Source organism: Pseudomonas sp. c313 (genome assembly GCF_055407145.1).
This window is the reverse complement of the sequence record NZ_JBUZRD010000009.1, coordinates 56,535-171,877: the sequence shown is the minus strand read 5'-3', so window position 1 is coordinate 171,877 and position 115,343 is coordinate 56,535. Positions and strand designations below refer to the sequence as shown.

The following is a 115,343-nucleotide window of genomic DNA, read 5'->3' as shown; positions in this document are numbered from 1 at the left end:
GCGGGTGTAGATGATCCTGCGGAACTAAATCTCTGGCTGGCGTCAGATAACGTACGCAAAGGCGCCGCACTCAACGCCGTGCAATTGGCGCAGTTGTTGATAAAAGACCTTGTGTAAAAGATACTTGGCAGCAATTTGTAGATTGATTCTAACTAGGCGCTATGCTTGGCCTGATTGCAGGAAGTGAGCCGCTGTCGAAGGCTGCAGGCCCACGCAGGAAAAATTGCGCGTCGGTGACCCATCGACTCGCCATGCCTTGTGGCAGCGGTACCAAACCTTCTCGCCGGGCGAGGAGCGTTCAAACAAAGGATGAGGCTATGGTTCAAGTTCGCAAACTGGTGTTAGCAATAGCGGCCGCCTCGGCGCTGTCCTCCGGTATGGCGCATGCGCTGCAACTTGGGGAGATGACACTCAAGTCGCAGCTGAACCAGCCGCTGTCAGTAGAAATTGAACTGCTTGATGTGGGTGGTCTGGCAGCCTCTGATATCGTTCCTAGCCTGGCATCTTCCCAGGCCTTTGTTGACGCGGGCGTCGACCGTCAGGCCTTTCTTGACGACCTGACCTTCACTCCGGTGCTCAACCCCGCCGGTCGCAGCGTGGTACGCATCACCTCCAGCAAGCCGTTGCCTGATTCCTATGTGCGCTTCCTGTTGCAAGTGCAGTGGCCCAACGGCCGGCTGATGCGCGATTACAGCGTGTTGCTGGACCCGGCCAAGTTCGATCAGTCGACCCCGGCGGCCAATGTACCTGCGCCACGGCTCGATGCGCCTGCTATCCCGGCGGCGACCATCAGTAAACCCTCCGAATACACCACCACTTCCCGGGATACGCTCTGGGAAATCGCTGCCAAGGCCCGTAATGGCGGGTCCGTCCAGCAAACCATGCTGGCCATCCAGGCACTGAACCCCGACGCCTTTGTCGACGGTAATATCAACCGCATGAAGACCGGCAAGGTCCTGCGCCTGCCTGACCCGGTGCAAAGCACCAGCTTGCCGCAGCCTCAGGCGATAGCTGAAGTGACCGTGCAGAATGCTGCCTGGCGCCAGGGCCGGCGTGGTGCGAACAACCAGGTTGCAGGGCGGCAACAGTTGGACGCTACCCGGCGCACCCAGGCTGGCAATGCGCCTTCGCAGACCGCAGCCAAGGACAACTTGAGCCTGGTTTCGGCCGAAGCCGCCAAGGCTGGCTCGAAAGGCGCAGCGGGTGACAGCAAGGCCTTGAGCAACAAGCTGGCGGTGACCCAGGAGAGCCTGGATTCGTCCCGTCGCGAAAACGAAGAACTGAAAAGCCGCATGACTGACCTGCAAAGTCAGTTGGACAAGCTGCAGCGGTTGATCGAACTCAAGAACAATCAACTGGCGAAGTTGCAGGCCGAAGGTGGTACGGCGGTGCCGCCTGCCGCGATGCCGGCCGAACTGGCCGCGACGCCCGCAGCAGCGGAAAACCCTGCGACTGCTCCTGTGGCTGCTCCCGCCGCAGCGCCTGCCGAGGAGCCGATCAAGCCCGAAACGCCAGCCACTCCCGAAGGCAAGTTTAATGACCTGCTGACCAACCCGATCGTCCTGGGTGTGATCGGTGGTGCGGCAGGTTTGCTGGTGTTGTTGCTTCTGCTGCTGTGGGCCCGTCATCGCAATGCGCGGCTGGAAGAAGAAAAACACCTGCGCATGGCTCGGGCACTGGCAGAGGAACCGGAGTTTTCGTCGAATATTGATCAAGATCTGCCGTCCGACAGCTTCGAAGGTCTTGAGGTCCCGCCGGCGAACGTCAAGCTTGCACCAGCACCAGCACCAGCACCAGCACCAGCACCAGCACCAGCACCAGCACCAGCACCAGCAGCACCGAAGCCCGCGCCCGTCATTGTTCCGGTGATTGTGCCTGTGATTGCGCCAGTGGCTGCTGAGCGTGCGAGCGACGCCTTGGCGCAGGCCCAGTCCCACTTGGATCGTGGTCATCTGAACCAGGCTGGTGAAGTGCTGGAGGACGCCATCAAGCAGGAGCCCGCGCGTAGCGATCTGCGCCTCAAGCTGATGGAAGTCTACGGCCAGCAGGGCGACAAGGATGGGTTTGTGACCCAGGAGCGGCAGTTGGTCGCCAATGGCGAAAACCACGCTCAGGTCGAACAGTTGAAAAGCCGCTTCCCGGCCATGGCTGTACTGGCTGTCGGCGTCAGTGCCGCCGTCGCGGCCGCCGCGATGGATGCCCAGTACGTCAAGGACCTGCTCAAGGACGAACCTGCGCCGCCCGCCGTTACTGAAACGGATGCGTTTGACACGGATTTCGACCTGAGCCTGGACGATCTTGAAGCCGCCTCTCCGGCCTTTGTTGCCCCCCAAGTTGATGACCTGAGTTTTGAATCGGTCTTGCAGCAACAGACTGAAGCCAAGGCCAGTCAGGATGACCTGTCGGATTTCGACCTGGATTTGCAGCTTGATCCTCCGTCCTCGACTCAGGACGATGACGATTTCCTGTCAGGTCTTGAAGATCAAATGAAAGACCTGCCTGCCGTTGAACCGCCGACCCTGACGCCAGCCGCGTTGGACGACCTGGACCTGCCGGAAGACTTCGACCTGTCCCTGGCCGATGAGCCGGATGCTCCCGCGGGCGCCAAGCCAGACGAGTTTTCCTCGGAGCTGGACGACGTCAACGCCGAGCTGGATCGTCTGTCCCAGAGCCTTGAGAATCCGCCGATCGAGCCGACGTTCACGGCCGAAGATGCGGCGCTGGGCGGTGATGAGCCGGAATTCGACTTCCTTTCCGGCACTGACGAAGTCGCCACCAAGCTGGACCTGGCCCAGGCCTACATCGATATGGGCGACGCCGATGGTGCGAGGGACATTCTTGGAGAGGTACTCAGCGAAGGGAGTGACGGCCAGAAGAGTGAGGCCAAGGAAATGCTCAGCCGGCTGGCTTGATCGGTGAGTTGAACAAAGCGGCAGCCTTCGGGCTGCCGTTTTGATTTCTGCCTCCAACTAAAAACACGAGATACATGGCGCCCGGCCCTCGCAGCCTTATAATGGCCGCCTTTGCGCAACTCATCAGGCTCTCAGTTCTTGGCAAATATAGATAACGCGGCCGCCGAAATGGCGGCCTCAGGCTTTTTCAGAATCGCTTTGGGCGTGGAATACAAAGGCTCGCGCTATTGCGGCTGGCAGCGCCAGGCTTCTGGGGTGAAGACCGTGCAGGAGACCCTTGAAAAGGCACTGTCAAAAGTCGCCGACTCACCGGTTTCGCTGATGTGCGCCGGGCGGACCGACTCTGGTGTGCATGCCTGCGGGCAGGTGGTGCATTTCGACACCCAGGCCGAGCGCTCGATGAAGGCCTGGGTCATGGGCGCCAATATCAATTTGCCCCATGACATCAGTGTCAGTTGGGCCAAGGTGATGCCAGCCGATTTTCACGCGCGGTTCAAGGCCATCGCCCGCCGTTACCGCTATGTGATCTACAACGACCAGATTCGCCCGGCACACCTGAACGAAGAAGTCACCTGGAACCATCGACCTCTGGATGCAGAGCGCATGGCGCAAGCGGCCCAGCATCTGGTTGGCGTCCATGATTTCAGCGCGTTTCGTGCCGGCCAGTGCCAGGCCAAGTCGCCTATCAAGGAAGTCCATCACCTGCGGGTAACCCGCCACGGCAAGATGATCGTCCTGGATATCCGCGCTGGAGCCTTCCTGCACCACATGGTGCGCAATATCGCCGGGGTATTGATGACCATTGGTACCGGCGAGCGCCCGGTGGAATGGGCCAGGGAAGTATTGGACGGCCGGGTTCGCCGCACGGGTGGGGTGACGGCTCATCCGTTCGGCCTGTACCTGGTGGATGTCGAGTACCGGAGCGAGTTTGAGCTACCGCAACGTTTCATCGGGCCACACTTCCTTACCGGTTTCTCTGAACTTGACGGCTGACGCCCGGAAAAGCATTTGTTACCATCCGGAACTTTCTCGGATAAGCCCTGAGGTTCCAACGACATGTCAGCCGTTCGCAGCAAGATTTGCGGGATTACTCGCATAGAGGACGCATTGGCGGCAGTCGAGGCGGGGGCCGATGCCATCGGTTTTGTGTTTTATGCCAAAAGCCCACGGGCGGTGAGTGCGCAGCAGGCGCGGGCGATCATCGCCGCATTGCCGCCGTTTGTGACCACCGTGGGGTTGTTCGTCAATGCCAGCCGCTGCGAGCTCAATGAAACCCTCGATGCCGTGCCGCTGGACCTGTTGCAGTTCCACGGCGACGAGACCCCGGCCGACTGCGATGGGTATCACCGCCCTTACATCAAGGCGCTGCGGGTCAAGGCAGGCGACGATATTGCGGCCAGTTGCGCAGCATTTACCGGGGCCAGCGGGATTCTCCTCGATACGTATGTCGAAGGTGTACCGGGTGGTACAGGTGAGGCGTTTGATTGGTCATTGATACCTGAGGGTTTAAGCAAGCCGATCATCCTCGCCGGGGGCCTGTGCGCAGGCAATGTCGCCCAGGCTATTGCTCAGGTCCGGCCTTACGCAGTCGACGTCAGCGGTGGGGTAGAGCAGGGCAAGGGCATCAAGGATCACGCCAAGATTCGCGCATTCATGCAGGCAGTACGCAGCAGCAGTGGCTCGATGTGACGGCTGGCAGTCTGCCGCCGTCAGTAACTACCACTGTGTAAAACAGGCCGGCGCTGCCTTTTGGGCGGCGCCCAATGAAGTGGCAACCACGCGCTGGCGGGTTGTCTGGAAGGCTGAGGGCACAGGCAGGAAATGGCTGGTCGAACGCTTGACCCCGTCCTGGATGTGCCATCGCCACATAATGAATTTAGCTCAAGGGCATACGCGGGGCTGTGTTCAAGCCACCGGTACTGGAGAAAGAAAGCATGAGCAACTGGTTAGTAGACAAACTGATCCCCTCGATCATGCGTTCCGAGGTGAAAAAAAGCTCGGTCCCTGAAGGTCTTTGGCACAAGTGCCCGTCCTGCGACGCGGTGCTGTACCGTCCGGAGCTGGAAAAGACCCTGGACGTTTGCCCCAAGTGCAACCACCACATGCGTATTGGCGCCCGCGCCCGCATCGACATTTTCCTTGATGCCGATGGCCGCGCCGAACTGGGCGCTGATCTGGAGCCGGTGGACCGCCTCAAGTTCCGCGACGGCAAGAAGTACAAGGACCGCCTGACCGCCGCTCAGAAGCAGACCGGTGAGAAGGACGCGCTGATTTCCATTAGTGGCAAGCTGCTGGGCATGCCCGTGGTGGTTTCCGCATTTGAGTTCTCCTTTATGGGCGGCTCCATGGGGGCCATCGTTGGTGAGCGTTTCGTACGTGCCGCCAACTACGCCCTGGAAAACCGTTGCCCGATGATCTGTTTTGCCGCCTCCGGTGGTGCGCGGATGCAGGAAGCGTTGATCTCGCTGATGCAAATGGCCAAGACCTCTGCGGTGCTGGCGCGTCTGCGTGAAGAAGGTATTCCGTTCATCTCGGTGCTGACCGATCCGGTCTACGGCGGCGTTTCCGCCAGCCTGGCCATGCTGGGTGACGTGATTGTCGGCGAACCCAAGGCCCTGATCGGCTTTGCCGGCCCGCGCGTGATCGAGCAAACTGTTCGCGAAAAACTGCCAGAAGGTTTCCAGCGCAGCGAATTCCTCCTGGAGCATGGCGCGATCGACATGATCATCGCCCGCTCCGAGTTGCGTCCACGCCTGGGCAACCTGCTGGCGCAAATGATGGGCCTGCCGACGCCTGTGTACATTGCGCCCGCTGTCGAGCTGATCGTGGTTCCGCCGGTGCCTGCAAACATATGATCCAACGTACCCTGGGCGAATGGCTCGCCTACCTTGAGCAGTTGCATCCATCAGCCATCGACATGGGCCTGGAACGCTCGCAACAGGTAGCGGCCCGCCTTGGGTTGGGGCGTCCGGCTCCTCGGGTGGTCACGGTCACTGGCACCAACGGCAAGGGTTCTACCTGCGCCTTTGTTGCCGCCTTGCTGCAGGCCCAGGGCTTGAAGGTCGGCGTCTACAGCTCGCCGCACCTGCTGCGTTACAACGAGCGCGTACAGCTCAATGGTGTCGAAGCTACTGATGAGCAGCTGTGCGAAGCCTTTGCTGCGCTCGATGCGGGGCGCGGCGAAACCTCCCTGACTTATTTCGAAATGGGTACCCTGGCAGCGCTCTGGCTGTTTGAGCGTGCCCGGCTGGATGTGGTCGTACTCGAAGTTGGCCTCGGCGGGCGCCTGGACACGGTCAATGTGGTGGATGCCGACCTTGCGTTGGTGACCAGCATTGGCGTCGATCACGTCGACTACCTCGGTGACACCCGTGAGTCGGTGGCCTATGAAAAGGCCGGGATCTTCCGTCAGGGCAAGCCTGCGCTGTGTGGCGACCTGGACCCACCGCATACCTTGCTGGACAAGGTTGGCGAGCTGGATTGCCCGTTCTTCCTGCGGGGGCGTGATTTCACCCTTGAGGTTGGCGATGAGCATTGGTCGTGGCGCGGGCTCGATGTTCGCGGGCAAGTGGTCGAGTTGCACAATTTGCCGCTGCTGAACTTGCCGATGGAGAACGCCGCGCTCGCCCTCCAGGCCTATCTGTTGCTGGATTTGCCGTGGGATACCGTGCAGATTGCCGATACCTTGCAGGGTACACAGGTGGTCGGTCGTCTGGATCGCCGTGCATTCGAGTGGGGCGGCAAGCGTCTGAATCTGTTGCTGGACGTGGGGCATAACCCCCATGCCGCTGAATACCTGGCTCGGCGTCTGTCACGCAAGCCGCCGGTGGGCCGTCGTCTGGCGGTGTTCGGGCTGTTGTCCGACAAAGATCTGGGCGGTGTCGTTGCACCTTTGTTGAATAACGTACAGTCATGGGCAGTTGCGCCGCTGGATACGCCTCGCAGCCGTCCCGCCGCCGATGTGCAGGTGGCGTTGCAGAACCTTGGTGCATCGGTGACGTCCTATGCAAGCGTGACTGCTGCATTGGAAGCCCAGTGCGCTGTTGCAGTGCCCGAGGACGAGATTCTGTTGTTCGGATCATTTTATTGTGTTGCCGAGGCGCTTGAGTGGTTAGCCCGGCGCTCCACGGAGGAAGCTGCACATGGCATTACTGGATAGCGCGTACAGGCAGCGAATGGTCGGGGCCTTGGTTCTGGTTGCGCTGGCAGTAATTTTTCTGCCGATGCTGTTTTCCCGCCAGGATGAACAGCGCCAGGTGACCGTCGAAGCTCCGGCTGCCCCTCAGGCGCCTGTGATGCCTCAGGTTCAGGTTGAGCCGGTGGTGGTGCCTGAACCTCAGGCCTTGCCGCAAGAGCCGGTGCCGAGCGACGAAGAGATCGCCGAGCAGGAAGCGGCTTCGATGCCGGCCCAGCCAAGCGTTCCGGTGGTAAAGCCGACGGCTGCGCCAGCCAAGCCCGTGGCACCAAAGGCTGTGGCTCCGCAGCCAGCGGCGCCGGGCAAGCCTGATGTCGGGCAGAGCCGTATTGATCCCAATGGCCTGCCGATCAGTTGGTCGGTGCAACTGGCCAGCCTGGCCAATCGCGAAAGCGCCGAAAGCCTGCAGAAAACCCTGCGTAGCCAGGGTTATAACGCCTACATACGTACCGCCAATGGCAAGAATCGGGTATTTGTCGGACCGCTGATCGAGCGGGCCGAGGCTGACCGCTTGCGTGATCTGCTGGGGCGCCAGCAGAACCTCAAGGGCTTTGTCGTGCGCTTCCAGCCAGAGCGCGGCTAAAATTGTAGGAGCGTCCCCCTTGCTCCTACAGTGATGATGCAGACTCAACTCATTGATTTGCAAAGCACTGCTAATCGCAGCTTACCGATAGCCCGGCGCTCTGCTAAAATGCGCCGCCTTATCCGTCTGTAGGCTGTACTGTGCCATTTACCTGGGTTGACTGGGCGATCGTTGCAATCGTCGCCATCTCCGCTTTGATCAGTCTAAGCCGCGGCTTCGTTAAAGAAGCATTGTCGTTGCTGACCTGGATCATCGCAGGAGTCGTAGCCTGGATGTTCGGTGGCTCTTTGGCCGTGTATCTCACCGGATACATCGAAACACCTTCGGCTCGCGTCATCGCGGGCTGCGCCATCATGTTCATCGCCACGCTGCTGGTGGGAGCAATGGTCAATTATCTTATCGGCGAATTGATACGTGTCACCGGACTCTCCGGGACCGATCGATTTCTCGGCATGGTCTTCGGCGCCGCGCGTGGCGCATTGCTGGTGGTCGTGGCGGTCGGGCTGTTGAGCCTGGGCCCGGTACAGCAGGATTCGTGGTGGCAGGAGTCAGCTCTTGTGCCAAAATTTCTATTGGTTGCAGATTGGTCCAAGAACCTCATATTGGGGTGGAGCAGTCAGTGGCTGGCCAGCGGAATCAGCGTGCCCGCTGATCTTCCGTTCAAGGAACACCTCTTGCCGGCCAAAACGTCGCAATAAGTTGTGTTCAGTCAAGATTCATTAAGTAGGGGTTGCGTCGCATGTGTGGCATCGTCGGTATCGTCGGTAAGTCGAACGTCAATCAGGCGCTGTATGACGCGCTAACCGTCCTCCAGCACCGCGGCCAGGACGCTGCCGGTATTGTGACCAGCCACGACGGCCGGTTATTCCTGCGCAAGGACAATGGTCTGGTGCGTGACGTGTTTCATCAGCGTCACATGCAGCGCCTCGTCGGGCACATGGGCATTGGCCATGTGCGTTATCCGACTGCGGGCAGCTCGACCTCGGCCGAAGCTCAACCGTTTTACGTCAACTCGCCCTATGGCATCACCCTGGCGCACAACGGCAACCTGACCAACGTTGAACAGTTGGCCAAGGAGATTTACGAGTCTGATCTGCGTCACGTCAACACCAACTCCGACTCGGAAGTGCTGCTTAACGTGTTCGCCCACGAGTTGGCCCAGCGCGGCAAGCTGCAGCCAACCGAGGAAGACGTGTTCGCCGCCGTGACGGACGTGCACAACCGTTGCGTCGGTGGCTACGCCGTCGTGGCGATGATCACCGGCTACGGCATTGTCGGTTTCCGCGACCCGAATGGCATTCGTCCGATCGTCTTCGGTCAGCGTCATACCGACGAAGGCGTCGAGTACATGATTGCCTCCGAAAGCGTGTCCCTGGACGTGCTGGGCTTCACCCTGATCCGTGACCTGGCGCCGGGCGAAGCGGTGTACATCACTGAAGACGGCAAGCTGCACACCCGTCAGTGCGCCCTCAATCCGAAACTCACCCCGTGCATCTTCGAACACGTCTACCTGGCGCGTCCGGATTCGATCATCGACGGTGTTTCGGTGTACAAGGCGCGTCTGCGCATGGGTGAGAAGCTCGCCGACAAGATCATGCGCGAGCGTCCAGAACACGACATTGACGTAGTGATCCCGATTCCGGACACCAGCCGTACTGCAGCGCTGGAGCTGGCCAACCACCTGGGCGTCAAGTTCCGCGAAGGTTTCGTCAAGAACCGTTACATCGGCCGCACCTTCATCATGCCGGGCCAGGCTGCGCGCAAGAAGTCGGTACGCCAGAAGCTCAACGCTATCGAGCTGGAGTTCCGCGGCAAAAACGTGATGCTGGTGGATGACTCCATCGTGCGTGGCACCACTTGCAAGCAGATCATTCAGATGGCCCGTGAAGCAGGGGCGAAGAACGTCTACTTCTGTTCCGCTGCGCCTGCCGTGCGTTATCCGAACGTCTACGGCATCGACATGCCGAGTGCTCATGAACTGATCGCCCATAACCGTTCGACCCAGGACGTTGCAGACCTGATCGGCGCTGACTGGCTGATCTACCAGGACCTGCCGGACCTGATCGAGGCGGTCGGCGGTGGCAAGATCAAGATCGAAGAGTTCGATTGCGCGGTGTTTGACGGCAAGTACGTCACTGGCGATGTCGACGAGGCTTACCTGAACAAGATAGAGCAGGCGCGCAACGACTCCTCGAAGATCAAGACCCAGGCGGTCAGCGCGATCATCGATCTGTATAACAACTGAGTAAACACCGGCCCTGAGGGGCCGGTTTTGTATCTTTGATAAAGTATCGAGTTGAGGAGTAGAGCATGAGTCAGGAATGGGATGCCGGTCGCTTGGACAGCGACCTCGATGGCGTAGCTTTCGATACCCTGGCTGTGCGCGCTGGACAGCACCGCACGCCGGAAGGCGAACACGGTGATCCGATGTTCTTCACTTCCAGCTATGTCTTCCGCACTGCGGCCGATGCCGCGGCGCGCTTTGCCGGCGAAGTGCCGGGCAACGTTTACTCCCGCTACACCAACCCAACCGTGCGTGCGTTCGAAGAGCGTATTGCGGCGCTGGAAGGGGCCGAGCAGGCCGTCGCCACGGCAACGGGCATGGCGGCCATTTTGGCGGTGGTCATGAGTTTGTGCAGTGCTGGCGATCACGTGCTGGTGTCGCGCAGCGTATTTGGTTCGACCATCAGTCTGTTCGAAAAATATTTCAAGCGCTTCGGCATTGAAGTGGACTACGTGCCGCTGGCGGATCTGTCTGGCTGGGACGCGGCCATCAAGGCCAGCACCAAATTGCTGTTCGTCGAGTCGCCCTCCAATCCGCTGGCTGAGTTGGTGGACATCGCTGCGCTGGCCGAAGTGGCCCATGCCAAGGGCGCAATGCTGGTGGTGGACAACTGCTTCTGCACCCCAGCCCTGCAACAGCCGCTGAAGCTGGGCGCGGACATCGTCGTGCATTCGGCCACCAAGTTCATCGACGGCCAGGGCCGTTGCATGGGCGGCGTGGTTGCAGGTGCAAGCGAGCAGATGAAGGAAGTAGTAGGCTTCTTGCGTACAGCAGGCCCGACCCTGAGCCCGTTCAATGCCTGGATTTTCCTCAAGGGTCTGGAAACCCTCAGCCTGCGGATGAAGGCCCATTGTGCCAGCGCCCAGGTTCTGGCCGAGTGGCTGGAGCAGCAGGACGGTATCGAAAAGGTTCATTACGCCGGTCTCAAGAGCCATCCCCAGCACGAGTTGGCCCAGCGCCAGCAGCGCGGGTTTGGTGCGGTAGTGAGCTTTGAGGTCAAGGGTGGCAAAGATGGCGCCTGGCGTTTTATCGACGCGACTCGGCTGATCTCCATTACCGCCAACCTTGGGGACAGCAAGACCACTATTACCCACCCAAGCACCACGTCCCATGGTCGTCTGGCGCCACAAGAGCGCGAAGCTGCGGGCATTCGCGACAGCCTGATTCGTGTAGCGGTGGGCCTGGAAGACGTGGCTGACTTGCAGGCAGACCTGGCTCGCGGGTTGGCGGCCTTGTGACCGAGTGGTCCCTGGAGGCGGCAACCGCCAGTAATGGTCGTGTCGCGCTGGTCACTGGTGCGGCACGCGGAATCGGCCTTGGGATTGCTGCGTGGCTGATCAGCGAAGGCTGGCAGGTGGTACTGACAGACCTGGACCGCGAACGCGGTTCCAAGGTGTCCAAGGTGCTGGGCGATAACGCTTGGTTTATCACCATGGACGTAGCCGATGAGCGGCAGGTGGTCCTTGGGGTGGCCGAGGTGCTCGGGCAGTTTGGGCGCCTGGATGCATTGGTATGCAACGCGGCGGTGACCGACCCGCGCAATATCACCCTGGAAAGCCTGGACCTGGCCTACTGGAATCGGGTGCTGGCGGTAAATCTGAGCGGTCCGATGTTGCTGGCCAAGCACTGTGCGCCGTATTTGCGGGCTCACGGTGGTGCCATCGTCAACCTGACGTCGACCCGGGCTCGCCAGTCGGAGCCGGATACCGAGGCTTACGTGGCGAGCAAGGGTGGTCTGTTGGCCCTGACCCACGCCCTGGCGATCAGCCTGGGGCCGGAAGTGCGGGTCAATGCCGTCAGCCCTGGCTGGATCGATGCTCGAGACCCCGCTGCTCGCCGTGCGGAGCCGCTGACGGACGCTGATCACGCTCAGCACCCGGCGGGCAGGGTAGGCACCGTGGAGGACGTGGCGGCGATGGTGGCGTGGTTGCTGTCGCGCAATGCCGGGTTTGTCACCGGGCAGGAGTTCGTTGTAGACGGTGGCATGACCAAGAAGATGATTTACAGCGAGTAAGGCAGGTTGCGGTCCTGAAGTGATTTTGTCTTTTTCAGAAAAACTTCAAGCAGGCTATTGACTTAGGTCCGCTATCTGCGTAAATTTCGCGGCCTCAACGAAGCAAAGGGTGATTAGCTCAGCTGGGAGAGCATCTGCCTTACAAGCAGAGGGTCGGCGGTTCGATCCCGTCATCACCCACCACTTCTTGAGAGTTTTGCCTTCGGGCAAGACGCAACGTTAAAGGTTGCACCGACGCGCAGCGGTAGTTCAGTCGGTTAGAATACCGGCCTGTCACGCCGGGGGTCGCGGGTTCGAGTCCCGTCCGCTGCGCCATATTTTACAGGTTCGATTTATCGGATTTGAGACTGAGAAGCCAAGGCTGATCAGTCAGATGTTAAAGGCGGTTGAAGGTGACACTTCAGCAGGTCCTGAAGGTTCAAACAGACGCAAGTCTGAGCGATACGCAGCGGTAGTTCAGTCGGTTAGAATACCGGCCTGTCACGCCGGGGGTCGCGGGTTCGAGTCCCGTCCGCTGCGCCATATCTGTTCCAGGGCCCACTGAACGCCCTGAGACGCCAAGGCAAGCCGCAAGCTTGATTGGATCGATAGCAAAGACCCTGGTCGAAAGACCGGGGTTTTTTGTGTCTGCAATTTGGGAAGGACGAATGCTGCAGGAGCTGGCAAGCAGCTCCTGCAGAAGGTCGGGTGGAAGTCAGAACCCCAGTTTATCCCGCAACCCGTAATACCAGGCCCCCAGCGCCGCAAACGGCGTGCGCAACAACTGCCCGCCCGGGAACGGGTAGTGCGGCAGGTCGGCAAACGCATCAAAACGCTCCGCCTGGCCCCGCAGCGCCTCCGCCAGTACCTTGCCTGCCAGGTGGGTGTAGGTGACGCCATGGCCGCTACAGCCCTGAGAATAATAGATATTGTCCCCCAGGCGACCGACCTGCGGCAGGCGCGATAGCGTCAGCAGGAAATTACCGGTCCAGGCGTAGTCGATCTTCACATCCTTGAGTTGCGGGAAGGCCTTGATCATCTTCGGCCGGATGATTGCTTCAATGTTTGCCGGGTCCCGTGCGCCATACACCACGCCGCCGCCGAAGATCAGGCGCTTGTCGCTGGTCAGTCGGTAGTAGTCCAGCAAGTAGTTGCAGTCTTCAACGCAGTAATCCTGCGGCAGCAGGGTTTTCGCCAACTCGTCACCCAGTGGTGCCGTGGTGATCACTTGGGTGCCGCACGGCATCGACTTGGCCGCCAGTTCCGGCACCAGGTTGCCCAGGTAGGCATTGCCGGCGACAATGATGAACTTGGCCCTGACTTTGCCCTGTGCCGTATGCACGACCGGATTAGCCCCGCGCTCAATGCGCACCGCAGCAGATTGCTCGTAGATCGTGCCGCCCAGGGATTCCACTGCCGCCGCTTCCCCTAGCGCCAGGTTGAGCGGGTGGATATGCCCGCCGCTCATGTCCAGCAGGCCACCTATATAGTTGTCACAGGCGACCACCTCGCGAATGCGTCGCTCGTCCAGCAGTTCCAGCTGGGTATGGCCGTAGCGCTCCCACAGGCGCTTCTGCGATTCCAGATGGCCCATGTGCTTGCTATTCAGCGCGGCGAACACACCGCCGTTCTTCAGGTCGCACTGGATTTGGTACTTGGCCACCCGCTCGCGAATGATCCGGCCGCCTTCAAAGGCCATTTCCCCCAGTAACTGCGCCTGTTTCGGGCCGACACTGCGCTCGATCACATCGATGTCGCGGCTGTAACTGTTGACGATCTGCCCGCCGTTGCGGCCTGACGCACCAAAGCCCACCTTGGCGGCTTCCAGCACCGTCACACGAAAGCCGTTCTCCAGCAGGAACAGTGCGCTGGAAAGGCCGGTGTAGCCGGCGCCAATCACGCACACATCGGTTTCGACTTCGCCTTGCAGGAGCGGGCGAGGAGGAACCGCATTCGCGGAAGCGGCGTAATACGACTGGGGATAGGGGGTGTTCGCCATCCTGGAACCTCTGTTTTATATTTTTTACGAGTGCGCCGATCCTACCTGAGTTGAAAATCCGCTGCCAGCCACCGGAAAAATACAGTTGTGCCAGCTGAAATTAAAAAATTCGCATATTCATAGGCTTAGCTGCAAAAAAGGTGTTGACACACTTCTGAAATTCCGTAGAATGCCGCCACACAGCAGGCACGTAGCTCAGTTGGTTAGAGCACCACCTTGACATGGTGGGGGTCGTTGGTTCGAGTCCAATCGCGCCTACCAAACAAAATCCGCTCTGCTGGGCGGTCTAGAAGGGCTCACCGAAAGGTGGGTCCTTTTTTGTTGTCTGCGATTTGTCTGCGCTGCGTAAAAACCACGCAAAGCCCCTGTCACACCGTGTCCATCCCCCACAAACTTTATTGGTTTGCAGCAACAATTTTTCTTGTTGGACACGTCCGCTGCCAAGCAGCAAAGATGCCCACCACTGACGCTAGACCTTTCAGGTCAATAATAAAAATCCGAGTCGGGCTGTCCGCCATATCCAGAAGCGAATCTGACGTTCTCGTCTTTTTCCTTCCAGCGTTACTGGCGACGCGGCACGCAATCAAGGACTCACGCCATGCAAACAGTTGTGAACCTATGGCCGCTGATCGGCGTACTCGTCATCGTGGTCGGCTTTGTGTTGCGCTTCAATCCGCTGCTGGTAGTGACTGCGGCGGCGATTGCCACCGGGCTTGCTGCTCAATTTCCCCTGGAAAAAATCCTCGCCACCATGGGCGACGGCTTCATGCAAACCCGTGCCTTGCAACTGATTCTGTTGTTGCCGTTGGCGGTAATCGGCTTGCTGGAGCGTCATGGCTTGAGACTGCATGCGCAGAACTGGATCGCCCGGTTTGAGCGGGCTACCGTCGGGCGCCTGCTGATTATCTACCTGTTTGTCCGCGAGTCTACGGCTGCCATGGGGCTGACCAGCCTTGGTGGGCATCCGCAGATGGTGCGTCCGCTCCTGGCGCCAATGGCTGAAGGCGCAGCTGAAAAGCGCTACGGGAAAATCCCGGAAAAGCTTCGCCACAAAGTCTTGGCCATGTGTGCCGCGACCGACAATGTGGGCCTGTTTTTTGGTGAAGATATCTTTGTCGCTTTTGGCGCGATTGCGCTGATGCATACCTTCCTGCTGGGTTCGGGGATTGATGTCGAACCGCTGCATATCGCCGTCTGGGGCATCCCCACCGCGATTTGCGCCTTCATCATTCATGCAATACGCCTGCACCGTTTTGACCGAATGCTGACCCGTGAGTTGTCGCCCGTAGCGCCGGCTGCCACCCAGACGGAGGCGGCACAATGATCATCTCCATTCAATACCTGTACTGGCTGGCCGGGGTTTTGCTGTTGATCACCGCCGGGATGATTCTGGCTGACCGAACGCACCCCAAGCGCTGGTCCAGTTCGCTGTTTTGGCTGCTGTTCGCCATCCCTTTTCTGGTGGGGGAGCGCATACCCTCGATTGCAATTGGCATCGGTGTCGTGCTGATGGCGGTCATCGCAGGCCTTGGCGGTGTAGGCCGTGGCGCTCATGCCGAGTTGCATGACAAGGACTCTCGTGCCAGTGCCGGTCGGCTGGGTCATAAACTATTTATCCCCGCCCTGGCGATTCCACTGACTACGGTGATCGGCTCCGTGTTGCTCAAACACACCGAAATCGGTGGCGTACCGCTGCTTGACCCGAAAAACACCACCTTTGTTTCCCTGGGTGTGGGCTGTTTGATCGCCTTGGCGCTGGCTTGCTGGCTGACCCGTGACACGCCGGTGCAGGCCTTGCGCGAATCCCGACGCCTGACTGAGGCGCTTGGCTGGGCAATGGTTCTGCCGCAGATGCTGGCGATGCTCGGCCTGCTCTTCAACGAGGCTGGGGTCGGCACCGCCGTGGCCCACGTCGCCACCACCTACATCAACCTGGATTTCAAGTTGGTGGCGGTGATGGTCTACGTGCTGGGCATGGCATTGTTTACGGTGATCATGGGTAATGGTTTCGCGGCGTTTCCGGTGATGACCGGAGGGATTGGTGTGCCGGTGCTGGTGGGTGTCTACGGTGGCAACCCGGCGGTGATGGCTGCTATCGGCATGTTCTCCGGCTACTGCGGTACGCTGATGACGCCAATGGCGGCGAACTTCAATATCGTGCCAGCCGCGCTGCTGGAACTGCCCGACAAAAACGCGGTGATCAAGGCGCAAATGCCGACCGCGCTGATGATGCTGGTGGTCAATATCGTTCTTCTTTACCTGCTGATGTGAGGCAATGATGCAAACACTGCTGCTCACCGGTTTCGAACCCTTCGACCAAGACACCGTCAACCCTTCCTGGGAAGCCGTGCGCCTGCTGGATGGTGTGCAACTGAGCGACGACCTGCGCATCATCGCCCGGCAACTACCTTGTGCCTTCGCCACCGCTGGCATCCGGTTGAGTGAACTGCTGGTCGAGCATCGTCCGCAGATGGTCATCGCCATCGGACTGGCTTGCGGGCGTAGTGATATTTCCATCGAGCGGGTGGCGATCAACCTCATTGATGCACGGATCCCGGATAATATCGGCCACCAACCCATCGACACTCCTGTGGTGCCCGATGGTCCCGCCGCCTACTTCAGCACCTTGCCTATCAAGGCCATGGTGAAAGCGCTGCGGGACGGGGGGATTCCCGCTTCGGTTTCGCAAACGGCTGGCACCTTTGTGTGTAATCAGGTGTTCTACAGCCTGCAACACGCACTTGCTGGATCGTCAGTGCGCAGTGGTTTCATTCATGTGCCTTTGCTGCCAGAACAAGCCTCGCGTTCGATATCAGGGCAGCCTTCGATGGCTTTGGCAACGTTGGTTGAAGGATTGCAGATTACTGCGCTGACGGCATGGAACACACAGGTGGACGTAGCAGAAACGGGAGGGCAGGTTAGTTGACATCATTGGGCCTCATGCCTGCCGTCCCGGGAAAAACAGCTCAAAACATGTCACCCCGTCTTCACTGCTGACACTGTACCGACCGTTATGCAGTTGCATGATTGTCGCGACGATGGACAGCCCCAGGCCATTGATGCGGTCGGCGATGTTATCGCGGGCGGTGAGGAACAGCACCGGAGTGTCGGCCTCCTTGCGCAGGCGGCGCAGGACTTCCCAACCGCCCATTTTCGGCATCATCACAGCCCTGGATCAGTGGGGTTGCGGGGGAGGCTGGTGAGGTGCTGGCAAAGGCTGAGCCGGTGCCCAGCATCAACAGGCTGGCGGCGATCAGGCAGAGTTTACTGATTGGTTTCATGGTGTGGACCCTTTCATTATCAGTAGGAAGTTGTGTCATCGGGTGTGGGTGACTGACGACTTCACTGTATGAAGTGAGGGTGCTGGTAACGCTGACAACTCAATGACAAGTTTGTAATGCAATGGGAGGGCGCTTTCTACGTCCTCGTCCGTTTACAAGCCCTGGGTCGATCCGTAGATTGCAGCAGGCAAGTGGTTCGTCAGGGCCCAAGACCGGGCGACGAGAGCGAGAGGAATCCGAGCAGTGTCCGCCAAAGGTTCAGCCGTATTTGATAGCCGGTACCGTGCATTTCTGTTTGATATGGACGGGACCATTCTCAACTCCATCGCCGCCGCAGAGCGTGTCTGGGCAGCCTGGGCCAAGCGCCATGGCCTGGATGTGCAGGCGTTCCTGACCACCATTCATGGCGTTCGGGCCATTGACACCATCACCCGGCAGGCCTTACCTGGAGTGGATGCAGACGCTGAGGCGCGGGGCATTGCCGAGGCCGAGATCGAGGACATCGAGGGCGTGGTGGCAATCCCTGGCGCGGTGGAGTTTCTGAAGACGCTGCCCGGCAATCAATGGGCAGTGGTGACGTCTGCACCCAGGGCATTGGCCCTGCACCGTTTGCAAGCGGCAGGAATCGTCCCGCCAGCAGTCATGGTGACGGCCGAGGATGTCGCCAGCGGTAAGCCTGATCCGACTTGTTACCTGTTGGGGGCGCAACGGTTGGGTGTGCCGGTCCAGCAATGCCTGGTCTTTGAGGATGCTACGGTTGGTATCCTGGCCGGAGAGGCGGCGGGGGCGGATGTCATGGTGGTTACGTCCGCGCACTTGACTCCCATGGCGACAGAACACGCAACGATTGTTGGTTATGAGCAATGGCTGGCCGATCGTGACGAAGACGGTTTCCTGCGGTTGCTGCCTCGGCAGCACTGAGATGAAAAAGGTCAGACCTTTTACGAGGTTCGGCCTTGGTCGATGCCGGGAGGGCAGGCTGGAGGCTGATTATTGTCCAGGGTTTGCAGCCGCGAGCCTCGGATGCCCTGACGCGAAATCACCATCTCCTTGAGGATTTCATGAGCCAGCCTGGCAATCGCTTCAGCTCCCCGGTAATGAGTGCGGACGATCCCGGTCACTGCAAAGTGATCGGCATCCGGGCCGCTGAGGATTGCTGACAGAGTGCCGTCGGCATGCAGCGTGCAGACAACGTTGTAACTAGGTAAGCGCGCTGTCAGGGCGGCCTCGATTTCGGATTTGCTGAGAGTGTCCATCTGCTTTAGAGCCTTTTACAGACCATGCAGGTCCAAGCATAGATTCTGCTGAAGGACTGTAAATGATGGCTATCTGACGCTATGGCTGCCGCATTTCTAGAGCGGGTTGAGCGCTGCTCCCCGTCAGGATGAGGTTTTCTCACGGGCGTTACGGAAGGCCCGTCGGCGCAGTTTTCGATGAATGGCGGCTTGAATCGGCTTGATGCAGAAGAATAATAGATAACCGCACAGAAACAGCGCCAGATCCGGCCAGCAAGGCGCGTCCGTGTTGCTGGCATCTTCTATTTCGAACCTTGCGCCGTACCCCGCAGCCACGAAGACCAGCCCAATAAGCAGGGCAATAATCCAGGATTTAGAGACATAAGGCTGCTTGCTGGTTCGCCTCATTTACGTGCTCCTGCGTGTACATTTCTATCGGCATTCGGCTGCCGAATTGATCGCAAGTTCCCTTGGCGAGCGTGCGCGATTGCAGCGTTGGGCTAATACTGAGAAACGCTTGTGCAACCGTCCAAAAATGTCTTCAACGATGGGGAGCGCACATCATGTTGACCCACTGGCTTCTTGCGGCTGTTCATCTGCTGGCTTTCGCCATGGCCTTTACGGCCGTACTGGCTCGTGGCAAGGCTCTGCGCAGCCTGAAAGGCACAGACTCATCGCCGGTTCGGCAGGTATTGATTGCGGATAATTTCTGGGGGATCAGTGCGTTGATGCTGCTCATAACGGGCGGTATGCGCGCCTTTGGTGGCTTTGAGAAAGGCACCGAGTACTACCTTCAACAGCCGTTGTTTCACCTGAAAATGACCTTGTTCATTTTTATTCTGTTGCTGGAGATCGCACCGATGATCCGTTTGATCAAATGGCGGATTGCATTGGCGCGTGGCAACCGACTTGATCTATGCAAGGCCGGGCTGTTTGCGCGCATCAGTTATATTCAAGCGTTATTGATTGTGTTGATGGTCATTGCGGCAAGCGGCATGGCACGGGGCGTCAGCCTGGGTTGACGGAGCCTGGTGCGCAGAGGGGGAGTGAGCGCTGCGTTGATCACGGCAAACCGCGAACAGGCCAAGGGGCTTTCGCCAGCCGTTACAGTGAACGAAAGGGCTGGCTACTGGAGACGCTTCAAGGTGTTTCGCGTTTGTCCGGGGCAGTCAGGCCCGCCTGGATGCGTTGGTAGATCTCTTCACGATGCACTGCAACATTCTTGGGCGCATTGATGCCGATTCTCACTTGCTGGCCGCTAACGCCCAGAATGGTGATCGTAATGTCATCACCGATGTTTATGCTTTCACCAACTTTGCGGGTGAGTATCAGCATGGACTTCTCCTTGATTGCTTTGAAGGACAAATGTTTCAGACAGGGCAGATGTCGGTTGTGTGTAGCTTGCTGTGACGCGCTTCCCTGTGGCAGCTTCTTTTAGGACGCATAGAGGCCGCATTAATTCCCATGGCGCCATCATACAGGTCTGAGAAACATCATTCGCATTGTTTAAGCCAGCGTTTATGACGGCCAGAATAGACAGTGAATGATAAAGTTGCCTCTTTGATCCTTAAAGGAGCAGGGCAGTGCGTAAAGTAGCGATGGCAATTGTGGTGTTGGCATTGGCCGGCTGTGGTGAAGGTCGCAGTGTCGATACCCCCAGGGCTAAGCCCGCAATCGCTGAGGTCCAGCCCCAGGCGTCAACGATTGGAGCCCAGGAGTGGGACGTATGGGTAGGCCCGCCAGACCATAAACTGCAGGCGTTGACGGATCTGACCGCGTGGTTGCTCGAACATGGATTCAGTTTTTATCTGGTCAAGGAAGACGGTAAGGATCAGGTTCTGATGGGACCTTTCAGCAGCAAGGCTGAGGCCGAGGCGAAGCAGATACAGTTAACGGAAAAACTGGCCAAGGCCAAGAAAAATGACACTGTATCGCAGGTCATCGAACACAAGGCCGCACAGTAAGAAAAGGGCGAGCGCACATATAAGGTTCCGCTCGCCTACTCTCATTCAGTCGCAGGCTTTCAAGTTCACCGGGCCGACGAACTCATTGCCGCGTCCCATCACACACGCCACGGTTTGATTGCGCTGGCGTTCCCAGGGCTGTGCCGGATAGGTCTTGTTCCAGGCTTCGTACAACTGACGGTCCTGTTTCGACAGGCGCAAGCCGTACTGTTTGCTCATATAGAAGTACGTCCGGGCGATCATGCCGCGTATGGACGGTCGGGGCATGACCTTCTTGGCCTTGAAGTCCACCTGGGTCAGGCATGAACCGTATTGCCCGCTTTGCACCGGCAGCCAGCCAAAACTGAAGTTGTTGCGATCGCCGTTGACCTCGCCGATGCTCGGCACCAGGTTGTGCAGATCCGCTTCGGCACGCTTGTAGACGGCGTCGTACCGGGTGCAGTTCTTGCGTCCGCCGTCCTGCCAACACTGGCGTTGATGGCCGATCTGCCAAGCGGGAACAATGTGTTCCCATTCAATCCGTGCCGCGCGGTTGGCGTTTTTGCGTGGGATGTAGCCGCAGGCTTTCAGGTCCACCCGGTTTCCGGTGTATTTGCATCCACAGTAGAACTCCGTGGATTGCGGGGCGTAGAGCTTCCAGGCGATTTTCTTGGCTTCACTGAAGGTTCGGGGTGCCTGGGCATGAGCGGTGACAGCGAAAAACAGGCACAGCACGGTAAAGAAACGCACACTCATTGAATCAATCTTCCTTCGGCACAACCCAGAAAATTTGCACGCCGCCGTCATCACGATGGGCAAGAGTGACGTTGTCGTTTTCTGCAATCTCTTCCAGCAATCGCTCCCATTCATCCACAGGCTCATCCGGCAAACGGAAGATCAAGGCTGCCTTGGCTTTCTGAGCGTTGGTCGAATTGATGATTTTCTGCACGCGAACCGCCAGGCGTTCGTAGGCATCAGGAGGTTTCGGTGCTGCGGGGGAAGGCTTCGCCACGGAGTAGTCCTTATTAGGCTGTACGAACATACAGTATTTAACTGTGGGAAAATTCGCAACTGCTTAAAATTCAATAAGGCCCCTATGACAATGATTTATCGGATTTTGTGCAAGATGACTTTGTTTTTTAAGGTTTTTTAAGAAGAGGTGAAGCGGGGGGGGGGCGTTGACCCACCCGCGAAGCGCCGCGAGTGGGGGATGGCCTGGCCGTTAAAGGCCGGGCCGGGGAGGGATCAATATTCCCAGAATATACGTTGCAGTTCCTTGCTGTCCTGGGTCTTGGTCAGGGCGACCATGGCCAGGATGCGGGCTTTCTGCGGGTTCAGGTCATGGGCAACAACCCAGTCATTTTTGTCGTCAGGCTGTTCGGCGTTGCGCAGAACGAAACCGCCGGCATTGACGTGGGAAGAGCGAATGATCTGCACGCCATCCTTGCGCAGGGCCTGCAGGGCTGGCACTACCTTGGAAGACACCGAACCGTTGCCAGTACCCGCGTGGATGATGGCTTTGGCGCCAGCCTGGGCCAGGGCCTTGTAGGCGGTGTCGCTCACGTTGCCGTATGAGTAGGCGATTTCGACGTCTGGCAGGCTTTTGATGGTCTTGATGTCGAATTCCGAATCCATGGTGTGACGCTTGGCAGGCAGGCGGAACCAGTAGGACTTGCCTTCAACGATCATCCCCAGAGGGCCCCAGGCACTTTTGAACGCTTCGGTCTTGATGTTGATCATTTTGCTGACGTCGCGACCCGACTGGATCTCGTCGTTCATGGTCACCAGGACGCCTTTGCCGCGAGCATCTTTGCTGCTGGCTACTGCGACGGCGTTGTACAGGTTAAGCATGCCGTCAGCCGACATGGCAGTACCCGGACGCATCGAGCCGACCACGACGATTGGCTTGTCGGTTTTTTCTACCAGGTTGAGGAAGTAAGCGGTTTCTTCCAGCGTGTCGGTACCGTGGGTGATCACGATGCCGTCCACGTCTTTTCTGTCGGCCAGTTCGGCGACGCGACGACCCAGTTGCAGCAGGTTTTCGTTGGTGATGCTTTCGGAAGCAATTTGCATCACTTGCTCGCCGCGCACATTGGCGATCTGGCTGAGCTCAGGAACACCGGCGATCAATTGCTCGATGCCTACTTTGGCGGCCTGGTAGGTCGCACTGTTGGCTGCGCTGGCGCCAGCGCCGGCAATGGTGCCGCCGGTGGCAAGGATCACCACGTTGGAGAGCTTGGTCTTGCTTTCAACTTCTTTTGCCTGGGCGGTAACAGGGAAGAGCAGCAGTAGGGCTAAAGCGCCCGGGACAAAGTGCTTGAGTGCAGATTTCATTATTTTTCTCTCTAGTTTTGATGAGTGCTTGTGCAGGTTCATCTAGAAACACCACGGGCTGTACTGAGTGCCACGAGGTGTTGAGTAAAAGCAGGATTTGTACCAGTGGTATTTTGTTCTGGAAATGAATTTAACTTATTGATTTTAAACAATATTTATTTTAGCTGAGAGATGCTTTTTTCAATTGTTGTCCGAGTTTCCGAACAAAGGCACCTTCTCATGTTCGGTTGTCCGAAAGCATGATGGAGAAATCCCTTTGGCCATCAGTGAAAATTTCACCTCATCTGTCGTTTTAGAGAACGATCGGCTGTCAGAGATGTTTAAAGGGTAATAACAATAGTCTGTAGGGTGGGACGCAGAGCAGGTGTAGAAAAAGGACTTTTCTTTCGTTGACAAGTCTCGACAAAATTCGCATAGTTTGACTAACGCAAACGTTTGCGAGACGTTTCATGGGTCACTCTCTGGGTGGCGTGAAAGCTCGTATAAGCCGCCCGGGTGGGCTGGCTGGCGAAGCACTATTCGGTGCAAGCGTTGCTCTCAATAATCATAAGAACGGAGTGAACCCATGAAGCTGCCATTCTCTGGACGTCTTCTTGCTGTCGCTGTGCTTGCTGCAGCATCCGCCGCTTTGCCCCTCTCCCACGCATTTGCCGATGAAACCGCCGCCAAACCCAAGGTCGGCCTGGTGATGAAATCCCTCGCCAACGAATTCTTCGTCACCATGCAAGACGGCGCCAAGGAGTACCAGAAAGCCCACTCCGCCGACTTTGACATGATCACCAACGGCATCAAGAACGAAACCGATACCTCCGCCCAGATTGATATCGTCAATCAGATGATTCTGGCCAAGGTTGACGCACTGGTCATTGCGCCTGCTGATTCCAAGGCGCTGGTCTCGGTCCTGAAGAAGGCCTCCGATGCCGGTATCAAGATCGTCAACATCGACAACCGTCTTGATCCGGGCGTGTTGAAAAGCAAATCTCTCGATATTCCCTTCGTAGGCCCTGACAACCGCAAGGGGGCCCGCCTGGTCGGTGAATACCTTGCCAAGCAGCTGAGTGCTGGCGATAAAGTCGGCATCATTGAAGGTGTATCGACCACCACCAACGCCCAGCAGCGTACCGCCGGTTTCAAGGATGCAATGGAGGCCGCCAAGATCGATGTGGTGACCCTGCAGTCCGGCGAGTGGGAAATCGACAAAGGCAACAAGGTTGCCGCTGCAATGTTAAGCGAGTACCCGGATCTCAAGGCATTGCTGGCGGGTAACGACAACATGGCGGTAGGTGCTGTTTCTGCCGTTCGTGCCGCGGGCAAGGCTGGCAAGGTCCAAGTGGTTGGCTATGACAACATCGATGCCATCAAACCCATGCTTCAAGACGGTCGTGTCCTTGCGACCGCCGACCAGGCGGCTGCAAAGCAAGCGGTGTTCGGTATCGAAAGCGCTCTGAAACTGGTCAAGGGCGAAAAAGTCGATGCCGTAGACGGCATGATCGAAACGCCGGTCGAACTCATCCTCAAGAAGTAATTCCTGGCTGCACAAAACAGCGTCTGCTCGTTTTGTGCGGACGCCTGGAGACCTTCCTATGTCATCTTGCGCACCGGACGCTGTCCTCTCGGTCAGCGGTATCGGCAAGACCTATGCCCAACCGGTTCTGTCTGACATCACCCTGACGCTCAATCGTGGGGAAGTGTTGGCGTTGACCGGTGAAAATGGTGCGGGCAAAAGTACCTTGTCGAAAATTATCGGCGGGCTGGTCACGCCGACCACCGGACAGATGCAATTCAACGGTCAGGATTATCGTCCGGGCAGTCGTGCCCAGGCCGAAGCGTTGGGCGTACGCATGGTCATGCAGGAGCTCAACCTGCTGCCCACCCTGACGGTGGCCGAGAACCTGTTCCTGGACAACCTGCCCAGCCACGGTGGCTGGATCAGCCGCAAGCAACTGCGCAAGTCGGCTATCGAGGCCATGGCTCAAGTGGGGTTGGATGCCATCGACCCGGACACCCTGGTCGGCAGCCTGGGCATCGGCCACCAACAGATGGTCGAAATCGCCCGCAACCTGATTGGCGACTGTCATGTGCTGATCCTCGACGAGCCCACGGCCATGCTGACGGCCCGTGAAGTCGAGATGCTGTTCGAACAAATCACCCGCCTGCAGGCCCGGGGCGTGGCGATTATCTACATTTCCCACCGGCTGGAAGAACTGGCCCGTGTCGCCCAACGCATTGCGGTACTGCGTGACGGCAACCTGGTCTGCGTCGAGCCAATGGCCAATTACAACAGCGAGCAACTGGTCACGCTGATGGTGGGTCGTGAACTGGGCGAACACATTGACTTGGGGCCGCGTACCATCGGCGCGCCGGCCTTGACCGTGAAAGGCCTGACCCGCTCGGACAAGGTCCGCGACGTGTCCTTTGAAGTACGCGCCGGCGAAATCTATGGCATCTCGGGCCTGATCGGCGCCGGTCGTACCGAGTTGTTGCGGCTGATCTTCGGCGCCGACCTGGCCGACAGCGGTACCGTAGCGCTGGGGTCGCCAGCCCAGGTGGTGAGCATCCGCTCGCCTGCGGACGCAGTCGGTCATGGCATCGCGCTGATCACCGAGGACCGCAAGGGCGAAGGCCTGCTGCTGACTCAATCCATCAGCGCCAATATTGCCTTGGGCAACATGCCGGAAATCTCCAGTGCTGGCCTGGTCAATGGTCGTGATGAGACCGCCTTGGCCAAACGCCAGATTGCTGCCATGCGTATCCGCAGTTCCAGCCCGGCGCAACTGGTGTCCGAGCTGTCGGGTGGCAATCAGCAGAAGGTGGTGATTGGCCGCTGGCTTGAGCGCGATTGCTCGGTGCTGCTGTTCGATGAGCCGACCCGGGGCATCGATGTCGGTGCCAAGTTCGATATTTATGCCTTGCTCGGCGAATTGACCCGCCAGGGCAAAGCGTTGGTGGTGGTCTCCAGTGACCTGCGTGAGTTGATGCTGATCTGTGACCGGATTGGTGTGCTGTCCGCCGGCCGCTTGATCGAGACCTTCGAGCGCGACAGCTGGACCCAGGACGAATTGCTCGCCGCCGCCTTTGCCGGTTATCAGAAACGTGATGCGTTGCTCAACGAAGCAGCGCCCAGGAATACCCTATGAAAACAACTTCTCCTGCAAAACCTGGTGGCAACTTCTATGGCCTGGGCACCTATCTGGGCCTGGCCGGTGCCTTGCTGGCGATGATTGCGCTGTTCTCGTCCCTGAGTAGTCACTTTTGGTCCTATGACACCTTCAGCACCATCGCTAATCAGATTCCCGACTTGATGGTGTTGGCGGTGGGCATGACCTTCATCCTGATCATCGGCGGCATCGACCTGTCGGTGGGCTCGGTGCTGGCTCTGGCGGCATCGGCGGTCAGCGTGGCAATCCTCAGTTGGGGTTGGAGCGTCGTGCCGGCCGCATTGCTGGGCATGGGCTGTGCTGCACTGGCCGGGACCGTCACCGGCTCCATCACCGTGGCCTGGCGGATTCCCTCGTTCATCGTTTCCCTCGGCGTGCTGGAAATGGCCCGCGGTGTGGCGTACCAGATGACGGGCTCGCGCACCGCTTATATCGGTGATTCCTTTGCCTGGCTGTCGAACCCGATTGCTTTCGGCATTTCGCCGTCGTTCATCATTGCCTTGCTGGTGATCATCGTTGCCCAGGCCGTGCTGACCCGCACCGTGTTCGGTCGCTACCTGATCGGCATTGGCACTAACGAAGAAGCCGTCAGGTTGGCGGGGATCAATCCAAAACCCTACAAGATTCTGGTGTTCAGCCTTATGGGGCTGCTGGCTGGCGTTGCCGCACTGTTCCAGATCTCGCGGCTGGAAGCGGCGGACCCGAACGCCGGTTCCGGCCTGGAGCTGCAAGTGATTGCCGCAGTAGTAATCGGCGGCACCAGCCTGATGGGCGGCCGCGGCTCGGTCATCAGTACGTTCTTCGGCGTGCTGATCATTTCCGTATTGGCGGCAGGCCTGGCACAGATCGGCGCCACTGAGCCGACCAAGCGCATCATTACCGGTGCAGTGATCGTGATCGCAGTGGTGCTCGACACTTACCGCAGTCAGCGCGCCAGCCGGCGAGGCTGAGTCATGGCAACGATCAAGGATGTGGCGGCGCTCGCGGGTATTTCCTACACCACCGTGTCTCATGTGGTGAACAAGACGCGCCCGGTCAGCGAGCCTGTGCGGATCAAGGTCGAGGCGGCGATCAAGCAGCTGGACTACGTTCCAAGCGCGGTCGCGCGGTCGCTGAAGGCCAATACTACCGCCACCATCGGGCTGCTGGTGCCCAACAGCCTCAACCCGTATTTCGCGGAGCTGGCCAGGGGCATCGAGGATTACTGCGAGCGTAATGGCTACTGCGTGATCCTCTGCAACTCCGACGATAATGCCGAGAAGCAGCGCAGCTATTTAAGGGTGTTGCTGGAAAAACGCATCGACGGTTTGATCGTCACCTCTGTTGGCGGCGATGACAGCGGCCTGACCTCAGGCCTGAAAGCGGTGCGCATCCCCATGGTGATTGTCGACCGTGGGCTGGACGGCATTGATGTCGATCTGGTGCGTATCGACCATGAGCACGGCGCTTACCTGGCGACCCGGCATTTACTGGAGTTGGGTCACCGGGACATCGCCTGCATTGGCGGCCCCGCTCACACCCGTGTGGCGCAAATGCGTCTGGCCGGTTATTGCCGAGCCCTGCGCGAAGCTGATGTTGAAGTGCCGGCGAGCCGCATGCTGGAAAGTGACTTCACCAGCACCGGTGGCTACGCGGCGGCCGTACAGTTGCTGGCGGCCAATCCCCCTAGTGCGATTTTTGCCGGAAACGACATGATTGGTTTCGGCGTATTGCGGGCGGCCGCCGAGCGCAATATTCGCGTGCCCGGCGAGTTGTCGGTCATCGGTTTCGATGACATTCAAATGAGCCGTTACGTCTACCCGGCGCTGACCACGGTCGGCCAGTCGATCCTGCAACTGGGGGAGATGGCGGCGGAGCTTTTACTGCGACGGATTGCGACACCACAACTGCCGATCGATCAACGAATCGTGACGCCGAGCATTGTTTTGCGTGAGTCGACAGCATCGCTGAATCGAATTTAAGAGTATTGATGTATGCCAGCAAAAGTAGTGGTAGTAGGCAGTCTGAATATGGACCTGGTCACTCGCGCCAGTCGTCTGCCCCGTGCCGGTGAAACCCTGATCGGCCAATCGTTCTCCACGGTTGCGGGCGGCAAGGGCGCCAATCAGGCCGTTGCCTCGGCACGCCTGGGGGCCGACGTTTCAATGATTGGCTGTGTAGGTACCGATGCCTATGGCGCCCAATTGCGCGACGCGTTGCTGGCCGAAGGCATCGATTGCCAGGCGGTCAAAGAAGTGGTGGGCTCCAGTGGTGTCGCTCTGATTGTGGTCGATGACAGTAGCCAGAATGCGATTGTCATTGTCGCCGGCAGCAACGGCGCACTGACACCGGCGTCGTTGCAGTCGGTGGACAGCGTGCTGCAGGCTGCCGACGTCATTGTCTGTCAGCTCGAAGTACCGATGGACACCGTGAGTCATGCTCTCAAGCGCGGTCGCGAACTGGGCAAAACGGTGATCCTCAATCCTGCCCCGGCCAGTGGTCCGTTGCCCGCGGACTGGTACGCCGCCATCGACTACCTGATTCCCAACGAAAGCGAAGCCTCGGCCTTGAGTGGGGTGGTGGTCGACTCGCTGGAAAGCGCCAAGGTCGCCGCTACGTATCTGATCAAGGCCGGCGCCGGCAAAGTTATCATTACCCTCGGTTCACAGGGCGCACTGTTCGCCGATGGCCAGGGCTTCGAGCATCTGCTGGCACCCAAGGTCAAGGCGGTCGACACCACTGCGGCGGGCGACACCTTTGTCGGTGGTTTTGCCGCGGCATTGGCCAGCGGCAAAAGCGAAGCCCAAGCCATCCGCTTTGGTCAGGTCGCGGCAGCCTTGTCTGTCACCCGTGCCGGCGCGCAACCCTCCATTCCCACGTTGCACGACGTTCAAGGTTTTGTTCCCTCATGAAAAAGACTCCCTTGCTCAATATTGCTTTGTCACGGCTGATCGCTTCCCTGGGGCATGGAGACATCGTGGTGATCGGTGATGCCGGTCTGCCGGTGCCACCGGGCGTCGAGTTGATTGATCTGGCGCTGACCAAGGGTATTCCCGATTTCATCAGCACCTTGCGCATCGTCCTCAGCGAAATGCAGGTCGAGAGCCATGTGCTGGCCGAAGAAATCCTGCTCAAGCAACCTCCGGCGCTGGCCGAACTCAACACGCTGACCGACCTAGGCGAACGTCGTCTGTTGAGTCATGAAGAATTCAAGGTCCTGAGCCGCAAGGCGCGGGCTGTGGTGCGTACTGGCGAGTGCCAGCCCTACTGCAACATCGCGCTGGTCTCCGGCGTGACCTTCTAGCATTTCCCAACGACAAGGAGAGTGTCATGCAACGTAGTACCCAAACCCTGCGACATCTGTTCCGGAGTGTGCTGCTTTTGTCCGTGCTAACTGCTGCAAGCGCCCAGGCGGCGGAAAAAATCGACCTGATCATCGACACTGATCCGGGGGCCGACGATGTGGTCGCGTTGCTGTTTGCCATGGCCTCCCCTGAAGAACTGAACATCCGCGCGCTGACTACCGTGGCCGGCAATGTGCGCCTGGACAAGACCTCGCGTAACGCGCGACTGGCTCGTGAGTGGGCAGGGCGCGAGGACATTCCGGTCTACGCTGGCGCACCGGCACCGCTGCTGCGCACGCCGATCTACGCCGAGAACATCCACGGCAAGGAAGGCATCTCCGGTGTCACCGTGCATGAGCCGAAAAAAGGCCTGGCCGAGGGCAATGCCGTTGACTACCTGATCAAAACACTGAGTACTGCCAAGCCCCATAGCATCACCATCGCCATGCTCGGCCCACAGACTAACCTGGCTCTGGCGCTGACCCAGGCACCCGAGATCACTCAGGGCATCAAGGAAGTGGTCGTGATGGGTGGCGCACACTTCAATGGCGGCAACATTACGCCGGTGGCCGAATTCAACCTGTTTGCAGATCCTATCGCGGCTGAAATCGTGCTCAAAAGTGGCGTTAAGCTGACTTACCTGCCGCTGGACGTGACCCACAAGGTCCTTACCAGCGAAGCGCGCCTGAAGAAAATCGCTGACTTGAAGAACAACGCCAGCAAGGTTGTCGGCGATATCCTCAACGAGTACGTCAAGGGCGATATGGAACACTACGGCATTCCCGGCGGCCCAGTGCATGACGCTACCGTGATTGCTTACCTGCTCAAGCCTGAACTGTTCACCGGGCGCCAAGCCAATATGGTGGTGGATAGCCGCGAAGGCCTGACCTTCGGCCAGACCATCGTCGATTGGTACGACGGCCTCAAGCAGGAAAAGAATGTGTTCTGGGTTGAAAACGGCGACGCCCAAGGCTTCTTCGACCTGCTGACCGCACGTCTTGCGCGTCTGAAGTAAACCGCTTGCCGGTCGGTGTTCGCCGGCCGGGTCTTATTCGCGTTCGGGGTCTTGTGCCCCCATGTGATCGGTCGGGTATTTCTCGAATATCTGGCCGATGAACGCTTGCGCGGCCTGGGTTCCCAGTTCCTTGACCAGCAGGTCTATGCCGATGATTGCCAGCTCCTCAGGGCTGCCGGGGCTGTATGAACTTTGCCCTTGAGGCCACTTGGCTTTGATGTCGGCATGGATGGTTACGGTGGTCATGGGGGGCTCACGTGTTTGAAAGGCTGGGCAGTGCGTTCTCTAGCCTGGCGAGTTAACCATTTTGCGCGACGTTTGGCACTGCTACTTAGGCATGAGGGGAGGGCTGTGCGACACTGGCGACCTGTTTAATTGCCAGGGAAAACCGCGTGCAGATCGATTTGAACAACCCCGAGAACCTGACGCTGGAAGCTGTTCGCCAGCTGCTGGCGTCCGCCAGCGACGACGTGCACACCCAATTGCGGGTCACTAGGGCCGGTATTGCCTACATATCTTCAGGGGTGGTGGGCGGTGTCGATATCGACGGCTTGCTGTTTCGCCTGGAGACTTGGGCGGCCGGTTCCGGCTATGTCGGCAATGTGGCGGCCAGCGACGCAGTCTGGGTAACGCAGATTTTCAATGCGCTGAAACAGAACTGGCCAAATCCACCGTTTGATTACATCGATATCTATTGAGTGCTCGTTCATATCTGGTGACGATTGATTCGGCGATCACAGGCGGCGAGTCAGGCAGACTTGCCTGTGGCTACAGTCTGGAGGTTGCGCAGCGCTCACCTATTGAAACCAATCAGCCAAATAGCTGTCGCACGATCTCTGTCTATTTTTTCTCAAAGGAGGCTTCATGCCTTGGAAGCTCGCATCATTCGGTACCTTGTTGGCAGCAGCCCTGTTGGCCGGCTGCAGCACCCCTGGTATCTCTGAGCCGGCCAAAGACACAGCCGTGACCAATGCCGGTCATAGCCGCTGTGAGTCGAAGGCTGCCGAGTTCGCGATCGGCAAGAAAGCCTCGCCCGAATTGCTGGAGCAGGCCCGTACTCGTGCCGGTGCGCAGAACGCGCGGATTCTCAAGCCTAACGACATGGTTACCCTGGAGTACCGCTCCGATCGCTTGAATCTCAACACGGATGACAACCTGGTGATCAATCGCGTCAATTGTGGCTGAGCGATCCAGGCTTTTGCAGCGCCCATAAAAAACCCCGTCACATGGACGGGGTTTTTTTAGTTCTGCTCAGAAATTACTCTGCGCGAACTTGCTCAGCTTGCATACCTTTTTGGCCTTTCGCAGCCACGAAGGAAACGGCTTGGCCTTCTTTCAGGCTTTTGAAACCGTCGCTTTCGATAGCTTTGAAGTGTACGAACAGGTCGTCACCGCCACCTTGAGGAGTGATGAAGCCGAAGCCTTTTTCATCGTTGAACCATTTAACGGTGCCGGATTGGCGATTAGACATGGTGTATCTCCAAGAAACATATATTTTCAGTAGTACTGTGCTGCTCAGGCCAACTGGGCACACCGAGCTATCATAGTCGAAATGTTCGGCTTGGGAGCCCCCCCAAGGCATTGTTTGCAAATCAATAACGTTGCATTTGGTGCTTTTTGCGGCTGAAAGCCCCGGTCTACGGGGCTTTTGCGAGAAATATCAGTTGTTAAAAAAAGCCGTAAAAGCTGTGTAAATTGTGAGAAAAGGCAGTTTTAAGGGTGTTTTTTGGTCTAAAAGCTGCTCTGTTTCAGTGCCTGTATTACTTCTGAACCACCTTGCAGGAGGAAATTGCAGCGATCGCTTTGTTCTGAAGCTCAACTTTTGCATCCCGATTGGTCATGAGTTGATTGATCTCATCGGAGCTGAGTTCGGCATTGATCTTGTCTGCACCGCACTCACAGTGCTGCTTTGCAATGGCGTCCCTTTCTTTTTCGTTTTTTGCTTTGATGTTCTGCCTGGCTCCTGCCGAACAGTCTTTGATGAAGTTGTCTCGTTGACCTGCGGGCCAGTTGCTGGGTGCGGCAGCTTGCGCACCCAGTGGCAGCAACAGGGCAAAAGGAATGGCAAAGGCGAAAAACTGTTTAATACGCATAGTGGGATGCTCCCTGGAGGTCGTAGAACGGGTGACGATTCTCAGTGTCTTTGAGGCCTTCCGTACAGCCCAAGTTCACTCTAGCGTCCAAAAGCCCGGAATTTGCCTTTCAGCAGCCAAGGGCTGCCGCGGCGACCGTTCATCTGTGCTAGCATCTCCGGCTTGGCTATTTTCAGGCGTGCCATTTGCCGCCTTGCCATGTTCCTTTTGTTTAACTCCAGTCACTCTGATTCGATTTTCCGGTTGGCCGCAAGGCTCCTGCCGCTGTAAGGCAGGCGTTCGTCATTGAATGGCTGGAGTTGGATCTTGTACTGGCTCATCCCAACCCACGTGACCTTTGGTAGGGGTCACCACTAGGAGAGGAGGCGCCATGCCAACTATTACTCTTCCCGACGGCAGTCAACGTTCATTCGATCATTCGGTTTCCGTAGCCGAGGTCGCCGCATCCATTGGTGCTGGCCTGGCCAAGGCCACCGTGGCCGGCAAGGTCGACGGCAAGCTGGTTGACGCCAGTGATCTGATCACCGGCGATGTCAGCCTGCAAATCATCACTCCCAAGGATCAAGAGGGGCTGGAGATCATTCGCCACTCTTGCGCGCACCTGATTGGCCATGCGGTCAAGCAGCTGTACCCAACGGCGAAAATGGTGATCGGCCCGGTCATCGACGAAGGCTTCTATTACGACATCGCCTACGAGCGTCCTTTCACTCCGGACGACCTGGCGGCTATCGAGCAGCGCATGCACGCGCTGATCGAGAAAGATTACGACGTCATCAAGAAAGTCACTCCGCGCGCCGAAGTGATCGACGTGTTCACCGCTCGCGGCGAAGACTACAAGCTGCGTCTGGTGGAAGACATGCCGGACGAACAGGCCATGGGCCTGTATTACCACGAAGAATACGTCGACATGTGCCGTGGTCCGCACGTGCCGAACACGCGCTTCCTCAAGTCCTTCAAGCTGACCAAGCTCTCCGGTGCCTACTGGCGCGGCGATGCGAAGAACGAGCAACTGCAGCGGATCTACGGTACTGCCTGGGCTGACAAGAAGCAGCTGGCTGCCTACATCCAGCGCATCGAAGAAGCCGAGAAGCGTGACCATCGCAAGATCGGCAAGCGCCTGGGCTTGTTCCACGTCCAGGAAGAGTCGCCAGGCATGGTGTTCTGGCACCCGAACGGCTGGACCTTGTACCAGGTGCTTGAGCAGTACATGCGCAAGATTCAGCGCGACAACGGTTACCTGGAGATCAAGACGCCTCAGGTCGTTGACCGCAGCCTGTGGGAAAAGTCCGGGCACTGGGCCAACTACGCTGACAATATGTTCACGACCCAGTCGGAAAACCGTGACTACGCCATCAAGCCGATGAACTGCCCGTGCCACGTACAGGTGTTCAACCAGGGCCTGAAGAGCTACCGCGAATTGCCGATGCGTCTGGCCGAGTTCGGTGCCTGCCACCGCAATGAGCCGTCGGGTGCGTTGCACGGCATCATGCGCGTGCGTGCGTTCACTCAGGACGACGCCCACATCTTCTGCACCGAAGAGCAGATGCAGGCCGAATCCGCTGCGTTTATCAAGCTGACCATGGACGTCTACCGCGACTTCGGCTTTACCGAAGTCGAAATGAAGCTGTCCACTCGTCCGGAAAAACGCGTCGGTTCCGACGAACTGTGGGATCGCGCCGAAGCTGCACTGGCCGCAGCCCTTGATAGCGCGGGCCTTGCGTACGATCTGCAGCCGGGCGAGGGTGCCTTCTACGGCCCGAAAATCGAGTTCTCACTGAAAGATTGTCTTGGTCGTGTCTGGCAATGTGGTACTTTGCAGCTCGATTTTAACCTGCCTATCCGTCTGGGAGCCGAATACGTCTCCGAAGACAACAGTCGCAAGCACCCGGTCATGTTGCACCGGGCGATCCTTGGGTCCTTCGAACGTTTCGTTGGAATCCTGATCGAGCACTACGAGGGTGCGTTCCCTGCGTGGCTGGCTCCGACCCAGGCAGTGATCATGAATATCACTGATAAACAGGCAGAATTTGCCGCTGAAGTTGAAAAAACTCTCAACGAAAGCGGATTTCGTGCCAAGTCTGACTTGAGAAATGAAAAGATCGGCTTTAAAATCCGCGAGCATACTTTGCTCAAGGTTCCCTATCTCTTGGTTATCGGAGATCGGGAAGTCGAGATGCAGACTGTCGCTGTGCGTACTCGTGAAGGTGCTGACCTGGGCTCGATGCCCGTCGCCCAGTTCGCTGAGTTTCTCGCGCAAGCGGTTTCCCGGCGTGGTCGCCCAGATTCGGAGTAATTATTATTAAGCGTGAAATGAGACAAGATAAACGAGCTGCACCGAAAGCCCCGATCAACGAGAATATCTCGGCACGCGAGGTTCGGTTAATTGGGGCTGAGGGTGAGCAGCTTGGGATTGTGTCAATTGAAGACGCGCTTCTTAAGGCTGAAGAAGCCAAACTGGATTTGGTGGAAATTTCCGCCGATGCAGTACCCCCTGTTTGCAAGCTGATGGACTACGGCAAATCGATCTTCGAGAAGAAGAAGCAGGTTGCCGCAGCCAAGAAAAACCAGAAGCAGATTCAGGTTAAAGAAATCAAGTTTCGTCCAGGGACGGAGGAAGGGGATTACCAGGTAAAACTGCGCAACCTGGTACGTTTCCTGAGTGATGGGGACAGGGCCAAGGTATCCTTGCGATTCCGCGGCCGTGAGATGGCCCACCAGGAGCTGGGGATGGAACTCCTCAAGCGAGTTGAAGGTGACTTGCTTGAGTACGGTTCGGTCGAACAGCATCCTAAGATGGAAGGACGCCAGCTTATTATGGTCATCGCCCCGAAAAAGAAGAAGTAATCAATAGGGCACGGCAGGCCTTCTGATTATATTTATCAACTGAATGCGGAGTATCCGAACATGCCAAAGATGAAAACTAAAAGTGGTGCTGCTAAGCGGTTTCTGAAAACTGCTAACGGTATCAAGCACAAACACGCTTTCAAGAGCCACATCCTGACCAAAATGTCGACCAAGCGTAAGCGTCAACTGCGCGGTAGCAGCTTGCTGCATCCGTCTGACGTCGCAAAAGTCAAGCGCATGCTGCGCCTTTGCTAATTTTTGGTTAAGAATAGAGGAAGTAACTCATGGCTCGTGTAAAGCGTGGCGTCGTTGCCCGTAAGCGTCACAAAAAAATTCTGAAACTTGCTAAAGGCTACTATGGTGCGCGTTCACGCGTATTCCGTGTTGCCAAGCAAGCGGTAATCAAGGCTGGCCAATACGCCTACCGTGACCGTCGTCAGAAGAAACGTCAGTTCCGCGCTCTGTGGATCGCTCGTATCAACGCTGGTGCTCGTGTTAACGGTCTGTCCTACAGCCGTTTCATTGCTGGCCTGAAGAAAGCGTCCATCGAGATCGACCGTAAGGTTCTGGCTGATCTGGCAGTGAACGAAAAAGCGGCGTTTGCTGCGATTGTCGAGAAAGCTAAAGCCACCTTGGCTTAAGTACCCCCGACAGTCACCTTGGGCCGCTTCCGTGGTCCAAGGTGTTAAACGTCTTAAATAGGGGAAGAGCCTTCAAGCTCTTCCCCTATTTTGTATCTGGAGTCTGTACATGGAAAACCTGGATGCGCTGGTCTCTCAAGCACTAGAGGCTGTGCAAAGCGCTGAAGATATCAATGCCCTGGAGCAAATCCGGGTTCAGTACCTTGGCAAGAAGGGTGAATTGACTCAGGTGATGAAGACCCTGGGGAATTTGCCGGCAGAAGAGCGCCCGCAAGTCGGTGCGCAGATCAACGTTGCCAAGGAACGTGTCACAGAGGTTCTTAATGCGCGCAAGGCGTTGTTTGAGGGGGCCGATCTAGCGGCCAAGCTCGCCGCCGAGTCCATTGACGTGACCCTGCCGGGCCGTGGCCAGACCTCAGGCGGTCTGCATCCGATTACCCGGACTCTGGAACGTATTGAGCAGTTTTTCACCCACATCGGCTACGGCATCGCCGAAGGCCCTGAGGTCGAAGACGATTATCACAACTTCGAGGCGCTCAACATCCCGGGCCATCACCCGGCCCGTTCGATGCATGACACCTTCTATTTCAATGCGAACATGCTGTTGCGCACCCATACCTCGCCGGTACAGGTCCGCACCATGGAATCGCAGCAGCCGCCGATCCGCATCGTCTGCCCAGGCCGTGTGTACCGTAGCGACTCCGATATCACCCACTCGCCGATGTTCCACCAGGTCGAAGGCCTGCTGGTCGATCGCGACATCAATTTCGCCGACCTGAAAGGCACCATCGAAGAGTTCCTGCGGGTGTTCTTCGAAAAAGAACTGGCAGTGCGTTTCCGACCTTCGTACTTCCCGTTCACCGAGCCATCCGCTGAAGTCGACATGGAATGCGTGATGTGCAGCGGTAAAGGCTGCCGTGTTTGCAAGCAGACCGGCTGGCTGGAAGTCATGGGCTGCGGCATGGTTCACCCCAACGTGCTGCGCATGTCCGGGATCGACCCGGAAGAGTTCTCGGGCTTTGCCTTCGGCATGGGCGTTGAGCGTCTGGCCATGCTGCGTTACGGCGTGAACGACTTGCGTCTGTTCTTCGACAACGACTTGCGGTTCCTCGCGCAATTTCGCTAGTCGTAACGAATCTTTAGGAGAGCAGGATGAAATTCAGTGAACAATGGCTGCGCGGCTGGGTAAGCCCGCAGGTAGATCGCGACGAGCTGGTTGCCCGTCTGTCGATGGCCGGTCTTGAGGTCGATAGCGTTACGCCGGCCGCCGGTGTTTTCAGTGGCGTGGTAGTGGGCGAGGTGCTGAGCACCGAGCAACACCCGGATGCTGACAAATTGCGTGTGTGCCAGGTCAGTAATGGCGCGCAAACCTTCCAGGTCGTGTGCGGAGCGCCGAACGTGCGTCCGGGCCTGAAAATTCCGTTCGCCATGATCGGTGCCGAACTGCCGGGCGACTTCAAGATCAAGAACGCCAAGCTGCGGGGCGTTGAGTCCAACGGCATGCTGTGCTCCCAGGCCGAGCTGCAGGTTGGTGAAGGCAACGACGGCTTGATGGAACTGCCGGCCGACGCACCAGTGGGCCAGGACATTCGCGCCTACCTGGACCTGGAAGACGCCAGCATCGAGGTCGACCTGACCCCGAACCGTGGTGACTGCTTGTCCTTGGCTGGTCTGGCCCGCGAAGTCGGGGCGCTGTACGCCGCTGCTGTTACCCGTCCGGTCGTTGCAGTAGTACCTGCAGTGCATGACGAAGTCCGTCCAATCGAAGTGCTGGTGCCTGCTGCTTGCCCACGTTATTTGGGGCGCGTCATCCGTAATGTCGATCTGTCCAAGCCAACACCGCTGTGGATGGTTGAGCGTCTGCGCCGTGCCGACGTACGCAGCATCGACGCGGCTGTCGACATCACCAACTACGTGATGTTGGAGCTGGGCCAACCGCTGCACGCATTCGATCTCGCCGAAATCAATGGCGGCATCCGCGTGCGCATGGCCGAGGAAGGCGAGAAACTGGTATTGCTCGACGGCCAGGACGTCACCCTGCGTAGCAACACTCTGGTGATCGCTGACCACTCCCGCGCCCTGGCCATTGCTGGCGTGATGGGTGGCGAGCACAGTGGCGTTTCTGCGACCACTCGTGACGTATTCCTCGAAAGTGCGTTCTTCGACCAGATCGCCGTTGCCGGCCAGGCCCGCTCCTATGGTCTGCACACCGATGCTTCGCACCGCTACGAGCGTGGCGTGGACTGGCAACTGGCCCGTGAAGCCATGGAGCGCGCCACTGGCCTGCTGCTGGAAATCACCGGTGGCGAAGCTGGCCCGATCACCGAAACCGTCAGCGAGCAGCATCTGCCGTCGGTTGCGCCGATCACCTTGCGTGCCCAGCGTGTTGAACAAATGCTGGGCTTGGTCATTGAAGACGCTGAAATCGAGCGTCTGCTGTCGGCCTTGGGCTTGGGTATTTCTGCTGAGGGGGCAGGGCAGTGGCGCGTAGAAGTGCCAAGCCATCGCTTCGATATCAGCCTCGAAGTCGACCTGATCGAAGAACTGGCCCGCCTGTACGGCTACAACCGTCTACCGGTTCGTTACCCGCAAGCGCGCTTGGCGCCACAAGCCAAGCCCGAAGCCCGTGCCCATCTGCCCGAACTGCGTCGCCTGCTGGTGGCTCGTGGTTATCAGGAAGCAGTGACGTACAGCTTCATCGATCCGAAACAGTTCGAACTGTTCAGTCCGGGTGTTGAGCCGCTGCTGCTGGCTAACCCGATCTCCAACGACATGGCTGCCATGCGTTCGTCCTTGTGGCCAGGTCTGATAAAGGCACTGTCCTACAACCTGAACCGTCAACAGGATCGTGTACGGATGTTCGAAAGCGGCCTGCGTTTCGTCGGTCAGCTGGAAGGTTTGAAGCAAGAGCCGATGCTGGCTGGCGTAGTCTGCGGCAGCCGTCTGCCGGAAGGCTGGGCACAGGGTCGCGATGCGGTGGACTTCTTCGACGTCAAGGCTGACGTGGAAGCGGTGTTGGGCTTTTCCGGTGCGCTGGGTGCGTTCACTTTTGTCCCAGGCAGTCACCCGGCGTTGCACCCGGGCCAGACCGCGCGCATCGAGCGTGAAGGTCGTCTGGTAGGCTTCGTTGGCGCCATCCACCCCGAATTGTCGAAAACCCTCGGTCTTGACCGTCCGGTCTTCGTTTTCGAGCTGGTACTGGCCGAAGTAGCGTCGGGCAAGATGCCTAAATTCAGCGAGTTGTCGCGTTTCCCTGAAGTGCGCCGTGACCTGGCTCTGGTAGCCGATCGTGAGGTGTCCGCCAGCGCCGTTCTGGAGGTAATCCGTGAAAATGCAGGGGAATGGCTGACAGACCTCAGGTTATTTGACGTTTATCAGGGTAAAGGCATTGATCCGCATAGAAAAAGCCTTGCAGTTGGCTTGACCTGGCAGCATCCATCGCGCACTCTTAATGACGATGAGGTGAATACCACGACGCAAAATATCCTCACCTCGCTCGAACAAAGGTTGAACGCCACGTTAAGGAAGTGACGTATGGGGGCTTTGACGAAAGCTGAGATGGCGGAACGTCTGTATGAAGAGCTGGGCCTGAACAAGCGCGAGGCCAAGGAATTGGTCGAGCTGTTTTTTGAAGAAATCAGGCACGCTCTAGAAGACAACGAACAGGTCAAATTGTCCGGTTTCGGCAATTTTGACCTGCGGGACAAACGTCAGCGGCCTGGCCGCAATCCAAAAACGGGAGAAGAAATCCCGATCACGGCTCGCCGTGTGGTCACCTTTCGTCCAGGGCAGAAGTTGAAGGCCCGAGTTGAGGCTTATGCTGGAACCAAGTCATAACGACGAACTACCTGTCATCCCAGGCAAACGCTACTTCACCATTGGTGAAGTCAGCGAGCTCTGTGCGGTTAAACCCCACGTGCTGCGCTATTGGGAGCAGGAGTTTCCTCAACTCAACCCCGTCAAACGCACCGGGAACCGTCGGTATTATCAGCGCCAGGATGTGCTGATGATCCGACAGATCCGCGCGTTGCTTTACGACCAGGGGTTCACCATCAACGGCGCGCGCCAGCGTATGTCCGGTGATGAAGCCAAAGACGACACCACCCAATACAAGCAAATGATCCGCCAGATGATCTCCGAACTCGAAGATGTGCTGGTGGTTTTGAAGAAATAACTTCGGCTTTTAAAATACTTCCACATTTCAAAAGCTTGCGGTATATTCCTGATCGCTTCGTTACGAAGCGAACCCAGTTTCACGCCTAGTCGGGGCGTAGCGCAGTCCGGTAGCGCACTAGCATGGGGTGCTAGGGGTCGAGTGTTCGAATCACTCCGTCCCGACCATATTTTTCAATGACTTAGCCCGGTTCGGAAACGACCGGGCTTTGTTGTTTCTGGCGTTTGATCATTTTGGTCACCGTTGGGTCACCGTTAGCATAAAGCTCGTAGAGTTCGCCATACAGGGCTTCGTCGCGTTGAGGTCTGTCAAAGCTCCAGTCCTGACTGCATTAGCTGCGGTCTGTTCCTTGTCGAGATCTTTCTCTTGACCGGCACTGGCTGATATCGGCACGACGAGTTGTACTCAGATCTCTTTTCTGATCATCACCTGAAGGATATGGCAGATCAGGGTGAGGTCGATCATCAACTGTGTAAGGCAGGTGTTCTCATCCTACGGGTGGCAGAATTCCGTACCATCCACAACAGTGAGGTGCTTTTGGCGTCAGTCAAAGGGCCTGGGAGCAGTGTAGGCGGGACCCCTTTGCGTTGGCATTAACTGAGTGGAGATCATCGCATGGTGAGCGTTGTAGAGGGGGCGATTTTTCTGGTGTTCGGAGGAAGGCCCGAGATTGTGTAGTCAGACAAAGCTTGAAGCGACTGCCAAAGTACGGCTTTCTCGAATCTAGTTAAATTGAGTAGGTTCGATGTAGCTGCGCGCCCATCCATCGTCAGGGCATGCAATGGCTGAGGCAATGGGCGCTTAAAGGAAAGCGCCCGGCGCAAATTCCTTTTAACTACTCATTTTCGACTACAACGCTGAAAGCGAGTTCTTTTATCATTATCACTCCTGGAGTTACACACTCAGCGGAGTTAATAAAAAGCTTGCCAGTGCTGAAATCTTGGGTGTATTCGACCTTCCATGTGAAGAGCTGCTTTGCTTCGGTGGTTTCACCCCGCGACGTAGCGAAGAACGAAGTTTCGAAGTCGACGTCGTCCTCATCATAGGCTTGTTGACTTGTCTGGATAGTATCACCTTGCTTCAAGGTGTTGGAGTCAACCCGAAATTCCTCATTTTGAAGGCTGATCACAGCCTCACCCATACCTTCGATGTAAAACCCCATCCGATTGCACTCCTTGGTTAGAATGGAATTGTAGGGGTGAATCAATGGGTTAAGCCAGTATTTCAAAAGCTGGTGCTCAATCTGGCTGCTTGCCATGCTTCTCTACCGGCGGTTATTCCTGAAGAAGAGGAGTTGCATCCTCATCACCTCAAACCCAGATTCCGCATTGCAGATGGCCTTCGAGGAGGGTCAAGCAGCCCGCCTCAAAGTCGCAAGCGGGCTAATAGATAGACTTTTTTCAATCCACGCCCATTGCCTTAAATACAGCCTCTACTGGTTCGCCATAAAAGCTGGTCTGAAACTTGGTGAACAGTTCGGCTGGGATGCTAGGGATGTCCTTGGCACTGCTCATTGGAAGCGCAACGCGCTTGCCTCCCGCGTCGAAAGCCACTTGCAGGCACTCGGCGATGCTTTCAACTGGCGTGATGCTGCCTCCCAAGCTCATATCGCCGAGCACTATCATTTGACCTTGCGCAGGCCTGCCCATTAGGCCTGAAGCAAAAGCTACAAGGCTGGGTAGGGCCATATGAGTAAGAGGGCCGGTGTTTTGCAGTTCAACCACATGTAAATGGAAGTCGTGCTCCAGCACCTTAGCCGAGGCGCTGATGCGCGAGGCGTTGGCCTTGAAGTAGTCAAAGGCAATCTTCACTTGTTCTTTGGCAGAGCTGGAGTTCCATAGGCCGGAGGTAGCTAGCTTGCCAGTACCCTTGGTCACCTGCAGTTCGATCCGATATAACCCAGGCATGCCTTTGCCGCTCAAGCCTATAGTGTGGATGAAACCGGGCTTTCCCGGTCCTTCTGGGATAAGGCCACCACCGCCTTGCTCTTTCACAGTGACGAAGTGTTCTTCGAGGGTTTCGTTGTCGATGTAGCTGAAGTGAACATCGTAGAACTCCATTCCACCGATCTTCTTTAGCTGTTCTTTCACACGTCGGCGGACCTGGAGTGCGTATTCGAGGCACTGGCGCACGTCTTCTTTGGTGAATACGTCGTGCGGGTAGAGCAGCTTGAGCAGGCCGGATACTGTTTTGCGTACTGCGATCACATCGCGCTGGTTTAGGTTGTTACCCAGTTTGAAGTGCTTGTCGATGGCGTCGGCGAAGCTGCGCTTGCGCATTTCGCGGAAAAACTCTGCCAGGTAATCGACGATTAGCCCGTACCTGTTGGTGAAAAATTCCGGGCGCATTTTTGGGATTTCCCAGCCAGGAATGTAAGCGTGAAATCGGTCGAAAAAGGCTGCGTCGATCATCTGCTCAGGGAAGGGGGCGAGCAGGTGACTTGTTTTCACCAGCGATTCGACGCTCTGATTGATGTTGCCGACGAAGACCATGGAAGCGGAGGCTTCCATCTGCTCACGGCCGCGACCGAAGGAGCCGGAGGCCATGAAATCCTTCATGATTTGCACGCCGTCCCTGTCCTTGAAGTTGATGCCTGCCACTTCGTCGAAGGCCACCACATCCCAAAGACCGACCAGGCCGATGCGGCGACTGCTCATGTTGTAGAACAGGTTAGCGACGGTGGTTTGACCGCCGGACACCAGCATGCTGTTCGGTGAGCACTCCTTGTAGATATGGCTCTTGCCGGTACCGCGTGGGCCGAGTTCGCAGACGTTGTAGTTGTTCTCCACGAAGGGAACCATGCGGGCCAGCAAATGCCACTGCACGGACTCATCCAGGGTCGAGGGCTCCATGCCGATGGAGCGGATCAAAGCCTCGCGCCATTGCGGTGTGTTCAGCGCTGCGCGCCCTTCGAACAGCTCCTGCATGTTCATGTTAGGCATCTGGATTGGCTTGAGCAGCGTGACGCCAAAAGGAGATCCCGATTGGCCTTCCTCGTGGTAGTAGCTCAGCGTTGCGATCACCCAGATGCCGCCCACAAGGAGCTTTTCGTATTCTTTGACGATGCCAGCAGAGATCTCAGCATCCTTGATGCCGAGGTTGCTGAAAGAGGCTTCGTAGCGGTCTTTTTTTTCATTCAGTCGCACGGTGACTCGGTCGATCACCTTGTACGTGCCGCGCTCGCGAACTAGAGACTTGACCTTCTCGGCTTCATCCGGTCGAACATAGTTCTCCGCTAAAATTTTCTTGACGTTCTTCAGGCCCTGTTCGATCACCTCTGAGTCATCGGACGCGCAGTACATACCCAGTAGGTACTCAAGGACGTAAACCGGTACGTTCGCACCTTCCTTTATCAGCTTGGTCAGATCCTTGCGCACCACGCGACCGGCGAAGTGCTCGTTGAGCAACTGATCGAGATCTTTGTCCATTTGGGTTTCCATTTAGTCTCGTGCTCTCAAAAAAAGTCGTCGGTGAAGGCCAGGTCAATCGTCACACGGTAGCGCTCAAGCTCAGTGTTTAGATCTTTATCGCGGATCACCAGGAAGTAATCTTTCTGCCGGTCGAAGTCGCTGCCTGATAGTGACAGGCGTACCTGTTTAAGGCGCTCGCTCATGGAATCCGTCGCGCAGTCGAACGTCACAACCTCCTCACTGGAGACCGGCTGCTCCCCTTCGTAGATCGCAACTGCAACCGTAACCGACAGCACCTGTTCGCTGACCGACTCGGTCTGGATCAGGTCAAAGCGCTGGATATTGGTGACCATCTTCAGGGCTGACTTCGGCGAGATCACCCCGACTTTGCGCTTGGTGCGTTTTTCGGCTTTCTCGCCCCGTAACTGGTTCACCGTCAGCACAGGCACAACGATTTCCTGAGGCATGGCTCCACCATGGACGAAGCGCGCACCGCCCACAAAGTGGAAACGGTTCGCACCTTTGGGTATCCAGAACTGGGTGTCCGATGTCGTGCCTGCGGTCTGTGTGGTCGAGCCCTGCCAAACATCCTTGGCAGCAGGCAGCGTATGGCCAATGACGTAGCGCTTCTTGCTCTTGATCGCGCTATCCGGCTTCTCGGCAAGCGAGGTGCGATCGGCAGCCTCGAGCTTGCTCTGCTGGAATAGAAATCCGTGATCCGCCGTGATCAACACCGTGCTGGTATTGAAGTGCATGAGGATCTTGCGGGTTAACTCGGTGAGCTCCTCGATGGCGAAGTCGACGTGATGGAAGGTATCCACCTCGGAACCACCGCCCTTGTCACTGCGGTCATCGATCACGTTGTGATAGACGTAAACCAGCTGCTGATCCTTAAGCGCTTCGCGTCCAGCGTCACGGGACCATTCTTTGACCTGAAGCGCGGTCACGGCCATGCCGCCATGCTGGGCAAGAACCTTGTCGCGAGCGATGGTGTTGCCAGTATTGAGTCCGTCTACGAAAACACCATCACTGCCTTCGCGATACTCCAGCGTCTGGTGTGGCAACAGGGAAGCCATACCCAATGTGGTGTAACTCGGCAATACGCCCAACTGGCTATTCAGGCTGGCCTTGCAGTAGCGCTTTTCATTGATGCGCTGGCACAGCTCGACGGCGGCTTCATAGCGGAAGGCATCGCTGATGATCACTACAACGCGCTTGCTACGATGCCCCTCCAACAAGGGCGCTACCCAGCGCTCATAGAAATTATGCTGGTTAGGAATGCCTGGTATTTTCCAGTGTTCCAAACGTTGTTCAGTCTCGATACGGTCGCCCCAGGATCGTCCGAGCTGATCGAGATACCAGTACGCATAGCACTGCTCGACGGCTTCATCGAGCTTCTTCAGCAGCTCAACGTGTGCGCGCTGGGAGGCGGCGAAGTAATGGCGGTAAGCAGTGTCGAAACGGTACAGCTCGCTCTCATAGGCTTTGTACACCGCTTCGGTGCTGGCGAAGTGGAAGCCTGCAGCGTGCTGGTGACGCTGAGTAAACAGGTCGATAGCGGACGAGAGCGCCGTGTATAGCAGCCGGTACTTGCGGCGAGTCTCATCGTCCTTGTGTCGAGTCGCCCAGTAGTTGTCCAGGCGTTCGGAGATAATCTTCGAAAACAGACCGAGATCACGCGGATCGGCCTCTGGAATGGCTTTGGTCAGGTCAACGATGATCTGCCGCTCGACTGCTTCGAAGGTCGCGACGTTGGCCAGGGCCTCTAGCGAGATTTCACCGATCTTCTGAGCGATATGCAGGGCCTCACCGACCCAGCCTGATATCTCATCGTAGGCCTTATAAAAGCGTGAGCTATCGCGCCAACGGGACAGCAGTGCACGAGAAGTTGCTCGTGCGTTGGCAGAAGGAATTGCAATCGCCGAGGCCCAATTGGGGATATCGCCAATGCTTTCACAGAACCCGGTGGCCAGCAGCCGGATCAGGAAATGCCCAAAGCTGAATGGCTTCTCACCGTTGATCTCTTCAAGGGAGGCTGGGTAGCCCACCTCATCCCGCAAGGCCTGCAACAATGTCGGCATCAGGCCAAACTTGTAGAGTTCATCGATTGCAGAGGGATTCTGCTCAAGCCCCAGATCGTCGCGTACTGAATCGTCAGCCAAGGTGCATAGCAACGTCATGATGTCGTTACTACTTGCTTCCAGTACCACGGCAGTCATTGCCAGATCCAAAGCATGCTCGTTATCAGTGGGCTGGATCAGGCGCTTGAGAGCAGCAATTCGTGCCGTACTTTTGAAGAAGCGTTCACGGCTGGTCAGGTGCTCGCGTAGGCTCTGCTGCTGCAGACCCAGCTCATTGAAGATAATTGACACCTTGTCGGCGTAGAAGCTTCGCGAGTAAAGCTTGATGTCCAGGAGCCAATCATCATTCGCGTCAGGCTCGGCACAGGGGAAATAAAGCAGGTACTTACCTTCTGTGTCCTCAAGCTCTAGCTTGATCTTGGTGCCAAAGGTGGACTTCCCCTGCATGTTCAGCACTTGCACGTCGGGTAAGTCGAGTTGCTCCAGCTCGCTAACGAAGCTCTGTTCAGGGTCGTACCAGAACACGATCCGGTGATTTTCTGTAAACAATGCCTGCCGCAGGCCTTGGGTGAGCTGTTGCGTATCCATCAATTAATCTCAGTGCCCACAATTAAGCGGTTGAAAGTCGTATGCATTCGGTGTCGAGGTAAGCATCTACGGCCTCGATATCCTGGCCGCTCTCATGATACCTAGCCCGCAGCTCCTTGAATGCCAAGGTACCGAGTCGAACCCGTTGCGGGGCAATCGAGATGTTTTTCCAGGAGATGGCGGCGAGCTTTCACGAATATAGACGTTGACGCCGCTCATGTTAATTCCTTTGTATTGTTTATTATCAAATTTGCTGAATATCATCTTTGACAAAGTCCAAGCAAAGCAATTGCCTCTTAACATTCTCGTCACCAAGTGCTATCGACCAACGCTCCTCGATGAATTTTAAAAGTCTCAATCCACGAGAAAGAACCTCTTCTGGATTCCACCCTTCGAGTTGACCTACCTCATTTTCTGCGCATGAGCCATTGTAGTATCCAACACCGTTACCATTGTTTTTCTTAAGCACAAAGGAGTCATTCTGCAGTGAAGCGTTTTTAGCTCTAGAAAGGGGCAGCAGATTGCCCAGCGAGTGTGAAAGAAAGCGCTTCTGCTCGTTAGTGTACGGATTGAACTTGGCTGCCCAATAATCGGTTTCTGTTTGCGGGTAGATGTGTTCGATGGTTACATGATCTTTCTTGGAATGGGTAAGCTCATGCCAGTCAAGTTTTCGAGTCGCCTGCTTGCCTCGTTTCAGAAGGTGTGTCTCGTACTCATACAGTAAATAGTGAATCCCGTCCCAGTGATAAAAGCCTTGACGACCAAGCTCGTATCTTTCCTTGATATAGCGCTCGAAGTTGGTGGCTGAATAGTATTTTTCAGTCCAACTGCTGATCATGCTTACGACGAACTCAATAGTTAACTCTTTGCGTAGCAAACGTCTTGCCAAACCGTAGAACTCGGAGTCCCCCGTGTTAGCGCGTCTTTGACTTATTGTGAAAATCGTGAAGTTGTAGCGCTCGGCTGCTGACAGCAGTCGATTGATGTCGTTTGGTAGTTGGTTTGTGCAAAAGGCTGCCAGGATCAGCGGGCGGAAAGCCCGGAAGCTCAGCCGATTCAGTGCATCAAGCAAATCTTTGGTTTTTGAGTTATCAAAACCTGGAAGAGGAAAATGTGGGTTGTGAATGTGGAACCAGGGCTTAATAGCCTCTTGCAAGCTTCTGACGTAGTTCACTATTTCTTCGATGGTAACGCGCTTATCTTCAGTGGCGGGATGTGTTACACCGCGAGCTGTGAATTTTTCATCTAGAAGAAAGCGTATGTAATCATCACCTTTATTTCGCGTGTACTGGAAATACATGATCCAGTGGTGACGCAAGAAACTATTGTCTGATAATGGGCGATCTGGATTTTTTCCAAGATGTTCGTAGATTGTTTTCCAGGTTTCATTAATGCTTTGGCGAAGGACTGGGTGGCCGGCGTTATCATGGAATAGTGTCGATAGATAAATCAGACGGTTCTTGAGTAGCTCAAGATTTGATAGGGGTCTGCCACGATTGTTCATCGTTTCAAATGTTACGAATACGTCGATTTCGTCGTCGATTTCGTAAACATTGAATTTCAGCTTCTGAGTGAGCTTGCGAAATATACAAGCTACTTCCTCGGGATTCATTTCCTTGAGTTTTACGAGGAAGAAATTTTTGGCGTACGCAAGGTTTTGCGTGTACAGGGTGTCCTGATACTGGCTGTTGGATGAGCCTTGGCCGAAGATCCTGGTTCTTAGGTATTGCTCGCTAGGATCATCTTTTTCATACCCGAACAGGAACGATTGTCGCAAGCCATCCGATGCAACCTGCTGGACATACTTTTGATGGATCTCATTTTTTGTCTGGTAATTGAGCTCGGTATGGTCGGCGACATTTTCAGTAATCGCTTGAACCAGAATTATCGACGTGGTTAAGCGCTGCTGACCATCCACAACGTAATAGGGCTTGTAGCCCTTTCCTTCGATTAGCCATGCGTCATCCGGCCACGCCTTGAAAGCCTCCGCTTTTACGGGCTCGAACGTGATGACTCCCGTGTAGTGGATGCGATTTTCCGCCAGCTGCAGCAGGTCTTCCCAAAAGTCATCTAGTTCGTGATGACTCCAAGCATAGCCTCGTTGGTAGTCAGGAATACGTATCAGTCGGTGCTCAAAAATTTCACTCAAGCTTTTGAGATTGCCCATTTTGGATATCCTTATTCCGTAGCGCCGCCGGTGATCGTTTTAACCTCAGCCAGCAAGTCGCCGAATCTGCCATAGTTCACTTTCACCCCCTCATCCAGATCCAGGCTGATGCGCTGGTCGGCGTGGTGGCGGAGTTTTTCGTCGAAAGTGGCGAGTTCGGCTTGTTGTGTGTGCAGGGTGGCGAGTTGTTTTTCCAAGGCCTTTTTCTCGGCGGTGCTGGTACTGGCTTCGATATCTTGTTCGAGTTTGTTGGCGTATGTGTTGAGCTTGGCGGTGAGCGGAATGACGTACTCAGTACGCATGCGTGCCAATGTGCCTTCGTTGTAGCGGTGAAGGTAGACCAGGCACTCGAAGGCTTTATGCTTTCCTGAACTGAACAGCCAGTAGATAGGGCGCTTTTTGTAGGTCTTGAGGTGGTCCTTGAAGAACTGTGTGCTGAGGTAGCGGCGGATGGTGTCCAGCGCCGACTCGCTGCGCTTGTGCTTGATGGCGTGCAGGCACAGGCTTTCGGCAACGAAGTCGAGGTTTTCCTGCAGATGCTCGTCGCCCCAGACTGTGCGGACAAACTCGCGGAAGCGGTTGGTTGCGTCGTCGGCGAACCATTCCTGATCGGTCAGCGGCAGGATGCCGTCGCTGTCGGCGGGGAAGGTTTTGTAGGCACCTTCGGCGACCAGTTCGGCAAAGCCTTTGTTACCTGCATGGGCGTAGACCAACCCTTCACGGTCAAGGGAAAATCGGCCCATGATGCAACCGATACCGTAACAAACAAGCTCCGATGTAATATCGGACATTTGTATTGGTGCTTTGTCGTGTTCCTCTTCAGAAACTCCGTACCGATACTTTGGATTATTCAATAAGGTTACTTCGTCTGTGCAGGCTTCACTGTCTTCAATGCATAGAACATTATACGCTTTTGCAAGCTCCGAATTTATCGAGGCTTCAATATTTGCAGCGTCAAGAACTTTATCACTCCAGTCACTAGCGTGCTCTGCTATAGATGTACGCATTTTTTTATGTCCGCCGTGGCGAGCGACTTTGATAATTGGATTTAACTTAAAGTCCCAAGAGAATTCAAAAGAGTCCCAGTCCAGCTTGGATGTATCGATAAGGCGATCAACTTTTTCACGTAGTTCGCCCCAGACCCTATCCTGATTAAGAACTGGAATTGAAACTACGCTGCCGGAGTTGAAGTCGAGCGTAGGGCACAGAATTTTAAGATACCTAGATGCCACCTTGCTATTGAGTAGTGCAACTGAAAACAAAAGATCCTCTTTGCTTTCTGAAAAAACAGGGGCGCCCTTCTGATCATACAAAAAGCCAGGTGGTGTATATCTTATTGAGAAGCTGCTTGAGCTAATACTGGAATATGTGGCGCCCGGCTTGAATATAAAATCCAAGTTGAAGTTGGTTGCCGCGACTCGATCATCTTTATGGTGTCTCTTATTTTGTAGAAGATAGCCATCGTTTTCCCAATTTACTACGAATTGGTTATTTCCATACCACTTCTTGAATTCTCCGCCCTTTGTGTAAGGGAACCATTTCTTTCCAGACGCCTTGCTTGCCTCTCTACTCGGCAACCCAAGCCCAATTCTTGAAAAAGAAACCTCACTCCAATTGCGTATGTATGATTCATTATCAGCAGTCACCATGCCCTTTCGCATTATTACCTTTTTGCCAAGAGACTCACCCAGCACAAATGTCTCAAGTACAGAGGGCGACTCCCAGTACGCAATTGGACTACTTGGGATTTTCTTAAAATCATCTGGTTTAGCCGTATAAAACCAACCACAGTCGCGATTCCGAATCGCTTCCAAAGTTTTTGGACCCTGGTTTATCGCGCCCCGAAATTCTGACAAGCGGATGTAACTTCCCTTGTAGTCTTGAATATGCCCCTTGTTAAGCGTAAAGGTACAAATTGGGACAGTAGCGCCATCAAACCCTGAATACTCCAATTGAACTAAAGTTGAAATCACTTCGTCGTCAATGAGGCGTGCCCGCAGCGTTTCATAGCTTGAAATAAACATCCAGACAAACGGGGTCATAAAACCAAGCTGACCATGCGGCTTGGCAAGGTCGATATTGCGAATAATGAATGCGGAGAACAGATCCTTCTCAAAGCCGCCGAAATTATCCTTCAGGAATTTTTTCACGGTTGGCGCCTGGTACTTGCTACCCATATACGGAGGATTCGCCACCACTGCGTCGAACCGCTGGGCCAATACCCAAGTCTGCTGCACATAGGGGATTAGCTGATGCGCCGCCGGCTTCTGCATCACATCGCCGTCCTTGGCCAGATGCCGCAGTTGCTCCAGCAGCTCGCCCAACGGTTTGGCATCTTCGGTCGGTACTTCGATCAGCGAGCCGAAGGTCTTGGCCTGAGTAAAGCGCGCCAGGGTAGTTTTCAGCAACAGGTAGCGATTGTCGGCTTGGGCGGCGCTGAGGTCGCTCTGCTGGCTGTCAAACAGGCTCTGCGACTGACCACGCTGCCAGTCGCTGTTCAGGTTGAGAGCCTTCCAAAGGTTGGGGAAGTCGAGCTGGCTGCTTTCCTGCAGGGACAGCACGTTGAGTTTTACCTCGCGGCCGAAGATGCGGCGGTCGTCCTCACGGGCGAGCATCATCAGGGCAAATCCGGCGAGCTGGCCTGCACGATCGTCTATGTCCAGGCCGAACAGGTTGTGCTCCAGGATCAGCTGCGGAATGTCGCGGCTGCGTTGGCCACGCTCGGTGTAGATCTCCTTGAGTACCTTGTAGGCCTCGACCAGGATGTGGCCAGAGCCGCAAGCGGGATCAAGCACCTTGATAGTCAGCGGGTCGATGCTTTCCGGGGTCATAGCCGTCAGCTGAGCCTGTACCTCTGGCGTCTGCTCGGCTGGCTCGATGTAGTAGGGCATCTTGGCCTTGAGCGGTGAGTCTGGATAGGTCTGCAGCCACTGGCGACCCAAGGAGTTCTGCACCAGGTACTGGACGATCCAGTTGGGGGTGAACAGCTGGGTGGCGGCGGGAATGTCCTCGCTCGTCACCACCTTGCCGATGACCTGATCCTTCTTCTCGGAGATGTAGAACTGGTACAGCCAGCCTATGATCTCGACGTCCTGCCAGTCCTCCTCGGGAATGGCGCTCACCAGCTCGCGTATCAGCGAATCGGTCTTGGTCAGGTTGTCCGGCAACAACAGCTCGGTGGCATCGTCGACCGCCTCGAAGAGGAACGGCATAGCCTTATGCAAGGCATGGCACTGGGCAAGTAGCAGCTCGTGGTACAGCTCTTCATCCTTGGTGCCGTCTAGTTTCAGTTCGGCAATGCGCTGTCGGTCGACTCCTTCCAGCTCGATATCCAGGCAGTCGTCGAGGATCTGAAAACTACCCGGTTGATCCGGGTGGCTGAGCACACGGCGGCCATGTTCTAGGTAGCCCTTGAGCTCCATGTAACGGATGGCGCAGAGGCGGTTGAACCAGCTGTAGGCCGCTTGCTCCATGGCCTGAGCAAAGCCCATTTGCTCGACCTTTTTCACCAAGGCGGCGCGGGGGCGGATGATGCTGGCCGGGAAAGGCCGATCGCCGATTAGGGCCAGATCTCCTTTCTGTTCCAGCGGCTCGATGCCCATGCTGGGAATACTGGATTCGCGGATGCCAAACAGCGCTGCGCGCTTGGTCATTGCGGCAATGAAGGCGGTGCGTGCCTTGGGGGCGTAGCGTTTGATGTTGTTGGTGTTCATATAGGCTTTCCCTAATCTTCTTGAGCTGACATTGACGCTTTACTGCGGCCTGGAGGTGGTCTCATCTCCTACTGGTTGCGCTGGTTCAGCGAATACGAACGCGTTTGTTTTGCTTAACCGCACTTTCCAGCTCTACCTTGAGGGCGTCGATAAAGCAGTCGATATCGCTCTGGCTTTCTAGATACAAGCCGTTCCCTAGTTTGTTGAACACACTGGTCGCCGCCACCTCGACCACCGGTTTGGGCGGCGCTACAGGTTTGGAGGTTGGCACCAAGGCAGGCGCTCGGTCTTCCTTGACGCCGTTAGCTGTGTTGGCTGCCTGTGCGGCCTTGGCCTGCTCTTCCTGAAGCTTCTGCAGGCGTTCAACCTCGGCCTGAATGACGCGCTCCAGATCGAATACGCCGTCGTTCAGGCGCTCGTCAGCGGTCTGGGTTTGCAGCATGTAGATGTTGGCGATGCTGGTTTCGGTCTCTAGGTCCGCCTTGACCAGTTGCAAGGGACGCAGTAAGCGGTTACTCAGCTCAGCGGTTTCGATACCGCTTTTGGCAATCTCGGACTGTAATTGGGCGATTTTCTCGTCGACACGGGCCAGGGCATGTTGACGCTTTTCAGCCAAGATGGCGGCGTTAATGGTTTCGACCGTTTCAACCAGTGTTGCGACCTGGTGCAGCTGACCGTAGGGCGTGGTGTTCTGCTCAATGGCTTTCAGCTCGGCCAGCGCTTTGCGGGCTTTCTCGTCTTTATCCAGCGCTGGTTTGTTCTTGTCGAAACGACGCAAGGCCAGCTGCAGTTGCTGCCAGGTATGCAACTGGTTGGTGAAGAACTCGTGTAGATCCCGGTAGTCCTCTTCCAGATCCAGCAAGTCATCCTTGTTGTCGACCACGGCCTTGAAAAAGTCGACGCTATCAGTGTTGCTCAGCAGGCGCTGCAGGCTGAGCAAGGCCTGTTCTATTGACTCTTTGCCAGGGAAGCGCCCGGCGCTAACCGTTGCTTTGTATTTTTCCAGGTTGGTGCGCCAGCTGCCGAAGTGCACGCAGTAATACTCAAACAACTCCTTCTCGCCTGCTGGGCCAAGGGCGTTGAACAGCTCCTGGGTCAGATTACGTGCTTGCTTGAGCAGTCCTTCGTCGGTCTGGCGCTTCTTTTGCACCGAGACTTCACGGCGCTTACGGCTGTTGGTGAGGTACTCGAAGGCGTCCGGCAGCGGCATGCTGGGGCCCGCGGCGTGGAAAGAAATACGGCTGGAAGCTGCCAGGCGACCGAGGACCAGCAGGATCTCTCCGTCCGGCCAGCCATAGGGGCGCTTACTGAAGCGCTCGATGATGTCTGCGACCAGCAAGCGTTCGTTGCCGGAGGCGCGCAGCGAGACGAATTGTTCAACTTCCTTGATGGCCTGCGGATTGCCTTCATCACCATCGAGGGTCAGGCCGAGTTGGCCGATGTCGTTAGTGTGCAGAATGGCGTGGAGTTCACGCTCGGGCTCCTGCTGTAATACTCGCAAGTAGCCTAATTTGGTGAAGGTGTTTTCAAGGAGGTACTGGCACACCTCGTCGAACTTGCTAACAATATTGTTGCTTTTGAGCTTCAGGTGCTGCCCTTGTGCATAGACCTCTGCGCGCTCGGCCAGCTCTTCCAGTAGCAAGCGCAGGCGCTTTTTACGCTCTTGGTTTTCGCGACCGCGTTCGGCGAGGATCTTACTCAGCTCAGGCTGGCTGCCGTCGTCGTTGAGGCGGATGAACTTGTTGGTCTTCAGCCAGGTGCGCAGCTCGGTGAAGAAATCCTTGCTATCGGGTAATTTGAACAGTGCCATGCCGGCAGGAGCTTCGTTGCTTTTATTGATGCAGCCGGCTTCGCCATAGAGGGCGTAGTCGAGATCCAGTGGCGAGATCACTTCGACACGGAGGTCGTGCTCGTAACGGCCTTCCAGGCTGTGGCCGTCGAGGTAGCGACCGATGCTGTAGTCGGTCTTGTTGACGCTGTAGCGGAACTTGTTCTTGTCCTTGAGCAGGTCTTTATAGATCAGGTCCGACAGTGCCTTGTTCTCCTCGGAACCGGCGATCTCTGTGGCCTTGATCTTGCGGGTGATGTCGCGCTCCTCGTTGGTGAGGAAGACAAACTCGTCACCGTTGCGGGTGATCAGGCTTTCCTTTTCAAGGCGCTGGAGGGTTTCTTCGATGTTGCGACGTAAAGCCAGTTTGTCTTCGTCGACCTGTTCGATGGAGAGGGTGACGAGGTTGTCGAGAGTGCCCTTGATCAGGTCTACATAGCGGATCATGAACAGGGTGCGCAGGATCTGTACGTCGAAGGCGTCGAGGACGCTGCTCTCGCCTGCTTGGTCGATGGTGCGTTTGACGGCTGTATCTAGGAAGCCCTCGACGGCGCGGTAGAAGCTGTACATGGGAATCAGCGCTCCGAGCGGTTTATCCGCAATGGCCATGGCGGCCATCTGGAAGGCATCGAGCATGGAGCGCTCGCCGTAGGCCAGGTGCGCTCCGGTGGCACCGACCTTGCGGATTTCCTCGAAGACCTTTTGCACCAGCTGGAAGTGGTACGGCGCAAAGGGGTAGTTGCTGATGAAGCTTTCCGGACCATCGAAGTTCTTCAGGGTCGGGCCGGAGCGGTCGAAGGTGATCTGGTTGCGCAGGATGTCGCCTTTCTGGTCCCAGAGGGTGCGCAGCTCGGCTTCAGCTACCGGAGTTTTACGCAGCAGACGCTTCTGGATGACTTCGTCAGTGTTGGAGCTGGAAAGCGAAAGTCGGGTTTTGAAGCGCCCGGCAATTTTCGAGAAATCGTTGGCCTTGGAGGCGGACAGCTCACCCAGTACGGCATCCATATCGGCCTGAGAGGTGACGATAATCCAAGCGCGGCCTTTGCAGATGGTGCCGAGGTTTTCGGTGATAGTCTGCAGAGTCAGCATCAGCTTGGTGTCGCTGCCGATGAACTGGCCAACTTCGTCCACCAGGAACAGCACGCGGTGTTTGGCTGGCTGGGTGTCGAGGTATTCGCGTACCCAGTTGCAGAAGTTTTCGACCGAGACGCTGAACGTTTGTTCGGAGTCTTCGAACCATTTGTGCGCGGCTTCAGCAGATAGGTCGAGGGCAGCGGCTACCGCTTGCTCAATGTCATCCTGGTAGAACTGATAGCCATCACGCTCCTCAGTCCAGTCCATCCCGGTGGAATCATTAAAGGCTCGCTTGAATCGCTCATAGACGCCGCGCTGGGCCAGGTGACGCTCCATGTGGGCGATGTGGGGATGGTCGCCACTAAAACCTTGATGTTCGTTGAACACCCGTAGGAAGACATTGAGGATCGGGTTTCCAGCATCGTTGGAACTGGCTTTGCTGTCGATGTTGAACAAGATGACATCGGCACTGTTGGCAACGGCCTTGTCGATGTCGGCACGGATGGTGGCATCACGCAGTTTGCTCGCATCAAAGAAGGAAACAGCCTTGCGAGCGTTGCCCTGGTCGTCGCGCGCTTCGATGTTGGCCAGCAGGTATGACAAGGTCTTGAGGAAGTGCGACTTACCCGAGCCGAAGAAACCGCTGATCCATACGCCCACGCGGTTGGCGATGGAGGGATCGTTCAAGTCAGTACTGTAGGACTCGAAGAAGCTGCGGAAGTGTTTTTCCAGCTCGTTGGTGACAACGTACTCATCCAGCTCTTGGTGCACGGTTGCGTCGTCGGACTGATCCGCCTTAACCACGCCGTTGATCGGGCGATCGAGTTCCTTGAAGAAAATATCTTTAATGCTCACGGCAATCGTCCTTATTTATCAGGGAACCAGCTTGAAGGCGCGGTAGTAGTTGTTGCTGGGAATGCGGTCGAACAAGGCGAGTGACTGCCCTGAGTAATGACCGGGGTAAAAAAGAACCAGAGGCTTGTGGCCAAGCAGCGCGTGCAGCTTGTTGAGAAGGTTGTGGGCGCGAAGAACCGGCCAAACTGAGCCCACACCACTGATTAGCACCACGTCGTGTTGATCGGCGTCGCTGTGTTCCATTAGGAAGGGCGCGAATTTGTCCATATGCAGCGGTCCGGACAGCGCCTTGAGCAACGCGAGGTCACCTTTGGTTTGCTGCATCTGAATGGCTTTTTCAGTGAAGCTGCGTTGATCCAGGTATTCGCGCATAGCCTGCAGCAAATTGATATGAGCCACTTTGAGCTGGCTATGCTTCTTGGCGAGGAACCCCTGTAGAAAACTGAGGTATTCGCGCACCTGCAGCTCATCCTCGGGGGCGTAGTCGAAGATCCAGAAACCGAGCTCATTGCCCAATCCTTGGCTCCTCAAGAACTCTTCGGTGAGGATCTTGTCTGGGATCTGGTTTAGCCGATCCTGCAGTTGCTGATTCATGCGAACACTCCTTATTCCACGCCTACTATCCGGGGGCATTGGATACTTCCAAACAGGCTTTTATGCGATTGCGGTAGCTGTCATCCAGCAATACGCGGACCTCTGACCGAATCATCAGGTTTTGTAATTTCATGTTGCGGGTGCTTTTCAACAGGCCGACCTCGGTCAGCATGCGATAGACGACCTGCGCCATCTTCTTGCGACTGGACTCCGTCCAGGTGGTGATGGCCGAATCTCGATGGCTGCGTTCATCCAGAAACTCATTCCAGTGGTAGGATTCGAGCACGCCGGCGCGGGTGACGAAAGCGTCTTTGAGGACGGTCTCGATGAATTCGACGAGGAGCAGGTTGCGCTCCAAGGCCGAGCAGAACACCACTTGAGTGGCGAGTTCATCATCTCCATCTCGAATTGCCCGCCAGAAAGGGGCATCCAATCGCTCCAGACGCTTGCGGATGGCTTGAGCCACACGCTTGGCCGAAGCTGGTGCGCGTTTCTGCAGCCGGTTCTGTTGCTGTATGACCTCATGCCATTGCTCAGGGCTAGCGTCCTGCAGCAGCAGGTCTGCAACGATGCGTGATTCACGCACCTGCAACGAGCCGCCGATTAAGTCGGAGTCGTAATGGAAGCTATGCATGCCTATTTCCCATCACTGCTAAAGAGGAAGGGAGTTAGCTTGGCGCGATCAGTGGGAAGCAATTGCAATGGATGCTCGCGTACTCGCTCGGCTTCTTCTGAGGTGATGGCAGCCTGATATCGTTGAAGGGTGTAGTGGGCAAGTGCTGTACGAACTGTCAGCTGTAGGCGGCCTTCTGGCATACCGAAATCGCGCTCAACTAAAGACTTTTGGGCATCGCTGAGTAGTTCATTAGGGATTAGTGTCAGGTTGACTTGGTCGTGCCAGCCATTGTCTGTACTCGATAAGGGAGCATGAGCGTCGCACGATTTTGGCGAGCGATAGATACGTGAGAGTAAAAAATCGCGGAAGGCCTGGCGCTTATGGCACCAAGCGCGAACGTGCCAACGGAAACCCGTATAAACGAGAGTGTGAGGTGAAATCACACGTTCATGAATTTGCGGGTTGGACATGGAGGCGTAGAGTATTTTCAGGCTGCCGGCATTGCGGCAGGCTCTGATTAACTCGCGAACCACTTCAGGGCGGGCTGCACGGTCTGGAAGTTGGACAGTAGTGACGCTGGGGTGAGCTTCCAAAATTTCAGACACGGGCTGATCAGATTGATCGCCGATGAGTGCCATGTACTCATTGATGTGCCCAGCGCTCAGTACGGGCTGAAAGCCAGCCGTCGGGACATAGCCTTTAACTGCAGGGCTGTGAATTAGCGAGCCTGGATTGAATTCGCTGTTATAGCGATTGATGTCGGAAGAAGCTTGCTGGCGGCTGATGCCAAACCATGTCATCAACTGAGTGGTGACCAGGCGACCCTCCCAATAGCTGATTAGCTCTATCGCGCGTAGCCTGAGGAGGGCTTCGTGTTTGGGGAGCGGCATTGGCATTCCTGAATGTGAGCTGGTCCAGATGATGCCTGATACGAGGCGCTAGTGTAAATTTATTTACTGTAAAGTTTTTTGCGTTTTGAATAATTTTGCGTGGCGCGCTGATAGCGTCGGCGTCCGGTGCGTGAAAAAGACGTCGATCGATTTTTAACTGGCGCAATTCGTAAGCCCTATTTACAAGTTCACTTGGCCGGGCCGCATTGTCAGGAGCTTGAGCAGAAAATAATAAAGTGCACGACACTCATGGATGCCGCCGTGGTGCGGATGCTGGCGAAGCCTGTAGTGCGGAAAACGGAGCTGCCCAGACGGTCATTGTCATCGATCAACACATTGGGTCCCCTGGGCTTGCAGGCATTGCCTTCGGCCAGCGAAGGGCAGGGGAGTGACTTGATGCAATCCTCGCACTAGTGTTTGCAGGTTTCGCTATTACCCACGTAGCGCGGTCGTCCCGTTGCATGGTCAGACAGGCTGTACTCAGTACGGAAGTACGGATCCGGCCTAGCCCAACTATCAGCTATACAGCCATGGCTCCAGTTCAGTCAGATTTCTCACGACGATCTGCTGGGATTCAGGTCGGGGCTCCATTTTTGTAGGGTCGATCTGATAACACTGCAATACATACTGCACCAGCGCCTTGCGAGTAGGAATCAGCAGTTGGCTGTTCAGCATGCCGTAATCGGTTTCGATGATTGCTTTCTGTGCTGGAGTAAGGCGCGAATCGGGTTCGATAACCTCGAGGAGGTTAACCAGGCTGATCGGCTGAAAAAATACCTTAGTCGGGCCGGAGGCTGAGCCAGGTGTCGACTGAAGACTTCCATAGACTCAAGTTCCCTGCCGCGTCGGCTTCAGGGGGGCACGTCCAGCTAAGTGCAGTCATGTAGATGACGATTTACATGATTGATATGAAGGGAAAATTGTACCGGTGGCTTTACGCTTGAAGGGCAACGCGGATAATGTGACTGCTATCGTATTAAAAAAGGCTGCAGTATCCCAAGGATGGTCCATCACGATTACTCCTTCACCAACAAGCATGCTTGCTTTAGTTCCTACGAGGTCCAACCTGCGCCGAAGAAAAAGGCCACGACGTCGATGACGACGAAGACAATGATGCTGATGACGGCCAGCAAGCTGCAGGCGAGCAGAGCGGTAGCACCGATGTGATGGACAGCGCCTGGTTTATGCCGGCCAACCGCGAAGCCGACTATCGCATCGCCTGGGCGTTTTTCGCCGAATAGGCCGAGGGGAATTGAACTATGCGTTATGGACAGGGAAGTAGAAGAATTAGCCTGCCGATGCAGCGCGTTAACGGGCAGTGGGAGTTCCTCTATGGTGGTGATGTTCCGTTGCGCGATGGTGCTATTGCCGACCTGGTGGTCAACATGGATTCCATCCAGGATCGTGACTTTCTGAAGCTGATAAGCCAGGAACTGTCTGTTGAGGTGCTGCCATTGGGGGCGCCCTTGCTGGTCGCGCTTAGTGACCGAGGGTATGCCTTGCAGCAGGCCGAACCTACTGGTATGCCGAATATCCCTTTGCAGTATCGGCCACCCGGTTGCACCCGTTTCGTCACCGTGCACATCGGCCCAAAGAATAAACGCCAGAATGATCTGTTCGCTGAGGATGAGGGCGGCCTTTGGCTCCGTCAGATAGGCCTGGACCGCTGCGAGCTGGAATGCAGCCCCATCCAGATGCCTGAGGGCTTTCCAAAAAAGGTGGCGCAGAGTCCTAACCATGCTTTCACGATGCTCTCCGAACAGTACGAGCCCCATCGTCTGTCGCACACAGGTAACGCCTACACGCATTTCTTCTATCCGGAAACAGATGGTCAATGGCTACCACTATCGGTCCTGCGCGATGGAGTTTTCAAACGCGCTGAGCGTTCCTTGATCGATCAAGCCTGGCGCCAGCTTGAGGAAAAGCTAGGCTGGTGCCATCTACCACCAGTGCCGAAGAAGTCTATTCCGAAGCGCGGCAATAGGGATTCCGGTGATGAGTAAGGAGCAGCAGTAATGACTACGCATATCACCGCTCGATTGGCTTGGCATGCAGATGGCTGGAATGGTCATGTTTGTAAGGACCCTGCTGCCAATACCTTTTGTGTCGGACAACAGTCTTATCCAGGCACCATGATCGGCGAGCAGCGCGATTTGGCCCAAGAACAGAAGGTATGTGGTCAAGGGTGTAGCAAGTTGGGCAAGGATGTACCGCCTTGCATGTATAGCATCAATGCTTTCGGCCAGGACAGGATTCATGCCTTTGCTGATACGCCGGAGTTCTTTCGTAAGGAAGATAGAAGTCCTGATGGCGTGCGCCGCGAGTGGGATATGCCACCGTCCAGTTGCAGCATTTGGCCTTATGAGGAGATGTATAAGGATGAGGTCAAGCTAGCCAGGGGGGGATACGATCCAGACAAACGTTTGGCCGCGGTTCGGAATTTTTTTGCCAAGGTTGAGGTCGGTCGAAGCCTGGTTTTTTACTACGCTAACTTCAGCAACCCGTTCAGTGAGGAAGACAACAAGCGCTATGTGCTACTTGGTGTCTCGCGGGTCAAGGCTCTGGGTGAGGAGTTGTTCTATGACGAATGCAGCCAGGAGACCATAGACCGATATGGTGGATTCGTTTGGCAGCGAGTGGTATCCAGCCACTACCCCGATCAGGGCATGCGGATCCCTTATCACCGCTATACGGATAAGCCGGAGGTGTTGGAGCAGATTCTTGCTGTACCGGCGAACCCACGAGTATGCAAGTACGCAGCGAGGCATGTATCTGACGACGATGCCCTCATTCTGGTAGAGCAGCTACTTGGGGTTGCTTGCCGTCTGCAAGAGCTGGGCGACGATAGCGAAAACTGGGGCAGCCGGATTAGCTGGCTCCAATCAGTGATTGCCGAGCTTTGGCAAGGTCGAGGGCTTTATCCCGGGTTGCCGGCTGTGCTTGATGTCATCGGCTTTCAGGCCGCCATCCCTGGCTTCGTCAAGGCGAAAGCTGAGGAGGCTGTCGCGATCAAGGATGCTGTTTTTGCCTTTCTCGATGGTACTGCAAAAGCGTTTGATGGACTTGCCCTTAACAGCGATGAGGTCAGTAAGGTCAAGCGGCAGTGGCAGCTAAGGACGGATGAGGAGCGAGCACTCAGTCGAGATTTGTTACCTAGGTTCGGCTTGGATGGCACTCAAGTGAGGCGCTTGCTAGGGGAGGATCGAACGACTTATGGCCTGCCGGCCAAATTGAGTGAGATCATCGACAACCCCTACATCCTTTGCGAGTCATATATCGGCGACGGACCGGATGACACCATTGGGCTCAGCAAGATCGAACACGGAATCTTCCCATCGCCCAACATCGCGCCGGCTTTCTTGTATGAGGTGGACGACTGGAGGCGTCTGCGTGCGTTCACGGTCGGTCAGCTGCTCATCAAGTCGACGCAAACATTCCTCGAGTTATCTCAGGTTTTGCATGACGTTAACCATGACTTGAGCTTTGTCGCTGAGTGGAAACGACACCAGTTTACCGAGCGCTACTACGAGGTCGATAAGGAGCACATGCTGGGCGCTCTCGAGTTTCGGGAGCACGAAGGGCAACGCTACGTGTACCTGCGCTCTGCCTGGGAAGACGAGCAACTGGTTTCAAAGTGCTTGCGTGAGCTCAATAAGCGAGCCGACATCAGCTTTAAGGTGCCTCTGACGGAGTCTCATTGGGGCGATTACCTTCGCGATGACTGCAGCATCCTGAGCCGGATGGACGCTGATCAGTACCGGGAGGCGATAGAGGGCCAGATTGCAGTCTGTCAGCAGATTTTTGTCAGGCCATTGTGTGTGCTGGCTGGCTCTGCTGGGACCGGGAAGACGACCGTTATTCGCTCATTGATTCATGCTGTCGAAAGAGTCCACGGCAGCGGAGCATCTTTTCAGCTTTTGGCCCCAACAGGTAAGGCCGCAGATCGCATCCGTGAAAAAACGGGCAAAGCTGCCTCCACCATCCACTCGTTTCTGGCTCAGCGCGGCTGGTTGAATGACAACCTGACCTTCAAGCGGCAGGGCGGTTTTCGAGAGGAGGGTATAGAGACCTACATCGTCGATGAGTCCTCCATGCTCGACCTTACGTTGGTTGCCGCGTTATTCCGAGCCATCAATTGGAATTCGGTGAGGCGACTCATTCTGGTTGGTGATCCCAGCCAGCTGCCGCCAATAGGTCGCGGCAAGGTGTTTGCGGATTTGATCGATTGGCTAGGTAAGGACTATCCCGAGTGTCTGGGGACCCTGTGCACTAATGTGCGGCAAATGGAAAACCGTCTCCAGAAGACGGGCACCGGGATTATTGACCTAGCCTCGCTGTTCATTCTGCGTAACAGCGGTGGCGAGGTAGAGCTTCAGAAGGCCCATGCCGAACAGATGCTTGCCCGAGTTCAAGAGGGAGGGAAGGTCGACGAGGATTTGCAGGTTATCTATTGGAGTGGCCAGCAGGATCTCGAGGACAAGCTGGTGTCTAGTCTGCAGTCGGATATGCAAGCCGATACGGGCCTGACGCTGAATAACGAGAAGCCATATGAGCTATGGCGAGCAGCCTTCAAGAATAAGGAGGGGGTAGATCGCCCTGAGCAATCCCAGGTTATCTCGCCATATCGCGGTGAGTTTTTCGGTACTGATCATCTCAACGGGCTGCTTCAGGTCGCCAGTAAGGGACGGAGGCCGGATCCACATCGGTTGATTGATGGGGTAGCGCTGTTTGATAAGGTCATGCAAATCCGAAATCGTTCGCGCTCCAAGCCCCTGTGGGCCTGGGATACTCATGGACGCTCAAACAAACCTGTAGAGGTTTTCAACGGAGAGCTCGGGTTTGTCAAAGCCCATGCATTGGATGGGAAAAATGCGTTTGGACCCTGGTTCCGAATTAAGCATTTTCAAGTTCTTTTTTCCCGCAAGGAGAGCTTCTGGATCGGCTATGGGCGTTCTCTGGGTAAAACACCCGATGGAAAATGGATTGGGGACGAGAAAGTGGAGGATAACCTGGAGCTTGCCTATGCCATTTCAGTGCACAAGTCTCAAGGTAGCGAGTTTGAGCGTGTTTACTTCGTGCTGCCCAAGAGCAAACAGGCACTGCTTTCACCTGAGCTGCTCTATACCGGTCTGACGCGTGCCAAAAAGCACTGCACGCTTCTGATCGAAGAAGACCTTTCCCCACTGTTAACTCTGCGTCGCCCTGAAGCGTCACATCTGGTAGTTATCAACTCCTCACTGTTTGATATGAGGCCTGTTTCGCAACTGCTCAGCAGAAAGTGTGATTGGTATGAGGAGGGCAAAATTCATCATACGCTTGCCCAGTTCATGGTGCGATCGAAGTCAGAGGTCATCATCGCGAACATGCTGTTCGAGCGTGAACTTCCCTTCGAGTATGAGCAGCCTCTATACGCGAAAGATGGAACATTTTACCTGCCTGACTTCCTGGTTCATTGCCAAGGGCAAACGTACATCTGGGAGCACTGGGGCATGATTTCCGACGAGGGTTACCGCAACCATCGGGAAACCAAGCTTGAGTGGTACGAAAAGCATTTCCCAGGTCAGCTCATTGAAACATTTGAAGGGGCTGAGCTGAGCATGGAGTCAGATAGGTTAATTCGGAAAATGCAGGGAGCTCCGGAGTGAGCATTCTGAATCCAGGCGACAAGGTCAGGCTGAAAGCCAATCCGGCGCGGGTCGGCATCTTGGGTAACGAAACCGATGGCCCTGCACATCGACAGCGGGTGTTGGTTTCGTTTCTCGATGGCAGCGAGGATTTCGTTTTGCCCTCGACCCTCGAAAAAGTTGAAAACAAGCCTCTACGCCCCTACGAGTGTATTGAGCGGGGACGGTTCAGTGGCGAGGATGACCTGCGGGCGGCGATTACTTTTCACCGGCTCAGTGGCAAGCTGGCCAACTTGATCTACAGCCTCAACACTACCAATACCCAGTTTCTGGCGTATCAGTTCAAGCCGGTGTTGCAGTTTCTCGATTCGCCCTGCAACGGCATTCTGATTGCTGATGAAGTGGGTCTAGGCAAAACCATTGAGGCTGGCTTGATTTGGACTGAATTGCGCGCGCGATTGGATGCAAAGCGATTATTGGTTGTTTGCCCGGCTATGTTGAGGGAGAAGTGGCGTGATGAGCTGGCCAACCGCTTTGGTGTGCTGGCGGAGATGGTCGATGCAGGAGATTTGCTGAAGAAGCTTCAGGCAGTGCGGGAGCGACCACAGGATGGCTTCGCGGTCATCGCGAGCATGCAAGGGTTGCGCCCACCTCGTGGCTTCAATTCGCCGGATCAAGTCAGTCAGCGCTCTGCTGCTAAATTGGCCAGATTTCTCGAAGATGCAGAGGTGGACGAGCCGTTGCTGGATATGGTTGTGGTCGATGAGGCGCACTATCTGCGTAACAAGGGTACTCAGACCAATCTGTTGGGACGGTTGCTTCGCCCCGTAGCCTCAAGTCTGGTCATGCTTTCGGCCACACCCATCCAACTGCGCAGTTCAGACTTATTCAACCTGCTCAATCTGATCGACGAAGATGCCTTCCCCTACGAGGAGAGCTTTCGATACAGCCTTGAGGCTAATGCTCCTATCGTAAGGTTGCGAGATCGAATTTTGGCTGGGCCAATTACGCGCACGGATTTTGTCGAAGGCCTGGATGAGGCGCTTGAAGCACGCTTTTTCGAGGATAACGAGCAGATCACCTATCTGCGGGGGCATGCCCCCAGTAACAAGAGATTGGCCGATCCCAAAGGGCGGGCAGAGCTGGCTGATCAACTAGACCGAATAAACCCGCTCAGTAAGGTAGTGACCCGTACCCTAAAACGGGACGTGCACGAAGGGCGGGTAGTGCGTGCGCCATACGCGATCCGCGCAACCATGAGCGGTAGTGAGTCCGATTTTTACGAGCAGGTCACTGAAGCGATTCGTGGGTACTGTGTGGCGCGTGCTGTATCCACTGGCTTCATGCTGACTATCCCGCAGCGACAGATGTCCAGCTGTATGGCGGCAGCCTGCCGAGCCTGGCAGAAAAAACATGCTGCTCTGGAGCAGGATGAACTTGAGGAGACCTTGTATGACTTACAAGGTGATCTGCTGGAAGAGAAGGCACCACAGCCTGATGAGATGGGGTCGCTGCTCTCGGCGTTGGTGGATATTGCCCGAGAGGTGGGCGATTACGAAACGCTGAGGCACAACGATAGCAAGTACGCTGAGTTGCTGAAGAATCTGCGTATCTATTGGGCTGACAACCCAGGTAAAAAGGTAGTCTTATTTGCGTTCTACCGGCAGACCCTGGCCTACCTTGCTGAACGTTTACGTGAAGATGGCTATGCCTCTGTGTTGGTCCAGGGGGGCATGGATAAACAGCAGGCGCTGGCGCGCTTTCAAGAACCTCAGGGCCCCAGTATTCTATTGTCTTCTGAAGTGGCTTCAGAGGGGGTCGATTTACAGTTCTCCAGCTTGGTCATCAACTACGATCTTCCTTGGAACCCAATGCGCATTGAGCAGCGGATAGGTCGAATTGACCGCATCGGCCAGGAAGCTGAGCGGATCATGATCTGGAATTTTATGTATGCCGACACCATCGACGAACGAGTCTATGACCGCTTGCTGGATAGGCTGAATATATTCACGTGCGCGTTGGGTAGTATGGAGGGGATTCTTGGAGAGCAAATTCGGGAGCTAACTCAAGACCTACTTACCCATAAGCTGACTCCGGAAGAAGAGACTCAGCGTATCAATCAAGCCAGCCTCGCGATTGAAAACACCAATCGGCAGCAAGAGGAGCTCGAGGCTCAGGCTACTCAGTTAATCGCGCATAGTGACTTCATCCAGAACAAGGTGCGGGCTGCCAAGGAGTTGGGCCGGTACATCCGGGGGGAAGACTTGTTGAGCTATGCACGTGATTTTCTGATCGTGCACTATCCCGGCTCACGTTTTGTGCCGTCTGATCGAGACCCAATGGAATATGACCTTGAGCTTTCCGTGCAGGCTCGAGTCGAGTTCGCTGAGTTTGTAGATCTGTATCGCTTACAGGGGCGAAGCCAGCTGTTGAGTCAACGTCCTAAACCATTGCTCTTCGAGAACCGTCAGGGAAATCCGTCCAGTGCTTTTGAGCGTGTAACGCAGGATCATCCACTGATTCGATTTGTCACCGATCGTCTTCGCCAAGCGGGCAAAAGCCCGGCAAAGTTCCCGGTTTCAGCGATCGACCTTGCCGCATTTGAGGTGCAAGGTTTTGAGCCTGGCATATATGTCTTTGGCATCTATCGCTGGACCGTTTCCGGTACCCGCGACATCGAGCGATTGGAGTATGTTGTTCGGCCTTTTCAGAACGATTGTTTCGTCGATGGGGAGCTAGCAGAGCATCTTGTTAATACCGCAGCACTTTGTGGGAGCCAGTGGTTGAGTGTTGCCAACGAGTTAGACACCGAAGCTGCAGCCGCTTATTTCGATGCTTGTCGTGATCAGTTGGATGAACGTTTTGATGAATTTCAAAGCGCCCAAGGCCGGGAGGATCGTGATCGGCTAAAGATGATGAAAAAGGCTCTCCAATCACATTTGGACAAGCAAGTAGAGCGACTCATAACGACAATCCAGTCGCACCGCTCTTCTGGTGAGGAGCGACGCATGCGCATGATTCCAGCAGCCGAGGGGAAGCTGAAAAAATTGCGTAACAGATTTCAAGAGCGCATTGCTGAGCTTGAACTGAAGAGCGGTGGAAGCTCAGACAAAAACTTCGTAACAGGTGGTGTAATTCGGCTGCTTTGATCTCAAGGGACTGACATATGCGCGTGACGTTAGAAGAAAAGCTCAAAGAAGCCTTCGCCAAGATAGGGCAAGAGCTGCCTGTTCGACCTTTAACTATCCAATCGACGGGGCATAAGCCTGGGCATGCTGGGCGCCATCAGCACGCAGAATGCAAACCCGAGCGGGGCCAGGCACCGGCCGAAGTAATAACAGAACAGACGCCGGCGTCCCGACAAGGAGCCGCAAGTAAAAAGAAAAAGGTAGAGAAGGCGCGGCCGCCTCTGTCGTCAAAGCAACCCAATGCAGCAGCTCAGCAACTGAGTATTGACTTGAGCGTTTACCGCCAAGGCGTCAATCCTCGTGAGACTAGAGATGCCAGTACCAGCCCTGATACTCGATATGAAATGTCACTTGGTGCTGACTCTGCACCGTGCTGGGGGCACTCTGATGGAATGAAAACACTGGAGTTACTGAAACTCGAACTAACGGGGCAACAGGTTCAGCCGATACCGAAGGAGGGAATTACTGCTCAGGAGGATCGAGCGTTGGTCCTCGGACTGGATTTTGGTAGCTCCAGTGTGAAGGTCGTTATCGGTGACAGTGCTTTGGAAAAAGCATTTGCTGTGCCATTTCGCAATGCTACTGGATTACCGAGTTTTTTGCTGCCGTGCCGGCTTTACAAAGAGGGAGGAGTGTTTTCGCTTGAAGATGGGGGTAGAGCAATGGCTGATATCAAGTTGGCTTTCCTTGCCCACCCTACAGTTGTTAAGTACCAGCAGCGAGTCGTAGCGTTTCTCGCTCTAATTATCCGAAGAGCGCGTGCCTGGCTGTTTAGCGAAAAGGAAGTAGTTTACCGCTCGAGTAATATTGTCTGGCGAATGGCATTGGGATTCCCTACGGCCAACCACTTGGATCCTGAACAAACGAAGGGGTTTAGGTTACTGGGTGCGGCGGCCTGGATTTTGGCTGGAAGCTCAGAAGAAAAAATTGATGACATTGGGGTTATCGCTGCATTACACCGTGCTGAGGCGCTTGATGCGGGAGAGCTCCCGTCCGATCAGGAGGATGTGGAGCTTTCCGTCGTCCCAGAAATCGCAGCGCAGATCTACGGCTATGTCGCTTCGGAACGGTTTGATAATAATGCCGCTAACAACTTCATGATGGTGGATATAGGCGCGGGGACCATTGATGCTTCGCTTTTTCACGTCAAGCGAGGCCGCGGTAAATGGGACTTTGAGTTTTATACCGCGACTGTTGAGCCCCTTGGCGCTGTCAACCTGCATCGAAATCGTCTGGACTGGTGGGCTCGTGCTATTGAAGAGCGAACATCCAATCGGGAAGATCTTCTGGAGGCGATTTCAGCTGCAAGAAAGGTGACAGATGGCGAGGAAGGAATGCCACAACAGCTTGAAGCCTATTTCTCAGCGGCCAAGGTCCAATTTTTAGATCCTCGCCAACATTCAGACCGACAGTTTTACGGGAAGGTGTTTAAGCAAGTGGGGCACGAAACATATTGGAAGACCTCACGAGGCTACCTGACGCGGGAGCAGCTAACAGATATTCCTGTATATCTGTGCGGGGGAGGGAGCCGTATGCCGTTTTACGGTCGATTGAAAGAAACGTTGAACAACCATCCCAGCCTGTACGAGTGGATGAGAGTGAAAGTCAGGCCGTTGGAGCTACCCAAGCGACTTGATGCCCCAGGGCTTGTGAGAAATGATTTCGACCGTTTGTCAGTGGCTTACGGCTTGAGCTTCCTCAATCTTGGGAAGGTTTTGAAGTCGATACCTAAGTCAGTGATACAAGTTACCGTTTCAGACGGCTGGCGAGATAACTACATCGAGAAATAGGGAGAGAGGCACAATGCGTAAATCATTGGCAATCTTCGCCTCGCCGGACCGCCCGTACTAAGGATTTTTGTTCGCCATGCTTCCACCACTTCTTTCGCATGACTGTTGGCGCTCGTGCCGAATTGACCCACGTGCTGATGCAAGACTGACCCATCTCCAAAACCGCACAAATCCGGCAAAGGTAATAGCTCGCGAAGTATCAGACTGGGTCACTGACATCTCGGCACTGCGTCAATTTCGCGTCGGCGCCAACATGCTTGGACTCAGTCAGTGCCCGGCCTTTAGACAGACGACTCATCGCCAGCTGTTGAGCCATCTGCAGAATGTCGGCCTCAGTGACAGGCGACTCCATGACATAATAACCAACGTCCTCTCGCTAGTGCAGTAAGACATACGCGAGAAATGTGATACCACCCGCCAACGCAAGTATACCCAAGACAGTCATTGCCTTTAGCGACTTGAGTGACGCCTGATGAGCGCGATTGGCCTGTTCGATCTTCTGCGCCAGTTCACTAATCGTATAGTTCAACGCTTCATTAGCAGCTTGACGTCCTTCGTCGTACTGGACCGGGGTCAGGAAATTGAGCTCGGTAAGCTTCAACAGGATTTTGTCTCGCCCATGCTCGAACTGGTCAGGGGAGAGGATCTTCAGCTCGCCGATGATTCGCAGCACTCTATCCTGGCCTTCTTCCAAGTGAGTCAGCTTCTTTTCGAGATCGGAAAAGCGTTTGTCAAAGTCATCAAACTTGCCGTAACAGTCCTTGATGAGTTGCTTCTGTTCATTGGACAGTGATGCTAGGGCGCCATTGCTCGCATTAATCTCCGAGCGCGCATCGTTTATCGCTCGCAGAATTCCATTGAACTCCGTTACTTGGGAGGCTTGCTCCTCAAGCGAACCTATGACTTTGTTCAGTTTTTGTAAGTCGTTCACCACTCGATTCCTTTATAAATAGTCGTGAGCTTGGCGAGCCTCGTAAGCAGGGGAGTCAAAAGCTGATGGTAGGAATAGGGATCCTCGAATTCGGCATTTATTATTTCAAGGAAAGGCGATTCGGGGAATTTTTCATTAATCAACCTTGCGAAACGGCACTGGGCATCAACCGAGAACAGCGGTTTGAGCTTCAAGGTATCCCGGATCAACGCTTCGACCTGTTCATTGCACTGCTGTTTGAGACGCTCCAGGGACGAGGCCATGCGCCGCTCTCCATCAGCGTCATCGAATTCATCGGTCGTCAGACGGAGTATGCCGCTTAAGTAATTCAGGCAGATATTGTCCTTGTAGGACTCCAGAAAGCGCGAGAGTTGCTCTTTCAGAGTGGAGAGCTTCGCTGTGCTGATGATTTCCTTCGAGTCGGATGCGCTATCTTCCTCAAAAAAGATAGATAGCCAGACAGAGGTGTCATCAGGATTTTCCGCAAGGTGAGCCATCAGATGGCTGGACTCGTTGAACTTGAAATAGCCTTCCAGGCGGTTCTTGAAGTCCTCCTCACTGATCTTGCCGGCCGCCAGATCGCTGCATTGCTCATACACTGTTTTTAGTGACTGGCGGCGGTTATACGCAAAATGATCGTATGACCAGAGGAGTAGAACAAGAAAGATGAACTGGTTTTTGTCGATCGTCCCCTTGTCCAAGCGCTCGCACAGGATCCTGTGGTACTGATTGCTGCTTTGGAAGATGTCGCTCAGCTTGAAGCTGGTATCGTATTTTCTGAGCTTAATCTCAAGATTCTTCTGCAGTTGCTCTTCATCGGGGCAACTGAACTCGATCGTCAGCCGGCCCTTGAAGAAATCTTCAACGAGCCAGTCTAAAACGATGCCGAGCTGGAAGAGTCGATAAACCGCCTTTTCAAATTTGAATTTGTCAGTACCAAACTGGGAGGCGCTTGCTGAGATGGTCTGGACATCGCTGTTCTGCAAGAAATACTGATAGATTGCGGTCAGCAGCTTGAACTCATCATTTATAGTGTCGAGGTTTTGCGTCATCAGATAAAGGTTGGTGTTTACATCGCTTTCGCGGCTCAAACCTTTGACGGACTCCTTGAGCTCGGCCACCGAGGTTGCAGCATCCCAGACCTTGTCCAACAGGCCGATATTTCGTTCCTTTGTCAGAAGTACGTAGCAGTCGGCAGGGGCGTCTGTAAACAATCGTTTGTTCCGACCCGCCCGACCGGCCTCCTGGTAGAGGGCTTCCATGGATCCGGGAATGCCATAGTGAACGGTATAAGCAATGTTCCCTTTGTTGACCCCCATGCCAAAGGCTTTGGTGGCGGTCAGCAGGCGGTATTTGCTGGCCTTGAAGTCGTTTTGCACCTCTCGCTTGTAGGCATCGAATGCGTCGCCCCCCATGCTTCCGCTTGACGGCGCTGAGCCTGAAAAAAAGCGGACATCCATGCCCAATGTGGAGGAGAGCTTTCCTGCCAGCTTGTAACAGCCCTTTTGCCCGTTGACGGTCGAAGTAAAGATGATACCAGCCTTCGATCCTTGCTCTGCCGAGGCAGATCCGTTCCACTTGGCCTCCATCTCGTCCACCAGTTGGATCAGTGCGTCAGTCTTGTGGCCCCGGTCATCAATCACATGAAATGACAGCTCTTCCCTGGTGTAATCAAGAGGTGTGCGCACATTTTCATCAGGGATGTTGAATTCCGACTGAATGTCCTTGAGAACATTGACGGAAGCGGTTGCGGTCAAGCCGATGTAGCTGGCATCGGGAGCGAGCCTCTCGATGGTGTTGGCCAGATTTAGGTACGAGGTTCTGAAGTCGTGCCCCCACTCGGATAAACAGTGGGCCTCATCGATCACGGCATAGGCAAAGGCACGATCAAGACCGATGGCGGTCATCTCACTTCGGAAGCTCTGCGTCTGGAACCGCTCCGGGGAGATAAACACGAGGAAGTATTTGCCCCGCCCGAAGTCATTCTGGATCCTAATTTTCTGATCAGGCTTCAGATCGCTGGTGATGAAATTGCTACGCATAAAGCCGATGGTGTCCAGATCAGCCTTCTGGTCATACATCAGGCTCTTGATTGGGCAGACCACGAAACTGATAGCGGGCTGCAGGACCGCAGAAAGCTGATAACAGATCGACTTGCCTGCTCCGGTTGGTAACAGACCGATAGTGCCTTTCCTCGACAATGCGGAGCCGATGATTCCGAGCTGACCCTCTCGAAAATTCACATCGTCCAGCAGAGGGAGGAAAAGGTTTCCGAGGAAGAATTTCAACGCCTCCCTCTGACTGCTTCCCGGGCTTAAATCGAGTTGATAGCAAATGGGCTCGGAGCACGACATCTCGAAGAAGTCGTAGTCAACAAGCGCGCAATTCTCCATGGAGAGCGCATTGGAGTTGGCAAAGCAGCGATAGAAGTCGAGGTAGTGAGTACGTGCATAGATGACATTTGGGTTGACCTGGAACGAGTCATCAAAGCGCTCCAAAATGCTGAAATCTATTAGTAGGGCATCGTCCGAGGGGAAGCTTACTGAGTTTTCGATCTCCTCCAGATCCACTTTAAGCTCCAGCTTCGGCAGCCCCCTGAGCGTCAGTAGCTGCGACAGCAGTTCTGCCAGATCTCCGATGCCTTGATGCGCGAAATCGATACCGTCGCGGTTTAGGAAAGCAAGCTTTTTTGCTTCACCCAGCCGGATTTCGCCACATTCGATCAGCTCCAGAACAAGCAGTTGAAAGCGGATCGCAGCCGTCAATCGAATGCTGGGGCTGCCTATATCGACACCCTCGTTGTAGGCGAGCCGGTAGTCCCGGAGAGTCAGCCCGTTGGGAGGGCTCAGTATCCCCTCTTGTTCAAGCCGGTCAATCATTCTCATATGATCGACAGCGCTGGACATTTTGCCGATGAAGCTCTGACTTTCGGTGGCAATCTCTTCGGTTGTGAATCGAATGGTTTTCAAGCCAAGTGTCTGGGTGAACTCATCGCGGCCTTTGTCATCCACTGACGCTTCATGCTGCTTACCATCAATTTCGAAGATCAGTCCCGCCTGCGGAATGAAAAAATCTACCTGCCGATTTTGGAACTGATCGACGTAGACTTGCGTCATTTCGAAAATATTAACTTCGGGCAGGGTAAGCTGTTTGACGAATTGATATTCACCAAAATACTTCCTCATCAGCTCGTCAAAAAAGCGCTTGGCCGGATAGTTTCCGGTTCTGCTATCTCCTCTGATCAACCGTCGCCAATCAAGAGGCTTGGGCGAAATAAGTGCTTGGCTGGCAAACTCCAGTCCGCTCTGGCAGTACTTGAGCCCAAACGCACTCCTCAGTCTACGTGAGGCGATAGTGGGCTTGCCACGCTGGAGCATATTCCTGAGGACATACACAACATCGAGGATTGGCTTCGACTCAGGTTCCGATGCAATGGAGTAGGATCTCAGGTTGTGGAAAACGAAGTTGTGGTTGGTGTTTGCGTAGTTTGCACTGAACTTTTTGCTGACCAGACGTGCTCTGCCTGAGTGGCGAGGTGCATCAGTCCTTACGCTAGCTGCCTCAGGCAGCCTCTGCGTTGAACTGTAAAGGTTTTGAAAGAGCTGGGCGTTGTGTTGTGCTTCGGTACTGTTGTGCTCGCATTCGGCCCGGTAAAGGGTCTTGACCAGTGTAAAGATGAATACCCGCGCCCTGGGATACGCCTCCGAAAGCGCCCGGACAATGTCGCCGGTTGTGGCGCCTGAAGTTAGTACATCGTCGACAACCAGGAAGGTCGGTCCGCTATCCTCTTGCGACACCGCAATGCTTGGGGTTGCGATATACGCGCCGTGCGCCTGTTGGGCACGTTCCTTTGCCGAGCACATCGTTGACTTAACAAATGGGCGGCTCTTGTGCAGGCAATCAGGGCGGTAGTCGGCGCCGATCGAGGCGGCCAGCCTGGCGCCGAGTAGATCTAATGGGGTGGTGTTGGCAGAGGTATCCAGCTCCGCATGGCCGAAGGCCCTTACGACGAAGTCTATTGGTGGTAGGGAGTCGCAAACCTCCAGCGCTTTGTTGATCCAGCGTTCAACCGCTTTTTTCTCGTGATTTTTGAAGGCCCAGACTTCCTGCTTGATGTCGCCTAGATAGTAGCCTAGGTGGAGTCTGTGGCCGTTCTGAATGAGGTTGGTGCGAAATTGCTTCGGCTGGTTATGACCGATGCTGGTCTCGATGCACTCAAGTATTTCGGCCGCGCTTGATCGGTGAGTTCCGATATCAGGAGCCTCTCCCCAGCCGGTTGCGAAAAACTTCACCTGGGCATTGAGTGCACACTCTCTATCCTGCTCGCTATCGCCGATATAAATCGTTTCTTCGCAGGAAACTCCGAAATGCTGTCGTATCTTTTCGACGCCGTCGCTTGCCGGCTTGCGATTCCGAACGTCGTGATACGCAACGATGTAGTCAACGGCAAGTTGAAAGTGCTTTAGAATATTCCGAACATAGTTCAAAGGAGAGTTTGTAAAAAGGGCCACCTTGATGCTGGCGGCGCGGGCTGTGTTAAGTAAGTCAACGGCTTCATGATAGGGTGTGCAGCGCTGGATATTGGACTCCACTTCCCTCCATCTTTTTTGGGCACGCAGCTCCGCTACGGCAGAGGTATCAACAAGCGTTCCATCTAGATCGACAATAATGCATTTGATCATAGAGAACTTCCTGTTTCCCTCGACCTTTCTTCAAAGGATGCTGCCAGCTGAGTGAGCTCCAGGGAGATTTCCGCGTAGGTGTCACGTGTGTATGGCGTTGCTATTCCGGAATTCACCAACTGCTGTGTGCCGCTGATCTGTTCGATGCCGAGGTCCGGATACCCGGCGGCGCTAGCATTGGGGACGTAGACCTTGCGATGCATGGAGTTGGCCGCCTTGACCGCGTGCATGGTTCCGCCGTCGATGGCCGTTTCAATGGCAAAAACCGCCCGCGTGAGTCCTGCCTGAATGCGATCGCGCTTGGCGAAGAAGGCAGGAATTACTTTGGTGCCGGGTGGGTTTTCCGAAACCAGCAGACCGCCCTGGCTAAGTATCTGTTCTGCCAAGCCACGGTGATTGGTCGGGGCTATACTGATCAAGTCGACCAGTACCGCTACGGTATGGCCATGGTTATCAAGGGCTGCGCGGTGTGCGATGGCATCAATGCCGAGAGCTAGGCCGCTGACTATGCAGAACCCTTGTTTGGAAAAGTGCTCCACCGTTTTGTAAGCGATTATTTCGCCTAGTCTGGTGTTGTTGCGGGTGCCGACGACCGCAATGGACTTGGGATATTTTATAAGGTCGCAATTGCCTTTACAGAACAGTAGCGGTGGCGGGTCGGAAAGTGAATTGAGCTGGCTGGGATATTCGGCAGAGCCGTAAACCAAGACATGGATTCCCGCTTCATTCCATTTGGAGATGGACTTCTCATAGTCCAAGCTCAACGCGTCATATTTACCGCTGGCGAATAAATCTTCGACTGTCTGCGTTATCGAGCTGCTGAGTTTTGGTACCTTAGCGAAATCTAGCTCGCGAATCGTCTTCAGGTTGTTAGCGTGGTAAAACTCAATGAGTTTCACCAAGGTGCGGTTGCCGACACCTTTCAAGCTTCGAATTACAAGAATGTCTGTTATTCGCACTGAATTTCCTTATTTCTCTCTCGCCAAACAAAGAGATGACTACCAATCCCGGCATTTTCGCATCGGTAGGATCGCTTTTTCAGATGCCAAGTGCAAATCAAAAGATTTGGGCTGTCCGCTTGCATTCACAGTGTTCATGGGGAGCCTCGTCGCGTCCAACTGCCCTGAGCTCATAGACTGTAAATGACCGTTTTTGGCCGATTCTGTTGAAAAAAGAGCTGCCGGCAGAATCGCGCTCTAAGCGAGCATGGGGGAGTCAAATCAGAACTGTGGCCCAGTGCATTGGCCGTTGAGCATCCGGCCATAGCAGGCCGCTTGGGGTTGCGCTGCGCCGGTGCTGCCATGACACTCACCATTGACCGCTGCGCCGATGCAATCCTGTGCGCGGTATACCGGATGCCTGTGGGAGTTCAGCTACCTGACTACACGTACACGAACCAGGTCATTGAGCGTTTCATCGAGTTTTTTAAAGCCTAAATCCGACATAACCGCAACATAGCTCGCCAATCCAATCCCTATACTCACGACAGCAAGGTCCGATACGTCTGGGCGCGAGAGCATGGCCAGCACTGCAAGCCGCACCACCATCTGGCTATCCTGTTGAACTACGATGCCTTCAACGCGCTGGGTAAGTTTGAGCCCGGCAGGGACAATATGTTCAACCGTCTGGTGGAGGCCTGGGCCAGCGCCTTGGGCCTATCAGTAGGGGCTGTCAGCGGCTTGGTCGAGATCCCGCCGAATCCCTACTACCACTTACGTCGTGACGACTTGGTTGGGCAGGCTGTGTTCTTCCACCGAACAAGTTATCTCTGCAAGTCGGCTACCAAGGTCTTTGTGGATGGCAGCCATGGCTTTGGCTGCAGCCGAAGCTGAGTACAAACGCTGGATCACGACAAAAAATAAGTAATTGGGGGCCGTGCCGATGACCGCCCAGGCATCAGCCAAGGGCAGTCTATCGGACGGCGTGCCTATAGAGATTACAGGTAGCCTCGTTCAGCCAACGACACGCAGCCTTCACATCCCACGACGACATGATCCAATATCTGAGTGCCTACCATGTTGAGGGCATTCTTGAGGGTTTTAGTCAGTGTGCGATCGGCTTGGCTGGGTTCTGGATCGCCAGAGGGGTGGTTGTGAACCAAGATCACGGCTGCCGCGTTGTGCTCCAGAGCGATCTTGACTACTTCCCGTGGATATACGCTGGCCCCATCCAGCGTGCCTCTGAACAGTTCTCTAAAGCCTATAACCCGGTGCTTGGTATCGAGTAGCAGCAAAGCAAAGACTTCGTGCTCATGGTATTGCAACAGTGTTTGCAGGTGGCTGAAGACCTGCTTCGGCTCAGTCAATGCTCTGCCTTTAGACAGACGGCTCATTGCCAGTTGTTGCGCCATCTGCAAGATATCGGCTTCGGTAACCGGGGAGTCCATGACATAGGTTCCGGTCGTCTCACCTGCTTTGAGCTTGTGATATTTCATGGGGATTCTCTTGAATTGGAAGACTTTGGGTCAGGTTGGAAGTGTGATCAGTGGGCGCGAGCAGAGTGGTCACTGCCGCTTTGGAGGGATTTGGATTCCAGCTTTTGTACCAGTGAGGTTTTGGCAGGGGCCGCTGGTTTGGGGGCGGCTTCTGCCTTGCTGGTCTGATCTTCAACTGCGGGGAAGAACTCCTCGACGATGGCCCCGGTGTCCTCATCGCTGTCTTCAAAGGCTCCGTTGCTAAAGCCCTGTCGTGCCGCTTGATCCAAGGCGCTCTGGTCAAATCCCGCTGCTTGTCGGGTTTCCTCCAGTTGCTTGGCTGCCAGTAAGGCGTCTTCTAGGCTTAGCCCGCTGCGTACTGTGATATCCACGTAGAAGATCGGCGTGCCATGGCTCTGACGGGTGGATTTACCGCGTAGACGCAACTCCAGCAGCAGGCAGGCCAGGCGATTGCCGGAGATGGCTTGCAGATAATGCAGGCGCGCTGCCAGGGTGCGGATGCTGTTGTAGCCCGTGGTGCGAAATACAAAGCTGCCCAGCGGATCGTCATCGCCAATCACCACGTTCAGCCGGCCGTAAGGCTTGCAGGCATTGCCTTGAGCCAGTGAACAGCCATCCGGTGACGGGCAGGGCAACGACTGGATGCCGTCCTTGGTCAGACGCTTGCAGGTCTCACCATTGCCGACGCACAAAGGCCTGCCAGTGTTTCGGTCGAACAAGCTGTAGTCAGCGCGAAAGTTCAGATCCGGCTCGTTGAACAGCAGCCGAATCGGAATACTGCGCAGCTTGCCGTCCTGGCCATTGCGCAGTTCCTCATTTAGCGGATGCAGCAACCAGCCGTCGCGGCTTTGTACCTGCGATGTAATGGTGAACTGATCGTCTTTTTCGGGCAGGCGTTTACCGTTCTTCTCGACGACCTTACCAATGGAAATGCGACCGAGCACGGGCGGGGTGATAGCCAGACCTTTGAGCATGGGAGTTCTCCTGCATCTGAAATAAAAACGCCACCGAGACCGCGCAAACGGCCAGGGTGGCGTTGGAGAGAAAGGGCATGGGAATAAGGGAGAAGCGAACAAACGTTCAGGCCAGCAGAAAACGCCGACTGCCAGTTTTGGTGGTTGCGTAGCGCACTTGCAGATGGGGCTTTTCTTTCAACAGGCGGGGGATATCCAGGGCCATGCTGTCTTTGGCTTTCTTCCAAGTGATGCAGCCGGTGGCGAAGGTCGCCCGACTGGCCTCGCCCATGGCCTGTTGCAACATTTGCTTGAGCTGAGCTTCCTGCTTCTCCTGCAAAGCAATCGATTCGCGCACGCTCTGCAGTTCAGTAAAGGTCGTACAGAGCAGTATGTCCTGGCTGAAGTCCACGCTCTGCCCACTGTCCTGTGGATAGAGACAGCGCAACGCCTGCTCCGCTGAGGTAGATCCGTCTGCCGGCGGCGGGGTATCACTGACTACGTAATCCCAGAACAGTCGCTCCAAGTCGATCAGCCGAGCAATCAGTGATTCGTCGCGTTCGATACGATGGATTTCCAGGTGCTGACCACCGAGCAGTACCGCCACATCAGCGGCCTGCTTGCCGGTGACGGCGAGCTGGTGCATGACTTGCAGCTGCACATACTCGGGCACACCCTCCTTCCAGAGGCGTGCGCCGTTTATGCCGGCGGTTTTACATTCGAGAATCTGTACTTCTGACGCGCCGATTACTTCACGGTCGATGTTGGCTAGCATCCAGGGCAGTTTGGGATCAGGATGCTGCAGCACCGCATTGACCCGCCGCACCCGATGACCACTGCGCCGGGTGTAATGGGTTGCGACAATCGGCTCCAGTATGTTTCCCCAGTAAGCAGGGCTCTCTTCATCTTGTGGATCGAGCTTGGGTAGTGAGGTATCACGGCCGGTTTTCTCCAGCCACAGCTCCAGCTGGGATTTGTAAGGGTTCAGGCCCACGGCTGCGGCGGCATCCGAGCTGCCGATACCTTGTTTACGCACGGCCAACCAGTCCTCGCGCGGCAGTTGTTTAGTCGCCACCAGACGTAAGGCAGGACGGGGTTTGCTGCTGGGATGTTGCAGAGTTTGTGTGCCCATGATGTTTTCCTGTGCGGCATAAAAACGCCCGGCCAGCAGAGCTGACCAGGCGCTTTAATCATTGAGTGGGTGAGTGGAGCTAGGCGGCGAGTTCCAGTGCGGCCTGCAAGGCGCGTTGTTTGATAACAGCACCTTGGCCAAACCAGGCCGAGTCCATGCGGTATTCAGTACTTCGGGAGCGTCGCTCGTGATCGACATACTCCGTCACGGCGTTGAGCAAGCCCCACGCAGTTCCTTGTGCTGATTCAAGCGTCGACCCACGACCTTGGCCTTCATACAGGCTCTGCACCTTGCGCAGTGCTCGCTCATTTGGCAGCACTTCGGGCAGTTTGCTAGTGGGGGCTACGTCGCAAAGTACACTCATGAAGTAGCCCGTCGCCTCAAGCCAGTGCACCTTGCGCTCCGCCAGATTTTTCATCCGGTACATGAAGTCGTCCCATTGCGAGACGGCGATGCCCAACTGCTTTTTCACTGCCTGCGGATCGAAGCGGGTGTTATGTGGCACCTTGATCGCGCGGGTGGTGCCATCCAGGGCGATGGTCAGCGTGTTGTTGCAGACCACGCGCACTGTGGTCGGAGTGGCAGTAGTGGCCAGGGTGCCATCGCAGGAAGTAGCTAGAAGCAGATAGCCATTCACCTGGTCGTTACCCTTCAACGTTGTACCTTGCCCAGTACGGGCCAGGGCCCAGAACTTGCGACCGCCTTTGAGTACTCCAGCGGTTTCCAGCTCGTAGCCCGAAACTTCGGTGAGATCTCGATAGAACTCCAATACTTCACGGGGCTGCACAACCTGGTAGCGATTGGAGACCACTGACAACGGGGCCTTGGTGTCGGAGCGATACAGCACCTTCTGTTCAGGGAAAGAGTGAATTGAGCCCAGAGCCCCGATGCTCTCGGATTTGAAATGAACGGGGCTGTCTTGGATTTTCCAGTCCATACCCGCTTCACGCTGCCAGACTTCGAGCGATTGTTTCGGGGAAAGGCGACTGCCCAGACCGTGCCAGGGAGTGTTGCCAGCGAAAGCCATAGTTTCGACGAGATGAGCCATGGGAATGATTCCTTGCGAATGAATGGTAAAAGCGTCGTTTCATCAACAAACGTCACCTGTTCACAACGGCTTAACGGTTGACGCTGAAGCTGTAACCGCAATGCAGGCATTGATAGTTGTGAAGGATTTTTTTATCAATCTGCTCACCCAGCGTGGCCCCAGCGACCCCGCCAGCCACTCCGCCAAACAGACCGCCCAGCAGCGCACCGGCAATGCTGCCAATGGCGATCCCTACCGGCCCACCGACCACTCCCAGTATGGCACCGGCCTCCGCCCCCGTTAGGGCTCCAGCGGCTCCACTGGCCGCACCTCCTGCTGCACCAATCAAACCACCCGCTTGTTTACCCACATTTTTAGTAATCACACGACCAGAGTTGCAGCTTGGGCAAGGCGTATACATAAAAATTCCTCTCTTATTACTGAGTCCACGTATCACGCAGAAATGCTGAATGACGCGCTCATCGTTGAGCGTTCATCTGGGTGATATAGGTCTGAGATTTTTTTGAATGAGGCTTGCCGAAACAACGTCTCCGCGAGGGACGTAGTGGGCGGTATCTGAATGTGAGGTTTGGCGTTATGGGCTGCTATTTTAGCTATTAATAGCTGGAATAGTGCTGGCTAAGGGGGAGAGGCATTCTGTTTTGAAGGAGTGCAGAGTTGCTGTCTGTCAAAGTGGTGAGCTCCAAAAGCGTAACGTTAGCAAGCGTTACGCTCACGTTCTTTGAGATTTGAGTTGCTGCTTATAGGATTGCCTCGTCCAGTCCTAAAGGGTGCAATGATGTTTAATGAAAAATCAGAAACATTGGTTATGCTTCGCTTGAAAGATGTTCTAAAACGAACAGGTTTTTCTAGGTCAACTATTTATAACAAGCTTAAGGTGGGCTCTAAACATTATGATGCGAAATTCCCAAGGCAGATACGTGTTGGGAAAACATCTGTGCGATGGATTGAAAGCGAAATAAATTCGTGGATGGAAGAGTATGTGAAGCTGTCTAGGCAGAGTCAAGGCTCAATGGCGGAAATTATATCTGCAATGGTTGTTTGATATTAGTTGTTTGATATTAGTTGTTTGTATTTATGGTGATTTATGTATTTTAATTTTTTTAGGCAACAAAATGCAAAAAAATCTAATTTCGGAGATGATTCATATCCGAGTTTGTCGCAGTTTCCCTTGTTGGATGCTGCAATAAATGAGGCTCAAGCAAATATTCAGGCCCCACGGGGATTGATTCAAAATGCGGCCCTAACCGCGATTTCTGCTGTCTTGCAGGGCCATGTAGATGTTCGTAAACCTAATGGTCAGGTCGGTCCGACCTCGCTAATGCTTCTTGCTATTGCTGACTCGGGTGAAAGGAAGTCAACGGTTGAGAATGTTTTCTTGAAGCCGATTAGAGCCTTTCAGGCTAAGCAGTGCGAGGAGGTGAGGGAGAGTCAGTCGGTGTGGAAGATTAAGTACGATACTTGGACGGTTCGACGTAATGGAATATTAAAAGCGATTATGAAAAAAGCATCAAAAGGTCTTCTTGCTGACGAAGAGGAGAAGGTCTTATTGGCTTTAGAGAAAGAAGCTCCAGTTAAACCAAAAGAATTTAAGATTTTGTATGAAGACTCAACCTCTGAGGCTTTGTTTCATGGGATGTACGAAAACTTACCTACGGCTGGTTTGATTTCAAGTGAAGGTGGCGGTGTTTTAGAAGGGCGCGCCTTCAATGACCTATCAAAGCAAAATGCCATTTGGAGTGGTGACTCAATCACAATTGATCGTAAGACGGCGGAAAGCTTTGAACTTGTTGACGCGCGGCTGACAGTCTCTCTTATGGTCCAGGAAAGCGTATTTTCGAAGTACATGGCTCATAAAGGCGGAGTGTCTAGGGGGTCTGGTTTGTGGGCGCGTTTTCTAATCTGTCACCCAGCTTCAACACAGGGGACTAGGTATGTAAGCACTCAGGCACCGTCCTGGTATCATCAAACACAATTTGCCTCGCGGTTGGAGCACTTTCTTGAGGCGGGACTTATTTGTTTCAGAGGAAATAAAAAAGAAAAAGAAGTGATCGGATTCGACTCCGAAGCGGCTCGGCTTTGGGTGGAGATTGCGAACGATATTGAGTCAAGGATGTGTGCAGGTGGAATACTTTATGGACTAGGTGATCATGGCTCAAAGTTAATGGAGGTGATTTCTAGGTTGGCTGCATTGCTTCATTGTTTTGAAGGGTTTGAGGGTGATATTTCGACGTCAACCTTGCAGGTGGCAACGGATCTTGCTAAATGGTACTCCAATGAGTTTATAAAGTTGTTTGGGCAGAACTCTAAAGAGAGTGATGAAGAGCAGGAGTTAAATTGCTGGCTAGATAATTTTCGTAAGGTGGGTAAACGGTTTGTTAAGAAAAATTATATTTTGCAATGCGGGCCTGGGAAGTTTAGAAAGAAAGCTGCTCTTGAGCATGTTCTTTTGCGTCTAGTAAATAACAGTGCTGTCCGGATTTTGAATTATCCTGGTGACAAAACTGTTTATGTCGATCTCTGTCCTTGGCAGGGTGGTGTGTAGATGATGCCTGGCTCTTCTTGGGGTACTAACTTTTTTGGTTGTTTTTGATATTTAGCGTTAGGTGTTTGCGAGTTGCGTGAGTTTGTTTCTCTCGTTTTTATAGAGCGCATGTTCAAGGTGGCTATTGTTTGATTATGTATTACTATTTAATTAGGTTTGTAGTTTGGTTGTTTAGTTTAATTGAATAAATTGACGAATGTTTGGTTGAATAATAAATTCAATCAGTTGTGCAGTGGTTGGTGGTTGTGATGGTCGATTGATCATTTGTCAGTAGCATGGCTCCCCAAAGTCATGCTGCTGGTTTATTGAGGGGCAATGAGTGATAAGTGAAATTGACTGGATCGATAATGAAGGTGCGTTAGATCTAATGGTTGAAGAAGTCGGAGGGGTTCCTGTTTTAAGGGTAGAGGAAGGCTTGGTGTTGGAGTTGCGTTCTATTGAGAAGTTAATGTGTGAGCTTGCTGGTAGTAAGGGGTTTTTATTCACTTCGTTTACTTGTAAGCGCGACGGGGTAAAGGTTAAGGCTGAGAAGCTTGGTCGCTATTTTGTTGGCAAGCTAAAGAGGGGGAAGGGAATGCTTGAGCAGTACTTCCCCTCTCATGAAGTTAATCCTTATGTAGAGGTTTTCTTCAGAAGCGTTGATCGAGTTAATGATCTTCATTCGCTCAAAGTCTGGCCTACGTTATGCAATGGAGCAGCTGAGGCTTTTTTAGTTCGAATGAATATTCTCGTAGAATTTGTTCGGTTGGAGCTGTCCAGCGATGCTTTTAAAGGCGTTTTGAAACGATTCCGTAAAGCGTCCCTTAAGCGAATTAACAGCTTGGAAGGTTATATAGATGCTCTTTTTGCTCAGCACTCTAGGATGCTCGTTGTGCGCGTTGATTTGTCTTATCAGTCAGGCTTTGTAAGTGGTCGTGAAGATTTTTATAGCGATGTTAAAAAGGTCAAGGCACATTGGGCGAAAATGCAGAAAGACCTTCATAAGGGCATTCCAGTCGATGGATTGTTAGGCTTTGCTTGTAAGCTGGAGTACGGTCAGCTAAAGGGGTTTCATTTTCATTTGTTGCTTTTTTATAATGGATCAAATCATCGCCAGGATGGGGTTTTGGCTAGAATGGTTGGTGAGTATTGGCGAGACTCAATTACGGCAGGAGCAGGGCGCTATTTCAATTGCAATGCTGTTAAAGAGAAATATAGATATCTTGGAGTAGGTATGATCAGTTTTAATCAGTTGGACAGGGTAAGCGCTTTGAAGAATAGGGTAGCTTCCTACCTGACCAAGGTGGACTATTGGATACGACTATCCCCTGAAAGTGGCAGATCATTTTTCCGAGGAAATATGCCTAAGTTGAGGTCTGTGAAGAGAGGGCGCCCCAGAGCCCCTGGGCCGGTTCAGACGGCTCCTCACGTGGCCATCTAGGTATGTCTCATGGCCTATTAGTTTCAGGGCTTTAGGCTGATGATGGTAGCTGCGGCAACGGCTAACTTTGCCGTGAAGCCCCAGTCTGAACTTTCTAACTCTTTTATCATAATTATTCTTTTGGCTTGAGGTTTTTTAGTTTTTTCTTGGTCTCCCTGCCAGAAGTATTTTGCCGCTTCATTGATAAGAATTAGTGCGGTGGATGCATGTTCTGGGTATTTAGTTAAGGCTTCGCCAACTGGCATCTTTGTTGACTTTATTTCACGGTAGTGCTCGTCGGGTAATATTGCGAAGGCGGATTGTTCGAGTACGTCTTTTCCCTTGAAGTTGTATTTTTTCTCTAGGTGTTTTTTTATTTTATCGATAAGCTCTTTTCGCTCCTTCTGTGAAGCGATATTTGCCTCGGGGATAAATTCATCTGAGGCTTTGTTTAACTCGAAAAGGTCGTCTGATTCCCATTCTTGGCGTTCGATATTTTTCTGCTCTTTGTCGGTGTCTGCTATTGTATCAAGGATTTTATTTGAGTCCTCTGTTCTTATGAGTATGTCAGTCTTTCTAATTGTTATTTCTTTCATCTGGTTGATTTCGGTTTTTGAGGTGATAAAGAAGTCTGCGTCTATTATGAGGGCTGGAAATGGTTTTAAGCTTGTCTTTAACAGCTCATGTGCTGAAGCTTGCGTGAGGTCTTTTCCGCGTTCGTAATAAATGGAGGAATTAAAATTGTATTTTGAAATCTCATCATAATTTACTATTTCCTCCCAGTCGGTGACGCTTATGGAAATAAACTTTATGTCTAAATCTACTTTTGAGTGATAATCGTGATCTGCGCAAAAAGGCGTACCTTTATGCTGCTTTGATAGGCTTTGTGCTGTTCTGGGCTCATTGTCATTTAGAACGATAGCCGAGCCGGATACATGAACTGCAACCGTTCTTGGGCAGCGGCATAGAAGGGGGGGCTGCAGCTTTTCAATTCTGTCTTTGAATTCACTTTCGGAGATGCTGTGCTCCTCAAGAAATTCAGTTACTGATATAACAAGCCCTTTGTTTTTCATTTGTAATCGTGTCCTTGTGTAGCGCTGCTAGTCTTTTCTCAGGGCGGTTGGAGTGGCTGTCTATATCAGGCTGGATAAATGCTTGCCGAGAACTTCCCAAGCCTCCGCCATTTCTTTAGCATAGCTATGACGCTGATAAGTGCGTTTTACCTTGTTTTCCTCTGTGTGGTTGAGGCAACGTTCAGCCACTTCAGGAAGCACGCCAATAGCAGTCATAATCGTCGCGCCTGTACGCCGCAGGTCATGAGGCGTCCACTTTCCGCCTGGTAGCAACAGTGCTTGGGCTTTGGCGCTACGTCGGCTCATTGAGCCTTGTTCCGGAAGGCGCTGGCGATCTCCCAACTGCTTGGTTACCGTTTTAGGGCATACATGGTCAGTTATGTAGGTGTTCGGGTAGCACCAAGGTGATAGGCTATTAATCTGCTTTACGCGCTTGAAGTGGTTAATGGCAAAGTCTGAAAGAATGATGCTGTGCGGTTTGCCGTTTTTACTATTCTCGGACGGAATCAGCCAAGTGCTTTGCTCTAGATCGATATGCTCCCATCGAGCGCTCAGGAGCTCACCAATTCGACAGCAGGTCGATAGGGCAATCCAGATTGCAGCTTCGGTGGTGACTAGCAGTCCTGCATCAGGGGCTTTCTTAGCAAGCAGCTTGATTTCGTCATCACTCAGTACTCGGTCGCGTTCAGTGTCTTTGCCGCCTATCTTAGCTTTGCGGATACTGGCACTGGGATCGTGCTCAATAAGGTCGCGGTCTACGGCAAAGCGGAACATTTGACGCATAAGCGAAAAAACCATCTTGGCCATACGGTTTACACCGCGAGCGAGGAGGGCATCTGTTACCTCGGTGATATGACCCTTTTTCACATCAGCGACAGCCAAGTCGCCCAAGAAGGGCAGAACGTCCTTTTCAAACATCCGACGAGCCTCTGCACCCTTGTCCTTGCGGTTGATGAGATCAACCCTAGCCCAGTGCTCGAATAGGTCGGTAACAGTCTTACGTGCCGCTTGGCGAGCTTGCTCGGCTTCGGCTTCTGCTTTCTCGGCGGTGAGGCGTGCCAATTCACCATCTCGGGCTGCGATACGGGCAGCTTCCTCGGCATCCAGATGTTCACGTAAGTTGCGAGTTCCACTTTGGTAGAGGCGTGACCACTCTCCAGCTTTAGTTCTTGCTTCCTTGAGGGTAAGCCCATCAGTGCCAGTGGCGTCATATGCGCCTATGGGCAGAAACACCCTTCCACCGCTGGTGTCGGTATACCTGAAGTAAAACAGGCGCTCGCCATCTGGGCGAAGACGTGCCATGAATCGGCCGCAGCCGCGAGGAGCATCCTCGATCAGCCAGGTAGGTTTGGCTGGTTTTGCGTTCATCTGTTTGTCGGTGATCGTCGCCACTTTCGCTTCCCCAGAAAGGCCAGGCTCCAGATGGTCACCGTTGGGTCACCGTTTCTCGCTGGCTTTGGTAGAATGCTATCGGAAGCGGTTGGACTGTGTAAACTGCGTTGGCCTAGTAAATACAATGCTTTAGGCCTTGTTCCTGGATTTTTTTAGACTGGATTGGATTGTGGTTTACCTTTATGGGGTGCTAGGGGTCGAGTGTTCGAATCACTCCGTCCCGACCATATTTTTCAATGACTTAGCCGAACTCTAACCAGTTCGGCTTTTTTATGCGTAGGGACTTTTGCGGGGGATCATCCCGTTTTTCTCCTCAAGATGGTCAGTGCCGGTCCACGCGAATCCGTGGTCGACGCTTTGTTGGCCGCTTCGATCAGTTGCCCAAGCTCTGCGGTAGAATAGTGGCTCGTAATGCTGCCGTTCTTGTGCCCAAGTAATGCCTTTCTATCCTCCAGTGTCACGCCTGCTGCACGCAACCTTCTGCCAAAGGTGTGTTTCAGGTCGTGAACCCGGATTGATATGAAGCCAGCCAAGGCCGGTTTCAGGTGCCTCTCTTGCCAGACCTTCCCGGCACGGATTCTCGCTTTCTTCCAGGCCGAGTCGTTCATGCGGTGCATTGCTGTACCGTCGTAAGGGAAAACCCACTCCTTACTCTGGCCGCGCTGTCGATCAATTACCGATCTTGCCACGCCATTCAGCACCACCAGGCGATCCTCGCCATTCTTTACGCCCGACGTAGCGTTCCGACCGCCAAAGCTGGCCGGTATCAGGAACACGCTGGTTTCAAGCTCGGGCACGTATATCTCCCAATCCCAGCGCAGCTTGCAAACTTCCTGCTCCCTGGTGCCGGTATTCACCTTGAACATGGCCATCCGCTGCAAGTGAGCGGGCAACTCGGCAAACAGCACCGACTGCTCATCCCATGAAAGCGGGTAAGGCTTTCGGCTGCTGACCTTCTCGTCCAACATTCGGATCATCGGCACCGACTCCAGCCATGGGCGCCTTTCATCGTCCCGCCACTTCCTGTGGCAAAGGTTCAAGATCCTGACGACACGCTGCAGGGCAATGTTGACCGTCCTGTTCGATACGCCTGGCTTTACCTTCCCCGTTGCCGTCCTACTCGGCGTCTGCCGCTCCTTGATGAACTTGGCCAGAGTGCCGTCATCGATGTGCGTGATTGGCAGATCACCAATGTACGGGTCGAGCTGTTCAATATGCGAGGCGGACAGGGCGATTGATGCCTGGTCCTTGAACTCCACCAGGAAGCGGGTGGCAGCTTCGCGCCAGGTTCGCACCTGGCGCACGCCGTAGACCTTCTCCTGCCTGAGCTTTTCCAGCCGATGAATCAGGTACTGCTCGGCTTCCTCTCTCTCGCTTGTTCCAGTGCTTTCTTGAAGTCGGCTACCTCTGACGACTTTGTCGATGTGCCAAATCCCGTTCCTCTCGTAGAGGCCCGACATTGTTTTTCGCGCCATTGCTTTGCTCCTTGGCGCCCACTGCGGGGCGGATTGTTGTCCTGATCGGCCTTCTTTTCAATTGCCATGCGTTCGATGTAGGCGTCTGCCCACTGGTCCAGGTCATGACGGTCGAAGGCAACACCCTGTTTTCCAATGGGGAATTCACGGACGTAGGGGCGGACGGTTTCATCGAAAACTGCTCGACACATGCCGAGGTAAGTAGGTGCGTGTTTCACCCGGATGAAGCGGGGCGCGGTCTCTAGGACCGGCGCCAGCTTTGTGTTGGCCATAGGGATGCCTCGCCACGCCGTTGCCGGGTGGATTGATTGAAAGGGGGAGGGAGTTACGCCCGCGTGAAATTCAGCAAGACCATTCACGCCGTTGATGCTGATGAGATTGAAGAGCTGCGCGGCAACCATGAAAACCTTGAGTGCAATATCGATCTTGAGGACTGCATCGATATTGAAGAATTCGAACACATCGAACTGACGGTGAAGCCATGACCACCAACCAAACGATTGACGGCGTGCCGCGTGAGCAAATGGCATGCATGCCAGTGGATCGCAGCTACGACGTCCGGGCGAAAATGATCATTGCATTCAACGAAGCCAGGAAGAGCGGCGGTGATTTGGATGACGCGCTCGACGCCGCATACAAGTCAGCCCTGCGCTATTCGCCTAACCCACTGAGCGCCGAGCAGCCCGCGCCGGTAGCGGTGGTGCTGCCCGAACAACTCACAGATGCCGAGCTTGAAGAGCTTGAAGTGATTGAAGCGCTGCTATCAGGGCACGGTCTTAGCAATCTCGCTGGTTCAATGGCCTCGGCCCGCCAGTTTATAGACGAAGTAACCCGCCTCAACACCAAGTAACCCCTCCCCCTTCAAAGTCAGCCGCTATAGCGGCAAGGACGAACTCGACCATGGAAAAGATAAAAATCGGCCCGGACCATTATCGCTACGTCGACGAGCTCGACCCTAAAGGCCTGGAAGTTACCTGCAAAAAGTACGTGGTTATCGGCGAAACCGAGCAGTGCTGGTACATCGTGGACGAATTCCACAACAACCTTTTTGGTGGCTCGCAGCGTGAATCCCTGCTGAAGCAGTACCGCAAGCGCGTGCTGAAGGATGGCGGTGAGCACGGCCGGCGGTTCGCCTATACCGACAAGGCCCTGGCGCTGCGCTCTTACAAGCAGCGTAAGTCTTGGCAGGTGCGCCATGCCCAGCTATCGCTTGAGCGCGCCCAGGCCGCCATTGCGTATTTCGGCGATACCAGGGCCGACAGCGCGGTGCCACCCGACAGCCTGATTGTTCCGTGCGAATACATCCAGGCCATGAATTGGAGCGAATGCTGATGATCATCCCAGTAGCCGCCCTCCTATTCATGGCCTGGAACATCTACAAGGGGCCGAGGCCATGAAACGATTCTTCCGTCGCAAGGTTGAGGCCTGGCTGATCCTGCTGGCCGCCTGGATATTGAGCGGCCGCAACGTGCACCGTTCCGCTGTCGTGTCCCGCCGCGACAACAACGACATGTTCGGTATGGCCGAACAACTCGAAGCCATCGCCAAGCGCATCAGCAAGAACTGCCCGTACCCGCGCTTTAAAGTTGTTGGCGTTCGATTCCGCTGGTGCACCGGTCACGTCCAATCTCACCCTGGACCAGCTTGAGCAGCAACCTGCGCTGGCATTGGCGTCGGCTGCCCAGGCCGCAGCATCAGCCGCTGCGTCCGCAGCCTCGGCAGGACAATCAAATGTTAGTAAGGATGTTTCTGCCATCTACAGCGCCTACTCCCAAAAATGGGCGGTAACTCCTGAGAACGTCCAGATAACTGACCCAAATATTTCTACGCCCCCAGGTAGTTACTCGTCGCTCCACTGGGCGGCAAAGGCTGCCGCCAGTGCTCTCGCTGCTGCTACAACCCTTTTGAGTGCGGTACTCAAGACTGGCGCGCAGACCATGGCAGGGCCGCTTACGGTCACTGGCGGAATTACATCAATCCCTTTCAACAAGGTTTATGTAAGTCCGCCGCAAGCGCAGCTAAGTGCCGCCGGCGCAACTTTGGCTCACGGTCTTGGCGTGGCGCCAAAAATGATCAGGGCAGTATTGATCTGCACGGTTGCCGAGTTCGGGTTCCCGGTGGGATTCCGTATGGAGATTTCTCCGGGCGTCACATCGGCAGCTAACAGTCAGGGGATATCAGTAGGCTCTGACGCGTCCAGTTTGCATCTCCGATTCGGATCGAGCGCATCAATACATGCGGCGATTAATAACACTTCCTCGGTCACACCAGCGGCACGCAAGCGCCTACCGAAAGAATGCTTGAGGTCGTGGATGCGGATTCGCAAAAAACCGTCATGCGCTGGCCTCAAGTACTTTTCCTGCCACTTCTTCGCCGCCCTGATCCGCGCTTTCTTCCATGCCGAGTCATTCATGCGGTGCACAGTCGTTTCATTCCCTTCGCTATCTGGCTTGCCAAACGGAAACACGAACAGCGGATGCTTGCCTCGCTGCTTCTCGATGACCGACTTGGCCACGTTATTCAGCACCACCAGGCGTTCATCGCGGTTCTTCACTCCTGCCCGAGCACTCCGGCCACCAAAATTGGCCGGTATCAGGAATACGCTCGTCGCCAGTTCTGGCACGGCAATCTCCCAATCCCACTGAAGTTTGCACACCTCCTGCTCCCTGCATCCCGTGTTGACCTTGAACATCGCCATGGTTTGCAGATGAGCGGGCAGTTCGGCGAACAAGATAGACTGCTCTTCCCACGAGAGCGGGTAGGGCTTGCGACATGTCGTCTTCTCATCCAGCAGCGAGATCATTGGCACTACGTCCAGCCAAGGCCGGCGTTCATCATCCCGCCACTTGCGTGCGCACAGGTTCGGCACCCTGATCACCCGCTGAAGGGCGATATTCACCGTCCTGTTCGTTACCGGCTTTCCCATCTCCGGTGCTAGCTTCGAGCGAATGTAAGCAGCCAGACTGTTATCGTCGACGTGCGTGATCGGCAGGTGGCCTATAAACAGGTCGAGCTGCTTCATATAGGTTGCTGATATATGAATCGAAGCCTGATCCTTCACCTCAAGAAGGAACTTGATAGAAGCCTCCCGCCACGTCCGCATCGTCCTGACGCCATAGATCTTCTGTTGCCTCAACTTCTCCAGCATATGGATCAGATACTGCTCAGCTTCCGCCCGGTCACAAGTGCCAGTACTCTCTTGAATTCGCTCTCCTCGGTATTTTTTGTCGATTTTCCAGATGCCGTTCGGCATTTTTTGGAGGCCTGTAATTGCTTTTTGGGCCATGGTTCTGCTCCTTTGGCTTCCACATGGCGCTCGCTGCGAGGCCGATTGTTGTCCTGATTCGCTGCCTTTTCAAAATACGTGGACGCCATCGCCAATGCGGGAGTTCGGAAGGTGTGTTGGCGGGACGCTTACTGCTAAGGTGATGGCTTTGAGGAGCTTGAAAAGTATTAGTGTCTCGGCTTGTATGAATTTATCTTCGGAATTTATTTATTGAATATAAATATCCGTTCTTTGATCCATTTTATAAGTTCTTCTGCACCAACAGATTGGGGCTTTCTTTTTTTAACTAGAAGACGAGCATATATGTTTTGGAATAGTGGGTGATCGATTGATCGAGTCACAAGATCTCCGCTGATCATATCGTTAAAGGCGGAAAATTCGCTCATCATCGTTACCGCATCTCCGCTCATCACATAACGTCGGAGGGCGGTGAGAGAGTTCGTTACCATGGCCGGTCGAATGGATAGATTTTCTGTATGGGTTACGAGCTGAATAATCTGTCCTAATCCATATTGAAGCGGCATCACAGCTAACGGGTAATGCAGTATCTCTTCAAATTTCAGAGGTTCACTGAGATGCGTAAGCGGATGATCTGATCGCATGAGCAATCGAACAGGTTGTAGTGAGGATGCGCGGTAAATGACTTCAGGATGCGCCGGTGGATTGTACGCGAGGCCGATATGGGCAGCGCTCTGAACCACTTCCTCCAGAACGCTCTTGACCGGAAGCACATCTAGACTGATACGAATACCAGGATAGGTGGCGGTGAAATCCCTCAAAACATTGTCGATCAGCAAGTCGATGAATCCCTCGCTGGTAACGATACGGACTTCACCCTCCCTTAACCCCTTCAATCCTCGCAAGCGGTCTTCAAGATGCTCTTGTTGTGCCTGGCAGCCACGCCAGAACTCAAGGAGAAGGTGGGCTGCTTCAGTAGGAACCACGCCACGTGCTTGCCTTTCGAACAATACAGTTTCCACTTCCTCTTCCAGAAGTTGGATTTGACGGGTAATAACTGAAGGTGCCGTGTTCAGGTTTTCGGCTGCCCCACGAATTGAACCGCTGGACAGAACCTCATAGAAATACCGCATTCGGCGTTGATTCAGATCTCTCACAAAAAATCCTCCCCTTGCATAACCGTTGCCCTCAGAGCAACGATAGCATCAAAAAGTTGCTGTTGCTTGCCTTGCCATTCAGCCTGAATATCAATAGCACAATAAAAACGCCTACAGCGGAGGCAGTATGCAAAAGTGCATCAATCCATCGAGCGAGCTATCGACCATCTATCGGAAAATAGACTGGCGGTTATTACCCTTTTTGCTCCTATGTTACGTGGTGGCGTATCTGGATCGGGTAAATGTGGGATTTGCCAAGCTTCAGATGCAAAGCGATCTAAGTTTATCTGACGCTGCTTATGGACTTGGTGCCGGAATTTTTTTCATAGGCTACGCCTTGTTCGAAACCCCTAGCAATTTGCTATTGCCCAAGATCGGAGCGCGCAAGACGCTCAGCCGGGTAATGATTTTGTGGGGTATTACATCTGCATGCATGGTGTTCGTAGAAAGCGAGAGATCATTTTACGTGCTGCGTTTTCTCCTCGGAGTCTTTGAGGCGGGTTTCGCTCCCGGAATGATTTTTTACCTTACCTATTGGTATGGGCGTGAGCGGTTAGGCAGAGTGATGGCAATCGTTATGCTTGCGGGGCCTCTGGGCGGCATATTTGGGGCACCTTTGTCCGCGTGGATCATGACCACCTTCGCAGGTTTCCACGGCTTGGCTGGATGGCAGTGGATGTTTTTTCTGGAGGCATTACCGGCTGTAGTGTTAGGTCTCATAGCGTTGAAAGTTCTTAGCGATAAACCCGCGGTCGCGCCTTGGCTGAGTGCGCGTGAAAAACAAGTGCTGAATGCGCATATCGGTGAAGGGCAGGGAGCCCACCATTCATTTGTACAAGTGTTAAAAGACCCACGTGTGTATCTAATGGCGGCTGGTTATTTCTGCTTGATTTGCGGAATTTACACAATGAGCTTTTGGCTGCCATCCATTCTGAAGGACGCAGGTGTTCAAGGTGTCATGCAGATCGGCCTGTACTCAGCGATTCCATATGTGGGTGCGATGGCAGGGATGTTGGTCTTTGGTCGTACATCAGATTACTTTTTTGAGCGGCGTTGGCATACCGCTGTACCGGCGTTAATTGCAGCCATTTGTTTAATGGGGTCTGTGATTTACAAGAATGAGTTTGTTTTTGCACTCACTTTCTTGACGCTTGCTACGACCATGATGTGGGTTGCTTATACAGTGTTCTGGGCAATTCCTTCGCAATACTTCAAAGGTGACACTGCTGCGGGTGGTATCGCAGTTATTAACACCATTGGGTTAACGGGCGGCTTTCTCAGTCCCACGGTGATCGGTTATGCCAAGTCCATCACTGGCAACTCTGATGCAGGTCTTCTGGTCATGGCTGCAATTCTAATAGTGGGTTCATTGATACTTGCAGCCAACAAGCCGCAACGTGTTCAGCAAAAAGCTTGCATTACACAGCCTGTCTAAAAATTTCAACGAGGCGTTTAATAGCCATGACATATCGAATTCTGATCGCTGGTTTTCAACACGAAACAAATACGTTCGCGCCCTCCAAAGCTGAATATGAGAATTTTGTCAGGGGTGAAGGTTTTCCTCAGATGGTAAGAGGCGTTGAGATGTTGGAGCTTCGGAATGTTAATATTCCGGCAGGCGGGTTTCTGATTGAAGCAGAGCGCTTGGGCTATGAAGTAGTCCCGGTGATCTGGGCTGGAGCCAGTCCATCCGCGCATGTTACTCAAGAGACCTACGACCGCATTACCGATGAAATCATAAAGGCCGCTGCAAACGAAGCAATCGACGGTATATATCTAGACTTGCATGGCGCGATGGTTGCCGAACATACGGACGACGGAGAAGGAACGCTCCTAGCTCGGCTGCGAGCTGTTGTCGGCCAGGATATTCCGATAGTCGTATCTTTGGATTTACACGCTAATGTTACTGAGTTGATGCTCAACCACGCAGATGCAATGGTTGCATTTCGTACTTATCCCCACGTGGATATGGCTGATACTGGCGCACGAGCCGCCAAATTACTTGAATTGCGGCTCCGTTCGGGAAAACTGCATTGCGAGAGCCTGCGACTCCCTTTCCTGATCCCGATAAACGGGATGTGCACGCTCATGGATCCAGCACGAAGCCTTTACGAGCAATTAGAACACCTTGAGTCCGAAGGTCTTTCATTGTCATTTACTCCAGGCTTTCCGGCTGCTGATTTCGAGGAGTGTGGGCCGGTTATCTGGGGTTATGGAACAGACAGGCAAGCGATCAAGGCTGCTGTCGCTGTCCTTTATAAAAAGGTAGTGGGGGAGGAGGATCAGTGGGAAGTACCTTTCCTGCTCCCGGACGAAGCAGTGCTCCGAGCAATGACATTAGCAGAAACCGCTCAGCGTCCAATCGTCATTGCCGATACCCAAGACAACCCGGGAGCAGGCGGGGATTCGAACACAACAGGAATGCTTAAAGCACTCATTAAACACGGTGCTACTAATGCCGCCGTAGGATTGCTTTATGACCCGGCAGCAGTTCAGTCCGCCATTGCAGCCGGGGTAGGCGGTTTCATTGAAATAGCGCTGGGGGGACAGTCGGGTGCACTGGGCGATAGTCCTTTGCAGGGGCGCTTTGAAGTAATGCATCTATCCGATGGCCGCTGTCGTTTTGCAGGCCCCATGATGAATGGCATGGAGGTTGATGTGGGGCCTGTTGCATGCTTGAAAATCGGGGGAGTGAAGGTTGCTGTTAGCTCTGGTAAATGTCAGATGCTGGACAGGAATTTGTATCGGATAGCAGGTATAGAACCCGAGCAAATGAGTGTACTGGTTAACAAAAGCTCTGTTCATTTCCGGGCCGATTTCGCGCCGATTGCCGACCAAATACTCGTTGCCAAAGCGCCTGGGCCCATGACAGCGGATCCTGCGGACATTCCGTGGAAAAGACTTCGTGAGGGAATCCGGCTAAAACCAAACGGGCCTTCATTCCACAGCCCTGAATACCGCGCTTAATGACCATAATGCAATTTTAGGTGTTGAACGACATTAACGTAAACGGCGTAAGGGGACGTTCGCCAGGATTAAAAATACTTCCTGATCCATCTGGAGCCAGAAAGATGGATTACACCAGTAGATAAGATGAAAGGCATTCCAGTTGTGCATATTAAGTTGATGCATTCGCGTTAGCAAACGCTGCGTGGGGTTCGTGTGTGCTGCGTTGGCGTGGAAGATTTCTTTGTTGCTTCTGTTACTTAAAAATTATAAAAAATCGGAGCGTTATAAGTGAGCGTAAATAAAATATCTGCAACTTTGATGTTTGGCAGCATCCCCGGTGTCAGGATAGTTGTCGCCTCTCCGGTTTTTCCTAAAAAAGCATATCGGGGGCGGAAAGAGACTGGTCGTGCCGTACTATTCACCTGAACGCAGAGCCGCATTACTCAAGATGCTGCTTCCCCCACTGAACCTGTCGATGGCCGAGGTTTCCCGGCGCGAAGGGGTCAGCGAAATGTCTTTGTCCAACTGGCGCAAGCAGCTCAGTTCTGAAGGAAGTGCAGTGTCCGAAAACAAGCAATCGGCTCAGAACTGGTCAGCCGAAACCAAGTTTGCTGTCGTCCTTGAAGCGTCCGGTTTGTCCGAGATCGACTTGGGCGAGTACGGAAGTTAGCTCGCTTGGATTTGCGTGTATCACGCACAAAAATGACCAGCAAATATAAAACTGAAAAAAAACAGCTACATAACGAATTTGGCACTCATTGATTGGAGTTATATTGTAACCAATAGCTATTAAAAACAATTAGATAGAATGATCCCCGCGTCCGGGATACATCTGCTTTCACTGCGCAAAAATGCCTATGAATCCATAGGTCTTTTGCGTCTTAGGACCGAGCCCGGGGCCGTGAAGGTCGATTACCAACGAACTGAGTCGAGATGGATAAATCAGTTCTACTGATACCAAACCACCCAATAACCGATTGGATTGATGAGTTTGTGGTTGGCATGCTGGCGGCTTTCCTAGAGTGAGCCACCCCATGTCCGACGCCAATCTGGCCACACTGCTGGTACTGATTTCTGCCTTCATGCACGCCAGTTGGAACGCCGTTGTCAAATCCAGTAACGATCGACTCTCCTCGATGGCAATGGTCGACAGTGTCGCGTTTATTGTCGCGTTGATCGCCTTGCCCTTTGTCGAGGCACCTGCAGTGCCGGTATGGGGGCTGATCGGGCTGTCCGTCGCGGTCAACCTGTTCTATCGCTACTTCTTGATCAGGGCTTACCACTTTGGCGATTTCGGCCAGGTGTACCCACTGGTTCGCGGTTTGCCACCTTTGCTGGTGGTGGTGTTTGCGACCCTGTGGCTTGGGGAGACCTTGTCACCGCTGGGCTTGACTGGCGTAGTTATCTTGTCGCTTGGGGTTCTTAGCCTGTTACGCGTGACAGAACAGTGGCAGGCGCCGCGTAATGCTTTGGCCGCTGGCGTGTGTGTGGCCTTGTACACGGTCATTGATGCTCAAGGGGTGCGGAGCGCTCAGGGAGTGCTTTCTTATCTGGTGTACTTCACCTTGATACTTAGCGTGCCGATCCCGCTTTTTGCCGCGAGGCGACGGCGCCAAGCGCTGCTCCAGCATGTGCAGGGCCATTGGCGAGTGTCGGTGTTTGGTGGGCTGACCTACTGCGCAGCATATGCGCTGGTGCTCTGGGCGATGACTCTGGAAAACGTGGCGAAAATCGCCGCATTGCGCGAGAGCAGTGTGATCATCGGCGCGGTGATTGCCACGCTCCTGTTCAAAGAGCCATTCGGTCGTCGTCGATTGATTGCCGCCGTTGCCGTTACCTTGGGCATTGTGCTGATCAAGTTCGCCGCTTGACGAAGCGTTTTTGCGCCACTTGCAGGAAATCGTCAATCAGACGTGCAGCGCGTCGCTCTTTCAGGCAGTAGAGAAACTCGTCGAGCAAGGCGGCTTGATGAATCGTCACGATGCGTAACTCCTGACTGTCAGGCACTTCGTTGCGAGCAATGATGCTCACCCCGATGTTACGCAACACCGCCTCCCGAATGGCCTCCCGACTGCCAATCTCGATGACGTTCTCAAGCTTGATCTGTGCTTGTACAAGCATGTCTTCAGTGAGTTGGCGGGTGTGAGAGCCGTGTTCCCGCATGAGCACACAATGATGTTCGATCGAGCTTAAAGAGATGCGGCTTTGGTTCGCCAGCGGATGGCTTCGATGAGCTACTAGTACCAACGGATCTTGCCCCAATGGCAGACAAAACAGTCGCGGGTCAGTCAGTTGCTGAGAGGACGTCACCAGATCGACCCGGTACTCATCCAGCGCATTAATCATCTGTTGTGAGTTGCCCAACTCCAGACTGACTCGCACTTCATGCTGTTCGCGAAAAGCTTTTAACAGATCCAGGATGTAGTAGGGCGCGGTGGCACCGATGCGAAGTTTCCCGGCTTTGCTGCTGGCGTTGGTCAAAAAGAATTCGATGTTCAAACCATGGGAGATCATCGGCTTGATCAGTGGCAATAACCGGGTACCGGTCTCGCTGAGAGTCAGACGCCTGCCACCCCGATAAAACAGCTCGACTGCAAACTGACTTTCCAGCTGGCGAATCTGGTTGGTCACCGTGGGTTGGCTCAGCCCCAGCTTCCTGGCGGCGAGGGTCACGCTGCCTAATTGGGCAACCATGTAGAAAGCTTTGAGTTCCGATTCAAGCATTATTCGCGCTCTGGCTTTAGGTCGACCCGGTCGAATAGGCCAGGAAGTCAGTAGCTATCTTAATGCCTGAGTTTGAGTTGTGCATACGCCTGATCACTTGCGACATGCGGAGTTCGATGTCGACGATGACATTGGTAGGCAGGTCGCTCAAATCGGTTACTCCAAGGTCCGCATCGGAAAAACCAATACCATTGATGAGAGTCGATCATTACGGGACCTGAAGACAGCGTCTAGTGGCCTTGTCGCGCAGAAGACCTATGGATTCATAGGCAATTTTGCGCTGCGGAATTCGATGCTTCCCCACCAGAAAATTCTTCCTATCTCATTGTCTTTACTGACTATTAACTAACATTGCTTTCGAGCGGATGAGCGCTGAATTCATTATCGGGCTGTTTTTTTCAGTTTTCTGTTTACCGGTCATTTTTCTGCGTGATAAATCAAATCCAAGGCATCACTCCTCACAACAACAAAACCGCCGGAGAAGATCATGACCAAAGCCGAGTTCCCGATGACCCAGCCACTGGAAAAACCTGCTCTGGGTGAACCTTACCTGCTGACACCAGGCCCCCTGACCACCTCCAAAGCGACCAAAGAAGCCATGCTTCGCGATTGGGGTTCATGGGATGGTGCCTTCAACCAAGTCACCGCCGAAGTTCGCCAGAACCTTCTTGGCATGGCAGGGGTGCAGGACGACAGTTTTGCTTGCGTGCCGCTGCAAGGTAGCGGTAGCTACTCAGTAGAGGCGGCGCTGGCCACCGCCATCCCGCGTGATGGCAAAGCGCTGGTGCTGATGAATGGCGCTTATGGCCAGCGCGCCACCAAAACGCTGGAATACCTTGGCAGGGCATACATCACTTTAGACAAAGGTGACTACCTGCCGCCGCAGCCTGATGAAGTCGATGCTCTGCTCAAATCAAATCCGGATGTGACCCACGTCTTTCTGGTTCACTGCGAAACCAGTTCCGGCATCCTCAACCCGCTGCGTGAGATTTCCGACGTGGTAAAGGCCCACGGCAAAAGCCTGATTATCGACGCCATGAGCACTTTCGGCGCTGTGCCGGTAACCGTCAAAGACATTGCCTTTGATGTGCTGGTGTCTTCGGCCAACAAATGCATCGAAGGTATTCCTGGCTTCGGCTTCGTGATCATCCGCCGCTCGGTATTGGAGTCTGCCAAGGGCCGAGCCAACTCCCTGTCCCTGGACCTCTACGAGCAGTGGGTCTACATGGAGCGCACCGGTCAGTGGCGCTTCACTCCGCCAACTCACAGCGTGGTGGCCTTCCACAAAGCCCTCGAACTGCACACGATCGAAGGCGGAGTGCAGGGTCGTCTGGCGCGCTATACACGCAACCGCGACGTCCTGGTGACCGGCATGCGTGAACTGGGATTCCGGACCCTGCTGGAAGACTGCTGGCTGTCGCCGATCATCACCACTTTCTTTTGCCCCGAGCATCCAAACTTCGAGTTCATGCGCTTCTACGATGAGCTCAAGACCCGCCAATTCATCATTTACCCGGGCAAGCTGACGGAGGCCGAAAGCTTCCGCATCGGCTGCATCGGTCAGATCGACGAATACATCGTCCACCAACTGCTACGCGCCATCGCTGACAGTCTTGTCGCAATGGGCGTGGACATGCCAAAACCGGCAGCCTGATCGACCCCTTTTAAGGTCTCTGCCGGTTCGAGCCAAGGTCTATGGGTAGCGCCTTGGCGGCAGGGATCTTTTTTTTAAAACCATGGATACGGTGACTTATCGCTCGGCAGCGCCGGGCAGGAGTCAGCGACCGCAGTCATTTATAACTTAAAGCCTGATGCCACTCTCACGGTCATCTAATCGATGTCGTGCGTTTGGACAGACTTGTGCACCGAAAACAAAAACAAAAACCGACCAATTTGCGCTGTCTGGCACCACATACGGGATCAGAACACCATGAACAAAAACACCACAAGCCCTCTCGCAAGCGGCTGGAAATCTCTCCAGCGTTGGCGCGTGCAGGTTTTCCTCATCACCTGGGTGGCCTATGCCGCCTTCTACTTCACCCGCAAAGCTTTCTCTGTCGCCAAGCTCGGTATTGGCGAGGACCCAAGCTTCATGCTCGAAAAGGCCATGATGGCCAATCTCGACGCCCTCTACTTGGCCGCTTATGCCTTAGGCCAGTTTCTTTGGGGCAATTTTGCCGACCGCTTCGGACCGAGGATCGTTGTGCTCAGCGGCCTGGTTATCTCAGCGCTGGCGGCACTGCTCATGGGCACCTATGCCACTTTACCGATATTCGTCTCCTGCATGCTGGTACAGGGCCTTGCTCAGTCCACCGGCTGGTCAGGCCTATGTAAGAACCTCGGCAGTTTCTTCAGTACTGGTGAACGTGGCCGTGTAATGGGTTACTGGTGTACCTGCTACGCCTTTGGCGGTCTGGTGGCAACTCCGTTTGCCGGTTGGTGGGCCTATCAGGTCTTCCACGACTGGCGCATGTCGTTCATCAGCAGTGCTGTGGTAGTGCTGGTGGTGGCGGTATTGTTCTTTTTCCTGCAACGCAACCGGCCGGAGGACGTAGGTCTGCCTCCTGTCGAGATCGAGATCGACCCCATCAGCAACGTCATAGTTCCGCGCGAAAGTATGTGGGCTGGCTTGCGCGCAGTGATGAAAAATCGAACCGTGCTGATTCTCGGCCTTGCCTATTTCATGCTTAAGCCCGCGCGCTATGCAATTCTCCTGTGGGGCCCAGTAATCATCTACGAACGGATGCCTGAGATCGGCAAAGTCGCATCTGCCATCGTACCCACCGCCTTCGAATTGGCGGGCCTGGTGGGCCCGATCCTTATCGGTATCGCATCAGATAAGTACTTCGGCGCTCGTCGTATGCCGGCCTGTGTCCTTAGCCTGGTTGTCCTCACCATCTGCCTGGGGCTGTTTGTCCCCGCGATGCAGAGCGGCAGTCTTTACATGGTGGTCGGCCTGCTATTCATGATGGGCCTGACCCTCTACGGGCCGGATTCGATGTTGAGCGGCTCGGCTGCCATTGATTTCGGTAGCAAGGACGGAGCGGCCTCCTCCGCAGGCTTCGTCAACGGCTGCGGTTCGGTAGGTGCCATTCTTGGCGGCTTGCTGCCCGGCTACTTCGACACCACCACCATATTCCTGGTGTTCACTGCCTCGGCGCTTCTGGCCAGTCTGATATTGGTGCCCTTCTGGAACAGCCGCCCGAAAACAGTGGAAAACGCGCAGTTGGTATCGACCCCGGTACAACCGGTCATCGCCGGCACTAACAGCTGAACTCGTACTACCAACTTACCCTTCGCTGGAGCGATCATCATGCACTACAAACAACCTACCCAACTGCAAGCCGTGGTTCTGGACTGGGCGGGCACCGTCGTTGACTTCGGTTCTTTCGCACCGACTCAAATCTTCGTCGAAGCCTTCGGTGAATTCGGCGTTGCCGTCTCCCTGGAAGAAGCGCGCGGTCCGATGGGCATGGGCAAGTGGGATCACATCCGCACGCTGTGCAACGAGCCACAGATCGCCGAACGTTACCGGGCCGCCTTCGGCCGCCTGCCAACTGATGAGGATGTCACCGCCCTCTACGAGCGCTTCATGCCGTTGCAGATCGAAAAGATCGCCCTGCACTCGGCGCTGATTCCCGGTGCTCTCGACACCATCAACACCTTACGCGACAACGGCCTGAAGATCGGCTCATGTTCCGGTTATCCGGCTGTCGTCATGGCGAAGGTGGTGGAGCTGGCTCGGAAGAACGGCTACGTCGCCGACCACGTTGTAGCGACCGACGAAGTGCCCAATGGTCGCCCGCACCCGGCTCAGGCCTTGGCTAATGTTATCGCCTTGGGCATCAGTGATGTCGCGGCTTGCGTGAAGGTCGATGACACCTGGCCCGGTATTCTCGAAGGTCGTAGCGCGGGTATGTGGACCGTCGCGCTGACCTGCTCCGGCAATGCACTCGGCTTGACCTACGACCTGTACAAGGCGCTGTCCTCCGACAAGCTGGCCGAAGAACGGGCGCGCATCATCAAGATGTTCGAAGGTTCTCGCCCGCACTATCTGATCGACACCATAGTTGATTTGCCGGCAGTCATCGAAGACATCAATGCCCGCCTGGCACGTGGAGAAACCCCTCAGGGCTCCTGACCCTGTAGGGCTTGTGCAATTGACAGTGGCCGTCCCACGGGCGGTCGCAACCAAAAACAATAAGAGAACCCCACCATGAACTACGCCCACCCAGGCACTCCCGGTGCCATCGTTTCCTTCAAGTCCCGTTACGGTAACTACATCGGCGGAGAGTTCGTCGCGCCGATCAAAGGTCAGTACTTCATCACTACCTCGCCCGTGAATGGCCAACCGATTGCCGAATTCCCGCGCTCCACGGCCGAAGACATCGACAGGGCCCTGGACGCGGCCCATGCGGCGGCCGATGCCTGGGGCAAAACCTCGGTGCAGGACCGCTCTTTGGCGCTGCTGAAAATCGCCGACCGCATCGAGCAGAACCTCGAACTGCTGGCCGTCACCGAAACCTGGGACAACGGTAAAGCCGTGCGTGAAACCCTCAACGCCGACATCCCGCTGGCCGTGGATCACTTCCGCTACTACGCCGGTTGCATCCGTGCGCAGGAAGGCAGCTCGGCCGAAATCAACGAACACACCGCGGCCTATCACTTCCATGAACCGTTGGGCGTGGTCGGGCAGATCATCCCGTGGAACTTCCCGATCCTGATGGCGGCCTGGAAACTCGCCCCGGCCCTGGCCGCCGGTAACTGCGTGGTGCTCAAGCCGGCCGAGCAGACGCCACTGGGCATTACCGTGCTGATGGAGCTGATCGGCGACCTGCTGCCGCCGGGCGTGCTGAACGTCGTGCAAGGTTTTGGCAAGGAAGCCGGCGAAGCGCTCGCCACCAGCAAACGCATCGCCAAGATTGCGTTTACCGGCTCGACCCCGGTGGGCTCGCACATCATGAAATGCGCCGCCGAAAATATCATCCCGTCCACCGTGGAGCTGGGCGGCAAGTCGCCGAACATCTTCTTCGCCGACATCATGGACGCTGAAGAAACCTTCATTGAAAAGGCCGCTGAAGGCCTGGTGCTGGCGTTCTTCAACCAGGGCGAAGTCTGCACCTGCCCGTCCCGCGCACTGGTACAGGAGTCGATCTACGACGACTTCATGAAAGTGGTGATGAAAAAAGTCCTGCAGATCAAGCGGGGCGACCCGCTGGACACCGACACCATGGTCGGCGCACAGGCGTCCGAGCAGCAGTTCGACAAGATTCTTTCGTACCTGGAAATTGCCAAGGGCGAAGGCGCGGAGCTGCTGACTGGCGGCAAGGTGGAAAAACTCGAGGGCAACCTGGCGACCGGGTATTACATCCAGCCGACCCTGCTCAAGGGCACCAACAAAATGCGCGTGTTCCAGGAAGAAATCTTTGGCCCGGTGGTGAGCATCACCACCTTCAAGGACGAAGCCGAAGCCCTGGCCATCGCCAACGACACCGAGTTCGGCCTGGGTGCCGGCCTTTGGACCCGTGACATCAACCGCGCCTACCGCATGGGCCGCGCCATCAAGGCCGGTCGTGTGTGGACCAACTGCTATCACCTGTACCCGGCGCATGCCGCGTTTGGTGGTTACAAAAAGTCTGGCGTTGGTCGTGAGACCCACAAAATGATGCTCGATCACTATCAGCAGACCAAAAACCTGTTGGTGAGCTACGACATCAATCCGTTGGGGTTCTTCTAACCCCGCGCGAAATCCTGTGATGCTGAACCTGTAGGAGCTGCCGCAGGCTGCGATTTTTTTGATTTTAAAGATCAGGATCAACAGATCGCAGGCTCTTACAGGAACGGTTGCTCACGTACGAATTGATTGCTATCGAACCTTCGGAGTCCTCGATGAAAATCCGTTACAAGGTAAGCCTTGTGGCTGCCTGCGTGCTGTTCATAACAACCAGTTTGCTGTCTCTGGTCCAAGTCAGTCAGGTTCGTACCATTCTGCGCACGCAAGTCGAGGAGGGCATCTCCCAATCGAGCAATGCCGTGGCACGGCAGATAGAAAACTGGCTGAACGCGAAACTTCGGCTGATGGACCTGACGGTCCAAACCGTCGACAGCCAGTACAATCCGCAAGCCACTCAACGCATCATCAATTCCCCAACACTGAAGAATGAATTCGAGCTGGTTTTCGGTGCGCTGGAGTCCGATGGCAAACCTATCAAGAACTCTGCCTCCTGGAATCCAAAACCTGACTACGATGGACGCTTACGCCCTTGGTATGCGACCGGTAAAGGTGCTACGCAGGCCGTTCTAACCGAACCCTACAAAGACTCCACTACCGGGGACATCCTGATTTCGGCCGTTGCCAGGATCACCGATGCCAATCAGTTTGTCGGGGTGCTAGGTGGGGACCTGCGTTTGAATACGGTGGCCGAGGCCGTCAATACGCTTGATTTCAGTGGGGCTGGCTATGCGTTCCTGTTAAGTCGAAACGGCAACATCATTTCCCACCCGGACGCCCAGCTAAACGGTCAATCCTACACAGAGATTTTCGGTGGGGCCCAGCCTCCACTGAACGGTCAGATCCAAGAGATCAAGGTAGGACATAAGACACTTCTGGTGTCCTTCATACCGCTTTCCCGGCTCAAGGGTATGGATTGGTATATCGGGGTTGTACTTGACCAGGACATCGTTATGGCCGCAGCCCATGTGCTGAGCTGGCGAGCCGTCATGGGTACCGTGCTCGGTGTGATAATCAGCCTGCTTCTGTTAGGCCTGTTAGTGAAGCGACTGCTCTGGCCACTGCAGCAACTCCAAGAGTCGCTCGCCGATATCAATCGCGGGGACGGCGACCTTACCCGGCAATTACCCGTGCGTGGCGATGATGAAATTGCAAGGGTCTCCGGAGAGTTCAACCGGTTTCTGCAGAACCTGAAAACGCTCATTGGTGATGTGAAGAGCAGCTCGCAACAAGTCCGCGAGAGCACCGCAACCACTTCATCTGAAGCGGATCAGGCGGCCAACCGTGTACAGATCCAGTTGCAGGAGCTGGATCAACTGTCCACCGCCATGCAGGAGATGGCCTCGACCGCCGAAGACGTTGCGCGAAATGCTCAAGCTGCAGCTGTTGCGGCGATCGCTGCCAACGAGGAAACCGAAGACGGAGTGGCGCTGGTCTCCAAGTCAACCGGGGCGATCAAGCGTCTGGCTGAGGAGATGGACAGTACAGGTCATGCCATCAATGAGTTGTCCACGCTCAGTCAAAGCATCGAATCAATCGTGGCGGTCATCACCAGCATCGCCGACCAAACCAACCTTCTTGCGCTCAATGCAGCCATTGAGGCGGCACGCGCTGGTGAATCGGGACGCGGGTTTGCTGTGGTGGCTGATGAGGTGCGCTCACTGGCTTCACGCACTCAACAATCCACTCAGGAAATACGCCTGATGATTGATCAATTGCAGACGGGTGTGAAACACGCCCAAGTGCGTATGCAGCAGAGCCGCGACACCGCCAGTAAGACTGCAGGGGATGCCTATGCAGCAAATGAAACGCTCGAGCGCATACGTGAAGCCATTTACCGCATCAATGATATGAATCTGCAGATTGCCGCTGCCGCTGAAGAACAGAGTGCTACGACCGAGGAAATCAATCGCAACACGACCAACATCCGCGATATCAGTCTTGAAGTATTCGGCGGTGCCGAGAAGCAGGTCCGCCAATGTTCAGTGATGGGGGAACATGTAGGCGAGCAAGACAGACTTCTCAGCCGTTTCAGGATTTGAAGTACGCAATTGAATGACATTACCCCTGGCTAAATACGGCATCGGCCGCCGCGAAAGGCGGCCCGTATCAATGATGAATGACTATGTAATGCGCAGTTTCAGATCACAAAAAACAACTATTCCACCGAGGTAAGAAAGATGAGTGCGGCTTCTTTGTATCCCGTTCGTCCCGAGGTAGCAGCCAATACGCTGACTGACGAGGCCACCTATAAGGCCATGTACCAGCAGTCGGTCGTCAACCCGGACGGCTTCTGGCGCGAACAAGCCCAGCGCCTCTACTGGATCAAGCCTTTCACCACGGTGAAGCAGACTTCCTTCGACGATCACCATGTCGACATCAAATGGTTCGCCGACGGCACCCTGAACGTTTCCTACAACTGCCTCGACCGTCACCTGGCCGAGCGCGGCGATCAAATCGCGATTATCTGGGAGGGCGATGATCCGGCCGAGAGCCGCAACATCACCTACCGCGAGCTCCACGAACAAGTCTGCAAGTTCGCCAACGCCTTGCGCGGCCAGGATGTGCACCGCGGCGACGTGGTGACGATCTATATGCCGATGATCCCCGAAGCCGTGGTCGCCATGCTGGCCTGCACCCGCATCGGCGCGATTCACTCGGTGGTGTTCGGTGGCTTCTCGCCGGAAGCCCTGGCCGGTCGCATCATCGACTGCAAATCCAAAGTGGTGATCACTGCCGACGAAGGCATTCGTGCCGGCAAGAAGATCCCGCTCAAGTCCAACGTCGACGACGCGCTGACCAACCCGGAAACCAGCAGCATTCAGAAGGTCATCGTGTGCAAGCGCACCGGTGGCAACATCAAGTGGAACCAGCATCGCGACATCTGGTACGAAGACCTGATGAAAGTGGCGGGCAGTGTCTGCGCGCCGAAAGAGATGGGCGCTGAAGAAGCGCTGTTCATCCTCTACACCTCCGGTTCTACCGGCAAGCCTAAAGGCGTGCAGCACACCACTGGCGGTTATTTGCTGTATGCGGCCATGACCCACGAGCGCGTGTTCGACTACCGCCCGGGAGAAGTCTACTGGTGCACCGCCGACGTCGGCTGGGTCACCGGCCACACTTACATTGTCTACGGCCCGCTGGCCAATGGCGCGACCACGGTGCTGTTCGAAGGCGTGCCGAACTACCCGGACATCACCCGGGTGGCGAAGATCGTCGACAAGCACAAGGTCAACATCCTCTACACCGCGCCAACGGCGATCCGCGCAATGATGGCGGCGGGTAACGCTGCAGTCGAAGGCGCTGACGGCAGCAGCCTGCGCCTGCTGGGTTCGGTGGGTGAGCCGATCAACCCGGAAGCCTGGGATTGGTACTACAAGAAGGTCGGCCAGTCGCGCTGCCCGATCGTCGACACCTGGTGGCAGACCGAAACCGGCGGCAACATGATGAGCCCGTTGCCGGGCGCGCATGGCTTGAAACCTGGTTCGGCGGCTCGTCCGTTCTTCGGCGTGGTGCCGGCGCTGGTGGACAACCTGGGTAATATTCTGGAAGGCGCCGTTGAGGGCAACCTGGTGATTCTCGATTCGTGGCCAGGCCAGGCGCGCACGCTGTATGGCGACCATGACCGTTTCGTCGACACTTACTTCAAGACCTTCCGTGGCATGTACTTCACCGGTGACGGTGCCCGTCGTGACGAGGATGGTTACTACTGGATCACCGGTCGCGTGGATGACGTGCTGAACGTTTCCGGCCACCGTATGGGTACCGCCGAGATCGAGAGCGCGATGGTTGCTCACCCGAAAGTCGCCGAGGCCGCGGTGGTGGGTGTGCCGCACGACATCAAGGGCCAGGGCATTTATGTGTATGTGACCTTGATCGGTGGCGAAGAGCCGAGCGAGCAGCTGCGCCTGGAGTTGAAGAACTGGGTGCGTAAAGAGATCGGGCCAATTGCTTCACCGGACGTGATCCAGTGGGCACCGGGGCTTCCGAAGACGCGTTCGGGCAAGATCATGCGGCGGATTCTGCGCAAGATTGCGACCGCTGAGTACGATGGGTTGGGGGATATCTCGACTCTGGCCGACCCTAGCGTGGTACTACAACTGATCGACACGCACCGGAGCATAAGCGCTGCCTGATAATTCAGGCGTTTTATGGAGGCTGTTTAATCCAGGAAAAGGATTGGCACTCTCGACTATCGATTATCCGGATTGGCCGTAATATGTTTTCCGGACAGGGGCGATTGGAGCCTATCGATGTTTATCGATCACGTCACCCTGCGTACCCGAGACCTCCGTGGGACTCGCGACTTTATGATGCAAGTCTTTGATCTGGAGGAAGGTCGCCGTCCCATTGAAAAAAGCACAACCCTTGGCCATTGGTTGTACAGCAATGGTGAGCCTCTGGTTCATATCATCGAAGCGCGCGGCCAAGGCCTGCTGCGCGCCGCCGAACTTATTGACCATGTCGGTTTCCGAATGAAGGACTACGACGTGTTCAAGGCAAAGCTTGAGCACCTTGGCATTGCCTACAGAACGACTGAGATCCCGACCCTTAACGAACGGCGCATTTTTTTTACGCACCCCCGGCTGGCAGTTGCTGGAAACCGTTTTCCCTGGCCCCTCGTTGAAACAGAGTTGAAAGACGATTTTTTAAACGCTACGGGAGGCACACCTGTGACGACTACATCCAAGATACCTTTCAGGTAGGGATTCTCTTTATTGGCTATCAGAGAAGCTTTTCCAGCATCTGGTAGTACCACATCCCCACCGACAGCATCGGATTACCGAGCATATCGCCCAGCGGCACCTTGATGTGCTTGCACCCGGCAAAGGTATCAAATTTTGCCAAAGTGCCTGTCAACGCCTCTGCCATTATCTCTCCCATGATGTGGCTTGTAGCGATACCGTGCCCTGAATAGCCTTGGCAATACCAAACATTGTCCGAAACCTTGCCCAACTGCGGAATGCGATTCATCACAATCCCCATCGCACAACTCCACTGGAACTCGATGTCCACGCCCTTCAGGGCCGGGAAAGTGCGTTCGATGCACGGGCGAAGTTCGGCGGCGATGTCTCGCGAGTCGCGTCCAGAATAGTTGGCTCCGCCGCCGAACAATAATCGACCATCGTCCGTGAGGCGGTAGTAATCAAGGACGAATCGACAGTCATAAACAGCCAGGTCGTGCGGGTTGATCTTGCGCGCCAACTCGCCCAGCGGAGCAGTGGTCACAATCGCGCCCATGGCCGGAAAAATTTTGCCCTTTAGCTGTTTGCGCTCGAGCTTGTGATAGACGTCGCCGGCTAGCAGAACCTGGCCCGCATCGATCCGGCCCTTAGATGTGATAACGGCGGGTCGGTTACCATGGACGATCTCCAACACCTCGGAGTTCTCGAAGATCAATGCGCCAAGGCTGTACGCGGCGCGAGCCTCTCCCAGGCATAGGTTCAGCGGATGCAGGTGCAAATTGCGCGTGTTTTTCAGGGCGCCCAGATACAGTTCACTGTCCAAATGCTGTCGCACGCCATCCTGATCGAGCAGGGTGACCTGATCACCCATGCCGCGTCGTTGTGCTTCTTCGTGGAAGGCTTGCAGTTCCATCACGTGGGAAGGTTTCATCGCTGCATGCAGATGACCATGCTTGAGGTCGCAGGCAATTGCGTATTTGTTCACCCGGTTCTCGATGATTTGATGGCCTCGCCAGCGCAGGTGCCAGATGAAATCATCCACTTCATCGCCCAGGCGCTTGCGCATCTGTTGGCGCATGGCCGTATCGCCCGACAGACTGCCGGTGACTTGGCCGCCGTTGCGCCCGCTGGCACCCCAGCCGATACGGTTGGCTTCGACAATGGCGACCTTGAGCCCTCGTTCGGCCAACTCTACGGCGGTGGCAACACCGGTAAAGCCGCCACCGATAATCACAACGTCGACGCTGAGTTGACCTTGTAATGTTGGGTACTGGATTGGGTCATTGAGGCTGGCGGTGTAATAGGAGGCGCTGCGCTGGGCAGCACCAATGACATTGCGCATAGCTGCAGTCATGGGATCATTCCTTCTCGCATTGAAATCGGCCGTGTTCAGGCCAATGGAATCAAGTCGATGCGAGGGCTCTATCTGGTGGGCGCGCGTGACGGCAATGCCACAGCGCCCAGAAGGCCAGAATAATATTGAGCAGGGGGTTTTCGCAAAGACGGGCTCGCACCTTCGGGAGGTAAGGGCGCAGAGGGCGACGGATCAAGTGCAGGATCGAAATCATGGCTTCGAATACTCCCACCGCCCGAGTGTTCCTTAAATCGGCATTTGTGGATCTTTGGTTGTTGCTTAATTAAACAAACCCGGCAAAGCGGCCGCCCATGGGCGGCCACTGCCAGCGGCATAAGCCGCACAGGTTCAGGAACCCTGAGGCGTTTCACCACGTGCCAGACGAGCATTGATGTCTTCAATGACTGCAGGTAGATCGACGATAGTGTCGATCAGGTAGTGCGGGCGAGAGCCTTCGAACATCTTGATGATGCGCGCCCGCTCTTCGGTAAGCTTATCGGAGGGCAAGTCCTTGTATTGCTCATAAGTCAGGCCCAGAGCATTGCCGGAGCAGGTCAATGCGACCGTCCACATGCCAGCGCTGCGGCCTTCAAGGATGCCTGGCCAGGTGTCGTCGACCTTGACGCAAGCGGCGACATCGCTGATGCCCAAAGCGATCACGTTGGCCAGGGCCTGCGCCGGGTGCGGACGACCATTGGGCACTTCGTCAGTCGCTACAACATGGTCAGCGACATAGCCGTTCTTGCGCGCCAGTTCGACCACTTTGGCCATGACCACGGCGGGGTAACCCGAGCACGAGCCAATTTTCAAGCCGTTGTCGCGCAAGGTGTTGATCGTATCGAGAGCACCGGGAATCAACGCCGAGTGCAAGGCGATTTTTTCGATCTGCAACGGCATGAAGCGCTCGTAGAGGGCGGTGACATCTTCATCAGTGGGCAGGCGGCCAAAGGCGGCATGGTAGCGGTCGGCGATCTGTGGATCGTTGCACAGCGTGCGGATGTGGTCCCACTTGCCCATGCCCATCGGTCCGCGGGCCTCTTCCAGAGAGACCGCGACTCCGAACTCGGCGAAGGCCTCGACAAAGATCTGCGTCGGGGCAAAGGAACCGAAATCAACAACGGTGCCTGCCCAGTCCAGAACCACGGCTTGCAGTTGATCGGGTTGTTTGTAATGCATGGTAAATCTCCACTTTTGAGTATGGGAAGGCCGTCCCTCTCGTGACCGAGAAGTAGGCCTGTCAAATGTTCAAGTGCGTTACAGAATCAAATGGACGGCGTTGGGCTTGAGTCGAACAACTCAGCGATCATCGGCCGGTTTCTACGAATACCGAGGCAGCACAGGTGGTAGTCGATGGAAAACGGGTGGTTAACAAAGGTGATCGGTTTTGTGCCTGGTGTTTGCGCATATTCGACGGCTGACACGAAACCGATGCCGATGCCTTTGGTGATGGCATGGACAATGGCTTCGCGACTGTTCAATTGCATAATGCAGTTCAAGTCGACATCGAGGCGTTTGCAGCTTTCCTCCACCAACTGGCGAGTGCGTGAGCTTTTCTCCCGAAGGATCCATTTCTCATCGCGGATCTGCTCGACGTGCACCTCTTTCTGCGCTGCCCACGGATGGTCATCGCGCACTACGGCAATGATCGGGCAGCGTCTGTAAAGCTGTGTGTCAAAGCGTTGATCGAACTCTGATAACGCCAGAATGGCCACGTCGATGTCGAAGTTGAACAGGCGATCCAGTGTCTCTTTCTCCGGTGAGAACGAGGTTTCAAGTTCGATGTCCGGATGGCGCTGCATCAGTTCGTAAGTCAGGTTCATCGCAATGGGCGGCGAAACTGCACCCAGGCGCAACATGCCGGTTTTGCGTTGCTTGAAACTCTGCAAAAGTTGCACGGCTTCATCCTCCTGACCAAACAGGCCCTGGGTGATCGCATAGAGCTTGTGTCCCGCCGAGCTCATTTCGATAAAGCGGCCACGACGGTGGAACAGTTCCACGGAAAATTTTTTCTCCAGCGCGTTGACCTGTTCGCTAACTGTCGGCTGGCCGACGCTCAGGTACTCGGCGGCGAGGGTGAAGCTGCCGGTCTTCGCCACCGCATGAAAGGAACGTAGCCACTTGTGGTACTGGTACATAGAAGATCCCGTTCATGAGCCGGCGTTGTTGATTTAAGCCTCTGTGTAGAACACTCAACGTCTGATAAACAGCGCGACCGCGGCACTGCTCAGGCAGGCAGCCGTGACCACGATGAAGATCAAAGACGTGTTGCCGGTACTGTCGAGCATACTGCCAATCAGCGGTTCCGCCAGACCTGCGAACAGATAGGACGAGAAATTCATCACGCCGGTTGCGGTGCCGGCCCGTTTAGCCCCGACCAGGTCAGGACACAGTGCCCAGAAACTCGACGCCGGGCCATAAACGAAGAAACCGCAAAGGAACAGTGCCACCAGACCGGTTGCGCTGTGAGGTGCAAGGGTCCACATCCACAGGCTGGTTGCCGCGCCTAGGACCATGTAAAGCATGATCGCCAGGTAGCGTTTGGAACCGAACAGCTTGTCCGATATCCAGCCATTGCTGAGGGCGCCGATAGCCATGCCGACGGGCAGGGCGACGGTGATCCACTTCGGATCGATCATGCTATCGCCGCTTTTCCAATTGGCACCCAGAAAGTGCACCGGCACCCAGACGATCAAGCCGTAGCGTGCAGCGTTCTGGAAGCCCAGGGACACGGCGGCGATGATCAAACGAAAGTTCTTCAGGACGGCTTTGTAGCGTTGCGCGGAAGTTTCGACTTCGCCGTGGGCCACCTCATGGTTTTTGTCATCGGCGTTGGCGACACCCGTATCGGCGAGGGGCTCGAAACCCAGGTCCTGTGGACGTTCACGCGCCACCAGATAGAAGATGATGCCTCCTGCCAGCATCAGCAATACCGGCAAGCGGAAGATCCATCGCCATTCCAGATGCATCACCTCAAGCACGACGATGGAGGTCACGTACGAAAGAACCGAGGCACAACCGGCGGCAAAAACATATAACCCGTACACCTTGCCGCGCTCGCCGGTACTCCACCAGTTGGAGATGAGTCGGCTACCCGGTGCCCAGCCCAACGCCTGGAAGTATCCGTTGATACCCCAAGGAAGGATCAGCGCGGTAAAGTTACTGGCGAAACTGGTCACCCAGTTAGCGCCGCAGGACAGTACGGCACCCAACGTCATGATGCGGCGGCCGCCGAACTTATCGGCCAAGTTACCGTTTATTGCCTGGCCAATGGCATAGGCCCAAAGCATTGCAGCCGATACCCACCCCAGGTGCTCTTTGGTAAAACCGAACTCGGCCTGGATCCCCGGAATGGCGAAACCGAATGTTTGCCTGCCGGTGTAGAAGAACAAGTAACAGAACATCGCAGCCAGCAGCATGCGCCACTGGGCGAATCGGAAAGATGAGGTGGATGTTGTGAGAGCAGGCATGGTTTGGGCACGATTCATGATCTTTTCCTTATTATTGTTCGGTCCCGTCGATTGGCGTCGGCGGGTGCACTCTTTTGTGGGTGCAGCAGGAAATCGTCGCGGCTCGCATGCCGCTGACAGTGCTTGGTAGGATTGTCCGGCTCTAAGCAGCTTTAGAACCGATGAAGTTTTTGCCCCTGGCGCCCTGCATGGCAAAATTGATCATTTCCTCGGCTTTCGATGCCGTTACACCGTAGTCGGAAAACTCCGTTTTAACGTCCAGGCTATGCAGGAATTCACGCAACTGGCTTTGGGCTTTTTTCAGGTCGTTGCCGAATATTCGTTGAAGGGTTCGGTCGCGCGCTTCGTCGTGGCCCCAGGCAAGGCCCAGCACCAGCGGTAGGGTAAAGGAGCAGGCGATACCGTGCGGCAGACCATAGTGCAGGGTCATTTCGTAGGAAATGGAATGGGCCAACGCAGTTTTGGTATTGGAGAATGCCAACCCTGCCTTAAGAGCGGCCAATGCCATGCGTGAGCGCAACTCCTTGCTGGACAGGTCACGACGCAGCAGCGGCAGGCATTCAAGGATGTCCTCAATCGCGGAAATGGCGAAGGTGTCCGAAACCGGATTGGCATTGATGTTCCAGATCGACTCCAATGCATGCGACAGCGCGTCCAGCCCCGTAGACACCGTGACACTGCCTGGAACCGTAAGCATCAACTGCGGGTCGACGATGGCTACCTTTGGCCAGGTGCATTCCAAGTGCAGCGAGTATTTTTTGTGGTTGGCCGAATCCCAGATCGTCGCCCAAGGTGTAACTTCGCTGCCGGTACCCGCTGTGGTCGGAGCAGCAATCAGTACTTTGCTGCGTGCCGGGACGAACGGTTTACCTGCCGCCAACAACGCGAGCAATTCATCGAAGCGGCCAGACTCAGTGCCCACGATCAGCGCCTTCGCAGTATCGATGGCGCTACCGCCGCCCACTGCAATGACTGCGTGGCATTCGCCGGCCTGCTGCCAGAAACGTTCATAGGTATCACGCAGCTGAGCTACGTCTGGATTGGGTTGGACGTCCTCGACGATATACACAAGTCGATCGCCCAGCAGGTCTTGAATACGATCGACCAATCCCAGCCCACGAGCTTCGGGAAATGTCACAAGGGCGACTTTCTGGTTTTCGGTGATTTCGGCAAGCTCGAGAAGGCTGCCCCAGCCGAAACGGGTATCAACTGGATTGTGGAATCGGGCAGTCATGGCGGGTCCTTTATTTTTGTTGTTGTAAGTGGCCCCCATAGTCGGGGCCCTTCAGCAACAGCTCAAATCGATAATTCGCAGGCTTTGATCGGCTGAACCGATAGCACGTCCATTGGGACGCTTGTTGCTCGTGCAGTGTTTAGTGATGCGCCCCGCGCTGGATGGCGTTGCGCAACCTACTGGACACCGCATCGGCAACGATCACCATGAGCGTGATGACGATGATGCAGGTCGCGGTTTCCTGGTATTTGAAAAGCTTGAGGCTGCTCTCCAACTCAAATCCAAGGCCGCCGGCACCGACCATGCCGAGCACGGTGGCGGAACGCAGATTGACTTCGAAGCGATAAAGGACCACTGCAATCCAGGCCGTAATGACTTGTGGCAACACGCCAAATACGATGACCTGCAACGGCCGTGCACCAGTTGCCTGCAGCGCCTCAATAGGGCCTTGGTCGATCTCCTCGATGCTTTCGGCAAAAAACTTTCCAAGCATACCTAGGTCATGCAGTGCCAGCGCGGGCACGCCGGGGAAGGGCCCCAGGCCAACCGCCGAAACAAATATCAACGCCAGGATCAACTCGTTGATGCTGCGGGTGAAATTGAGGAACTGACGAGTGGTGTGGAAGACCAGGCGATTTCGACTGAGGTTGCGAGCCGCAAGAAACGACAGCGGAATCGCCAGCAACACCCCAAGCAATGTTCCCCAGAGTGCGATTTGCAGTGTTTCGATGGCCGGTGCTACCAGTCGAGGGAGAATGCTCAGATCGGGTGGGGCGGTGCGTGAAAGGAAGTCGCCGATTTGCGGCAAGCCGGCGGCCAGTTCACCCACGCTCAGCTGTGCGCCCGTCGCGCTCCAATGGAGTGTCAAAATCACCGCTAGCACAATGGGGGGGCACTTTTACATTGGCGGTGACACTTAGGACTCAATACGGGCGGTTCATGCGCTCATCTCACTGACGGCTCATGCCGCCCAGGCGCTGCGACAAGGCCTGCATGCCCTGGCTGAGGGTGCTTAGGCTGGCCGCGTCGCGGGCGCCTTCCTCGCTGGCGGTATGGATGCGTACGGCCAGCTCATTGATTTCCTGAGTCACATGGCTCTGTTCCTGGGCCGCCACGGCAATCTGCTGCGTGCGCTGAACGATATCGTCGAAGCCGAGCACCGTGGTGCCCAGCGAGGTCGCCAGCAGATCGGCCTGGGCCACCACCGAACGGGTACGCTCCTGGCCGGCGACCATGGTGCTGACGGCGGTGACCGAAGCCTGGCGCAATTCGGCGATCATCTGTTGGATTTCGTCCGCCGAAACCTGGG

Annotated in this window: 93 protein-coding genes, 5 tRNA genes and 9 pseudogenes (2 of these 107 cut by a window edge); 62 read left to right on the top strand and 45 right to left on the bottom strand. The window is 55.1% G+C overall.

Annotated features, from left to right (window positions below; genetic code table 11):
- The 14 genes from ACZRKZ_RS21930 to ACZRKZ_RS21865 all read left to right on the top strand — a co-directional run.
- A protein-coding gene (locus ACZRKZ_RS21930) for an aspartate-semialdehyde dehydrogenase (protein ID WP_463982722.1) crosses the window boundary here: on the top strand, positions 1 to 117 show its final stretch. 894 nt of this gene lie to the left of the window's left edge; the window shows 117 of its 1,011 coding nt (coding positions 895–1,011); its start codon lies off the left edge, out of view; its stop codon occupies positions 115 to 117.
- Between the two features lie 200 nt (positions 118 to 317).
- The gene (locus ACZRKZ_RS21925) at positions 318 to 2,912 is read left to right on the top strand and encodes a FimV/HubP family polar landmark protein (RefSeq protein WP_463982721.1); all 2,595 of its coding nucleotides are present in this window, start codon (positions 318 to 320) and stop codon (positions 2,910 to 2,912) included.
- A 168-nt stretch (positions 2,913 to 3,080) separates the two neighbouring features.
- Entirely contained in the window at positions 3,081 to 3,905 is an 825-nt protein-coding gene (truA, locus tag ACZRKZ_RS21920) for a tRNA pseudouridine(38-40) synthase TruA (RefSeq protein ID WP_463982742.1), read from the top strand.
- Positions 3,906 to 3,968: 63 nt separating this feature from the next.
- Entirely contained in the window at positions 3,969 to 4,601 is a 633-nt protein-coding gene (locus ACZRKZ_RS21915; RefSeq protein WP_149413705.1) for a phosphoribosylanthranilate isomerase, read from the top strand.
- A gap of 245 nt (positions 4,602 to 4,846) precedes the next feature.
- Positions 4,847 to 5,767, top strand: coding sequence for an acetyl-CoA carboxylase, carboxyltransferase subunit beta (accD, locus tag ACZRKZ_RS21910; RefSeq protein WP_463970408.1), 921 nt, complete (start codon positions 4,847 to 4,849; stop codon positions 5,765 to 5,767).
- Positions 5,764 to 7,071, top strand: coding sequence for a bifunctional tetrahydrofolate synthase/dihydrofolate synthase (gene folC, locus ACZRKZ_RS21905; protein ID WP_463982720.1), 1,308 nt, complete (start codon positions 5,764 to 5,766; stop codon positions 7,069 to 7,071). The genes accD and folC overlap by 4 nt, the downstream gene beginning before the upstream one ends.
- Positions 7,055 to 7,690 (top strand): SPOR domain-containing protein, encoded by a 636-nt coding sequence (locus ACZRKZ_RS21900; RefSeq protein ID WP_463982719.1) that lies wholly within the window; start codon positions 7,055 to 7,057, stop codon positions 7,688 to 7,690. Before folC ends, ACZRKZ_RS21900 begins: the two co-directional genes overlap by 17 nt.
- Positions 7,691 to 7,830: 140 nt before the next feature.
- The gene (locus ACZRKZ_RS21895; protein ID WP_149413701.1) at positions 7,831 to 8,388 is read left to right on the top strand and encodes a CvpA family protein; all 558 of its coding nucleotides are present in this window, start codon (positions 7,831 to 7,833) and stop codon (positions 8,386 to 8,388) included.
- Between the two features lie 41 nt (positions 8,389 to 8,429).
- Positions 8,430 to 9,935, top strand: a complete 1,506-nt coding sequence (purF, locus tag ACZRKZ_RS21890; protein ID WP_149413700.1) for an amidophosphoribosyltransferase — start codon at positions 8,430 to 8,432, stop codon at positions 9,933 to 9,935.
- A gap of 65 nt (positions 9,936 to 10,000) precedes the next feature.
- On the top strand, positions 10,001 to 11,212 hold the full coding sequence (locus ACZRKZ_RS21885; RefSeq protein WP_463982718.1) for an O-succinylhomoserine sulfhydrylase: 1,212 nt from the start codon (positions 10,001 to 10,003) through the stop codon (positions 11,210 to 11,212).
- 11 nt (positions 11,213 to 11,223) lie between these two features.
- Complete coding sequence (locus ACZRKZ_RS21880; protein WP_463970455.1) at positions 11,224 to 11,988, top strand: SDR family oxidoreductase; 765 nt, start codon at positions 11,224 to 11,226, stop codon at positions 11,986 to 11,988.
- A 107-nt stretch (positions 11,989 to 12,095) separates the two neighbouring features.
- A tRNA-Val gene (locus tag ACZRKZ_RS21875) sits at positions 12,096 to 12,171 on the top strand.
- Positions 12,172 to 12,226: 55 nt separating this feature from the next.
- Positions 12,227 to 12,303 (top strand) — tRNA-Asp (locus ACZRKZ_RS21870).
- A gap of 130 nt (positions 12,304 to 12,433) precedes the next feature.
- Positions 12,434 to 12,510, top strand: a tRNA-Asp gene (locus ACZRKZ_RS21865).
- A gap of 172 nt (positions 12,511 to 12,682) precedes the next feature.
- On the opposite strand, the gene ACZRKZ_RS21860 is transcribed toward ACZRKZ_RS21865, so the two are convergent.
- A complete protein-coding gene (locus ACZRKZ_RS21860) occupies positions 12,683 to 13,966 on the bottom strand; it encodes an NAD(P)/FAD-dependent oxidoreductase (protein ID WP_463982717.1) in 1,284 nt (427 codons plus the stop codon).
- A 184-nt stretch (positions 13,967 to 14,150) separates the two neighbouring features.
- On the opposite strand from ACZRKZ_RS21860, the gene ACZRKZ_RS21855 reads away from it, so the two are divergent.
- From ACZRKZ_RS21855 to pcp, 4 genes are all read left to right on the top strand, one after another.
- Positions 14,151 to 14,227 (top strand) — tRNA-Val (locus tag ACZRKZ_RS21855).
- A gap of 337 nt (positions 14,228 to 14,564) precedes the next feature.
- On the top strand, positions 14,565 to 15,290 hold the full coding sequence (locus tag ACZRKZ_RS21850; RefSeq protein ID WP_133102945.1) for a 5-oxoproline transporter, DUF969 family subunit: 726 nt from the start codon (positions 14,565 to 14,567) through the stop codon (positions 15,288 to 15,290).
- Positions 15,287 to 16,237, top strand: coding sequence for a DUF979 domain-containing protein (locus tag ACZRKZ_RS21845; protein ID WP_350616438.1), 951 nt, complete (start codon positions 15,287 to 15,289; stop codon positions 16,235 to 16,237). Before ACZRKZ_RS21850 ends, ACZRKZ_RS21845 begins: the two co-directional genes overlap by 4 nt.
- Positions 16,238 to 16,244: 7 nt before the next feature.
- A complete protein-coding gene (gene pcp / locus ACZRKZ_RS21840) occupies positions 16,245 to 16,892 on the top strand; it encodes a pyroglutamyl-peptidase I (RefSeq protein ID WP_463982716.1) in 648 nt (215 codons plus the stop codon).
- Positions 16,893 to 17,009: 117 nt separating this feature from the next.
- Here pcp and ACZRKZ_RS21835 read toward each other — a convergent pair.
- Positions 17,010 to 17,132 (bottom strand): annotated as a pseudogene (locus ACZRKZ_RS21835) (response regulator); the annotation flags it as partial.
- Positions 17,133 to 17,490: 358 nt separating this feature from the next.
- Between ACZRKZ_RS21835 and ACZRKZ_RS21830 the strand changes: the two are divergent.
- Entirely contained in the window at positions 17,491 to 18,168 is a 678-nt protein-coding gene (locus ACZRKZ_RS21830) for an HAD-IA family hydrolase (RefSeq protein WP_463982715.1), read from the top strand.
- Between the two features lie 20 nt (positions 18,169 to 18,188).
- Here ACZRKZ_RS21830 and ACZRKZ_RS21825 read toward each other — a convergent pair whose 3' ends face one another.
- Positions 18,189 to 18,503, bottom strand: a complete 315-nt coding sequence (locus ACZRKZ_RS21825; RefSeq protein WP_463982714.1) for a hypothetical protein — start codon at positions 18,501 to 18,503, stop codon at positions 18,189 to 18,191.
- Positions 18,504 to 18,626: 123 nt separating this feature from the next.
- Positions 18,627 to 18,890, bottom strand: coding sequence for a hypothetical protein (locus ACZRKZ_RS21820; protein WP_463982713.1), 264 nt, complete (start codon positions 18,888 to 18,890; stop codon positions 18,627 to 18,629).
- Between the two features lie 155 nt (positions 18,891 to 19,045).
- Here ACZRKZ_RS21820 and ACZRKZ_RS21815 point away from each other — a divergent pair, with 155 nt between their 5' ends.
- Positions 19,046 to 19,504, top strand: a complete 459-nt coding sequence (locus ACZRKZ_RS21815; RefSeq protein WP_463982712.1) for a DUF2214 family protein — start codon at positions 19,046 to 19,048, stop codon at positions 19,502 to 19,504.
- 118 nt (positions 19,505 to 19,622) lie between these two features.
- Here the strand turns inward: ACZRKZ_RS21815 and csrA are convergent, their stop codons facing one another.
- Entirely contained in the window at positions 19,623 to 19,817 is a 195-nt protein-coding gene (gene csrA, locus ACZRKZ_RS21810; RefSeq protein WP_060838422.1) for a carbon storage regulator CsrA, read from the bottom strand.
- Positions 19,818 to 20,080: 263 nt separating this feature from the next.
- Here csrA and ACZRKZ_RS21805 point away from each other — a divergent pair, with 263 nt between their 5' ends.
- A complete protein-coding gene (locus tag ACZRKZ_RS21805) occupies positions 20,081 to 20,446 on the top strand; it encodes an SPOR domain-containing protein (protein WP_463970454.1) in 366 nt (121 codons plus the stop codon).
- Positions 20,447 to 20,491: 45 nt separating this feature from the next.
- Here the strand turns inward: ACZRKZ_RS21805 and ACZRKZ_RS21800 are convergent, their stop codons facing one another.
- From ACZRKZ_RS21800 to ACZRKZ_RS21790, 3 genes are all read right to left on the bottom strand, one after another.
- On the bottom strand, positions 20,492 to 21,181 hold the full coding sequence (locus ACZRKZ_RS21800) for an endonuclease (RefSeq protein ID WP_463970399.1): 690 nt from the start codon (positions 21,179 to 21,181) through the stop codon (positions 20,492 to 20,494).
- Between the two features lie 4 nt (positions 21,182 to 21,185).
- Complete coding sequence (locus tag ACZRKZ_RS21795; protein WP_463970398.1) at positions 21,186 to 21,437, bottom strand: DUF1654 domain-containing protein; 252 nt, start codon at positions 21,435 to 21,437, stop codon at positions 21,186 to 21,188.
- Between the two features lie 233 nt (positions 21,438 to 21,670).
- The gene (locus ACZRKZ_RS21790; RefSeq protein ID WP_463982711.1) at positions 21,671 to 22,759 is read right to left on the bottom strand and encodes an asparaginase; all 1,089 of its coding nucleotides are present in this window, start codon (positions 22,757 to 22,759) and stop codon (positions 21,671 to 21,673) included.
- A gap of 565 nt (positions 22,760 to 23,324) precedes the next feature.
- Here ACZRKZ_RS21790 and ACZRKZ_RS21785 point away from each other — a divergent pair.
- From ACZRKZ_RS21785 to ACZRKZ_RS21755, 7 genes are read left to right on the top strand one after another with little or no spacing between them, the layout of a single operon-like run.
- Positions 23,325 to 24,284, top strand: a complete 960-nt coding sequence (locus tag ACZRKZ_RS21785) for a substrate-binding domain-containing protein (RefSeq protein ID WP_463970396.1) — start codon at positions 23,325 to 23,327, stop codon at positions 24,282 to 24,284.
- A gap of 58 nt (positions 24,285 to 24,342) precedes the next feature.
- Positions 24,343 to 25,896 carry a sugar ABC transporter ATP-binding protein gene (locus ACZRKZ_RS21780; protein WP_463982710.1) on the top strand — a complete coding sequence of 518 codons (1,554 nt, stop codon included), beginning with the start codon at positions 24,343 to 24,345 and terminating at the stop codon, positions 25,894 to 25,896.
- On the top strand, positions 25,893 to 26,867 hold the full coding sequence (locus ACZRKZ_RS21775; RefSeq protein WP_463970394.1) for an ABC transporter permease: 975 nt from the start codon (positions 25,893 to 25,895) through the stop codon (positions 26,865 to 26,867). Before ACZRKZ_RS21780 ends, ACZRKZ_RS21775 begins: the two co-directional genes overlap by 4 nt.
- Positions 26,868 to 26,870: 3 nt before the next feature.
- Positions 26,871 to 27,878, top strand: coding sequence for a substrate-binding domain-containing protein (locus tag ACZRKZ_RS21770; RefSeq protein ID WP_133102929.1), 1,008 nt, complete (start codon positions 26,871 to 26,873; stop codon positions 27,876 to 27,878).
- A 12-nt stretch (positions 27,879 to 27,890) separates the two neighbouring features.
- Positions 27,891 to 28,808, top strand: a complete 918-nt coding sequence (rbsK, locus tag ACZRKZ_RS21765) for a ribokinase (protein ID WP_463982709.1) — start codon at positions 27,891 to 27,893, stop codon at positions 28,806 to 28,808.
- Positions 28,805 to 29,200: a D-ribose pyranase gene (gene rbsD / locus ACZRKZ_RS21760; protein ID WP_350616448.1), complete on the top strand. Its 396-nt coding sequence runs from the start codon at positions 28,805 to 28,807 to the stop codon at positions 29,198 to 29,200. The genes rbsK and rbsD overlap by 4 nt, the downstream gene beginning before the upstream one ends.
- Positions 29,201 to 29,226: 26 nt before the next feature.
- Entirely contained in the window at positions 29,227 to 30,255 is a 1,029-nt protein-coding gene (locus tag ACZRKZ_RS21755) for a nucleoside hydrolase (protein ID WP_463982708.1), read from the top strand.
- 33 nt (positions 30,256 to 30,288) lie between these two features.
- Here ACZRKZ_RS21755 and ACZRKZ_RS21750 read toward each other — a convergent pair whose 3' ends face one another.
- Entirely contained in the window at positions 30,289 to 30,501 is a 213-nt protein-coding gene (locus ACZRKZ_RS21750; RefSeq protein WP_133102925.1) for a hypothetical protein, read from the bottom strand.
- A 146-nt stretch (positions 30,502 to 30,647) separates the two neighbouring features.
- Here ACZRKZ_RS21750 and ACZRKZ_RS21745 point away from each other — a divergent pair, with 146 nt between their 5' ends.
- Positions 30,648 to 30,953 carry a hypothetical protein gene (locus ACZRKZ_RS21745; protein WP_463982707.1) on the top strand — a complete coding sequence of 102 codons (306 nt, stop codon included), beginning with the start codon at positions 30,648 to 30,650 and terminating at the stop codon, positions 30,951 to 30,953.
- 166 nt (positions 30,954 to 31,119) lie between these two features.
- Positions 31,120 to 31,440: an I78 family peptidase inhibitor gene (locus tag ACZRKZ_RS21740; protein ID WP_149414765.1), complete on the top strand. Its 321-nt coding sequence runs from the start codon at positions 31,120 to 31,122 to the stop codon at positions 31,438 to 31,440.
- A 73-nt stretch (positions 31,441 to 31,513) separates the two neighbouring features.
- Here ACZRKZ_RS21740 and ACZRKZ_RS21735 read toward each other — a convergent pair whose 3' ends face one another.
- Both ACZRKZ_RS21735 and ACZRKZ_RS21730 read right to left on the bottom strand, forming a co-directional pair.
- The gene (locus tag ACZRKZ_RS21735; protein WP_133102922.1) at positions 31,514 to 31,726 is read right to left on the bottom strand and encodes a cold-shock protein; all 213 of its coding nucleotides are present in this window, start codon (positions 31,724 to 31,726) and stop codon (positions 31,514 to 31,516) included.
- Positions 31,727 to 32,015: 289 nt separating this feature from the next.
- A complete protein-coding gene (locus ACZRKZ_RS21730) occupies positions 32,016 to 32,348 on the bottom strand; it encodes a hypothetical protein (protein WP_463970390.1) in 333 nt (110 codons plus the stop codon).
- Positions 32,349 to 32,718: 370 nt separating this feature from the next.
- On the opposite strand from ACZRKZ_RS21730, the gene thrS reads away from it, so the two are divergent.
- From thrS to ACZRKZ_RS21685, 9 genes are all read left to right on the top strand, one after another.
- The gene (gene thrS / locus ACZRKZ_RS21725) at positions 32,719 to 34,641 is read left to right on the top strand and encodes a threonine--tRNA ligase (protein WP_149414763.1); all 1,923 of its coding nucleotides are present in this window, start codon (positions 32,719 to 32,721) and stop codon (positions 34,639 to 34,641) included.
- Positions 34,641 to 35,192, top strand: coding sequence for a translation initiation factor IF-3 (gene infC, locus ACZRKZ_RS21720; protein WP_172668659.1), 552 nt, complete (start codon positions 34,641 to 34,643; stop codon positions 35,190 to 35,192). Before thrS ends, infC begins: the two co-directional genes overlap by 1 nt.
- A 60-nt stretch (positions 35,193 to 35,252) precedes the next feature.
- A complete protein-coding gene (gene rpmI, locus ACZRKZ_RS21715) occupies positions 35,253 to 35,447 on the top strand; it encodes a 50S ribosomal protein L35 (protein WP_003442181.1) in 195 nt (64 codons plus the stop codon).
- Between the two features lie 29 nt (positions 35,448 to 35,476).
- Positions 35,477 to 35,833 carry a 50S ribosomal protein L20 gene (gene rplT, locus ACZRKZ_RS21710; protein ID WP_133102919.1) on the top strand — a complete coding sequence of 119 codons (357 nt, stop codon included), beginning with the start codon at positions 35,477 to 35,479 and terminating at the stop codon, positions 35,831 to 35,833.
- Positions 35,834 to 35,942: 109 nt separating this feature from the next.
- On the top strand, positions 35,943 to 36,959 hold the full coding sequence (pheS, locus tag ACZRKZ_RS21705; RefSeq protein ID WP_133102918.1) for a phenylalanine--tRNA ligase subunit alpha: 1,017 nt from the start codon (positions 35,943 to 35,945) through the stop codon (positions 36,957 to 36,959).
- Positions 36,960 to 36,985: 26 nt separating this feature from the next.
- Positions 36,986 to 39,364, top strand: coding sequence for a phenylalanine--tRNA ligase subunit beta (gene pheT, locus ACZRKZ_RS21700; protein ID WP_463982706.1), 2,379 nt, complete (start codon positions 36,986 to 36,988; stop codon positions 39,362 to 39,364).
- Positions 39,365 to 39,367: 3 nt separating this feature from the next.
- On the top strand, positions 39,368 to 39,670 hold the full coding sequence (ihfA, locus tag ACZRKZ_RS21695) for an integration host factor subunit alpha (RefSeq protein ID WP_002553164.1): 303 nt from the start codon (positions 39,368 to 39,370) through the stop codon (positions 39,668 to 39,670).
- Positions 39,651 to 40,007, top strand: coding sequence for a MerR family transcriptional regulator (locus ACZRKZ_RS21690; protein WP_149414761.1), 357 nt, complete (start codon positions 39,651 to 39,653; stop codon positions 40,005 to 40,007). The genes ihfA and ACZRKZ_RS21690 overlap by 20 nt, the downstream gene beginning before the upstream one ends.
- Positions 40,008 to 40,097: 90 nt before the next feature.
- Positions 40,098 to 40,174: transfer RNA gene (locus ACZRKZ_RS21685), tRNA-Pro, on the top strand.
- 668 nt (positions 40,175 to 40,842) lie between these two features.
- Here the strand turns inward: ACZRKZ_RS21685 and ACZRKZ_RS21680 are convergent.
- The 11 genes and pseudogenes from ACZRKZ_RS21680 to ACZRKZ_RS21630 all read right to left on the bottom strand — a co-directional run.
- Positions 40,843 to 41,265: a hypothetical protein gene (locus ACZRKZ_RS21680; protein WP_463982705.1), complete on the bottom strand. Its 423-nt coding sequence runs from the start codon at positions 41,263 to 41,265 to the stop codon at positions 40,843 to 40,845.
- A 142-nt stretch (positions 41,266 to 41,407) separates the two neighbouring features.
- A complete protein-coding gene (brxL, locus tag ACZRKZ_RS21675) occupies positions 41,408 to 43,447 on the bottom strand; it encodes a protease Lon-related BREX system protein BrxL (RefSeq protein WP_454865674.1) in 2,040 nt (679 codons plus the stop codon).
- A gap of 14 nt (positions 43,448 to 43,461) precedes the next feature.
- The gene (pglZ, locus tag ACZRKZ_RS21670) at positions 43,462 to 46,086 is read right to left on the bottom strand and encodes a BREX-1 system phosphatase PglZ type A (protein ID WP_454865675.1); all 2,625 of its coding nucleotides are present in this window, start codon (positions 46,084 to 46,086) and stop codon (positions 43,462 to 43,464) included.
- A gap of 244 nt (positions 46,087 to 46,330) precedes the next feature.
- Entirely contained in the window at positions 46,331 to 48,253 is a 1,923-nt protein-coding gene (locus ACZRKZ_RS21665) for a DUF262 domain-containing protein (protein ID WP_463982704.1), read from the bottom strand.
- 11 nt (positions 48,254 to 48,264) lie between these two features.
- Positions 48,265 to 51,966, bottom strand: coding sequence for a BREX-1 system adenine-specific DNA-methyltransferase PglX (gene pglX, locus ACZRKZ_RS21660; protein ID WP_454865677.1), 3,702 nt, complete (start codon positions 51,964 to 51,966; stop codon positions 48,265 to 48,267).
- A gap of 85 nt (positions 51,967 to 52,051) precedes the next feature.
- Positions 52,052 to 55,723 carry a BREX system P-loop protein BrxC gene (gene brxC, locus ACZRKZ_RS21655; protein WP_337859438.1) on the bottom strand — a complete coding sequence of 1,224 codons (3,672 nt, stop codon included), beginning with the start codon at positions 55,721 to 55,723 and terminating at the stop codon, positions 52,052 to 52,054.
- An 18-nt stretch (positions 55,724 to 55,741) separates the two neighbouring features.
- The gene (locus tag ACZRKZ_RS21650) at positions 55,742 to 56,317 is read right to left on the bottom strand and encodes a DUF1788 domain-containing protein (protein ID WP_047303169.1); all 576 of its coding nucleotides are present in this window, start codon (positions 56,315 to 56,317) and stop codon (positions 55,742 to 55,744) included.
- A 25-nt stretch (positions 56,318 to 56,342) separates the two neighbouring features.
- A complete protein-coding gene (locus ACZRKZ_RS21645; RefSeq protein ID WP_047303170.1) occupies positions 56,343 to 56,951 on the bottom strand; it encodes a DUF1819 family protein in 609 nt (202 codons plus the stop codon).
- Between the two features lie 2 nt (positions 56,952 to 56,953).
- Entirely contained in the window at positions 56,954 to 57,823 is an 870-nt protein-coding gene (locus ACZRKZ_RS21640; protein WP_047303172.1) for a helix-turn-helix transcriptional regulator, read from the bottom strand.
- 230 nt (positions 57,824 to 58,053) lie between these two features.
- A pseudogene (locus tag ACZRKZ_RS21635) lies at positions 58,054 to 58,326 on the bottom strand (recombination directionality factor); the annotation flags it as partial.
- A 13-nt stretch (positions 58,327 to 58,339) separates the two neighbouring features.
- A pseudogene (locus ACZRKZ_RS21630) lies at positions 58,340 to 58,561 on the bottom strand (WYL domain-containing protein); the annotation flags it as partial.
- Between the two features lie 521 nt (positions 58,562 to 59,082).
- On the opposite strand from ACZRKZ_RS21630, the gene ACZRKZ_RS21625 reads away from it, so the two are divergent.
- Genes ACZRKZ_RS21625 through ACZRKZ_RS21610 form a run of 4 tightly spaced genes read left to right on the top strand, consistent with a single transcriptional unit; the run spans position 59,083 to position 68,425 of the window.
- On the top strand, positions 59,083 to 59,826 hold the full coding sequence (locus tag ACZRKZ_RS21625; RefSeq protein WP_138763804.1) for a hypothetical protein: 744 nt from the start codon (positions 59,083 to 59,085) through the stop codon (positions 59,824 to 59,826).
- A gap of 12 nt (positions 59,827 to 59,838) precedes the next feature.
- Positions 59,839 to 63,468, top strand: a complete 3,630-nt coding sequence (locus ACZRKZ_RS21620; RefSeq protein ID WP_138763805.1) for an AAA family ATPase — start codon at positions 59,839 to 59,841, stop codon at positions 63,466 to 63,468.
- Positions 63,465 to 66,596, top strand: coding sequence for an SNF2-related protein (locus ACZRKZ_RS21615; RefSeq protein ID WP_200656065.1), 3,132 nt, complete (start codon positions 63,465 to 63,467; stop codon positions 66,594 to 66,596). Before ACZRKZ_RS21620 ends, ACZRKZ_RS21615 begins: the two co-directional genes overlap by 4 nt.
- Before the next feature lie 17 nt (positions 66,597 to 66,613).
- Positions 66,614 to 68,425 (top strand): hypothetical protein, encoded by a 1,812-nt coding sequence (locus ACZRKZ_RS21610; protein ID WP_138763806.1) that lies wholly within the window; start codon positions 66,614 to 66,616, stop codon positions 68,423 to 68,425.
- A 250-nt stretch (positions 68,426 to 68,675) separates the two neighbouring features.
- Here ACZRKZ_RS21610 and ACZRKZ_RS21605 read toward each other — a convergent pair.
- The 4 genes and pseudogenes from ACZRKZ_RS21605 to ACZRKZ_RS21590 form a co-directional block, all read right to left on the bottom strand.
- Positions 68,676 to 68,777, bottom strand: a pseudogene (locus ACZRKZ_RS21605) (DNA repair protein RadC); the annotation flags it as partial.
- Positions 68,778 to 68,801: 24 nt separating this feature from the next.
- The gene (locus ACZRKZ_RS21600) at positions 68,802 to 69,356 is read right to left on the bottom strand and encodes a hypothetical protein (RefSeq protein ID WP_138763807.1); all 555 of its coding nucleotides are present in this window, start codon (positions 69,354 to 69,356) and stop codon (positions 68,802 to 68,804) included.
- Positions 69,353 to 74,038, bottom strand: coding sequence for a RecQ family ATP-dependent DNA helicase (locus ACZRKZ_RS21595; RefSeq protein WP_463982703.1), 4,686 nt, complete (start codon positions 74,036 to 74,038; stop codon positions 69,353 to 69,355). The genes ACZRKZ_RS21600 and ACZRKZ_RS21595 overlap by 4 nt, the downstream gene beginning before the upstream one ends.
- The gene (locus tag ACZRKZ_RS21590; protein ID WP_198809626.1) at positions 74,035 to 74,997 is read right to left on the bottom strand and encodes a DNA-processing protein DprA; all 963 of its coding nucleotides are present in this window, start codon (positions 74,995 to 74,997) and stop codon (positions 74,035 to 74,037) included. The genes ACZRKZ_RS21595 and ACZRKZ_RS21590 overlap by 4 nt, the downstream gene beginning before the upstream one ends.
- Before the next feature lie 393 nt (positions 74,998 to 75,390).
- On the opposite strand from ACZRKZ_RS21590, the pseudogene ACZRKZ_RS21585 reads away from it, so the two are divergent.
- Positions 75,391 to 75,870, top strand: a pseudogene (locus tag ACZRKZ_RS21585) (YagK/YfjJ domain-containing protein); the annotation flags it as partial.
- Between the two features lie 104 nt (positions 75,871 to 75,974).
- Here the strand turns inward: ACZRKZ_RS21585 and radC are convergent.
- The 5 genes from radC to ACZRKZ_RS21560 form a co-directional block, all read right to left on the bottom strand.
- On the bottom strand, positions 75,975 to 76,472 hold the full coding sequence (gene radC / locus ACZRKZ_RS21580; protein WP_138763810.1) for a RadC family protein: 498 nt from the start codon (positions 76,470 to 76,472) through the stop codon (positions 75,975 to 75,977).
- Positions 76,473 to 76,519: 47 nt separating this feature from the next.
- Positions 76,520 to 77,446 (bottom strand): recombination directionality factor, encoded by a 927-nt coding sequence (locus ACZRKZ_RS21575; protein ID WP_138763811.1) that lies wholly within the window; start codon positions 77,444 to 77,446, stop codon positions 76,520 to 76,522.
- Between the two features lie 106 nt (positions 77,447 to 77,552).
- Positions 77,553 to 78,557 carry a YqaJ viral recombinase family nuclease gene (locus tag ACZRKZ_RS21570; protein WP_198848259.1) on the bottom strand — a complete coding sequence of 335 codons (1,005 nt, stop codon included), beginning with the start codon at positions 78,555 to 78,557 and terminating at the stop codon, positions 77,553 to 77,555.
- A 79-nt stretch (positions 78,558 to 78,636) separates the two neighbouring features.
- Positions 78,637 to 79,605, bottom strand: a complete 969-nt coding sequence (locus tag ACZRKZ_RS21565; protein WP_463982702.1) for a DUF932 domain-containing protein — start codon at positions 79,603 to 79,605, stop codon at positions 78,637 to 78,639.
- A 70-nt stretch (positions 79,606 to 79,675) separates the two neighbouring features.
- On the bottom strand, positions 79,676 to 80,005 hold the full coding sequence (locus tag ACZRKZ_RS21560) for a hypothetical protein (RefSeq protein WP_463982701.1): 330 nt from the start codon (positions 80,003 to 80,005) through the stop codon (positions 79,676 to 79,678).
- Between the two features lie 378 nt (positions 80,006 to 80,383).
- On the opposite strand from ACZRKZ_RS21560, the gene ACZRKZ_RS21555 reads away from it, so the two are divergent.
- The 3 genes from ACZRKZ_RS21555 to ACZRKZ_RS21545 all read left to right on the top strand — a co-directional run bounded on the left by ACZRKZ_RS21555 (position 80,384) and on the right by ACZRKZ_RS21545 (position 83,570).
- Positions 80,384 to 80,650: a helix-turn-helix transcriptional regulator gene (locus ACZRKZ_RS21555; protein ID WP_233098096.1), complete on the top strand. Its 267-nt coding sequence runs from the start codon at positions 80,384 to 80,386 to the stop codon at positions 80,648 to 80,650.
- Positions 80,651 to 80,692: 42 nt separating this feature from the next.
- A complete protein-coding gene (locus ACZRKZ_RS21550; RefSeq protein ID WP_463982700.1) occupies positions 80,693 to 82,150 on the top strand; it encodes a YfjI family protein in 1,458 nt (485 codons plus the stop codon).
- A 319-nt stretch (positions 82,151 to 82,469) separates the two neighbouring features.
- On the top strand, positions 82,470 to 83,570 hold the full coding sequence (locus tag ACZRKZ_RS21545) for a YagK/YfjJ domain-containing protein (protein ID WP_463982699.1): 1,101 nt from the start codon (positions 82,470 to 82,472) through the stop codon (positions 83,568 to 83,570).
- Positions 83,571 to 83,593: 23 nt separating this feature from the next.
- Here the strand turns inward: ACZRKZ_RS21545 and ACZRKZ_RS21540 are convergent, their stop codons facing one another.
- The 4 genes from ACZRKZ_RS21540 to ACZRKZ_RS21525 all read right to left on the bottom strand — a co-directional run bounded on the left by ACZRKZ_RS21540 (position 83,594) and on the right by ACZRKZ_RS21525 (position 87,950).
- Positions 83,594 to 84,622, bottom strand: coding sequence for a hypothetical protein (locus ACZRKZ_RS21540; RefSeq protein WP_198848256.1), 1,029 nt, complete (start codon positions 84,620 to 84,622; stop codon positions 83,594 to 83,596).
- A 60-nt stretch (positions 84,623 to 84,682) separates the two neighbouring features.
- Positions 84,683 to 86,014: a tyrosine-type recombinase/integrase gene (locus tag ACZRKZ_RS21535; protein ID WP_463982698.1), complete on the bottom strand. Its 1,332-nt coding sequence runs from the start codon at positions 86,012 to 86,014 to the stop codon at positions 84,683 to 84,685.
- Between the two features lie 296 nt (positions 86,015 to 86,310).
- A complete protein-coding gene (locus ACZRKZ_RS21530) occupies positions 86,311 to 87,474 on the bottom strand; it encodes a tyrosine-type recombinase/integrase (protein ID WP_463982741.1) in 1,164 nt (387 codons plus the stop codon).
- Positions 87,360 to 87,950, bottom strand: coding sequence for a helix-turn-helix transcriptional regulator (locus tag ACZRKZ_RS21525; protein WP_463982697.1), 591 nt, complete (start codon positions 87,948 to 87,950; stop codon positions 87,360 to 87,362). The genes ACZRKZ_RS21530 and ACZRKZ_RS21525 overlap by 115 nt, the downstream gene beginning before the upstream one ends.
- A gap of 20 nt (positions 87,951 to 87,970) precedes the next feature.
- Here ACZRKZ_RS21525 and ACZRKZ_RS21520 point away from each other — a divergent pair, with 20 nt between their 5' ends.
- The 3 genes from ACZRKZ_RS21520 (at position 87,971) to ACZRKZ_RS21510 (ending at position 89,137) form a co-directional block, all read left to right on the top strand.
- Positions 87,971 to 88,339 (top strand): hypothetical protein, encoded by a 369-nt coding sequence (locus ACZRKZ_RS21520; protein WP_463982696.1) that lies wholly within the window; start codon positions 87,971 to 87,973, stop codon positions 88,337 to 88,339.
- 50 nt (positions 88,340 to 88,389) lie between these two features.
- Positions 88,390 to 88,821, top strand: coding sequence for a hypothetical protein (locus tag ACZRKZ_RS21515; RefSeq protein ID WP_463982695.1), 432 nt, complete (start codon positions 88,390 to 88,392; stop codon positions 88,819 to 88,821).
- A gap of 61 nt (positions 88,822 to 88,882) precedes the next feature.
- Positions 88,883 to 89,137, top strand: coding sequence for a hypothetical protein (locus ACZRKZ_RS21510; protein WP_463982694.1), 255 nt, complete (start codon positions 88,883 to 88,885; stop codon positions 89,135 to 89,137).
- 606 nt (positions 89,138 to 89,743) lie between these two features.
- Here the strand turns inward: ACZRKZ_RS21510 and ACZRKZ_RS21505 are convergent.
- Positions 89,744 to 90,775, bottom strand: a pseudogene (locus tag ACZRKZ_RS21505) (tyrosine-type recombinase/integrase); the annotation flags it as partial.
- A gap of 203 nt (positions 90,776 to 90,978) precedes the next feature.
- Positions 90,979 to 91,890 carry a LysR family transcriptional regulator gene (locus ACZRKZ_RS21500; protein ID WP_463982693.1) on the bottom strand — a complete coding sequence of 304 codons (912 nt, stop codon included), beginning with the start codon at positions 91,888 to 91,890 and terminating at the stop codon, positions 90,979 to 90,981.
- A 127-nt stretch (positions 91,891 to 92,017) separates the two neighbouring features.
- On the opposite strand from ACZRKZ_RS21500, the gene ACZRKZ_RS21495 reads away from it, so the two are divergent.
- The 4 genes and pseudogenes from ACZRKZ_RS21495 to ACZRKZ_RS21480 all read left to right on the top strand — a co-directional run bounded on the left by ACZRKZ_RS21495 (position 92,018) and on the right by ACZRKZ_RS21480 (position 96,710).
- A complete protein-coding gene (locus ACZRKZ_RS21495; protein ID WP_463982692.1) occupies positions 92,018 to 93,325 on the top strand; it encodes an MFS transporter in 1,308 nt (435 codons plus the stop codon).
- Between the two features lie 26 nt (positions 93,326 to 93,351).
- Complete coding sequence (locus tag ACZRKZ_RS21490; protein ID WP_463982691.1) at positions 93,352 to 94,857, top strand: M81 family metallopeptidase; 1,506 nt, start codon at positions 93,352 to 93,354, stop codon at positions 94,855 to 94,857.
- 388 nt (positions 94,858 to 95,245) lie between these two features.
- Positions 95,246 to 95,500, top strand: a pseudogene (locus ACZRKZ_RS21485) (transposase); the annotation flags it as partial.
- A 373-nt stretch (positions 95,501 to 95,873) separates the two neighbouring features.
- Positions 95,874 to 96,710 carry an EamA family transporter gene (locus tag ACZRKZ_RS21480; RefSeq protein ID WP_463982690.1) on the top strand — a complete coding sequence of 279 codons (837 nt, stop codon included), beginning with the start codon at positions 95,874 to 95,876 and terminating at the stop codon, positions 96,708 to 96,710.
- Here the strand turns inward: ACZRKZ_RS21480 and ACZRKZ_RS21475 are convergent.
- A complete protein-coding gene (locus ACZRKZ_RS21475; protein ID WP_463982689.1) occupies positions 96,694 to 97,563 on the bottom strand; it encodes a LysR substrate-binding domain-containing protein in 870 nt (289 codons plus the stop codon). The two genes, ACZRKZ_RS21480 and ACZRKZ_RS21475, sit on opposite strands and share 17 nt — an antisense overlap.
- Positions 97,564 to 98,050: 487 nt before the next feature.
- Between ACZRKZ_RS21475 and ACZRKZ_RS21470 the strand changes: the two genes are divergently transcribed.
- The 8 genes and pseudogenes from ACZRKZ_RS21470 (at position 98,051) to ACZRKZ_RS21435 (ending at position 108,000) form a co-directional block, all read left to right on the top strand.
- A complete protein-coding gene (locus tag ACZRKZ_RS21470) occupies positions 98,051 to 99,217 on the top strand; it encodes a 2-aminoethylphosphonate--pyruvate transaminase (protein WP_463982688.1) in 1,167 nt (388 codons plus the stop codon).
- A 276-nt stretch (positions 99,218 to 99,493) separates the two neighbouring features.
- Positions 99,494 to 100,837 (top strand): MFS transporter, encoded by a 1,344-nt coding sequence (locus tag ACZRKZ_RS21465; RefSeq protein WP_463982687.1) that lies wholly within the window; start codon positions 99,494 to 99,496, stop codon positions 100,835 to 100,837.
- A 39-nt stretch (positions 100,838 to 100,876) separates the two neighbouring features.
- Positions 100,877 to 101,704: a phosphonoacetaldehyde hydrolase gene (phnX, locus tag ACZRKZ_RS21460; protein ID WP_463982686.1), complete on the top strand. Its 828-nt coding sequence runs from the start codon at positions 100,877 to 100,879 to the stop codon at positions 101,702 to 101,704.
- Between the two features lie 75 nt (positions 101,705 to 101,779).
- Positions 101,780 to 103,300, top strand: coding sequence for an acetaldehyde dehydrogenase ExaC (exaC, locus tag ACZRKZ_RS21455; protein ID WP_463982685.1), 1,521 nt, complete (start codon positions 101,780 to 101,782; stop codon positions 103,298 to 103,300).
- Between the two features lie 152 nt (positions 103,301 to 103,452).
- Positions 103,453 to 104,478 (top strand): annotated as a pseudogene (locus ACZRKZ_RS21450) (HAMP domain-containing protein); the annotation flags it as partial.
- 144 nt (positions 104,479 to 104,622) lie between these two features.
- Positions 104,623 to 105,336 (top strand): methyl-accepting chemotaxis protein, encoded by a 714-nt coding sequence (locus ACZRKZ_RS21445; RefSeq protein ID WP_463982740.1) that lies wholly within the window; start codon positions 104,623 to 104,625, stop codon positions 105,334 to 105,336.
- 138 nt (positions 105,337 to 105,474) lie between these two features.
- The gene (acs, locus tag ACZRKZ_RS21440; RefSeq protein WP_463982684.1) at positions 105,475 to 107,430 is read left to right on the top strand and encodes an acetate--CoA ligase; all 1,956 of its coding nucleotides are present in this window, start codon (positions 105,475 to 105,477) and stop codon (positions 107,428 to 107,430) included.
- Positions 107,431 to 107,547: 117 nt separating this feature from the next.
- Entirely contained in the window at positions 107,548 to 108,000 is a 453-nt protein-coding gene (locus ACZRKZ_RS21435; protein WP_463982683.1) for a VOC family protein, read from the top strand.
- A 19-nt stretch (positions 108,001 to 108,019) separates the two neighbouring features.
- Here ACZRKZ_RS21435 and ACZRKZ_RS21430 read toward each other — a convergent pair whose 3' ends face one another.
- The 7 genes and pseudogenes from ACZRKZ_RS21430 to ACZRKZ_RS21400 form a co-directional block, all read right to left on the bottom strand.
- Positions 108,020 to 109,321 (bottom strand): NAD(P)/FAD-dependent oxidoreductase, encoded by a 1,302-nt coding sequence (locus ACZRKZ_RS21430; RefSeq protein WP_463982739.1) that lies wholly within the window; start codon positions 109,319 to 109,321, stop codon positions 108,020 to 108,022.
- Between the two features lie 360 nt (positions 109,322 to 109,681).
- Positions 109,682 to 110,509: a phosphonoacetaldehyde hydrolase gene (gene phnX / locus ACZRKZ_RS21425; RefSeq protein ID WP_463982682.1), complete on the bottom strand. Its 828-nt coding sequence runs from the start codon at positions 110,507 to 110,509 to the stop codon at positions 109,682 to 109,684.
- A gap of 86 nt (positions 110,510 to 110,595) precedes the next feature.
- Positions 110,596 to 111,468, bottom strand: a complete 873-nt coding sequence (locus ACZRKZ_RS21420) for a LysR substrate-binding domain-containing protein (protein WP_463982681.1) — start codon at positions 111,466 to 111,468, stop codon at positions 110,596 to 110,598.
- A 54-nt stretch (positions 111,469 to 111,522) separates the two neighbouring features.
- The gene (locus tag ACZRKZ_RS21415) at positions 111,523 to 112,818 is read right to left on the bottom strand and encodes an MFS transporter (protein ID WP_463982680.1); all 1,296 of its coding nucleotides are present in this window, start codon (positions 112,816 to 112,818) and stop codon (positions 111,523 to 111,525) included.
- Between the two features lie 124 nt (positions 112,819 to 112,942).
- Positions 112,943 to 114,034: an iron-containing alcohol dehydrogenase PsrA gene (psrA, locus tag ACZRKZ_RS21410; protein WP_463982738.1), complete on the bottom strand. Its 1,092-nt coding sequence runs from the start codon at positions 114,032 to 114,034 to the stop codon at positions 112,943 to 112,945.
- Positions 114,035 to 114,173: 139 nt separating this feature from the next.
- A pseudogene (gene phnE / locus ACZRKZ_RS21405) lies at positions 114,174 to 114,920 on the bottom strand (phosphonate ABC transporter, permease protein PhnE); the annotation flags it as partial.
- 64 nt (positions 114,921 to 114,984) lie between these two features.
- Positions 114,985 to 115,343, bottom strand: the final stretch of a protein-coding gene (locus ACZRKZ_RS21400; RefSeq protein ID WP_463982737.1) for a methyl-accepting chemotaxis protein. 871 nt of this gene lie beyond the right edge of the window; only the last 359 of its 1,230 coding nucleotides appear in the window; its start codon lies beyond the right edge, outside the window — the gene reads right to left on this strand; its stop codon occupies positions 114,985 to 114,987.

Coding starts and splice junctions, on each gene's coding strand:
- ACZRKZ_RS21570 (WP_198848259.1), bottom strand. CDS start 78,557: ATGGGCACACAAACTCTGCAACATCCCAGCAGCAAACCCCGTCCTGCC.
- ACZRKZ_RS21495 (WP_463982692.1), top strand. CDS start 92,018: ATGCAAAAGTGCATCAATCCATCGAGCGAGCTATCGACCATCTATCGG.
- ACZRKZ_RS21860 (WP_463982717.1), bottom strand. CDS start 13,966: ATGGCGAACACCCCCTATCCCCAGTCGTATTACGCCGCTTCCGCGAAT.
- pcp (WP_463982716.1), top strand. CDS start 16,245: ATGCAAACACTGCTGCTCACCGGTTTCGAACCCTTCGACCAAGACACC.
- csrA (WP_060838422.1), bottom strand. CDS start 19,817: ATGCTGATACTCACCCGCAAAGTTGGTGAAAGCATAAACATCGGTGAT.
- ACZRKZ_RS21885 (WP_463982718.1), top strand. CDS start 10,001: ATGAGTCAGGAATGGGATGCCGGTCGCTTGGACAGCGACCTCGATGGC.
- folC (WP_463982720.1), top strand. CDS start 5,764: ATGATCCAACGTACCCTGGGCGAATGGCTCGCCTACCTTGAGCAGTTG.
- exaC (WP_463982685.1), top strand. CDS start 101,780: ATGAACTACGCCCACCCAGGCACTCCCGGTGCCATCGTTTCCTTCAAG.
- truA (WP_463982742.1), top strand. CDS start 3,081: ATGGCGGCCTCAGGCTTTTTCAGAATCGCTTTGGGCGTGGAATACAAA.
- ACZRKZ_RS21735 (WP_133102922.1), bottom strand. CDS start 31,726: ATGTCTAATCGCCAATCCGGCACCGTTAAATGGTTCAACGATGAAAAA.
- ACZRKZ_RS21800 (WP_463970399.1), bottom strand. CDS start 21,181: ATGAGTGTGCGTTTCTTTACCGTGCTGTGCCTGTTTTTCGCTGTCACC.
- ACZRKZ_RS21565 (WP_463982702.1), bottom strand. CDS start 79,605: ATGGCTCATCTCGTCGAAACTATGGCTTTCGCTGGCAACACTCCCTGG.
- ACZRKZ_RS21790 (WP_463982711.1), bottom strand. CDS start 22,759: ATGAAATCTGCACTCAAGCACTTTGTCCCGGGCGCTTTAGCCCTACTG.
- ACZRKZ_RS21610 (WP_138763806.1), top strand. CDS start 66,614: ATGCGCGTGACGTTAGAAGAAAAGCTCAAAGAAGCCTTCGCCAAGATA.
- ACZRKZ_RS21510 (WP_463982694.1), top strand. CDS start 88,883: ATGAAACGATTCTTCCGTCGCAAGGTTGAGGCCTGGCTGATCCTGCTG.
- ACZRKZ_RS21820 (WP_463982713.1), bottom strand. CDS start 18,890: ATGAGGCGAACCAGCAAGCAGCCTTATGTCTCTAAATCCTGGATTATT.
- ACZRKZ_RS21465 (WP_463982687.1), top strand. CDS start 99,494: ATGAACAAAAACACCACAAGCCCTCTCGCAAGCGGCTGGAAATCTCTC.
- ACZRKZ_RS21815 (WP_463982712.1), top strand. CDS start 19,046: ATGTTGACCCACTGGCTTCTTGCGGCTGTTCATCTGCTGGCTTTCGCC.
- rpmI (WP_003442181.1), top strand. CDS start 35,253: ATGCCAAAGATGAAAACTAAAAGTGGTGCTGCTAAGCGGTTTCTGAAA.
- pheS (WP_133102918.1), top strand. CDS start 35,943: ATGGAAAACCTGGATGCGCTGGTCTCTCAAGCACTAGAGGCTGTGCAA.
- psrA (WP_463982738.1), bottom strand. CDS start 114,034: ATGACTGCCCGATTCCACAATCCAGTTGATACCCGTTTCGGCTGGGGC.
- ACZRKZ_RS21640 (WP_047303172.1), bottom strand. CDS start 57,823: ATGCCGCTCCCCAAACACGAAGCCCTCCTCAGGCTACGCGCGATAGAG.
- ACZRKZ_RS21740 (WP_149414765.1), top strand. CDS start 31,120: ATGCCTTGGAAGCTCGCATCATTCGGTACCTTGTTGGCAGCAGCCCTG.
- ACZRKZ_RS21750 (WP_133102925.1), bottom strand. CDS start 30,501: ATGACCACCGTAACCATCCATGCCGACATCAAAGCCAAGTGGCCTCAA.
- rplT (WP_133102919.1), top strand. CDS start 35,477: ATGGCTCGTGTAAAGCGTGGCGTCGTTGCCCGTAAGCGTCACAAAAAA.
- ACZRKZ_RS21900 (WP_463982719.1), top strand. CDS start 7,055: ATGGCATTACTGGATAGCGCGTACAGGCAGCGAATGGTCGGGGCCTTG.
- ACZRKZ_RS21470 (WP_463982688.1), top strand. CDS start 98,051: ATGACCAAAGCCGAGTTCCCGATGACCCAGCCACTGGAAAAACCTGCT.
- pheT (WP_463982706.1), top strand. CDS start 36,986: ATGAAATTCAGTGAACAATGGCTGCGCGGCTGGGTAAGCCCGCAGGTA.
- ACZRKZ_RS21755 (WP_463982708.1), top strand. CDS start 29,227: ATGCAACGTAGTACCCAAACCCTGCGACATCTGTTCCGGAGTGTGCTG.
- ACZRKZ_RS21665 (WP_463982704.1), bottom strand. CDS start 48,253: ATGGGCAATCTCAAAAGCTTGAGTGAAATTTTTGAGCACCGACTGATA.
- ACZRKZ_RS21475 (WP_463982689.1), bottom strand. CDS start 97,563: ATGCTTGAATCGGAACTCAAAGCTTTCTACATGGTTGCCCAATTAGGC.
- ACZRKZ_RS21915 (WP_149413705.1), top strand. CDS start 3,969: ATGTCAGCCGTTCGCAGCAAGATTTGCGGGATTACTCGCATAGAGGAC.
- ACZRKZ_RS21845 (WP_350616438.1), top strand. CDS start 15,287: ATGATCATCTCCATTCAATACCTGTACTGGCTGGCCGGGGTTTTGCTG.
- ACZRKZ_RS21540 (WP_198848256.1), bottom strand. CDS start 84,622: ATGAAAAACAAAGGGCTTGTTATATCAGTAACTGAATTTCTTGAGGAG.
- pglZ (WP_454865675.1), bottom strand. CDS start 46,086: ATGGATACGCAACAGCTCACCCAAGGCCTGCGGCAGGCATTGTTTACA.
- ACZRKZ_RS21620 (WP_138763805.1), top strand. CDS start 59,839: ATGACTACGCATATCACCGCTCGATTGGCTTGGCATGCAGATGGCTGG.
- rbsD (WP_350616448.1), top strand. CDS start 28,805: ATGAAAAAGACTCCCTTGCTCAATATTGCTTTGTCACGGCTGATCGCT.
- ACZRKZ_RS21530 (WP_463982741.1), bottom strand. CDS start 87,474: ATGTCGGGCCTCTACGAGAGGAACGGGATTTGGCACATCGACAAAGTC.
- ACZRKZ_RS21515 (WP_463982695.1), top strand. CDS start 88,390: ATGGAAAAGATAAAAATCGGCCCGGACCATTATCGCTACGTCGACGAG.
- pglX (WP_454865677.1), bottom strand. CDS start 51,966: ATGAACACCAACAACATCAAACGCTACGCCCCCAAGGCACGCACCGCC.
- ACZRKZ_RS21730 (WP_463970390.1), bottom strand. CDS start 32,348: ATGCGTATTAAACAGTTTTTCGCCTTTGCCATTCCTTTTGCCCTGTTG.
- accD (WP_463970408.1), top strand. CDS start 4,847: ATGAGCAACTGGTTAGTAGACAAACTGATCCCCTCGATCATGCGTTCC.
- ACZRKZ_RS21775 (WP_463970394.1), top strand. CDS start 25,893: ATGAAAACAACTTCTCCTGCAAAACCTGGTGGCAACTTCTATGGCCTG.
- ACZRKZ_RS21445 (WP_463982740.1), top strand. CDS start 104,623: ATGCAGGAGATGGCCTCGACCGCCGAAGACGTTGCGCGAAATGCTCAA.
- ACZRKZ_RS21575 (WP_138763811.1), bottom strand. CDS start 77,446: ATGCTCAAAGGTCTGGCTATCACCCCGCCCGTGCTCGGTCGCATTTCC.
- ACZRKZ_RS21490 (WP_463982691.1), top strand. CDS start 93,352: ATGACATATCGAATTCTGATCGCTGGTTTTCAACACGAAACAAATACG.
- ACZRKZ_RS21550 (WP_463982700.1), top strand. CDS start 80,693: ATGTATTTTAATTTTTTTAGGCAACAAAATGCAAAAAAATCTAATTTC.
- ACZRKZ_RS21520 (WP_463982696.1), top strand. CDS start 87,971: ATGACCACCAACCAAACGATTGACGGCGTGCCGCGTGAGCAAATGGCA.
- ACZRKZ_RS21650 (WP_047303169.1), bottom strand. CDS start 56,317: ATGAATCAGCAACTGCAGGATCGGCTAAACCAGATCCCAGACAAGATC.
- ACZRKZ_RS21480 (WP_463982690.1), top strand. CDS start 95,874: ATGTCCGACGCCAATCTGGCCACACTGCTGGTACTGATTTCTGCCTTC.
- radC (WP_138763810.1), bottom strand. CDS start 76,472: ATGAAATATCACAAGCTCAAAGCAGGTGAGACGACCGGAACCTATGTC.
- ACZRKZ_RS21690 (WP_149414761.1), top strand. CDS start 39,651: ATGCTGGAACCAAGTCATAACGACGAACTACCTGTCATCCCAGGCAAA.
- ACZRKZ_RS21555 (WP_233098096.1), top strand. CDS start 80,384: ATGTTTAATGAAAAATCAGAAACATTGGTTATGCTTCGCTTGAAAGAT.
- thrS (WP_149414763.1), top strand. CDS start 32,719: ATGCCAACTATTACTCTTCCCGACGGCAGTCAACGTTCATTCGATCAT.
- purF (WP_149413700.1), top strand. CDS start 8,430: ATGTGTGGCATCGTCGGTATCGTCGGTAAGTCGAACGTCAATCAGGCG.
- ACZRKZ_RS21435 (WP_463982683.1), top strand. CDS start 107,548: ATGTTTATCGATCACGTCACCCTGCGTACCCGAGACCTCCGTGGGACT.
- ACZRKZ_RS21625 (WP_138763804.1), top strand. CDS start 59,083: ATGCGTTATGGACAGGGAAGTAGAAGAATTAGCCTGCCGATGCAGCGC.
- ACZRKZ_RS21805 (WP_463970454.1), top strand. CDS start 20,081: ATGGCAATTGTGGTGTTGGCATTGGCCGGCTGTGGTGAAGGTCGCAGT.
- ihfA (WP_002553164.1), top strand. CDS start 39,368: ATGGGGGCTTTGACGAAAGCTGAGATGGCGGAACGTCTGTATGAAGAG.
- ACZRKZ_RS21415 (WP_463982680.1), bottom strand. CDS start 112,818: ATGAATCGTGCCCAAACCATGCCTGCTCTCACAACATCCACCTCATCT.
- ACZRKZ_RS21645 (WP_047303170.1), bottom strand. CDS start 56,951: ATGCATAGCTTCCATTACGACTCCGACTTAATCGGCGGCTCGTTGCAG.
- brxL (WP_454865674.1), bottom strand. CDS start 43,447: ATGGAAACCCAAATGGACAAAGATCTCGATCAGTTGCTCAACGAGCAC.
- rbsK (WP_463982709.1), top strand. CDS start 27,891: ATGCCAGCAAAAGTAGTGGTAGTAGGCAGTCTGAATATGGACCTGGTC.
- ACZRKZ_RS21780 (WP_463982710.1), top strand. CDS start 24,343: ATGTCATCTTGCGCACCGGACGCTGTCCTCTCGGTCAGCGGTATCGGC.
- ACZRKZ_RS21680 (WP_463982705.1), bottom strand. CDS start 41,265: ATGGCAAGCAGCCAGATTGAGCACCAGCTTTTGAAATACTGGCTTAAC.
- ACZRKZ_RS21595 (WP_463982703.1), bottom strand. CDS start 74,038: ATGATCAAATGCATTATTGTCGATCTAGATGGAACGCTTGTTGATACC.
- ACZRKZ_RS21420 (WP_463982681.1), bottom strand. CDS start 111,468: ATGTACCAGTACCACAAGTGGCTACGTTCCTTTCATGCGGTGGCGAAG.
- ACZRKZ_RS21430 (WP_463982739.1), bottom strand. CDS start 109,321: ATGCGCAATGTCATTGGTGCTGCCCAGCGCAGCGCCTCCTATTACACC.
- phnX (WP_463982682.1), bottom strand. CDS start 110,509: ATGCATTACAAACAACCCGATCAACTGCAAGCCGTGGTTCTGGACTGG.
- ACZRKZ_RS21785 (WP_463970396.1), top strand. CDS start 23,325: ATGAAGCTGCCATTCTCTGGACGTCTTCTTGCTGTCGCTGTGCTTGCT.
- ACZRKZ_RS21925 (WP_463982721.1), top strand. CDS start 318: ATGGTTCAAGTTCGCAAACTGGTGTTAGCAATAGCGGCCGCCTCGGCG.
- ACZRKZ_RS21825 (WP_463982714.1), bottom strand. CDS start 18,503: ATGGACACTCTCAGCAAATCCGAAATCGAGGCCGCCCTGACAGCGCGC.
- acs (WP_463982684.1), top strand. CDS start 105,475: ATGAGTGCGGCTTCTTTGTATCCCGTTCGTCCCGAGGTAGCAGCCAAT.
- ACZRKZ_RS21560 (WP_463982701.1), bottom strand. CDS start 80,005: ATGTATACGCCTTGCCCAAGCTGCAACTCTGGTCGTGTGATTACTAAA.
- ACZRKZ_RS21850 (WP_133102945.1), top strand. CDS start 14,565: ATGCAAACAGTTGTGAACCTATGGCCGCTGATCGGCGTACTCGTCATC.
- phnX (WP_463982686.1), top strand. CDS start 100,877: ATGCACTACAAACAACCTACCCAACTGCAAGCCGTGGTTCTGGACTGG.
- ACZRKZ_RS21770 (WP_133102929.1), top strand. CDS start 26,871: ATGGCAACGATCAAGGATGTGGCGGCGCTCGCGGGTATTTCCTACACC.